Source organism: Pseudomonas sp. Irchel 3A5, assembly GCF_900187575.1.
In the GTDB taxonomy this organism is placed as follows: domain Bacteria; phylum Pseudomonadota; class Gammaproteobacteria; order Pseudomonadales; family Pseudomonadaceae; genus Aquipseudomonas; species Aquipseudomonas folii.
On sequence record NZ_FYDU01000008.1, the window covers coordinates 57,672 to 173,014 of the forward strand.

A 115,343-nucleotide genomic window follows, 5' to 3' on the forward strand; every position below is an offset into this window, starting at 1 on the left:
CACCAACGGCAGGCGCAACTCCAGCTGCGCTCCGGGTGCCAGATCATTGATCGGGCCCAGGTCGAGCTGCGCGTTGATTTTCGCTCTGGGAAATTTCGCGACGTTAAAGACTTGCTCACGAATACGCTCATCGCGCAGGGCAATGCCGGTGCTGACCGACTCCAGCTCGACTTCAAGCTCGGCCGCGCCTTTACGATCAACTTTCCCGTGCAAGGTCAAAAAGCGATGCACTTCAGCGATATCGGCGTTTTTGGTGGAGGTGAACGACAGCCGTGAGGATTCGTTATCCAGATACCAGTTCGCCTGAGCGGGCAACGCTGTCAGCGCCAGCAAGGCCAGCAGCAGGCGGGTTGTGATGGGCATGCAAACTCCAGATGCGCATTAAGGGGCAACCGTACCGCCTGTCTGACCGCTAGCAAACTGCTACGTTCGCATCCGGGTTTTCAAGGCGTTGACGGTAGCAAGCGACAGCCTTGTCGCTCGCCCTGCCAGCTCGCCACATTACTGCGGCCAAGACCTTCGGCAGTTACCCGCTTATTCGCCGCGTCGTCGAGCAAGCTGCTCGGTACGTACTGTTTCACGTAACCACGGCAATACTCGGCGGAATTAAGCATGACGTAGCGACAGGAGCAATACTCTTTGGCGGTATAAGCGCTGATGATGCTTGGGAACGCCGCCAATGCGACGCGGTTTTGCCAGATCACCCCACCCATTACCACCGCCATCAATAACAACAGACTGCTGAATGGACGTCGACGAATAAAGCCGGTAATCATTGCTCTCCCCCTATTGAAATGCGTTTTCTGTAGGAGCTCACCGAGGTTACGAGGCCAGCGATCACGGCTTACCTGACACTCCGTCATCGCTGGCCTCGTAACCTCGGTGAGCTCCTACAGATCCCATGTCTACTGCGCGACGGCGGCAGGCCCCTCTTTGCCGAACGCCGCGATTGTCAACTTGAGCAATTGATCATGGGAATAACTGCCGTCCCGATCATCGGCATAACGCACGATCACCAGCCCGGCACTGGGCATCACATACAACGCCTGCCCCCAATGCCCCAGCGCCGCGAAGGTGTCAGCGGGCGCATCGGGCCATGGGCCTTTTTCTCCGTTCGCGGCGCGATTGAGCCACCACTGACCGCCAGATACTTCGGCGTCGGGTTGTGAATTGGCAAAGGGAGTCAGAACAAAGTCGATCCAGGTTTTGGGCACTAGCTGTCGGTCATTCCACCGCCCCCCATGCTGCATCAGCACACCGATGCGGGCCAGATCCTGTGCTGTCATGTAGGCATAGGAAGAACCGACAAACGTGCCGTTGGCATCGGTTTCCCAGACGGCGCTGCGAATGCCCAGCGGCTCGAACAGCGCTGACCACGGATAGTCCGCATAGGCCTTTTCCCCGACCATGCCTTTCAGCGCAGCCGACAGGACGTTGCTGTCGCCACTGGAATACAGGAACGACGAACCCGGTGGATGAGCGCTGCGATGCTCGGCCGTAAAGCGCGCCATGTCGTCCCGGCCACGGGTGTAAAGCATGGCGACCACCGAGGAATTAAGCGGGGCGTATTCGTAGTCCTCCTGCCAATCAAGCCCGGAGGTCCACTGCATCAGATGTCTGATCGTGATATCGGGGTGAGCACGAAACGGCGGATAGAATTTAGCTGCCGGGTCATCCAGCGCAAAGCGCCCTTCGCCGAATGCTACGCCCAGCACCGTTGCCATGATGCTTTTACTGATTGACCAGGTCAGGTGCGGCGTCTGGGCGGTCGTCACTCCGCCATAGCGTTCGTACAGCACCTGACCGTCGCGCATCACCAATAAGGCGTCGGTGCGAATGCCTTCACGGGTTTCGTCGTTGCGAGTCGGAAAAGCGTAATTCTCAAGGTCCTGGAGCGCGTTGGCGTTCGCGTTGAGGACAACAAATAGCAGAAACAACCAGGCGAGTCGCATGGGGTGTATCTCGAATGTGGACCGCCGGACTGTAGCAGTGAGTTGTGACAAATATTCAGACAGAGCAGATTCCAGGTAGGAGCCAACTTGTTGGCGAGAGGGGTTCACGCGGTGAATCAGATCTGACGCCTCGCAAACAAGTTCGCTCCTACCGAGGCAGTCAGACAGAGCAGATTTCCACGCAGGAGCCAACTTGTTGGCGAGAGGGGTTTACGCGGTGAGTCAGGTCTGACGCCTCGCGAACACGTTCGCGCCTACCAAGGCAGTCAGACAGAGCAGACTTCCAGGTAGGAGCCAACTTGTTGGCGAGAGGGGTTTACGCGGTGAGTCAGGTCTGACGCCTCGCGAACACGTTCGCTCCTACCGAGGCAGTCAGACAGAGCAGATTTCCAGGTAGGAACCAACTTGTTGGCGAGAGGGGTTTACGCGGTGAATCAGATCTGACGCCTCGCGAACAAGTTCGCTCCTACCGAGGCAGTCAGACAGAGCAGATTTCCGGGGTAGGAGCCAACTTGTTGGCGAGAGGATTTTCCGCGGTGAGTCAGGCCTGACGCCTCGCGAACAAGTTCGCTCCTACCGAGGCAGTCAGACAGAGCAGATTTCCAGGTAGGAGCCAACTTGTTGGCGAGAGGGGTTTACGCGGTGAGTCAGGTCTGACGCCTCGTGAACAAGTTCGCGCCTACCGAGGCAGTCAGTCAGACAGAGCAGATTTCCACGCAGGAGCCAACTTGTTGGCGAGTGGGGTTTACGCGGTGATTCAGGTCTGACGCCTCGCGAACAAGTTCGCTCCTACCTAGGCAGTCAGTCAGAGCAGATTTCCACGCAGGAGCCAACTTGTTGGCGAGAGGGGTTTACGCGGTGAGTCAGGTCTGACGCCTCGCGAACAAGTTCGCGCCTACCGAGGCAGTCAGGCCAGAGCAGATTTCCAGGTAGGAACCAACTTGTTGGCGAGAGGGGTTACGCGGTGATTCAGGTCTGACGCCTCGCGAACAAGTTCGCTCCTACCGAGGCAGTCAGGCCAGAGCAGATTTCCAGGTAGGAACCAACTTGTTGGCGAGAGGGATTACGCGGTGATTCAGGTCTGACGCCTCGCGAACAAGTTCGCTCCTACCGAGGCAGTCAGTCAGAGCAGATTTCCAAGCAGGAGCCAACTTGTTGGCGAGAGGAGTTTACGCGGTGAGTCAGATCTGACGCCTCGCGAACAAGTTCGCTCCTACCGAGGCAGTCAGGCCAGAGCAGATTCCAGGTAGGAGCCAACTTGTTGGCGAGAGGGGGTTACGCGGTGAGTCAGGTCTGACGCCTCGTGAACAAGTTCGCGCCTACCGAGGCAGTCAGTCAGACAGAGCAGATTTCCAGGTAGGAGCCAACTTGTTGGCGAGAGGGGTTTACGCGGTGAATCAGGCCTGACGCCTCGCGAACAAGTTCGCTCCTACCGAGGCAGTCAGACAGAGCAGATTTCCAGGTAGGAGCCAACTTGTTGGCGAGAGCGGTTTACGCGGTGAGTCAGATCTGACCCTCGCGAACGAGTTCGCTCCTACCGAGGCAGTCAGGCCAGAGCAGATTTCAGGGTAGGAGCCAACTTGTTGGCTAGAGCGTTTCACGCGGTGAGTCAGGTCTGACGCCTCGCGAACAAGTTCGCTCCTACCGAGGCACCCGTCACACAACCATCACCAAACCTTCATGGTCATGACATCGCCTCTCCTTAGCCTGAGTTTGTAAAGCAGCGCCAGGCCATTACAGCCATCGCCCGCACTTGCAGGGCAGGCTAACGGAGACTTCGCATGACTCAGATCGCCCGCATTCGCGACACAGCATCCGACCGCCGCCTTCAGGCAGAACGTCTGACCGGCAGCAACGCCTTGCAGGAAGCACAGGCCCTGCGCTTCAGTGTGTTCAGTGGTGAATTCAACGCAAAACTCAAAGGCGCTGACCAAGGCCTGGACATGGACGATTACGATGTGCACTGCTCGCACATCGGCGTGCGTGACCTGAACACCGGCAAGCTGGTCGCTACCACGCGCTTGCTGGACCACAAGGCCGCCAACTCCATCGGCCGCTTCTACAGCGAAGAAGAATTCGCCCTGCATGGCCTTGGCCATCTGCAAGGTCCGATCCTTGAATTGGGCCGTACCTGTGTGGACCCGGACTACCGCAACGGCGGCACCATCGCGGTACTGTGGAGCGAGTTGGCCGAGATCCTCAACGAAGGTGCCTACAACTACCTGATGGGCTGCGCGAGCATCCCGATGCAGGACGGCGGCATTCAGGCCCACGCGATCATGCAACGCCTGCGCGAACGGTATCTGTGTACGGAAAACCTGCGCGCCGAGCCGAAAAACCCGCTGCCAGCCCTGGATCTGCCCAACAACGTGATCTGCGAAATGCCGCCCCTGCTTAAAGCCTACATGCGCCTGGGTGCCAAGATCTGCGGCGAGCCGTGCTGGGACGAAGACTTTCAGGTCGCTGACGTATTCATCCTGCTCAAACGTGACGAACTGTGCCCGCGTTACGCCCGCCACTTCAAGGCAGCAGTGTAATGAGCCGCTTGCGTAGCTACGCCCGAGTCGCACGGGTGCTGCTGGTGATTGCGTTGGGGCTGACCATTGCCGGCACGTTCGCCTGTATGGAGCGCATGAAAATCGGCAATTCCATGGCCCGGCGTCAGCGCTGGAGCCGATGGTTCATGGCGCGCCTGACAGCTGCCCTGCCGTTTCGGGTGACCGTCAGCGGCGAGCTTCCACGTCAGCCGATGCTCTGGGTCAGCAATCACGTGTCCTGGACCGACATTCCGCTGCTGGGCATGTTGGCCCCGCTGTCGTTTCTGTCCAAAGCCGAGGTGCGCACATGGCCGGTGGCGGGTTGGCTGGCCCTGAAAGCCGGCACGCTGTTCATCCGCCGCGGCTCGGGTGACAGCAAGCTGATCCAGAAGCAGATGGGTAATCACTTGCAGCAGAACAACGCGCTGGTGATCTTCCCTGAAGGCACTACCACCGACGGTACTGGCCTGCGTACATTTCATGGTCGCCTGATGTCGAGTGCGATTGATAGCGGGGTATTGCTGCAACCGGTGGCGATTCAGTATTCACGCAATGGCCAGCCAGACCCTATCGCGCCCTTCATCGGTGACGACGATTTGCTCTCGCACCTGCGCCGCCTGTTCGCCAATGAACAAGGCGACGTGCATATCCAGTTACTGACGCCGATTACCACCGAGGGCAAGGAACGCGCTGCACTGGCTTATGAAGCGCAGCAAGCGGTGCAGATCGCGCTGTTTGGCGAGCCGCCCGCCGCGGCTGAGCCTTTGGTTACCAAAGGCGCCGAAGCAGTGTCTGACGCTCAGACCGCCGAGAGCCCGCGCTCGGCCAGGGCGGCCTGAGAGAAATCCTGCAAGATCGGGTAGAACTCGGCAAAGTCCGCGCTCAAGGGTTGGTAGAGGTCACGCAGTTCCTGCATGGCACCCGCCAACCCTTGTGGCCGTGACAAACGACGCGAAATGCCCGCCAATACTTGCTCCAGCACGGCAAATTCCCGATATGAACCCAGCCAGTCGTGAGCGGCCATATGCGGCGCAATCCGCGCCAGTCGCTCGGGCAACTCTGGCTCTGCGGCCAACACGCCGTAAACCTTGCGCGTGAATGCCGAGAGCGGCACCTCAGCGTAATGCGCCCAGTCCCGGGCCAGGCAATGATCAAAAAACACGTCCAGTACAATGCCCGCGTAACGTCTCCGCTCGGACGGAAAGCGGGCAATCGCTTGTTTGATCAGCGGGTGACTGTCGGTGAATGCGTCAATGCTGCGATGCAACTGGATAGCCTGCGCCAGATCATCGGGAAAGCGCCCGGCCACAGGACCTTTGACGAAATCGCCATACAGACTGCCAAGAAGTTGTGCCGGACGTTGGCCGCCCAGATGCAGATGTGCGAGATAGTTCATGGCGCCCAGCGTACGCCGAATTGAGCCTCCCGCCTATATCGATATAACCCGATATAGCGTTTCTCACTATTCTCAGTAGAAAATCATATTTGTATATCGCGAAATACAAATATAAAGTTCGCCCCATCGCGATATAGCGTTAAACCCATATTGAGAACGACATGCCTATCGACCTCGACGAAATAATAAAAGCCCTGGCCCACCCTGTTCGCCGGGAGATTCTTGTCTGGCTGAAGGACCCGCAAAGTTGTTTTCCGGACCAGACCCACTCGACGGAAAACGGTGTTTGCGCGGGTCAGATCGATCAGCGCACCGGGCTTTCGCAATCCACGGTTTCTGCCCACCTGGCCACCCTGCAACGCGCTGGCCTGATCACCAGCAAGAAGGTTGGGCAATGGAGCTTTTTCAGGCGCAACGAAGAGGTGATTGCGGCCTTTGTCGATGCGCTGCTGCTGGAGTTGGGTCCGCCGTCCTGAATCTATTTCGATGGAAAAAATTCCCTGTAGGAGCTGCCGAAGGCTGCGAAAGCTTTCTGTCTGAACCACCGAGAATCGCAGCCTTCGGCAGCTCCTACAGGATTAACGAAACCTTTATTAACAGGAGACGCCCAGTGCCTCTTTCACTGTTTATTCTGGCGCTCAGCGCCTTCGCCATCGGGACCACCGAGTTCGTCATCATGGGCTTGCTGCCCGAAGTCGCTGCCGATCTGGGGGTTTCCATTCCCGGTGCGGGCTGGCTGGTAACCGGCTACGCGCTGGGCGTCGCGATCGGTGCGCCGTTCATGGCCATGGCCACCGCCAGGCTGCCGCGCAAGGCTGCGCTGGTCACGCTAATGGGCATCTTCATTGTCGGTAATCTGCTGTGCGCCATCGCCGCCGATTACAACGTGCTGATGTTCGCCCGTGTCGTGACTGCGCTGTGCCACGGTGCCTTCTTCGGTATCGGTTCGGTGGTTGCTGCGGGCCTGGTGCCTGCCAATCGTCGTGCTTCGGCCGTTGCGTTGATGTTCACGGGGCTGACCCTGGCCAACGTGCTCGGCGTGCCGTTGGGCACTGCGCTAGGCCAGTACGCTGGCTGGCGCTCGACCTTCTGGGCCGTCACCGTCATCGGTGTGATTGCATTGATCGGCCTGATCCGCTTCCTGCCGACCAACCGCGAAGAGCTGAAACTCGACATGCGCGCCGAGCTCGCCTCGCTCAAAGGCGCAGGCATCTGGCTGTCGCTGAGCATGACCGCGCTGTTTTCGGCCTCGATGTTCACCCTGTTCACTTACGTCGCGCCACTGCTGGGCGAAGTGACCGGTGTATCGCCAAACGGCATTACCTGGACCCTGCTGCTGATCGGCCTGGGCCTGACCGTGGGCAACGTGATCGGCGGCAAGCTGGCTGACCGGCGTCTGGCCGCGACGCTGATTGGCGTGTTCATTGCCATGGCTGTGATCTCCACCGCCTTGAGCTGGACCAGCGTCGCGCTGATCCCGACCGAAATCACCTTGTTCCTCTGGGCCACCGCCGCGTTCGCTGCCGTACCTGCCTTGCAGATCAACGTCGTGACCTTCGGCAAGGCCGCGCCAAATCTGGTGTCGACCCTGAACATCGGAGCGTTCAACGTCGGCAACGCGCTGGGCGCCTGGGTCGGCGGCAGCGTTATCGCCCATGGCCTGGGCCTGACCAGCGTGCCTTTGGCGGCTGGCGCACTGGCGATACTCGCGCTGATCGTGACCTTGATTACTTTCCGCCAGGGCGGCAACGCCGAGCTGGCTCCCGCTACCCACTGATTGATCAATTCATGAGGACTTACACATGACCACTATCTTTGACCCGATCACCATGGGCGACCTGCAACTCGCCAACCGTATCATCATGGCACCGCTGACCCGCTGCCGCGCCGATGAAGGCCGTGTGCCGAACGCGATGATGGCCGAGTATTACGTACAGCGTGCATCGGCAGGTCTGATCATCAGCGAAGCCACTTCAGTCACGCCCATGGGCGTCGGCTATCCGGATACTCCGGGCATCTGGTCCAGCGATCAGGTCCGTGGCTGGAGCAACATCACCAAGGCCGTTCACGGTGCAGGCGGCAAGATCGTTCTGCAACTGTGGCACGTCGGGCGTATTTCTCACCCGTCGTACCTGAACGGTGAAACCCCGGTTGCGCCAAGCGCAATCAAACCTGAAGGCCATGTCAGCCTGGTTCGTCCGCTGTCTGACTACGTCACGCCGCGCGCGCTGGAACTGGCAGAAATCGCTGACGTGGTAGAGGCCTATCGTACCGGCGCAGAAAACGCCAAGGCCGCTGGCTTTGATGGCGTGGAAATCCATGGTGCCAACGGTTATCTGCTGGATCAGTTCCTGCAAAGCAGCACTAACCAGCGTACTGACCAATACGGCGGCTCTCTGGAAAACCGTGCACGCCTGATGCTGGAAGTGGTCGATGCGGCGATTGACGTCTGGGGCGCGGGTCGTGTGGGCCTGCATCTGGCACCGCGCGCCGACTCCCATGACATGGGTGACGACAATCTGGCCGAGACTTTCGGCTACGTGGCAGCCGAGATGGGTAAACGTGGCATCGCGTTCATCTGCTCTCGCGAGCGTGAGGCTGGCGACAGCATTGGTCCGCAATTGAAAAAGGCTTTCGGCGGGGCTTACATCGCGAACGAGAAATTCACCAAGGACAGCGCCAACACATGGCTGGCCAATGGCTCAGCGGATGCGGTGGCGTTCGGCGTGCCGTTCATTGCCAACCCAGACCTGCCAGCGCGCTTGAAGCAGGATGCACCGCTGAACACCCCCCATCCGGAAACGTTCTACGCCCAAGGGCCAGTGGGTTATATCGATTACCCGGCGTTGTAATACATCCGTAGAAGGCAACTTGTTGGCGAGGCTTTGGACCTGAACACTCAGGAAGATCGCCTCGCGAACAAGTTCGCTCCTACCGGGGGATATGACTATTACCGGCGTGCATTCACCTGCTGGGACAGATTCTGAATCTGGCTCTGCAGCGTGTTGATGTTGCGGGTCATCTGCGCACGGAAAGCATCGAATTCAGCCGTGTTGTTGCTGGCTGCTGCTGGAGCCGGACGGTTTTCCTGTTCGCTTTTGAGCACGATCAGATCCTGCTCAAGGCGCTCAATGGTCGCTGTCGGATTGCCCTGTTTCTTCAGTGCGGCAACATCGGTGCTGAGGCTTTTCAGTTGGGTGTCAACTTTTTCCAGATCACCTTGAGCCGCTTTATGATCCGGAATGGAAGCCTTCACCGCCGCCAGCTCAGTAGTAACGGTTTTAAGCTGTTCCTGCAGTTGCGCATTGCTCGTCTGTAGCTGCGTCGCCTGAGTCGTAATCTGCTCCAGGCGCTGCTGCAACTGGCTCTGCTGTCCGGTTGCGCCTTCCTGCTGCTTGTCCTGATCAGCCAACTGGTCTTCTATCAGCTTGATGCGTTGCTTGAGCGCCACCCCGTCTACCGCCACCGATTCTGTCGCAACGACCTTGCCGGAGATGTCCTGCAAACGGCCGGCAGCTTCTTCACTGATGCGTGCGAAGCTTTCCTGGGTCGCCACCAGTTGCTGCTCCATCAGCGATATCTGCTGAAAGCTCCACCAGCCCAGCCCGCAGAAGGCAATGAACAACGCGCCCACCAGGGCCCAAAGCGGTCCGGTGCTCGGCCCTTTTACTTTCACCACGGGTGTATCCCGGGAATACACCGTTGTGCGTTTGCGTGCCGCAGTAGTCGGCGCGAAATCGTCGTCATCGTCCTTGGCGCTGAGATTCGGAACGTCATCGACGTCGTCGTAAGGATCGTTACGCATGAGTAACCCTGTGTAGAACCGTGATGAAAACTGCTTGAAGTTCGCGAGTATAACCGCTGAGGCCGCAGCCTAAAGTGCTCACCTGCTTTGTTGCGTTTGCCACCAGTCGCAAAACTCATCCAGCGCCGCCCACAGGCTGACTTGCGGGTCGTAGTCCAGATAATGCCGGGCGCGGCTGATATCCAGGGTGAAATCCTTGCTCATGACCTGCACGCCCAACCGCGACAAGGTTGGCTCCGGGCGACCCGGCCAGAGCATGCACGCCGCTTCGTTGAGCGCGGCGGCCGAGTAAGCAAGGCCGACAGATCGATACCGCGTGACCTGGGGCAATTGCATGCGACGCATCACGTAGTTCACGGCATCCCAGACCGGCACCGGCGTTCCGTTGCTGATGTTGTAGGCCTTACCCAGCGCCGACCTGTCAGCCAGCAGACTGCTGATCAGGGCCTGGTTGAGGTTGTGCACACTGGTGAAATCCACCTTGTTCAAACCATTGCCGACAATCGACAGACGCTTCTTGCGCTGCATGTGCAGCAGCCGCGGGAAGATGCTGGTGTCGCCCGCTCCTGTCACGAAACGCGGGCGCAGGGCGATCACTTCCAGTCCGAACTCTTCCGCGCCAAACACCTTCTGCTCAGCCAGGTATTTGCTGGCGGCGTAGTGATTGTTGAAGCGCTTGGGCACCTGTTCTTCTTTAAGGTCCAGATGCGAGTAACCGTCGAAATAGATTGAAGGCGACGACAAATGGACCAGCCTTCTGACCCTTTGTTTCAGACAGGCCTCAACGATGTTTTCGGTGACCTGCACGTTACCTTGCATGAAATCCTGCTTGCGCCCCCAAACGCCCACTGAACCGGCGCAATGCACGACAGCTTCAACGTCGTCACACAGCACTCGGACCAGGTCAGGATTGATCAAGTCACCCTGGATGAATTCAGCGCCGCGCTTGACCAGATGCGCAACACCTTCGGCACGTCGGCCATTGACCCGCACGCTAAAGCCCTGCTCCAGGGCGAACCGCGCAAAGCGTCCGCCAATAAAGCCGCTTGCGCCGGTGACCAGAATCTTCATTTACCGCTCCGTTAGAATTTCGTTTTGCGCTTGCTGAACAATGCATTGCCACCTGATTGATGGTGATACTTGTAGGAGCTGCCGAAGGCTGCGAAAGCATTTGTCCTGACACACTGCCATTCGTAGCCTTCGGCAACTCATACAAAAGCACTAATTGACGCTCACTTCGTCTGCAGCGGCACCAGCCACTGCCCCGCCTGCTGCGCCAGATGCTCCGTCAATCGGGTCAACAACTGCCCGCCATTGCGCCAATGATGCCAGTACAACGGCACGTCCACCGGTTTGTCTGCTGCAAACTCCACCAGCGAGCCGCGCTGCAGTTGTTCGCGTACCTGTATTTCCGGAACCAGCCCCCAGGCCACTCCCGCTTCGGTCATGCGTAAAAAGCCTTCGGCCGATGGGCACACATGATGCTCGAACCCGCCCTCGATCCCTAGTGAAGCCAGATAGCGGTGCTGCAAAAAATCATCCGGGCCGAACACCAGTGCTGGAACGCGGGCGAGTTTTTTCGCCTCGAAACCTTCGGAAAAGTGGCGGGCGATGAATGCCGGACTGGCGAGGCCACGGTAGCGCATCGCGCCCAATAACAGACTGCGGGCCCCGGCAACCGGCCGTTCGCTGGCACACAAACAGGCCGCAACATCGCCTGCACGCATGCGCTTGAGGCCCACGTCCTGATCTTCGACGACCAGATCCAGCAACAGATTGTTCTGCGCGCAAAAGTCGCCAATCGCATCGGCCCACCACGTCGCCAGACTGTCGGCATTCAACGCGATACGCAGGCGCTCCGGCATGCCCTCTTCGTCCAGCGCAGGCACCTGACTTTGCAGATCACGCTCCAGCAGCCGCACTTGCTGCACATGGTTGAGCAGACGACGCCCAATCTCAGTCGGGCTCGGCGGAGTGGCGCGAACCAGAACCGGCTGCCCTACGCGCGCCTCCAGCAGTTTTATCCGCTGGGACACCGCTGACTGAGACAAACCCAGTACTTGAGCTGCGCGCTCAAAACCGGCTTGTTCGATCACGGCTGCCAGCGCTGAAAGCAGTTTGTAGTCAAACATCACTTTTCCTAATGTGCGATCAGCAAGATTGGTTTTTCTTATACAGCGTCGGCCCCCACAATCGCCACACAAACCTGCCGGACAGGCAGATTATTCAGTGTGTGGAGCCTATTTTCATGTGGCAAAGTTATCTCAACGGGCTGTTGGTGGCGGGCGGTTTGATCATGGCAATCGGTACTCAGAATGCTTTTGTTCTGGCGCAGAGCCTGCGGCGTGAACATCATTTGCCGGTAGCGATGGTGTGTATTGTCTGCGATGCGATCCTGATTGCAGCCGGTGTATTTGGCCTGGCCAATCTGCTGGCGCAAAACCCGACCTTGCTGGCGATTGCTCGTTGGGGCGGCGTCGTGTTCTTACTCTGGTACGGCAGCCTTGCGTTGCGCCGGGCCTGCTCCAGCCAGAGCCTGGAAAAGAGTGAAGTCGTTGGCCTGCGCTCGCGCCGGGCAGTCCTGCTGAGCGCCCTGGCAGTGACCCTGCTCAACCCCCATGTTTATCTCGATACGGTTTTGCTGGTTGGCTCCCTTGGCGCTCAGCAAAGTGTGCCGGAGGCTTATGTGGTGGGCGCAGCCAGTGCGTCACTGTTGTGGTTCAGCACCCTGGCGCTCGGCGCGGCATGGCTGGCTCCATGGCTGGCGCGTCCGGCCACCTGGCGACTGCTTGACCTGATGGTCGCGGTGATGATGTTCAGTGTTGCGGTGCAGTTGATCAGGGCTGCGTAAATCAGAACACTTAATACAAAAATCTGTGGGAGCCGAGCTTGCTCGCGATAAACGACCACACGGTTTGCCTGCGAGCGGCGACACATGTATCGCGGGCAAGCACCGCTCCCACAAGGTCGTGTTTGCAGCGCAACAGCGCGGTGTCGAAGAAAAAAGCGATCTTACTCAGGAGATCGTTCCCATTAGTCAAAACCTCTGGAACCTCTATCCCACACAGTTGTTGCGTGGTTAACGGGCAGACCCGGTGCTATGATCCTGACCCTGCGCCGCAAAGAGTACAAACTCGCCGGTGCATGTTCTGTCTGGCCGCCCGTGATCGGCCTTGCGCTCACCGCAACTGACCTGATTAGGAGATAAACCATGGCTTTTGAATTGCCGCCGCTGCCGTACGCCAAAGATGCTCTGGTACCGCACATTTCCGCAGAGACACTGGAATATCACCACGACAAGCACCACAACACCTACGTGGTGAACCTGAACAACCTGGTGCCAGGCACCGAGTTCGAAGGCAAAACCCTGGAAGAAATCATCAAGACTTCTTCGGGTGGCATTTTCAACAACGCCGCTCAAGTCTGGAACCACACGTTCTACTGGAACTGCCTGGCGCCAAACGCTGGTGGCGAACCTACTGGCGCACTGGCTGACGCTATCAACGCGGCTTTCGGCTCGTTCGACAAGTTCAAAGAAGAATTCAGCAAAACCTCCATCGGCACCTTCGGTTCCGGCTGGGGCTGGCTGGTGAAAAAACCTGACGGTTCCCTGGCTCTGGCCAGCACCATCGGCGCAGGTAACCCGATCACCAGCGGCGACATCCCGCTGCTGACCTGCGATGTGTGGGAGCACGCCTACTACATCGACTACCGCAACCTGCGTCCGAAGTACGTTGAAGCATTCTGGAACCTGGTTAACTGGGACTTCGTAGCGAAGCAATTTGCTGCCTGATTTCAGATCCAGTAAAAAAACCCGGCACTGCCGGGTTTTTTTTCGTCCATGAAATGTGCTTAATGTCTTGTCAGCCGACGATAGCGGACTAATATCATCCGCTTGGGTTTTTACGATTTCGTTCAAGTTTCAAAGGTTTTTGTCCGACACAGTGAGAATGCCCGACTTTACGATGAGGTCAGGATGGAGCAAGAGCAGGTAATGATGAGCAAAGTCGCCATCTGGCGATCTCGTTCTGGTTCGACTGTTTTTTGATGGTTGCAAAGGCTTGACGCACCCGGCACGGATTAAGGAATAGCCATTTGAAGCTGGAACTCAAAAACAGCCTGTCAGTAAAGCTTCTGCGCGTGGTGCTGCTCTCGGCATTAGTCGTGGGCGTTGTGCTGAGTTGTGCGCAGATCGTCTATGACGCGTACAAGACGCGACAGGCCGTGGCCAGCGATGCTGAACGAATTCTGGATATGTTCCGCGACCCGTCGACTCAGGCCGTATACAGCCTGGACCGGGAAATGGGCATGCAAGTCATCGAAGGCCTGTTTCAGGACAATGCGGTGCGGCTGGCATCCATTGGCCATCCGAATGAAACCTTGCTCGCCGAAAAAGAGCGCCCGCTGAAATCCACGTCGACGCGCTGGCTGACCGATCTGATCCTTGGCAAGGAGCGCAGCTTCACCACTCAATTGGTCGGCCGCAGCCCTTACAGCGAGTACTACGGCGACTTGCGCATTACGATGGACACAGCCACTTACGGTGAAGGTTTCATCATCAATGCCGTGATTATTTTCATCTCCGGGGTGCTACGCGCACTGGCGATGGGCCTGGTTCTGTATCTGGTTTATCACTGGCTGCTGACCAAACCGCTGTCGCGCATCATCGAACACCTGACCAACATCAACCCCGATCGCCCCAGCGAACATCAACTGCCCCTGCTCAAGGGCCACGAGAAAAACGAGTTGGGCATCTGGGTCAACACTGCCAACCAGTTGCTGGCTTCCATCGAGCGCAATACGCACTTGCGCCATGAAGCTGAAATCAGCCTGCTGCGCATGGCTCAGTATGACTTCCTCACCGGCCTGCCCAACCGCCAGCAACTGCAACAGCAACTGGACAAGATTCTGGTCGATGCCGGACGTCTTCAACGTCGGGTTGCAGTGCTGTGTGTCGGGCTGGATGACTTCAAGAGCATCAACGAACAATTCAGCTACCAGACTGGCGACCAATTATTGCTCGCGCTGGCAGATCGTCTGCGCGGTCACAGCGGTCGGCTTGGCGCACTGGCGCGCCTGGGCGGTGACCAGTTCGCGATGGTGCAGGCTGATATTGAACAACCCTATGAAGCCGCAGAGTTGGCGCAGAACATCCTTGATGATCTGGAAGCGCCGTTTGCCCTGGGCGATCAGGAAATTCGGTTGCGCGCCACCATTGGCATCACACTGTTCCCGGAAGACGGTGACAGCACTGAAAAGCTGCTGCAGAAAGCAGAACAGACCATGACGCTGGCCAAGTCGCGCTCGCGTAACCGATACCAGTTTTATATCGCCAGTGTGGACTGCGAAATGCGTCGCCGCCGGGAGCTGGAAAAAGACCTGCGCGAAGCCCTGCCCCGCAATCAGCTGTTTCTGGTCTATCAACCGCAGATCAGCTATCGCGAGAATCGCGTGGTCGGCGTAGAGGCCCTGATCCGTTGGCAGCACCCGGAACACGGCCTTGTGCCGCCAGACCAATTCATCCCGCTGGCTGAACAGAACGGCTCCATCATTACGATTGGTGAATGGGTGCTGGACCAGGCCTGCCGTCAGTTGCGCGAATGGCACGATCAGGGGTTCACGGATCTGCGCATGGCGGTCAACCTTTCGACAGTCCAGTTGCACCACACCGAGTTGCCAAGGGTGGTCAACAACCTGATGCAGATCTACCGTCTGCCGCCGCGCAGCCTGGAACTGGAAGTCACCGAAACCGGCTTGATGGAAGACATTACAACCGCCGCGCAGCATCTGCTCAGCCTGCGCCGCTCTGGCGCCTTGATCGCCATTGACGACTTCGGGACCGGCTATTCTTCCCTGAGTTATCTCAAGAGCCTGCCTCTGGACAAGATCAAGATCGACAAGAGCTTCGTGCAAGACCTTATCGATGATGATGACGACGCGACCATCGTGCGCGCCATTATTCAGTTGGGCAAAAGTCTCGGTATGCAGGTCATCGCCGAAGGCGTGGAGACCACCGAGCAGGAGGCTTACATTATTTCCGAAGGTTGCCATGAAGGTCAGGGCTACCTGTACAGCAAACCGCTCCCGGCGCGGGAGTTGCTGGCTTATCTGAGACAGGCACAACGCAGTAATGCGGAGGTTTCGTAGATTTAACTGCCGAGCAGTGACTCGTAGGACCGGCTTTAGCCGGGAGGTCAGGATGTTTGGCGAAGGATATCTGGCGATTGCGCCAGAGCCCTCCCGGCTGAAGCCGGTCCTACGGGATTGCGAAACATTTGACACTCCTTGTTACAACCACATTCCAGCTCATCTTCCCCCAAAGGCAATAGGCCTTTACACCGAATGCAAATCTTTCGCATTATGTCGCAGCTTTTTTTGGGCGCCTGGCGCCTTGAACCCTCTAGACGCAGGATTCCGTCATGATTCGTATGCCATTGGCAACCGCTAGTCTGCTGGCCATCGCTATTTCCCTCGCCGGTTGCGGCGATGAGAAAAAAGCGGCTGCACCCGCCACCGCTTCCGCACCGGCTCCAGCGCCGGCTGCTGCACCCGCGCCTGAAGCGGCTGCTCCGGCACCGGCTGCGCAAACCAGTGACGCTGCTGCCAAGGCCGTAGTCGCCAACTACTCCAACATGGTTTACGCGGCCTTCAGCGACGCTGAAGCAGGCGCCAAAAACCTGCGCACCGCGATCAACGAATTCCTCGCCACCCCGAACGACAAAACCCTCAAGGCTGCGCGCGACGCCTGGGTTGCCGCTCGCGTGCCGTACATGCAGACCGAAGTATTCCGCTTCGGCAACACGATCATCGACGACTGGGAAGGTCAGGTGAACGCCTGGCCCCTTGATGAAGGCCTGATCGACTACGTTGCCAAGGACTACCAACACGCGCTGGGCAACCCGGGTGCAACCGCCAACATCATCGCCAACACCGAAGTTCAGGTCGGCGAAGACAAGGTCGACGTGAAGGAAATCACGCCTGAGAAACTGGCCAGCCTGAACGAGTTGGGCGGTTCCGAAGCCAACGTTGCAACCGGCTACCACGCCATCGAATTCCTGCTATGGGGCCAGGACCTGCACGGTAATGAAGCAGGCGCTGGCGAGCGTCCAGCCTCTGATTACATCGAAGGCGCGGGCGGTACCGGCGGCCACAACGATCGTCGTCGCGCTTACCTGACCGCCGTGACCGACTTGCTGGTCAGCGATCTGGAAGAAATGGTCAACAACTGGAAGCCAGGTGTTGCCGACAACTATCGCGCCAGCCTGGAAGCCGAAACCGGCGAAAGCGGCCTGCGTAAAATGCTCTTCGGCATGGGCAGTCTGTCTCTTGGCGAACTGGCTGGCGAGCGCATGAAAGTGGCACTGGAAGCCAACTCCAGCGAAGACGAGCACGACTGCTTCAGCGATAACACTCACAACTCGCACTTCTACAACGGTAAAGGCATCCGCAACGTTTACCTGGGCGAATACACCCGTACAGACGGCACCAAAGTCAGCGGTCCAAGCCTGTCATCCCTGGTCGCCAAAGCCGATCCAGCCACCGATGCCACCCTGCGCGCAGACCTGAACGCCACTCAGTCCAAACTGCAAGCCATCGTTGATCAAGCCAACAAAGGTCAGCACTTCGACCAGTTGATCGCAGCTGGCAACACCGAAGGCAACCAGATCGTTCGCGACGCCATCGCCTCTCTGGTCAAGCAGACCGGTGCTATCGAGCAAGCCGCAGGCAAGCTTGGCATCACCGACCTGAACCCGGACAACGCCGATCACGAGTTCTGATCAGCGAGCTCTGAACGTTTGTTTTTGAACGTTTGAAATGGGTAAATGAAATGCCAGTTGGCTTTGCTGACTGGCATTTTTTTTGGCTGCTAATTATCTCTGAAGCTGGAGCGGGATACTGAAGTGCCCATTGTCGGCCTGGATGTTTGGGAATACTGTGTGGAAAAGCAATTCGGGACGCATGATCAATGTACGAGACAACAAAGTGGCCACTGACGCTCTATTTTGACGGCGAATGCCCACTCTGCGCCCGAGAAATCAAAATCCTGCGTGCACGCGCCAGACCTGATCGGCTTTGTTTTGTTGATATCAGTGATGATGCTTTCGATACAGAATCTGTGGGATTCACGCTTGCGCAAATGGAGTCATCGCTGCACGCCAGGTTTGACGATGGAACATGGGTCACTGGCCTGGACGCTACGCTCTGGAGCTGGCGAGCAGCGGGCCTGGGTGTCTGGGCTGCGCCGTTGTCATGGCGGTTGACCAGACCGCTGCTTGACGTCGGCTATCGTCTTTTTTGCCGCTGGCGTCCGCATTTGGCGTGGCTGCCTCATCCGGATGGTGGTGCTCGCTGTCGGGGCAACAGTTGTGCCGTTCCGGAAACTGACCGTGCTCCGCACGACCGATCACCGTCTGAAAAACGTTAGACGTTTCGCTCAGTCGTCGAACAGGTCAGGTCTGGCTCTTACTCAGAGAGCAAAACCGTGCAAGCAGGTCTGGTTGTCAGTTCATTTTCAGCTACCGGCTCGATGTTGATCCTGTGGAAGCCCATCGAAGCGAGACAATTCTGCGTCTGCTGTAAGCCCTTTCCGAAACACACTTTTCGGTCTTGTAGCTACCCTCCCCCGCCCCGAATATGCGCGCCTTCCTTTAGCGGTTGAGCAAGGCGCGTCTCGATGAAATCTCTCGAATCCGGCCCGGATGACCTGCCGTGGTCACAAAATGGCTACATTCTGTTCAACGCCGTAAGAACCGGCGACCTGCTGAAGCGGCTTTATCAGTGGAACCCCGGTGTCGACTGCCATCCGCTCTTCCTGGGAACCCGGTTCAAAGAGCTATTGGATATGTCGCCCGTTGTGGTGGCCGTTGAAGACCGATACGACCCTACATTCGAAGCATTTCTGGAGAACGCGCAAAAGCTCTGGGGCCTGCTGCTGTTCAGCGATGCCAATAAACATGAGGTTGTCGATCATTTGCGCTGGGTGGTCAGCGTTGATGAGCCGGTCGGCAAAGCAACCCTGCTTAACCTGTCAGACCCGCAAGTCGCCAACGCCTTGTTCAATCTGTATCCCTCACACACCGATAACGCCCTGTTCGGCCCCATTGAGCATGTCTACGCGATAGACCGCTTTGAAGAGCGCTGGCGCCATCACCGGCGTCTCGGAACACCCGCGACCAATGACCATCAGACGCTCTATCGTCTGAACGAAGCTCAGATCGAAGCACTGGACGAGCTCGGCTTCCGCAACGTCGTGATCAACATCGAACTCCACGCACGTCGGCATTTCCCGGAGTTTCAGGCGCAGCTCGATTCCCGACAACGCTTCGCGTATTTCCTGGACATGGCCAACGGCGCCTATGAGTGTGGCTTTCATAGTGAAAGCGATCTGCTGCACTTCGTTAACGTCATGCAATTTCTCCATAGCCAACCGCCTGATGCCCACCCGGAAATCACGGATCTGCTTTACCAAAGCTCACCACTGACGTCTTCGCAACGGGTAAAGAAAGCCAATCTGCTCGCCCTGGAGCGAGCCCGACAATTGCGAGGAACGCAGCCATGACCGGTAAACGTCTGCCCAAGGAAGATCGCGCTTACTGGGAAGCCCGAAGCGGCAGCCACAAGGACGCCCGCACCAGTATCGGAACCTGCCCGCTGATGGGTAAGAAAATCCAGCTGCTGCCGCTGCGATATGGCCGGGTAGAACGACTGACCAGCAAGGTAGATACCGAATCCTATCAAGGGCTACAGCGGCCGATTGGTCTGCGGCTGATTCGCGACGGTTTTCTGTACGTCATCGAAGAAACTACCAGCACTCTGCATGAGTACCGCATAGAGAATGGCGCGCCCGTAAAGCTGTTGTGGCAAGGCAATGATGTCACTCAGGACGAACGCAGCCACGCCACCGGCGAATCGACACTCATCTTCGCCCGTAACAGCGTTCTGCATGTAGCGTATTCGGAGCTGCAATGGACTGCTGCGAAATGCGCCCACGTCATCTCCAGCAGCCCTGACCGCTTTTACTTCATGCAGCAAGTGGATCTGGCTAAAGCGAACTGCGAAAGCGGCGGCAAGCATCTTCGGGTTCAAAAGCAGATCAAAACAACAGTTGCCGAACTGGCCGAACAACCGGCACCGCAGTGCCCGACGCCGGATGCGCCCGCCGAAGAAAGCCAGGACTACGCGTGGGAACATCAGCCGCTGTTCCGTGAAGCTCATATTGGCGAACTCAAGGATTCACTGAACGCGCTGTACCAATTCGACCATCTGTACCTGATTCTGGAAGACAGTCTCGGCATCATGCGCGACCTTGCCGAGGAACAGGATACGGTTGTCGGCTGGATCGAAGAGTGGACTCAACGCCACAACAACGAAATGCGCTACGTGGTGGGCAGCTATATCGACACCCTGATGACGCTGGGCGAGAACAACGCTCTACGGACTGACGCAACATCGGATCTGTTCGAAAAAACCACCCAGGAACAACGCACGTTCATTTACGACTACATCAATGTCCGGAATCAGTGGCGTTGGGAGAAGAGCCAAGGCCTGGAAGTACCCCGCGGAGAAAACGGAAACTATTCGTCAATGCGCGGTGCACACCTGCGCGAGCGATCTGAAACAGTTATCGCCAAACGTCAGATGGACGAGAAACACCGGCAAATGGTCGATGCGCTGGGCGAGCCGCTCCACAAGGACCTTGAGGATGAAATCGAGGCCCTCGAAGACAGCAGCATCGGCACGCTGCAAGGCGTAGGTCTAGGCTCGCGGGGTATTTTCGATCTGGTCCGCCATGAGGAAATGCAGCGCTATCTAAAACGCGAACGCCTCCACCTCAAACGCTGGACCGAGCGCCTCGACGCCATCACCCATGACCGAACCCGGTTATTTACATTGGGAGAATTTCATCGCAGCGCGTGGTATTTCGACCCAGAGCATCCCGAACAACTGAACAACGCCCTCGCGACAGAGTTCAACTGCACCCGCGACTTGTGCCGCACCGATGAAGCGCTGGAGAAGATCGCCGCGTACTTTCATGACAAGCCGTTTTACGTACTGCCAGTGTTTTATGGTCGGCTGAATCTGGATTTTCTGCGGGTCAAATCAGGCGCGTTGATAAAACTCCTGGACGACATGCGGGGCTTTACAGATGGCCTGGCCGACGCTGAAAAACGGATATCCGATATCGGCCACATAATGGGCAGCCACTGGAGCAAAAGCCTGCAAATCAAAGGCCGCGCTCATTCACTTCATCAAGCCGTTAGCGCGACTTACATCCCCGCTATCGCACTCGGCATGGAGAAATGGCTGGCGCAGATGCAGGCCAAACTCGAAACGCCTGCCATTCATCAGCAGATGGACAACTTCAAGACTTTCACCAACCGTGGGCAAAGGCTGGGTATGTTGGTTGCCCTGCAACAGGAAGGCGCCCACCTGAAAATCGCCAGCGCCGACGATGTCGAGAAATTCACTCACAACTTCACCCGCCTGCTTCATCTGCTTGAACGTGAAGAGCAAATCAAGGCAGATCGCAAAAACTGCGACAAACTCACTCGTAAACGCATGCTGAGCGAAGAAGAACGCTACGGATACCAGGTGCGTAAAGAAGCGTTCAGCAAAGAGTTACTCGCGACACGCAACGAGCGTTCGGCGGTGGTGAGACAACTGGAAGACGGTATTACTCCGACCAGCACGCTTGGTGCGGGGCGGGTTGGCGTGCAACTGGATATCAGCCCTGAGAATCGTGCGGCGTTGAATGATGAGACGAGACGTTTTAGAGCTGGGGCGATGCGGGGCTATGCGACTGAGGGCTCGACGAAGGTTGCACTTAAGAGTGGGTTCGTGCCGTTGTTGGCGGTTGGGTTGCAGATCGGAAACCTGGGGGAGGCTTGGAGGGTATGGGAAGCTAGAAGACCAAATGATCCCACTTTATTCAAGCACGCCTTTGTATTGGCCGGCACTATTTCTAGCATCGCATCAGCCACACTTTCACTCTATCAAACTATACATATTGCGCTGATCGACAAAGCATTACATTCAATTATACAAGTGAATGTTTCTACTGCTGGAATGCTGTTCGCTGCCCGAGCCGGCAAGTTAGGGCTGGGCCTTGGAATGGCCATTGCGCCTATGGCACTTTTCGGTGCACTTGGCACCACACTCGACAATTGGGACAAGTGGCAACAGGCTTTTCTCACAGGCACACCAGGAGAGAAAGCAGGGGCCATTGCGGCATTGACTGGCGACATCGGATCTACAAGTGTCAGTGGCACTGCCACTTTCAAAGCCTTTTTTGAAGTATCAGGCTTACGCCAAGACTTCATCAACGCCCCGCTAAATGAAAGAAAAATCTCGCTAGCGAAATCGTGGGCGACACGAGGATCTCGATTCCTTCGATTTTCTATGCGCCTTACACCATTAGGACTTGCATTTACAGCACTGCAACTAGGCGGAGAAACCTTATACAACTACAACAATCTCGACGAGCAGCAACGTTGGATGCTGGGGTGCTGGTGGGGGCTGAAACCGGAAAACTGGGATTGGCTGACACACACCCAAAAACTGGCTGAAGCTACCCTGTCGCCGCAGGTACTAGATAAAGGGGTTCATCGTCTGCTGCTTACAGACGAACCTGTACGCAAGCTGCATCTCGTTTTGCCCGGGGTCAATCTCCAAACCTTCGACGATACGTCTCTGCGCTGGAGCGCTCGACTGCAAAAAAATCAAAATGAATGGGACGCTGGTCACTCTCTAGCCTCGCTAATACGAGTGGTATCTGATCGCCCTCTGGTTTTGCAATTGGATATTCCTGAGCAATGGCTAGGTCTGCAATCTCAATTACAACTGCGATTAATGGTCAGACCCGCAATTGCATCCAGTTATCTGAAAGCGGATTCCGGTCACTTGTACTATCGCATCCCACTGTCTCTGGACGTCGTTAATAGTAAGGCAATTAGTGCCTTTTCTGTTACCCCTAAGCCCACAGAGGCCTTCCAGGAAATACAGATCACTCGGAAGCACTTAAATGAAATCTGATAAATATTGGCGGTTACCACGAGCTGGAGACCTAGAGTCGAAAACCGACCACGAAAGCTTTTATTTATCTCCCAAACCCGTGCCTACGGGCGTTACAGCGTTTAGCTCAAGAAATTTGAACAGGGAATCGAACCCTACATTTATGGACTTCGCTTCCGGATCCGCCAACGTAGAGTTCGGAGTAAGAGGATGGATCGGATCAACAGCAATGATAATTCTCTTTTTCGGAATGATCGGTTTTGCGCTAGGCGCGTATGACTATATAAAATACGGAAGTCCGCTGTTCAGCATCGTAGTTATGCTCCTATTGCCTAATTGGTTTGTATGGGGTGTTCTATCCTTTATATCGCTAATAAACGGATATTTATTCCTCCGCACAATCCATCAACAAACCACCTACCCCCCAATCCGCTTCAATCGCCAACGCCGCGAAGTCGCCTACGTCCCAAAACGCGGCCAACCACCGCGTTTCATCCCATGGGAAGAAGTCATCGCCTGCGTGACAAGCGGCAAGGTCGTCACCCAGTACGGCGTGCATAACAGCTTCTCGCTGATGATAGGACTCAGGGATTCGGAAATTGGCGATGTAGTATGGCTGACTGTGCCAACCGGCACACTCATGCTGGCCGTCAGTGAGTGGGAGGCCATTCGTGGTTACATGGAGGAAGGTTTAAGCGCGTTACCGCGCGCTGTAAGTGAGGAATTTGAAGAAGGCACCGTCGCGTATTTTCATTATTGCCGCGAGGTGTACCGCGACAATCACTGGTACGTGACTTACCTGCTGGGCTTCGTTCTTATCCAGTTCTGCAGCGGCTGGACTCTGCCCTGTTATATCGCGGCCTGGGTGGAGCGCTTGCCTAAAACCAGCTTTCCGAAATCAGTACTCGACTGGTCCAGACCTCTACCGCCTGAAGAGTGGAAGCAGCCCAGCGAAGAACTGCTCGAACAAAGTGAGGCTGTCCGCAAAAGCCTGCGCAAGGGTAAAAGTTTGCTTGATCACTTCCAAGGTGAGTTGAGTGTAGAGGAAACGAACAATGCCTGAGGGTATGCACGAGCTTTTTCCCAGAGCAGGCTACTTAGGGAAACTCTGAAAAAGGTTTCAAAATCTGGTGATATGTCCTTCATCACATGAGCTGAGCGGTTGCCCCCCTATGAAGCAGATTTCTTTCGCTGATGCCGGGTACGCATGTAAACGTGAGCGAACCCGCCGTGAGATTTCCTGAGTGAGATGGACAAGGTCGTGCCGTGGAAGGGGTTGATTGCCTTGATCGAGCCTCATTATCCAAAAGGCGAAGGGGCCGCCCTGCGTACCCGCTGATGGCCATGCTGCGGGTCCACTTGATGCAGAACTGGTTCGGTTACAGCGACCCCGCGATGGAAGAGTCTCTGTATGAAACTACTATTCTGCGCCAGTTTGCCGGACTGCACTTGGCGTGGTTGCCTCATCCTGATGGCAGTGCTCGCTGTCGGGGCGACATCTTTGAAGTTCCGAAAACCGACCGGTCACTGCCTGATAAACGTTAGGCGTCTCGCTCAATGGTGGGTGCCTGCCCGTTGGCGGTACACCACTCGGCCACCACTGTCGGTGGCATCGCCCATACAAACCGAATAGCTCAGGTCGGAAGCCGTGCATGAGGGGATCTGCGCCGCGGTTCTGGCGGTTCTTCGCCATGCGTGCTTCATCTGGCGAAACCGAAGTCCTGGAAGGGGCCGAATACATAGGTATGTATCTTCAGTCTTCACAAATGTGTCACTGCTGACACACTTAAGTGAAAGAGTTGCTTGTTAGGGTCGTCGCCTGTCCAAATGAGTGAAGGCGTGCGCTATGCGATCCAACAAACCAGTTGCCCATGTAATGGTTTCTTCATTGGTACTTTCATTGCTCGCCGTATCGGTTCAGGCGGCAAGCCGTGCAGGGGACGACACAATCAACGGTGTCGATCTGCTCTCCGGATTCGATACCTTGTGGACGACCGGCGCGACCTGGGATACCGGTACACCGACCGCCATGGGTCAGAGTTTGCTAAGACGCAACCTGCAAATTGTGGTTGACCGTGCCAACTCTCGCACGCTTGCCCAAGAGACAGCCGCCTATTTTGATGATCGCCGTGACCAGAGCTACAGCGCCATCAGCGGCCTCGGTACGTTGAGCGATGCCTACAAGGCTGGCTCTGGAGCCTTCACTACCATCACGCAGTTCGATGACAGCAACAAAACCGTCAAGTACGACGATAAAGGCAATGGCGCAGGCAGCTCGTCGTCGGCGCTAGGCAAGGTGGTCGATCTGGTCAGCGCTGTGCGCAATGATGCCTCTACCACGCCCGCCAAATCCCACTATTTATATCCGCGACCATGGCGGCAAAGCCTGGACGGTCAGAGCCTGGAATTCGTGATCCAGCCTTCGCTGCGCCCGGCACGAAGTAATACGCCAGCCACAGACTCGGGCTTCCCCAGCGGCCATACCAACGCTGCGTACTTGTCTTCATACGCATTGGCCTATGCCATTCCCGAGCGTTTCAGCGAGTTGATGCTGCGCGCCTCGGAAATTGGCGACAATCGTATCGAAGCAGGCATGCACTCGCCGTTCGACGTCATGGGAGGGCGCATCACAGCGACGTATTTCGCCATCGACAACCTCTCCAACCCGGCCAACGCCCAACTGCGCGCCGATGCTCGCGCACAGGCACTGACCTATTTCACAGCTCAGTGCGGCGGTGACATCAACAACTGCATGGCGACCATCGACCCGGCAACAGATAGCACCTCCCAACACGCTCAGGACAAGGCGCTGTACACCTCGCGTATGACCTATGGCTTCGATCCGGTAGGCCCGACCAACCTGGCAGCCGTGGTACCGACCAACGCCGAAGTGTTGCTGGAAACCCGCTTCCCGTACCTGGACGCCAGTCAGCGCCGCGAGATACTGGCGACCACGGAGATTTCGTCCGGCTATGCGGTGATTGATCAGTCGGGAGGCTATGGCCGTCTTAACCTGTACGCAGCGGGCGATGGCTATGCGGCGTTCAACTCCAACGTTACGGTGAACATGAACGCCAGCCTAGGCGGCTATAACGCCATCGACGCGTGGCGCAACGATATCAGCGGCAGTGGCGCGCTAATCAAGAATGGCAGCGGCAATCTCATGCTGACCGGCAATAACACTTACTCTGGCGGCACCGTGATCAACGGTGGCGTTCTGACCGGCCATGCCAAGGCGTTCGGTAGCGGGACGATCACCGACAACGCGACGCTGGTAGTCGATCAGTCGACCAACGACACCCTCGCCAACACGCTGGTGGGCAACGGTGCACTGATCAAACGTGGCGTCGGCTCGCTGAACCTGACTGGCAACAACAGCCTGTCCGGCGCAACGACTGTACAAGCGGGTCGGCTGGCAGTGAACGGCAATCTCGGCAACTCCATCGTCACCGTGCAGCAAGGCGCAACGCTGGGTGGCAATGGCACTGTGGGCGGCATCAATGTGGCTCAGGGCGGTGTCGTTGCACCGGGTAATTCGGTCGGACAACTGAACGTCAACGGTGACGTAAACCTTGCTCAGGGCTCGGTCTACCAGGTCGAATCGGATGCCAACGGCAATGCCGACCGCATCATCGCCAGCGGCCGTGCAACCCTCAACAACAGCACTCTTTCGCTGGTTGAAGGCGGTAACTGGCTGGCCGCGAGCCGTTACTCGATCCTCTCGGCAGCCGGTGGCGTCAGCGGTGCGTTTGCCAACGTACAAACCAACTTCGCCTTCCTCACACCAACGCTGAACTACACGGCGACTGACGTCGGGCTAACGCTGGACCGTAACGCGCAAACCTTCGCAAGTCTGGCGACTACTCGCAATGCCAGGGCCGTAGCACAAGGCCTGGACAGCGCGGGTGCTGGCAACGCGCTCTGGCGTGAGGTGGTGCAAGACGACGCGTCGACCGCACAGGCCACGTTCCAGGCGCTGTCCAATGAGCTGCATGCGTCGACGCAGTCCGCGCTGATTGAAGACAGCCGTCTGGTGCGCAACGCTATGAACGATCGCTTGCAGCAAGCGCAATCTACATTGGCACCTGGCAGCACGACGCAAACCCTTGTGGGTGCTAACTCTCGTGGTGTGGTGTGGACTCAAGCCATCGGCGCGACCGGCAAGACCGAAAGCACCCGTGATGTTTCGGGCCTCGACACTCACACCAGCGGCTTGCTGTTCGGTGCTGACGTGCCACTCGACGATACCTGGCGCGTGGGTGCGCTGGCCGGTTTCAGTAACAGTAGCTTCGACCTGCGCCATGCATCCGGCTCCACTGACAGCGACAACTACCATCTTGGCATCTATGCCGGCGCCAAGTGGGGCCAACTGGGCTTGCGTCTCGGCGCGGTGCGCAGCTGGCACGAGCTGACAGCCAAGCGCACGCTGGATCTGCCGGGTTCTTCCGAGCATTTCAAGGAAGATTACAAAGCGGCGACCAATCAGGTGTTTGGCGAACTGGGTTACGCCATTGAGATGGGCAAAGCGCAGCTTGAACCCTTCGCCAACCTCGCGCATGTGCGACTGGACACGGACTCCTTCGATGAGAACAGCAATGCGATCAGGCTAGAGAACAAGTCTCAAGACAACAACATCACCTTCAGCACCCTCGGCCTGCGTGCCGCGACTCGCTTTAGTGCAGGCAGCGTCGCGATCAAACCCAACGCGACACTGGGCTGGCGTCGAGCCTACGGCGACGTGACGCCAGAAAGCCGCGCAGCATTCAGCGGAGGCAACACTTTCGAGCTGTCCGGCGCTCCGATCGCACGCAGCGCGGCGGTGATAGGTGCGGGTGTCGATCTGGGGTTGAGCGATACACTAAGCGTAGGGGTGAGCTACAACGGACAGGTAAGCAGCGATGCGTCGGATCAGACGTTAAATGCTCGGGTGACAGTGGCTTTTTAAATCATAAATGACGGGGTTGTCGTGACGCGGCACTAACCTGCTGCCTACGCAGAACTAATACCAATTAAGGGTAATTGCGTCCGCTTGACACTACACGGACACAATTGCCCTTATTGCTCGCGCCCGGAGGCGGATTCCCCAGCCCTTAAATACGGACAACTCATTCGAGCGGCTAAGGGCCCTGGCCGAATTTGATGCACGCTCGACGATTTCGTAACAACACATTGCACCCACCAAGGCAAACGATAATCCCTCTTATTCAAAAAGGACGAGGCTGTTAAGCTTGCACGCCCTGATTTCGGGCTTGTTGCAGGATGGTTATGGCTACGCGGTTGCGTACGTTTGTTGTGTTGCTGAGTGCTCTGATGATGAGCGCGTGCGATGACGCCCCGCGTTTCACCCAGGCTGAGCCGGGCGAAGCGTTGGCGGGTGGCAAGGCGACGGTGAACAAGCGGGACGTGAATGCGTTTTCAATGCCGTCGGCGAATCTGTCCCCGGTGCGGCGTCTGGACTTCAGTGTGGGTAACAGTTTCTTCCGCAGCCCTTGGGTGATTGCTCCTTCCACCACCACGGCGCGCGACGGTCTGGGGCCGTTGTTCAACACCAACGCCTGCCAGAATTGCCACATCAAGGACGGCCGAGGTCATCCTCCCGAGCCGGATGACGTCAATGCCGTGTCGATGCTGGTGCGCCTGTCGATACCGGACGATCCGGCGCAAGCGGAACTGGTCAGGAAGAATGGCGTGCTATCCGAGCCTACCTACGGCGGGCAGTTGCAGGACATGGCGGTGCCCGGCGTCGAGCCGGAAGGCAGAGTGCGCATCGAATACGAGCCCATGCCGGTCAGGTTTCGCGACGGCACGGAGGTCGAGTTGCGCAAGCCGACCTTGAGCATCACTCATCTGGGCTATGGTCCGATGCACCCTGAAACCCGCGCTTCGGTGCGTGTCGCACCTCCGATGATTGGCCTTGGGCTGCTGGAGGCGATACCCGATGCGGCGATTCTGGCCAATGCTGATCCAGACGATAAGGACGGCGATGGAATCTCCGGTCGCCCGAACTGGGTCTGGGACGATGAGCAGCAAACGGTCGTCATGGGCCGTTTTGGCTGGAAGGCCGGACAGCCCAATCTGAATCAACAGAACGTGCATGCGTTTTCGGGCGACATGGGGCTGACCACCAGCCTGCGCAATTTCGATGATTGCACGCCCACGCAGACCGATTGCCTTGCAGCCCCGAACGGCAACGGTCCGGATGGCGAGCCTGAGGTCAGCGACAACATTCTGCGGCTGGTGCTGTTCTATAGCCGCAACCTGGGTGTGCCTGCCCGTCGCAATATCGAAAACCCGCAGGTACTGGCCGGCAAGAATCTGTTTTACAAGGCGGGCTGCCAGCAATGCCATACGCCACAGTTCAAGACGCGCCATGATGCTGCCGAGCCGGAACTCGCCAATCAGGTAATACGTCCTTACAGCGACCTGTTATTGCATGACATGGGCGCCGAGTTGGCTGACAATCGCACCGAATTTCAGGCGACCGGACGCGAATGGCGCACGCCGCCTCTGTGGGGCATAGGTCTGACGCAGACCGTCAGCGGCCACACCCAGTTTTTACACGATGGACGCGCCCGTAATGTGCTCGAAGCGGTGTTGTGGCACGGCGGCGAAGCTCAGGCTGCGCAGCGTCAGGTATTGGCGTTCGATGCCGAGCAACGCGCAGCACTGTTGGCGTTCCTGAATTCGTTATGACTTCTTTCATTTAAAAACTATAAGGAGCCGGACATGTTCCGTCCCAAGTTGCTCTTCACCAGCCTTGCCGCGCTCGCCTTGGGTGCCTGCGCGCCTTCGGACCCGCAAGCGGTCACTTCGGCAGCGATTGCCAAACAAGTGATCCTGCCGACCTACAGCCGCTGGGTTGACGCTGATCGCAAGTTGGCGACAAGCGCTTTGGCGTTCTGCGAAGGCAAGACTGATCTGGCCACGGCCCGCGCCGACTTCCTGTACGCGCAAAAAACCTGGGCCGAGTTGCAGCCACTGCTGATCGGGCCACTGGCCGAGGGCAATCGTTCGTGGCAGGTGCAGTTCTGGCCGGACAAGAAAAATCTGGTCGGCCGTCAGGTGGAGCAACTGGTGACGGCCCAACCGCAGATCACCCCCGATGCACTGGCTAAATCCAGCGTGGTCGTCCAAGGCCTGTCCGCTTATGAATACATCCTGTTCGACGCTGCCATCGACATGGCCAACGCCGAGCAGAAAGCCCGATATTGCCCGTTGCTGACGGCGATTGGTGAGCGCCAGAAAGCCCTCGCCGAAGAGATCCTCAGCAGTTGGAACAGCAACGACGGCATGCTCGCGCAATTGAGCAAATTCCCCAACCAGCGTTATGCAGATTCTCATGAGGCCATCGCCGAGTTGCTGCGCGTACAAGTCACCGCACTGGACACGCTGAAGAAAAAGCTCGGCACACCGCTGGGTCGTCAGAGCAAAGGTCAGCCGCAGCCGTTCCAGGCTGACGCGTGGCGTAGCCAGTCATCCCTGAGCAGCCTCGATGCCAGCCTGGCCAGCGCTCAGACAGTCTGGGCCGGGGTCGATAACAAAGGCTTGCGTGGTCTGTTACCCGCCGAGCAGAAACCGCTGGCCGACAAGATCGACGCTGCTTACGCTACCAGCCGTAAATTGCTGTCGGAGCTCAAACCACCCCTTGTCGATTTGCTGGCCAGTGAAGAAGGTCGTCAGCAGTTGAATGCCTTCTACGACAGCCTCAACGTCGTGCATCGTCTGCATGAAGGCGAACTGGCCAAGGCACTGGGCATCCAGTTGGGCTTCAACGCCAACGACGGCGACTGACCGGGAGATAACGATGATGTTGCGACGCCAGGCTTTGGCACTCGGAAGTTTGCTGCTCAGTGCCTGCACACTGGGCGGCTGGACGCTGTTTCGACAAAAAGGCAAAAGCCCGCTGTTGCTGTCCGCTCGCGATGATGGCGACGGCCAACACTACGCAGTGGGTTATCGCCTGGATGGTCAACAAGTGTTCGCCACCCGGGTCGGCCAGCGCTGCCACGACATCATCAATCATCCGACGCTGAATCTGGCGCTGTTCGTTGCCCGTCGGCCGGGTACGGAAAGTTATCTGATCGACCTGAATGATGGACGCCTGTTACAGACTATTCATTCGCAGCCCGATCGACATTTCTACGGCCATGCAGTGATTCACAATAGCGGCGAATGGCTGTACACCACCGAGAATGACACCACTGATCCGGGCCGCGGCGTGCTCGGCGTGTATCGATTCGTGGACGAGCGCCTGGTGCATACCGGGGAAATCTCCACTCACGGTATTGGCCCGCATCAGGTGTCGTGGATGCCCGATGGCGAAACGTTGGTGGTGGCCAATGGCGGGATTCGGACTGAAGCGGAAAGCCGCGTCGAAATGAATCTGAACGCCATGCAGCCGAGTCTGGTGTTGATGCGGCGCGACGGCACGCTGTTGAGCAAGGAGACCCTTGCGCAGTCCATGAACAGCGTTCGGCACTTGGGTATAGCCAGCGACGGCACCATCGTCTCCGGTCAGCAATTCATGGGAGACGCCCATGAGACGTCAGAGCTGCTGGCGATCAAACGTCCAGGCCAGCCGTTTGTTGCGTTTCCGGTCAACGATCAGCAACTGGCCTCGATGGGGCATTACACGGCCAGCGTTGCCGTACACAGCGAATTGCGTCTGGTGGCCCTGACTGCGCCACGGGGCAATCGGTTTTTCATCTGGGATCTGGACAGCGGCGCAATCCGCCTCGACGCTGCCCTGCCCGACTGTGCAGGTGTCGGCGCGGTAGCGGATGGCTTTGTGGTGACCTCAGGACAAGGCCGGTGCCGTTTTTACGACTGCCGACAAAACGAACTGCTCGCCAAGCCTTTGGACCTGCCCGCCGGACTCTGGGACAACCATCTGCATCTGGTGTGAAGCACCTGAGTCGCGCTTGAGGGAGGAATGCTATCGCGGTGGGACGGTGTCTGCCTGCGAGGAGGCTGAAAGCCTGCAAGTGACACCGAGCCAGATCATCACCCCAGATGCAACGAGGCCCCATTAAAGGGGCCCTGGAGTTGGTGCTGCACACGCCAATGGCTAGCGCCCGGTACTCGAGCCTTGAGCCAACCCAAACATCAATAAAAGCAAGTCGTGACTCGGACTCACCAAATCGGGAGCTTTTGCGATCCGTGGCAGCGGGCAATGCCCTTCGCCGTGTAGAGCGCTCAAAATCTGTGTTCCCGGCTGTACCCAGGCGGCCATTGCGACGGAGGTCACCGCCAGCGCACCCAGAATAAATAAACCTCGTGCCAGTTCTAGTTTCATCAGTCTAAGCCCTTGATAGCGCTGCCAAACGCTGCCTGATAAAAATAGACCAACTTCTGCCAATCTGTGGAAGTGAACGACGAATGGCGACGTAGCTGCTTGAGATCATGCCGTGCGGCAGCCATTGCGCTCAGACGGCGGCGGCATTTCTCGAGATCAAGCAATGCGACTTCAGCTTTGGCGTTATCACCCTCGCCGACAACGCGTACAAATACGTGTTTTATATAAAGGCAACTGTGCTGCCAGCGGCCCTTATGCATACGTGCCAGATTACCTGCCAACTCATGGAGCAGTTGATCATGCAACGCCTCGCCATGGTGCTCGCGCCCACCTGCGGCGTACCAGTCTTCGATCTCCACAAACCCGTCCAGGGCCGCAGTTACCAGAAGCGCACGCCACTCATGGCTTTTATCACGTTGAGCGCCACAGAAGATGAGCTTGGGCACGTTTACATCAAGCCCACTCAAGCCATGAATTGCATCACGCTCGCGCAACACCGTCGGACGCCCGAAGGGATGCAGCCAACTGCGATAGATATGCCCAACCTGTCGTTTGACATAAATCAGCTGGCCATCATCGGCAACTATTCGTTGCACACCGCTCTCACCGCCCCGACGCCGGTTGGGTTCTTCAACCCATTCGCCATGTTGCGTCCAGAAGGAATCAAAACGCTCGTCCTTTGAGACTGTGGGCTCCATAGCGACCTGTACGCCCATCTTGTTACCTCTTACGCAGTAAATACACACGCCACATGGCATACATCGGTAAAAAATCCAGGCGATCCTGAATGCGGAATCCAGCCTGTTCAAACTCGGCCTCGACAGTAGCGGCCGGTAACACAAAGCGATTCTGGTAACTAACCTGCCCATTCTTCGCCTGACGTTTATGGTCCAGGCGCTTGCGTTTCCACGCTTTGAAATTGCCATCGACCCAGAGTGAAATGATCACGCTATCACGTGTAACACGCTGAAACTCCTTAAGTAGAGCGAGCCGATGGTCGGCCTGACCCACATGGTGCAGCAACCGCATGCAGAAAATGCTGTCTACGGCGTTGTCGGGCAGATCAATGTCAAAGGCAGATGTCTGCAAAGGTTGTACCCTTTTCACCACTTCTGCTGGTTGAGCAGCACAAGCGGTCTTCAGCATGTCTGCCGAGTTGTCTGCACCGATGATCATCCGATTCGATTTTTCAGCCAGCAATGGCCAGAAGCGCCCTGCGCCGCAAGGCAGGTCAAGCACTAATCCTGGATCACCCGCACGATGCAAAGCGGTACGCGCCAATTGCTCGTCGCGCCAATGAGACAGGCGACGAGACAGATTGTCTTTATGCTTTTGCAAATATTGCTGGGCATGTTCCTGGTTGTACTTGCGTGAAAACTCGAGTTCGATTCGCTTGCTCATGGGGGCACCTACTCATGTCGATGCCGGCAAGATAGTCAGGGCGCTGTCAGCGTCAGGTCATGCCAATGTGAAAAAAGTGTGGGAAGTCTGCGCAGATGTTTCCAGATGCGTCAAAGGCTTAGCGCCCTTGAAGACCTGAAGAGCAGAAACTGTCAGAGATATTTCGGGGTTGAAACGGCAAGGCATATCCATGATGGACGCCAGCCGGGCTATTTCTTGAGCTTCACGCTGAAACGGCAGCCGTTGGGCTCCATCGGGCTCAAACTGACGCTCCAACCCTGGTTTTCGCAGATACGCTGAACCAGCGAGAGCCCCAGCCCAAGACCCTCACCCCGCTGCTCGTTACCCCTTACAAACGGCTCGAACATGGCCTCGCGCTTTTCCTCGGGGATACCGACTCCGCTGTCCTCCACGAGAAAACCTTCCTGCTGCAATGTCAGCGTAATGAAGCCTTGGTCGGTGTAGTGCAGAGCATTGCGCAGCAGGTTACCCATGACGGCATGAAGGAAGGTGGAGTTGTACAGAACGCCTGAAGGCTCGCTCGTGCCGACTGAGCGCACAGTCAGTTGCAGTCCTTTGCTTTCAATCGGGCCGCGCCAGAGTGCGATCAGGTCTTCGGCAACACTTTCCAGTGACACTTTGGGAACCATGTTGGCGTCTTCACGTTGCGTGCGAGCCAGCATCAGGAAAGTCTGCACCAGGTCGCGCATTTCTTCACACGCCCGGGCAATGCGCTCGACCTGCGCCCTGGCACGCATATCCAGCGCTGGATTATCCAGCAGCAGCTCGCAGGAACTGGCCAGCACCATCAGCGGGGTTCGCAGTTCATGGCTGACGTCGCTGGTGAACATCCGCTCGCGGGTCAACGCCTGACGCAGGCGCCCCAGCGTGGCATCGAAGGCAACGGCCAGTTCACCTACTTCATCAGCCGCATAGTCAGGCGCCAACGGAGGTGCCAGTCCCAGTAACTGGTCGCGATGACGCACCTGACGGGCCAGTCGCACAACCGGCGCCATAACCCGGCGCGCCAGCACCCACCCCAGAAATACGGCCAGCCCCAAGGCAAGCACAAAACCCACCAGCACGACGGCGAATAACACGCGCTCGCGCTCTTCAAAATCGCTTTGGTCTTGAAGGAGTGCGTAACGTCGACCGTCTACCACTTCAACCATGGCGTGATAGGACAGCGGGCCGCGAAACACTTCATGAAAGCCGGGCTCGAGATGCTTGAGGTCACTGGGAATATCGAAATCACCGGGGCCGCCGCTGAAATAGAACAGCTGATCTGGCTCCGGACGGTGACTCCAGTCGCTGACGCTGTCGAGCAGCAGCAAACGGTTAAGGTCGCCACCAAGGCCGGCTGAAATCAGTTTCTCTTCTACCAGGTGGACGGTCGCGACGATGCCCATGGCAAAGGAGCCTGCCACCAGCGCGCTCATCAATGCGAAAGCGATGATGATGCGTTGAGCGAGGCTCTGTTTAAACTCCATCCCGGCCCTCGGCCAGACGATAACCGACACCATGCACGGTTTGCAGCAGTGGCTTGTCGAAAGGCTTGTCGATCACCTGGCGCAGTTGATGAACGTGGCTGCGCAGGCTGTCGCTGTCGGGGCAGTCGTCACCCCACAGGGCTTCCTCCAGAACCTCGCGACGCAACACGTGAGGGCTTTTCTGCATCAACACGGCAAGCAGCTTGAGGCCCACCGGGTTGAGCTTGAGCAGGCGACCTTCACGGGTCACCTCCAGTGTGTCGAGGTCGTACACCAGTTCGGCGACTTGCAAGGTACGTCGGCCACCGCCCTGGGCGCGACGCAATACGGCTTCAATGCGCGCAGCCAGCTCGGACAGGGCGAAAGGTTTGAGCAGATAGTCATCAGCACCGGAGCGGAAGCCCTGCAGGCGATCGTCCAGCTGGTCACGGGCTGTCAGCATGATCACCGGGGTGTCGCGACGGGCGTCTTCACGCAATCGCTTGCACAGGGTGTAGCCATCTATGCCGGGCAGCATGATGTCGAGCACGATGAGGTCGTAATGTTCGGTTGCCGCCAGATGTAATCCGGAGAGGCCATCCTGTGCACAATCGACCGTATAGCCTTTCATGCCCAGATAATCGGCAAGGTTGGCCAGGATGTCCCGGTTGTCTTCAACAAGAAGAATTCGCACGTGCACGCCCTCCATCTGCAATAGGCTGGCGCAGCTTAAGGCCTATAGGGGGCAAGAGCCAGTGTCTGATTGGGTTTCGTTACGCCTGAATGCTTTGTTTTGACTGAACCACCGACTTCGCGGGCAAGCCTCGCTCCAACGGATCGCCACCTGTTGGAGCGAGGCTTGCCCGCGAAGGCGTCGTTGCAGTCAACTCATGCCTTTAAGAACATTGAATCTCCTGAGGTTCAGCTCGCATTTCGCTCTGTCTAGACGGAGAGATACACCCCCATAAAAAAACCCCGCACAAGGCGGGGTTCTTTTATGGGGTACAGCTAGGGGGCGAAGCTGGCTTACATCATGCCGCCCATACCACCCATGCCGCCCATGTCTGGCATGCCGCCGCCAGCTGGTGCTTTGTCGTCCGGAGCGTCAGCGATCATGGCTTCGGTGGTGATCATCAGGCTGGCGATAGAGGACGCGGCCTGCAGAGCAGAACGAGTCACTTTAGCCGGGTCCAGGATGCCCATTTCGATCATGTCGCCGTATTCGCCGGTAGCAGCGTTGTAACCGAAGTTACCCGAACCCTGCTTGACCTTGTCGACTACAACGCTTGGCTCGTCACCGGAGTTGGCAACGATCTGACGCAGTGGAGCTTCTACAGCGCGACGCAGCAGAGCGATACCGACGTTCTGATCGGCGTTGTCGCCTTTCAGTTCGGAGATTGCCTGCAGCGAGCGAACCAGAGCCACGCCACCGCCAGGTACCACGCCTTCTTCAACGGCTGCACGAGTTGCGTGCAAGGCGTCTTCAACGCGGGCTTTCTTCTCTTTCATTTCAACTTCGGAACCGGCGCCGACTTTGATGACTGCAACGCCGCCGGACAGCTTGGCCAGACGCTCTTGCAGTTTTTCTTTGTCGTAGTCCGAAGTGGTGTCACCGATCTGCTGACGAATCTGCGAGATACGGCCGTCGATGTCAGTGCGAACGCCAGCACCGTCGATGATGGTGGTGTTTTCTTTGTTCAGCACGACGCGCTTGGCATTACCCAGGTGTTCCAGGGTAGTGGTTTCCAGGCTCAGGCCGATTTCTTCGGAGATAACGGTACCGCCAGTCAGGACAGCGATGTCCTGCAGCATTGCCTTGCGACGATCGCCGAAACCTGGAGCCTTGACGGCTGCAACTTTGACGATACCGCGCATGTTGTTCACAACCAGAGTCGCCAAGGCTTCGCCTTCAACGTCTTCAGCAACGATCAACAGCGGACGACCGGCTTTGGCCACTGCTTCCAGAACTGGCAGCATTTCGCGGATGTTCGAGATTTTCTTGTCGACCAGCAGGAGCAGCGGGCTGTCCAGCTCGGCAACCATGGTGTCTGGCTTGTTGATGAAGTACGGGGACAGGTAACCGCGGTCGAACTGCATGCCTTCAACAACCGACAGTTCGTTTTCCAGGCCCGAGCCTTCTTCAACGGTGATAACGCCGTCTTTGGTCACTTTTTCCATGGCTTCAGCAATGATGTCGCCGATGGAATTGTCGGAGTTCGCGGAGATAGTACCTACCTGAGCGATGGCCTTGGTGTCAGTGCAAGGCTTGGACAGTTTCTTCAGCTCAGCAACGATGGCGATGGTCGCCTTGTCGATGCCGCGCTTCAGGTCCATCGGGTTCATGCCGGCAGCGACGGCTTTCAGGCCTTCGTTGACGATGGCCTGAGCCAGAACGGTTGCAGTGGTAGTACCGTCACCAGCGTCATCGTTGGCACGGGAAGCAACGTCTTTGACCAGCTGCGCGCCCATGTTTTCGAAACGGTCTTTCAGTTCGATTTCTTTGGCAACCGAAACACCGTCTTTGGTGATCAGAGGAGCGCCGAAGCTCTTCTCGATAATGACGTTACGGCCTTTCGGGCCCAGGGTTGCTTTTACTGCGTCAGCCAGGACGTTGACACCGGCGAGCATTTTTTTACGGCCAGAATCGCCGAATTTTACTTCTTTAGCAGCCATGATCGATCTTCCTTAAATACTTTGAGTAGTAACGGAAACTAGTGGGGTGACTCAGGCTTCGACGACCGCGAGAATTTCGTTCTCGCTCATCACCAGCAGGTCTTCGCCATCTACTTTCACAGTGTTGCTGCCGGAGTAAGGGCCAAACACCACTTTGTCACCCACTTTCACGGCCAGCGCACGTACTTCACCGTTGTCCAGCACGCGGCCGGTACCAACAGCGAGGATCTCGCCACGGTTTGGCTTTTCAGCAGCCGAACCTGGCAGAACGATACCGCCAGCAGTTTTGGATTCTTCTTCGCTGCGACGGATTACGACGCGGTCATGCAGAGGACGAAGCTTCATTGTCGATCTCCTGATTATGGTTTTTAAACGGCCAGTGAATACACCGGCGAGTTAAACATCCGGCGTTGCCGGTTACGGTTCGACGAGCGAACCGCAGAATACGGTCTGGCAAAAAGGCCAGAAACCTTGCGGTGACCCATACATAAGGGCGGGCATGGTGATTACAAGGCCAGCGGTTGAATTTTTTTGTCGAAAGCTACTGCGTCGTGAAACGCACGCGGCACCCTGAGGTGCCGCGTGGTGGGGCGATCAGCCCGATTACTTGTCGCGATGTTCGAACTCGCCTTCGATCACATCCGGCTCACGGGTCGGAGGATGAATTGCGCCGGGGCGACCCGGATCGTTGCTGGCCGGCATGTCGTCAGCGAATGCACGCTGGCGCAGGGCCTGATCTTCAGCACGCTTGCGCATGGTGTTGACCAGCACCCGACGGGTGATCGGCAACAGGCAGATCACGCCCAGAATGTCGCTGATGAAACCTGGCAACAGCAGCAGACCACCGCCGACAGCAATCATCAGACCTTCGAGCATCTGCTGGGCAGGCAGCTCGCCGCGAGACAGACTTTCACGGGCGCGCATCGCTGTCGCGAACCCGGCCACACGAATCACGAACAGGCCCAACAGCGAAGTTGCGACCACCATCAGGAATGTCGGAAAGAAGCCTATCGACATGCCCACCCGTACCAGAACGAACAGTTCCAGTACCGGAAAAAGAAGAAACAGCAGTAGAAAAACACGCATCAATTGAATTCCTCAACGCAAGAATGCCTTGCAGTAGACCCTACGTGACGTCATCAAAGCGTGAATTCAAGCCTCTTGAGTGTCACGAACAGGCCATTTTTCCGCGTGAGCCAGCTGAACCAAGGCTTCGCGGACTTGTTTCGGTGTGTTACAGGGCTCACCGAACGCCAGCCAGTAAAGGCTCTGACCGATACGCAGGTGCATGCCTTCGCTGTCGATACCTGCCAATTGCGCAACTTCACTTTGCGGCAGACCAGTGAGTTGCACGTAGTGAGCAATGGCTTTGGCGTGGTCAGCATTCATGTGCTCGACCATGCTGGCTTCGGCGGAACCGGCAAACGGGTTTGCCAGCTCAACATGATCAAGCCAGTGAATGGCACCAAAGCCGCCGATGAAACGGTAGCGCACGGGCATCAGTACCCAGAAATCGAAATCATGGGCGGAGTGATAGCTTTTCGATTCGGGGAAAAAACGGTAATAGCGCTGTGAAGCTGACTCGATGGCGTCTGGCTCAACAAGCTTGTGCGCCTCAGCCATGACCGTCACGCGTCCGGTCGCCTGGACATCGTCAGCTTCGCGCTCGCCCACCAGCAATGAGCACTTCGCGTCTTTGCCCAGGTTGTGAGTGTGCTGAGCGATACGGCTGATCAATATCAACGGCCGGCCCAGATCATCAAGACAATAAGGAACAGACGAGCCAAACGGGAAACCCGGCATGGATTTGGAGTGTGTGGACAGCACGCCCCGATATTCCTTGAGCAACAACTCCCGTGCCTGCTTGATCGCCTTTCCACTCATCTGATAACTCCTCGTAACCCACTCGCCGACAATCGACGCACCTATGAATAAAGCTGACAGTAGTCAGCTGATTGGGCACGCGCAGGGGGTTGAAAGACAAGTTAATAATTATTGCGAAGGGAGCCAGCGGGATGGCGGGAAAGCCAGGGCAACTCATCCAGTATGGTTTGTCAAAGCAATGCCCTCGCGGCTAAAGCCACTCCTACGGCCGGACGGCGTACGTAGGAGCGGCTTTAGCCGCGAGGGCGTCGGTGGTCGCACCTAATCTTCCACCGAACAAGGCATCATTCAGAGCAAGAGCGCGTGCCAGCTATTTAACAGGTCTTACCAGCTCACACCAAACCCTGCGGTGTAGCGGGTTTTGTCCAGGTCGCCATTTTCGGATCCGCTGATAACGTTCTTCTCGGCCTTGAGGTTCAATGACGCCCAATCCGTCACTTTGTAGCGAAGCCCTACCTCCGCATCCAGAGAATAGTCAGCCACGTTGCTGATGGGTTTGCCCACTTCGCCGTTGGTGAAGAACTCGACCTTTTTGCCGATCAGGAAACGGTTGTAATCCCAAGTACCCGCCACAGAGTAGAAATTCTCTTTCTCGCCGTTTCTGAACTCGAAATCGGTGCGGTTAAGCAGAGCGCCCAGCTTGAAAGCGCCCAGCTCGTCATCCCAGAACTGGTAGCCCGGCCCCGTACCTACAACGCGCTGACGACTGAGGTCTTCGACTTTGTCGCGCTTGTAACTGATCCGGCCATCCCAGAAAAATTTCTCGGTCAGGAAGCGGTCGATGGAGTACTCGGCACTCCAGTTGTCAGTGCTGACCACATCATCCTGAGTCTCGCGGTTGTAATCGCCTTTGGCGTTATGACGCCATTGACCATGCCGCGCCGAGGTCTTGAAAGCGACGTTGTAATCGTTGGTGTCGTTCTCGGCTTGCTGGAAATCCGCCGCCAGGTCGACATTGCCCTTCCAGACCAGATCAGTGATCACCGGCTTGGGCTTGAGAATCTGCTGGATGCTGGCCAGCTCGACCGTTTTAGGTGCGTCGCCGTTGGTCAGCGTGACCTTGCCGTCGTCAGAGGCTTTCAACGATTTGGCAATTTCGCCCTGATACTGATCCTGCTTGACCATCAGCGGCTGGTCGCTCTCCAGGGTCTTGACCTGCTTCCAGTCAACGGGAATCGATCCCCCGTAAGAGGTTTCAACCACTAGCTTGCCGCCGTCGAAGAGTTTTATTGTACCGGTGATTTTGTCGCCATTCTTCAACCAGACGGTATCAGCGAGCAAAGGAGTAGCGGCAACGGAGGCAGCGAGGAACAGCAAAGTTCTGGTCAGCATAAGCAACAAGGAGGCTCAAGTTAGCGGAAAATCGGGCATCATCCCTCGGGATGACGTCAAGGCAATCGAAGACCGCCGCTGGAACAGAAAACACTGACAGCAGAAAACTTCAGTAGTTCAAATACCAGGCGGCCGCCCATCCATAAACAGCTCTATAAACAGGAGCAAAGCGTTGATCAAGCAGCAGCCGGACTCATCGGATCCGACCGGAATGGACCCGACGCAGGCGCGACGCACGGCGCTGTACCTTACGCTCAATCAGGTGCCTGAAGGGAAAGTGGTCAGCTATGGGCAGTTGGCGGAACTGGCCGGACTGGGTCGCGCTGCGCGCTGGGTCGGGCGGACATTGAGCCAGTTACCGGATGGCACTTCGCTGCCGTGGCATCGGGTGATAGGTGCTGGCGGCAAGGTCAGTTTGCCCGTCGGTACACCGTCAGGTGACGAACAACGCGCCCGATTACGTGCAGAAGGCATCATTGTGCAGAACAATCGGGTAGATATCCGGCGTCATGGCTGGCGTCCGATAGAGCACAGCGGTTAGAGTGCGCCCTTTGTTTTCGTAACCTGAGGCAGACTCCAGCCCATGCCCCGTAAAACCTGGCGCGCCGCGCTCGCCGCATATGCCAGCCCTTCGACGTTAGTGCTGTTATTGCTCGGATTCGCTGCGGGCATGCCCTACATGTTGGTGTTTTCTACTCTGTCGGTCTGGTTGCGTGAAGCCGGTGTCGCTCGAGAAACCATTGGCTATGCCAGCCTGATCGGGCTGGCTTATGCATTTAAATGGGTGTGGTCGCCCCTGCTCGACCAATGGCGCCTGCCGCTGCTTGGCAAGTTGGGGCGGCGACGCTCCTGGCTCGTCCTATCGCAAAGCCTGGTGATTCTGGGATTGATCGGCATGGGCTTCTGCGACCCGCAGCAGCACTTGTCCTGGCTGATCGCAATCGCCGTGGTCGTGGCGTTTTCATCCGCGACTCAAGACATCGCCATCGATGCCTATCGCCTGGAAATTGCCAACGATACCCAGCAGGCCGCCCTCGCAGCCAGTTACATGTCCGGCTACCGTGTCGCGGCGCTGCTCGCCACCGCAGGCGCGCTGTATTTCGCCGAAGGTTTTGGCTCCACGGGTTTCGCCTATAAACATTCGGCATGGACCGGCACCTACGTGCTGTTTGGCCTGCTGATGCTGCCAGCGTTGATTACTACGCTGATCATGCGCGAACCTCCGGTGGCACTGCGCACCCAGTTGTCTGCCGCTCGCTATGGTTTCGTGCACCAGCTGGCGTCCGTCTTTGTGCTGATTGTGCTGCTCGTATCGGTTCCGGCAATGTTCACCCAGCTCTACAACACAGACTTCGCCAGCGTACTGTTTCAGCACGCCAGCTGGACGGACCTGCTGATGGAAGACCGCGCCTTTCTGCGCGCCATCCTCTATATCGTCCTGACCGTCGCGTGCCTGTCTTCAATGGGGCGGCGTGGCCTGGCTCCGGTGCTGACGCCGATCAATGACTTCATCCTGCGTTATCGCTGGCAGGCGTTCCTGTTGCTGGGATTGATCGCGACGTACCGTATGTCAGACACGGTCATGGGTGTCATGGCCAACGTCTTCTACATCGATCAGGGCTTTACCAAGGACCAGATTGCCAGTGTCAGCAAGATCTTCGGTCTGATCATGACGCTGCTGGGCGCAGGCTTTGGCGGATTGCTGATCGTGCGTTTTGGCATCATGCCGATTCTGTTCATTGGCGGGCTGACCTCGGCGGCTACCAACCTGCTGTTTCTGATGCTGGCCGACATGGGGCCGAACCTGAAGATGCTGGTGCTGACCATTTCCCTGGACAACTTCAGCTCCGGATTGGCGACCTCGGCGTTCGTAGCGTATCTATCGAGCCTGACTAACCTCAAATTCTCGGCGACACAATACGCGCTGCTCAGCTCGATCATGCTGCTGCTGCCGCGTTTGCTGGGAGGTTATTCGGGGGTTGTGGTGGAGAAGTATGGCTATCACAACTTCTTCCTGATCACTGCGCTATTGGGCGTACCCACGCTGATCATGATCATCCTGCAGTGGAGCAAGGAAGCGCGCCAGGACAAGGCGGCCGAGGTGCTTGAGGCGGAGAAGCCCTCGCAAGATCAACTTTAAGACTGGAACGCTGAATCTGTAGGAGCTGCCGAAGGCTGCGATGGCGGCGTGTCAGCCAGAATGCTTTCGCAGCCTTCGGCAGCTCCTACAAAGTCATAGGCTAATTACTGCGGTGCTGCTGAATCCTGAACCACGCGAATAACGCGTTGCGGGAACGGGATGTCGATGTTGGCAGCACGCAGGCGGTCACGGGCTTCGGCGTTGAAGCGGTTGGACACATCGCCGAAATCACCGGTCTTGACCCAGACCCGCAACGAAACAGTGATCGAGCTATCACCCAGCGCAGCTACCACGGCCTGCGGTGCAGGGTCCTGCAGTATGCGAGGATCATCTGCCATATCCATCAGGACTTGCAGCGCCTGCTTCAGATCGGCCTCGTAATCCACGCCCACATCAAAGGTAATCTTGCGGGTCGGCTGGCGGTTGGTGTTAGTGATAATCCCGTTGGACAGATTGCCATTGGGCAGTATCACCGTCTTGTTGTCACCGGTACGCACCACGGTATGGAATATCTGGATACTGTCGACAGTGCCCGAGATTCCCTGTGCTTCGATCCAGTCGCCAATACGGAACGGGCGAAACAGCAAAATCAGCACGCCGCCTGCGAAATTCGCCAGGCTGCCTTGCAGCGCAAGACCAATCGCCAGACCTGCAGCACCGATAGCGGCAACGAACGAGGTGGTTTCGACCCCGATCATCGACGCAACGCTCACAACCAGCAAAATCTTGAGAATGATGTTGGCGAGGCTGCTGATAAAGCCTTGTAACGCGAGGTCAGCATTGCGCAGTGCCAGTAGCGCCCCCACCTTAGTGGTCAGGCGATTGATCAGCCACCAACCAATCGTCAGGGTCACCAACGCCAACAGTACGCGACTGCCGTATTCCATGATCATCGGGATCCAGGCCTGAGAAGCCTTTACCAGATGATCCACTTCGGCATTCAAATCCATCTTTCTCTCCTTACATTTCGCGACCTGACGCCGCAACCATCAGGCGGTGCCCGATGGTTACACAGCTTGCACAAGCCGTAGACGCGTCAGGGAAACAGATTCCTGCGCCAAGGGCGGTCGATCAGTCGCGGAAGTTATTGAATTGCAGCGGCATGCCAAACTCATTGGCGCGCAGGACGGCCATGGCCTCTTGCAGGTCGTCACGCTTCTTGCCGGTCACGCGCACTTGCTCACCTTGAATGGCGGCCTGGACCTTGAGCTTGGCTTCTTTGATGTGAGCGACGATTTTCTTCGCCAGCTCTTTGTCGATGCCTTCCTTGAGAACGGCGTCCTGCTTCATCAATTTACCGGAAGCAAAGGCGTCTTTGACTTCAAGGCATTTGACGTCGATCTTGCGCTTGACCAGGCATAGCTTGAGGATTTCGATCATCGCTTCAAGCTGGAACTCCGCCTCGGCAGTCAGACTGACCGTCAGGTCCTTTTCCTTGAACTCGAATTCGCCTTTACCTTTCAAGTCGTAGCGACGGTCCAGCTCTTTGATAGCGTTGTCGACGGCGTTAGTGACTTCGTGTTTATCCAGTTCGGACACTACGTCGAACGAGGGCATGTCATTTCTCCAATGGATGGCGCTGAAACGCCAGTCTTTGATGTGAATAAAACCCGGTTATTATAACGAGACTTTCCCGCGTTCACTGCGAGCCATCCATGTCGACAGCCAATTTCTCGCTCCTGCTCAGTTTTCTTCGCCTTGCCATGAGCCGCTAATGTCCGTCGTCTGGCATGTGCTGGGTGCCGGGAGCCTGGGCGGCCTTTGGGCAGTGCGGCTGGCGAGAGTGGGTTTGCCGGTTCGACTGATCCTGCGTGATGCCTCGCGTCTGGCCGCGTATAACGCCAATGGCGGGACTCTGACGCTGGTTGAGCAGGGTGTTGAAAGTCGAGTGGCGATCAGCGCGCAGACTCTCGACAGCGCAGAGCCCGTCAAACGGCTATTGCTGGCGTGCAAGGCTTACGATGCCGAGCAGGCCGTAGCGGCACTGGCGCATCGACTGACACATGACGCGGAAATAATCCTGCTGCAAAACGGCTTGGGCAGTCAGGACGCGGTCGCCGCAAAAGTCCCGAAAGCACGTTGCATCTGTGCCTCCAGCATCGAAGGAGCGTTTCGCCAACGCGACGGGTCAGTGGTGTTTGCCGGGCATGGTTATAACTGGTTGGGCGACCCTGCCGATCCCTCCCCGCCTGAGTGGCTGAGCGACCTGCAACTGGCAGGCATTCCCCATGAATGGACCCCGGACATCCTCACCCGGCTCTGGCGCAAGCTGGCACTGAACTGTGCGATCAACCCGCTGACCGTACTTCACGACTGCCGAAACGGTGGTTTGATGCAACATCACTGCGAGGTTGCAACACTGTGCGCAGAACTGAGTGAACTGCTTCAACAGTGCGGACAGCCAGCAGCAGCCGAGGATCTGCACAGCGATGTGCAACGAGTCATTCAGGCAACAGCGGCCAATTACTCGTCGATGTATCAGGATGTCGCGCAAGGACGCCGCACAGAGATCAGCTATTTGCTGGGCCATGCCTGTGCAACCGCCGAGCGCCATGGCGTCGTTATTCCGCATTTGCAGCAACTGAAGGTCAGACTTGTAAAACATCTGACGGACAAAGGGCTGCCCGCGAACTAGCTCCGGCCGCCTGTTTGCTCAATGGCCGGGGGGCGCGCTACCCTGAACATTCCTCATCCCCGTGTGATTCGCCTCATGCCATTGCGCCAACGCCTGGAAAACCTGCCAGTCGGCCAGAAGCTACTGGCAGCCTTGCTGGTCTTGCTGACCACTGTCCTGCTGGTCGCCAATCTGACGTTCATCAGTGCCGCCTATTACATTTCTCAGGAGGCCATGGCCCCTCAGGCACTGCAGACCATTGGCCGCCTGATCAGCAATCCGAACCTTGCTGAACAGGCACTCAGCTCACCAGCGGATGCCGAATCGTTGCTCAAGGAGCTGAAAAATTACGGTCCGTTGCGCGCTGCTGCTCTTTACGACACCAATGGCGAGCGAATTGGCCAGCTGCAACAAGGCGACAAGCTCAGGCTGCCGGGACGATTCAAAGACATCGAAGCCTGGCGCATCACCGAATTTCGTAATACCCAGCTAATCCCGGTACCGAAAGCGGGTCAGGCACCGGGCCACCTGTTACTGGTTGCCAGTAGCGAATTACCGACTGCGTTCTACACCGGCACCCTGACTGCCAGCCTCGGCATTCTGGTGTTCAGCGTGCTGCTCTGGCTGGTCATTGCCCGGCAGATTCGGCGCCTGATTACCGAACCCATCTATCAGTTGGAAGAGCTCTCACGTCAGGTCACACGGGAAGAGAGCTACGCATTGCGCGCAGCGCCAGGCAACAAGGATGAAATCGGCAGTCTCGCTGAAGCTTTCAACACCATGCTGTCGCGTATCGAGGCCCGGGAGCAACAACTCAAGCGCGCTCGGGACGACTCTCAGGAGGCCTACGATCAGGCTCAGGGGCTGGCCGAAGAGACCCGTAACACCAACCGCAAGCTGGAGCTTGAGGTGAAGGTGCGCAGCAAGATCGAGAAGAAGCTCACAGGATTCCAGAACTACCTGAACAGCATCATCGACTCGATGCCTTCGGCGCTGATTGCGCTGGATGAACAACTGTATGTCACCCAGTGGAATCAGGAAGCCAGCGCACTTTCCGGCACGCCTCTGGATGAAGCACTCAACCAGCCGATATTTCTGGCCTTCCCGCCGATGAGAACCTTCCTGCCGCAGCTCAAGCAGACGGTGGAGAAACACAGTGTCACCAAGATCGAACGGGTCACCTGGATCAAGGACGAAGAGCGTCGTCACTACGCCCTGACCTTTTACCCACTGACTGGCGGCGCGGGACAAGGCGTGGTGATTCGTGTCGATGACATCACCCAGCGGTTGTCGCTGGAAGAGATGATGGTGCAGTCCGAAAAGATGCTTTCCGTCGGCGGCCTGGCGGCAGGCATGGCCCACGAGATCAACAATCCGCTGGGTGCGATCCTGCATAACGTGCAAAACATTAGGCGGCGGCTGTCGACCGACCTGCAGAAAAACATCGAGCAGGCCGAAGCCGAAGGCATCGAACTGGAAACAGTGAATCGTTATCTGGTCAGCCGAGAAGTACCCAAACTGCTCGATGGCATTCAGCAAGCCGGTGCAAGGGCCGCGAAGATCGTCAGCCACATGCTCAGCTTCAGTCGTCTCAGCACCCGGCAAATGGCCCCGTGCGACCTGCCGGCATTGATTGATCAGGCGGTAGAGATCGCCAGTAATGACTTTGACCTGACCATCGGTTTCGACTTCAAGGGCCAGGCCATCATTCGTCAATTCGACCCGGAACTGGGTCCGGTGCCGGGGACGGCCAACGAACTGGAGCAGGTGTTGCTGAACCTGCTCAAGAACGCCGCACAGGCCATTCATCAACGCCCGGATGATGCAGAACCGGGGCGTATCATTCTGCGTACCCGACTGAATCCGCCATGGGCCGAGATTCAGGTCGAAGACAACGGTATCGGCATGACCGAACAAGTGCGCAAACGTACGTTCGAACCGTTCTTCACCACCAAAGAAATTGGTCAGGGCACCGGGCTTGGGCTGTCGGTGTCGTACTTCATCATTACCAACAATCACAAAGGCCAGATGGAGGTGCACTCCTCTGTCGGCCAAGGCACCTGCTTCACCTTGCGCCTGCCCTTGGCGGGCAGCCAGGTGAACGTGCCTGAAGCGGTTATTTCGCCGCTATAACGGAGCATTGAGAATGGGCTTTCGCTTGTCGAAGATTTACACACGCACTGGCGACACCGGCGAAACCGGCCTGGGTGACGGCCGACGCGTGCCAAAGGATCACCCCCGGGTCGAGGCAATCGGCGAGGTTGATACGCTGAACAGCCAGTTGGGATTACTCCTTGCCGGGCTGGCCGAGCAATTGTCGGCAAAGCCTGCTCTCGCGGAGGTGATCGAAGTGCTCGCGCCGTGTCAGCATCGATTGTTCGACCTGGGTGGCGAATTGGCGATGCCGGTTTATCAGGCCCTTGATCAGGCTGAAATTGATCGACTGGAAGCGGCCATCGACCTGTGGAATGAAGAGCTGGGGCCGCTGGAGAATTTCATTCTGCCCGGTGGTTCGGCGCTGATCGCCCAGGCCCACGTCTGCCGCAGCCTGGCCCGCAGTGCCGAACGACGCTGTCAGCATCTCAATGCCATCGAGCCGCTGGCCGGGGTTGGCTTGGCGTATATCAACAGGTTATCGGATTTGTTGTTTGTCGCAGCGCGATTGATTGCCAAGCGGCAGGGTATTGCAGAGATATTGTGGGAAGCGGCGAAGAAGCCTTAATCACCGCTCCCGCTGGATGAACGTTAAACCTGTGGGAGCGGTGCTTGCCCGCGATAAGGCTGGACGCGGTTCACTTTAGAACGCGTCCAGCCTTATCGCGGGCAAGCACCGCTCCCACAGTCACCATTACGCATGAGACTAACTACTCCCCCGGCCAGAACGTTCTGATCCCCGCCACACCTTGCGCACCGTTCTCCCAGGCTTTTTGCTGTTCAGCAGGGCCAACACCACCAAGCAGATAAACCGGTTTGCTGCACCCGGTAATCAACTCACGCGCCTGCTCCCAGCCCAACGGCTGAGCATCAGGGTGAGTCTGGGTTGGCTGCACCGGCGACAAGGTCACGAAGTCGACGTCCATCAGTTCGGCCAGAGCCAATTCTTCAGCGTTATGACAAGAGGCCGCCAGCCAGCGATCCTTCGGAAACGGACGCCCGTTCGGGGCCAGTTTGCGTAGCTGTGCCGACGTCAGGTGCCAACCCGCAGCGGGAAAGTCCCCCAACCATTCCAGCGGCCCCTTGAGCATCAATTGCGCTTTACCGGCACACAACCCCACGGCGTCTACCGCCAGATCGCGGTATTGCGGGTCATACCCATTCGGCGCACGCAACTGGATCAGTTTGATACCGCCCGCAACAGCCTTCTGAATACCACGCAGCAATTGCGGGGTTTCCAGTTCGCCAGGGGTGATCAGGTACTCACCCGGCAAACGCGCCGCAGCAACAATGGGCTGATTAGCGGCTGGGAATTCATAATCTGCCAATTCACGATGGGTTACCCAGGCCAGTGGCTGCCCTTCGACGCCATGCGGTTCGCCGGTAAATGCCGACACTTCCCAGACATCCAGCAGCACCTGCTTGTCCGGATAGTCATGCTGAATCTTGATCAGCGGCCGTGCCTGGGTGACCACGATGTTCAACTCTTCCTGAAGCTCACGGGCAAGCGCCGACTCGACAGCCTCTCCCAGTTCGACCTTGCCACCGGGAAATTCCCACAAACCGCCCTGGTGCTGAGTGTCGGCACGCCGCGCGATAAGGATCTTGCCGTCAACGCCGCGGATAACCGCTGCTGCTACATGAATACGTTTCACCCTTCGACTTCCTCTAAAGCAGCCTTCTGCCAACGCTGGAACAGCGGCCATCGGTAGAGGGTTTCGATGTACGCCAACGCTTCGGCGGGCAGTTCGATCCGGTACGTGCGCAAGCGTACCGCCACAGGTGCAAAGAACGCGTCAGCTGCGCTGGCATTGCCGAACAGAAACGGACCGTTTTCAGCCGCAACCGCCCGGCACTCAGCCCATAGCTGGACGATGCGTTCGATGTCGTTCTGAGCTTCCACAGAGATGACTTCCAGTGCTGCGTCTCGGTGCAAGTCCATGGGCAGATTCGAGCGCAGCCCGATGAAACCGCTGTGCATTTGCGCACATGCCGAGCGCGCCTGAGCACGCGCAGCGGTGTCGCTGGGCCACAGCCCTGCATCAGGGAATTGCTCTGCGAGGTATTCGATGATCGCCAGCGAGTCGGCAATCGAACCATGCGGGGTTTTCAGCAGGGGCACCTTGCCGGACGGCGAGTGCTCGAGAATCTGCTGGCGGGTGTTTGTCTGATCCAGGCGGATCAGCTGTTCGGTGTACGCCGCACCCGTCATGTAAAGCGCCAGCGCCGGTCGCAGAGACCATGAAGAGTAACGTTTGTCGCCGATGATCAGGTGCAGGGTCATGAGGAGTTCTCCAGATAGAACGAGCTGATCATGTTTCTGTGGACTTTACACTGCCTGCAAATTGATCGGCACCTGTATCGACGCCATCGCGAGCAAGCTCACTCCTACAGAAAACTGTGGTCGGTAGGAGCGGATTCATCCGCGAAGAAGCTGGCGCGGTTTATCAGGTAAATCGCGTTGACGTCTTCGGGAATGAATCCCCTCCCACAGGTCCGATTGTCGTCAGATCAAGTGCGGTATTCCGCGTTGATCTTCACGTACTCGTGGGACAAGTCGGTGGTCCAGATGGTCTCGCTGCAATCACCACGGCCGAGTTCGATGCGAATGGTGATTTCGGCTTCGGCCATTACTGCCGAGCCTTGCTCTTCAGTGTAGGTGGTCGCGCGGCAGCCCTTGCTGGCGATGCACACGGAGCCCAGAAACACATCAATCTTGCTCACATCAAGATCAGGCACACCGGCACGACCTACAGCGGCCAGAATACGGCCCCAGTTAGGATCGGACGCGAACAGCGCGGTCTTGATCAATGGCGAGTGAGCCACGGCGTAACCCACGTCAAGACACTCCTGGTGATTGCCGCCGCCGTTGACTTCAACCGTCACGAACTTGGTAGCGCCTTCGCCATCACGGACGATGGCCTGAGCCACTTCCATGCATACCTCGAATACGGCTGTTTTCAGCGCGTCGAACAGCGGCCCCTTGGCTTCGGTCACTTCCGGCAGATTAGCCTGGCCCGTTGCGATCAGCATGCAGCAGTCATTGGTCGACGTGTCGCCATCGATAGTGATGCGGTTGAACGACTTGTTGGCGCCGTCACGGATCAGATCCTGCAGCACGCTTTGCGAAACCTTGGCGTCAGTGGCGATGTAGCCCAGCATGGTCGCCATGTTCGGGCGAATCATGCCTGCGCCTTTGCTGATACCGGTCACGGTGACGGTTACGCCATCGATCTGGAACTGACGGCTCGCGCCCTTTGGCAGCGTGTCAGTGGTCATGATGCCGGTTGCCGCAGCAGCCCAGTTATCCACAGACAGGTCATCGAGGGCCGCCTGCAACGCGCCTTCGATCTTTTCCACAGGCAATGGCTCGCCGATAACACCGGTGGAATATGGCAGCACGGCATTGGCGTCCACGCCAGTCAGCTCAGCCAGCCTGGCGCATGTGCGCGCAGCGTTGGCCAGACCCGGCTCGCCGGTACCGGCGTTGGCATTACCAGTGTTGGTCAGCAGATAACGAACAGGGCCGTTGACGCGCTGTTTGGCGAGAATGACCGGTGCTGCGCAGAACGCGTTAAGGGTGAAAACACCTGCAACACTGGAGCCTTCGGCACAGCGCATGACCACAACGTCCTTGCGACCCGGACGTTTGATGCCGGCAGAAGAAATGCCCAGTTCAAAACCGGGAACCGGGTGCAATGTCGGCAAAGGACCAAGACCAACAGCCATGAGGTGCGCTCCTTGAAAGATATCTGCGCCGCCCGCTTCGGTACGGCAGTCGATTGAAAAACGCCGCGACGGGTAAGCCGGTCGCGGCGTTAGTGCTGTTACTTCAAAACCACTACCGGATCAGATCAGGATCAGCCGATTTGACCGTGGCAATGTTTGTACTTTTTACCGGAACCACACCAGCACAATTCGTTACGACCTTGCTTCTGGTCGTTACGGACCGGAAGGGTCGCGACATCGACGCCCTCTTCAACCAACGCTTCTGGTTGTTCAAGGCCCGGTGCTTCAGCGTGTTCGAACTGCATGCGCTGCGCCAGCTCTTCGGCATCGCGACGCAGACGAGCTTCCTCTTCTTCCGGATCTTCGCGGCGTACCTGAACGTGAGACAGCACACGGATGGTATCGCGTTTGATCGAATCCAGGAGTTCCTGGAACAACGTGAAGGACTCGCGCTTGTATTCCTGCTTCGGGTTCTTCTGAGCGTAGCCGCGCAGGTGAATACCGTGACGCAGGTGATCCATGGTGGACAGGTGGTCCTTCCAGAGATCGTCCAGTACGCGCAGCAGAATCTGCTTCTCGAACGTGCGCAACGCTTCGGCGCTGGCCTGCTCTTCCTTCTCGTTGTACGCGGCCAGCAACTCTTCGAGCAGCTTCACGCGCAGTGTGTCTTCGTGCAGGTGATCGTCTTCGTCCAGCCATTGCTGAATCGGCAGTTTCACACCGAAGTCGGTATCGAGTGCAGCTTCCAGACCGGCAACGTCCCACTGTTCCGGCATGGATTGCGGCGGAATGTGCTGGCTGATCAGGCTGTTGAGTACGTCTTCACGGAACTCGGCGATGGTGTCACCAATGTTGGTAGCGGCCAAGAGGCTGTTACGCATGTGGTAAATCACTTTACGCTGCTCGTTGGACACGTCGTCGAACTCGAGCAATTGCTTACGGATATCGAAGTTGCGGCCTTCAACCTTGCGTTGCGCCTTCTCGATCGCGTTGGTCACCATACGGTGTTCGATCGCTTCACCGGACTGCATGCCCAATGCCTTCATGAAGTTCTTCACTCGATCAGAAGCGAAGATGCGCATCAGGCTGTCTTCCAGCGACAGGTAGAAACGGCTTGAACCGGTATCACCCTGACGGCCGGCACGACCGCGCAGCTGGTTATCGATACGACGCGATTCGTGGCGCTCGGAAGCAATAACGTGCAAGCCGCCCGCCTCGATCACTTGCTGATGGCGTTTCTGCCAGTCGGCCTTGATCTGTGCGATTTGCTCCGGGCTCGGGTTTTCCAGTGCAGCAACTTCAACTTCCCAGTTACCGCCCAACAGGATGTCAGTACCACGACCGGCCATGTTGGTGGCGATGGTCAAGGCACCTGGACGACCGGCCTGCGCGATGATTTCAGCTTCTTTTTCGTGGAACTTGGCGTTCAGAACCTTGTGTTCGATACCTTCCTGGTTGAGCAACTTGGACATGTGCTCGGAAGTTTCGATGGTCGCAGTACCGACCAGTACCGGACGATTCTCGGCCAGACAGGCCTTGATGTCAGTGACGATGGCGGCGTACTTCTCTTCTGCCGTCAGGTACACGAGGTCGTTGAAGTCTTTACGCGCCAACGGCTTGTTAGGCGGAATGACCATAACTGACAAGGTGTAGATCTGGTGGAACTCGAACGCTTCGGTGTCGGCTGTACCGGTCATGCCGGACAGTTTGTTGTACAGACGGAAGTAGTTCTGGAACGTGGTCGAAGCCAGCGTCTGGCTTTCGGCCTGAATATTCAGGTTTTCCTTCGCTTCGATCGCCTGGTGCAAGCCTTCAGACAGACGACGACCCGGCATGGTACGACCGGTGTGCTCGTCGACCAGCAGAATCTGGCCATCCTGAACGATGTACTCGACATTGCGATGGAACAGCGTGTGCGCACGAAGACCGGCATAAACGTGAGTCAGCAGACCCAGGTTGTGTGCCGAGTACAGGCTTTCGCCTTCAGCCAGCAGGCCGACTTCGGTAAGCATTTCTTCGATGAACTGGTGACCGGCTTCATTCAGCTCGACCTGACGGGTCTTCTCGTCAACGGTGTAATGACCGGCTTTGGTGACTACGCCCTCCACTTCCTCGATGTGCTGCACGAGACGCGGGATCAGGCGGTTGATCTCGGTATACAGCTTGGAGCTGTCTTCAGCCTGACCGGAGATGATCAGCGGCGTACGCGCTTCGTCGATGAGGATGGAGTCCACTTCGTCGATCACGGCAAAGTTGAGTTCGCGCTGGAACTTGTCGTCCATGCTGAACGCCATGTTGTCGCGCAGGTAGTCGAAACCGAATTCGTTGTTGGTGCCGTAGGTGATGTCCGACGCGTAAGCCGCACGTTTTTCTTCTGGCGGCTGGAATGGCGTGACAATGCCAACGCTCAGACCAAGGAATTCGTACAGTGGACGCATCCAGTTGGCGTCACGACGAGCCAGATAGTCGTTGACCGTTACCACGTGCACGCCCTTGCCGGACAATGCATTGAGGTAAACCGCCAGTGTACCCACCAGGGTTTTACCTTCACCGGTACGCATTTCGGCAATCATGCCTTCGTGCAGAGTCATGCCGCCAATCAACTGAACGTCAAAGTGGCGCATACCCATGACGCGCTTGCCAGCTTCACGTGCGACCGCGAAAGCTTCAGGAAGCAGCTGATCGAGGGTCTCACCTTTGGCTAAGCGGGCCTTGAACTCTTCGGTCTTGGCACGGAGTTGCTCGTCCGAAAGGGCCACCATTTGCTCTTCGAAGGCATTGACGATCTGTACCGTCTTGAGCATGCGCTTCACTTCACGCTCGTTCTTGCTTCCAAAAAGTTTTTTTAACAAAGGCGCAAACATATCGACAGGATCTTCCAGACATAGGAATGGAGGGCGGCCCCGTGAGTCGCCCGTGCAGCCCTCATGGCCGCATGCGAACGAGTATTCTACCCGGAAACGATGGTGAGGAAAGTGGCGTTATTCCACGATGCTGGCACAGCGCTGTGACGGGGCTGTTTGTAGATAGGGTCATTTCCTGAGAGTTCAACCCGTCCAACGCAGAAGTTAGCCATTGATTTAACGGGTAAAACAGGCAAACCCGCATGGGACAAGGGGTTGCGGGCGCTTTCTGATAACATGACAAACTTGTCATCCAGGGTTGTTGCTCATGGCGTTTCGTCCACTCCCCGCTCGGGCACCCGCAGTATTGCTGCGTGAAGCAAAGCCTTTGAAGGGTATTTTTCATCACGCTCAACGCTTGGGACACCTGCAACGGCTGCTTGAAAGCCAGTTGCAGCCTGCTGCGCGCGAACATTGTCATGTTGCTTCGTGGCGCGAAGGCAGCTTGCTGCTGATTGTGACCGACGGTCATTGGGCGACGCGTCTGCGCTATCAACAAAAGCGCCTGCAGCGACAGCTGACGGCCTTCGACGAATTCGCCAGCCTCACGCGGATTGTCTTCAAGGTCCAACCCCCTACGCCCGCTCAAGGGGCTAAAGGTCACACGATGGACTTGTCGACCGTAGCCGCCGAGAGCATTCAGGCGACGGCTGACGGGATTACCGATCCGAAACTGCGCGCCGCGCTGGAGCGTTTGGCAAGTCACGCCAAGCCAAAGGAATAAGCCGAAACCGAATGGCGCGATCAACCGCTTTTGCTACTCCTTTGCGTCAAGAAACTCCATCAGGACTTTTAACATCTCTTGGGGAGCTTCCTCCTGAGGATAATGCCCCGCATCGCTGATAACACGGGCTGCCACGTTGGCCGCAACCGGGTCCAGCATTGCTTTAAGTCCACTGCCTCTTGCGAACTCGCCGCCCACCGTCAGCACGGGCATTGTCAGCGGCACAGCAGCATGCTTTTTATTCTGTTCGATTGTTTCCGGGATAGCCCGGTAATAAGCGAAACCAGCCCGCATTGCCCCCGGTTTGGAATAAGCACGGACATACTCTTCGGTTGCCAGATCGCTCGGCCTGTAAGCAAAGCTATTGAACAGCCATTCCAGGTAGATACGTTCCTTACCCTCAATCAGCGCTTCTGGCAGATCCACAAGTTGATTGAAAGCAAAGTGCCAGGAGCGTAATGGATCAAGGCCGGGAATGCCCGCTTCAGAAAGCACAATGCGCGTAATGGCATCGGGATAGTTAGCCGCCATCGAGTAGCCAATCCACATCCCCACATCATGCCCGACGACTTGATAAGTCGAATGCCCGAGCTGTTGCATCAGCTCATGCAAATCGCGCCCCACGTTGTCCGTATCGTATCCGGCCACAGGCCTGTTCGAATCGCCCAAACCTCGAGGATCAACGGCTATGACGGTGAATTTCCGGGCCAGCTCCGGCATGATCTTGTGCCAGGTATATGCGGTCTGGGGCCAGCCAGGAATCAGCAAAAGCGCAGGTCCTTTGCCACCCGCGACGTAATGCAACCGCACTTTATCCTGATTAACAATGGCGTAACCGTCTCGAAAATTGCAGCTCTCGCAGGTCGCCAGCATCGAAGCGGCATTCGCCGCAGACTCACCAATCGGCAGCGAGCCCGACAGCAAGCCGATGCTCAGAGATAGCGAAAGAGTGGAAAGCAATGAACTCCCTTTGGGGGGTGGAAATTCCATGATTCAGTCTCCGTCAGGATAAGCAACTCAAAGGAGTATCGAAAAGCAGCACAGCTGCTAATACCCAACGAGCGACTTTGGACGAAGACCTCAGGAATTAATGTGAGAAACAGCCTCCCTGCACGTAGGACAACTCCTAAAGAATAGCTCAGGGGGAGCTTGAGCTGGACCCATAGAGGAAATATTGGCCGACTGAAAGAAGACCGGGGCAGGTACATCTGCGAAGTTTGACGCTCAGACTTCAAGCATCTGGCTTATGAGAATCCTGGAGCATCAAACTGACAATAAAAAAAGGCCGCCCGAGGGCAGCCTTTAAAAACAACAAAAAGGAAGGAGAGTAAAGCTGTCCTTACACGGCCGCTACAGGGCGCATGTAAGAAATCGGTGCAGTACTGGCATCTTCGAAGGTCACAACTTCCCAAGCGTCTGTCTCTGCGATCAATTTACGCAGAAGACGGTTGTTCAGTGCATGCCCCGACTTGAAGCCAATGAACTCACCTATCAGGCTGTTGCCCAGCAGGTAAAGGTCACCAATTGCATCAAGAATCTTGTGTTTGACGAATTCGTCCTCGTAACGCAGGCCGTCTTCGTTCAGTACGCCATCCTTATCCACCACGATGGCATTTTCCACACTGCCGCCGAGTGCGAGGTTGTGCTTGCGCAGGTACTCGATGTCACTCATGAACCCGAAGGTTCGGGCACGGCTGACTTCCTTCACGAAGGAAGTGCTGGAAAAGTCCACGCTTGCACTCTGTGTGCGATCGCGGAAGACCGGATGATCGAAATCGATCTCGAAACTGACTTTGAATCCTTCGAAAGGCACGAAAGTAGCGCGTTTACCGCCCTCTTCCAGTGTGACTTCCCGCAGGATCCGGATGAATTTTTTCGGCGCGTCCTGTTCTTCCAGGCCAGCCGACTGAATCAGGAATACGAAGGGCCCCGCGCTGCCATCCATGATTGGAACTTCGGAGGCAGAGAGTTCAACGTAAGCGTTATCGATGCCCAGGCCAGCCATGGCCGAGAGCAAATGTTCTACGGTGTCGACTTTGACATCACCGCTGACCAGCGTGGTCGACAGAGTGGTGTCACCGACGTTTTCCGCACGGGCAGCAATGTGCACGACGGGGTCGAGGTCAGCACGTACGAACACGATACCGGTATCCACAGGTGCAGGCTTGAGGGTCAGGTAAACCTTCTCCCCGGAGTGCAGACCGACACCTGTGGCACGGATAATATTTTTCAGGGTGCGTTGTTTAATCATGGCATTGGCCGCTTCAGCGCAAGTTGCGAACTGGTATCAACAAAGGCTGGCGATAATAGCAGACCCGGCCTTTGCTGAACACCAATCACCCTAATACCCCTGATACATTTCATCAATCAGCCTGACGACGCAGGAAAGCCGGGATGTCCAGGTAATCCAGATCGTCATTCGGGCTCATTTTTGCGGCTGTAGCGCCTGCGTGAGCCTGATTGCGCATCACGGTAGGACGATCCAGGTCGCGGTAGTTCACCGAAGGGGCTTCCTGACGAGCTGCAGCAGGCTGAGCCTGAGACGGCTGGGCAGTTTGCAGGGTGTTGTCGATAACCTTCATAGGCTTCTCGATTTTCGCGCCCAGGCCTGTGGCAACCACAGTCACGTGCAGCTCGTCGCGCATGTCCGGATCGATAACGGTACCGACCTTGACCATTGCGTGCTCGGAGGCGAACGCTTCGATGATGCTACCCACGTCCGAGTACTCACCCAGAGACAGGTCAGGACCGGCAGTGATGTTGACCAGGATGCCGCGAGCGCCCTGCAGGTTAACGTCTTCGAGCAGCGGGTTACGAATGGCTGCCTCAGTCGCTTCACGTGCACGGTTCGGACCGCTGGCGCAGCCAGTGCCCATCATCGCCATACCCATTTCGCTCATCACGGTACGTACGTCGGCGAAGTCGACGTTGATCATGCCCGGACGCTTGATGATGTCGGAGATACCGCGAACGGCACCGGCCAGTACATCGTCTGCCTTGGCGAAAGCCGACAGCAGGCTGGCGTCTTTACCGAGGATGGTCAGCAGCTTCTCGTTAGGAATGGTGATCAACGAGTCGACGCTTTCAGACAGCATGCGGATGCCTTCATCGGCGATCTGCATACGCTTGCGACCTTCGAACGGGAACGGACGAGTCACCACCGCTACGGTGAGGATGCCCATTTCCTTGGCCACTTCAGCAATGATCGGAGCTGCACCGGTACCGGTACCGCCGCCCATGCCAGTGGTGATGAAAACCATGTTGGTGCCCTGCAGAACTTCTGCAATGCGCTCACGATCTTCCAGAGCAGCCTGACGACCGACTTCAGGGTTGGCGCCAGCGCCAAGACCTTTGGTAACGCCAGTACCCAGTTGCAGGATGGTGCGCGCGCCGATGTTTTTCAGCGCTTGAGCATCGGTGTTGGCGCAGATGAATTCCACGCCTTCGATGTTGCTCTTGACCATGTGATTAACGGCGTTGCCGCCACCACCACCCACACCGATAACTTTGATTACCGGGCTTTGCGGGACGTTGTCTACGAGTTCGAACATTTTCCCTCTCCTTTCATTCTCTAGTTTTTTTGCCTGGTGCCCACTGCTGCCATTACTGCCTTGAGGCTTAGAAGTTGCCTTGCACCCAGCGCTTGAAGCGTTCAAGCACTGGAGCTTTAGGCTCATCTCCATAGCCGCTACTGCTACTACTGATGCCAGACAAAGAGAAACCGTCAGACTGCTTTTGCAGGCCGTACAGCAACAAGCCGACACCGGTGGAATAAATCGGGTTACGCACGACATCTGCGAGCCCTTTGACGCTATGCGGCACACCCAGGCGCACCGGCATATGGAAGATTTCCTCGGCCAGTTCGACCGCGCCTTCCATTTTCGAGGTACCGCCGGTCAGCACGATGCCGGCCGGGATAAGATCTTCGTAGCCACTGCGACGCAGTTCCGCCTGGATCAGGGTGAACAGCTCGTCGTAGCGCGGCTCGACCACTTCGGCCAGCGCCTGACGCGATAGCTCGCGCGGCGGACGGTCGCCAACGCTTGGCACTTTGATGGTTTCACCGGCACCGGCCAGTTTGGCCAGGGCGCAGGCGTAACGGATCTTGATTTCTTCGGCGTATTGCGTCGGTGTACGCAAGGCCATGGCGATGTCGTTGGTGACTTGATCACCGGCAATCGGGATCACCGCCGTGTGGCGAATCGCGCCCTCGGTGAAGATTGCGATGTCGGTGGTACCGCCACCGATATCCACAAGGCACACGCCCAGCTCTTTTTCGTCGTCGGTCAGCACCGAGTAAGCCGAAGCGAGCTGTTCCAGAATGATGTCGTCGATTTCCAGACCACAGCGACGCACGCACTTCTCGATGTTCTGCGCAGCGTTCACAGCACACGTCACCACATGCACTTTGGCTTCAAGACGTACGCCCGACATGCCCAGTGGCTCGCGAACGCCTTCCTGGTTATCGATCACGTAATCCTGCGGCAAGGTGTGCAGCACGCGCTGGTCAGCCGGAATCGCAACCGCCTGGGCAGCATCAAGTACGCGCTCCAGGTCCGCCGAGCTGACTTCACGATCACGGATCGCGACGATGCCGTGGGAGTTCAGGCTGCGAATGTGGTTGCCCGCTACGCCGACGAACGCCGAGTGAATACGGCAGCCCGCCATCAGCTGAGCTTCCTCCACTGCGCGCTGGATCGACTGAACGGTGGACTCGATATTCACCACCACGCCCTTCTTCAGGCCGCGGGATGGATGGGTACCGATACCGACGATTTCCAGCGTGCCATCGGCCGCGACTTCGCCTACCAGCGCCACCACCTTGGAGGTGCCGATATCCAAGCCAACGATCATTTTGCCGCTTTGCACGTTTGCCATGGTCCTGCCTCTTGTCAATTCTTCGCGACGGCGGGTTTGTCCGTCGGGGGCGCTGCCTGCTCGCGCCACCCGACGGCAAGGCCGTTGGAGTAACGCAGATCGACGCGCGCAATATTCGTGATCTGTTCTTTAAGCGTTTTGTCGTAAATGGCGATAAAACGGCGCATTTTTTCTACAAGGTGATCGCGTCCCAGCAACAGCTCGATACCGGGTCCCGCACTGCCCGCGCCCGTGGTCAAAAACCAGCTGCCACGTTCACGTAATTCCAGCCGAGCGATGGAGAACCCCATTGGGCGCAACATCTGACTCAACACCTGATACTGCTGCATCACCTGCTGCTGGGCCCGCTGCGGGCCAAACAATTGCGGCAGGTGTTCGTAATTGGCCAGTTCGCGTGGTGTAAACGCTTCGCCCTGGTTGTTGAGCAAAGCTTCATCACCCCAGCGCGCCACTGGCAGTTGTTCTTCCAGACGGATCACTACTTGATCCGGCCATACACGTCGTACTTCTGCGTGAGCAATCCATGGCATCTTTTCCAGCTCGCTGCGCATGGCAGCGAGGTCGATGGTGAAGAAGCTCGCCGCGACATAAGGCGCGATCCGCTGCTGCACCGCCTGCTGGCTGATATAGCTCAGGTCGCCCTGAACGTTGATCTTGGTGATCGGCCGGTCGGCGTAAGGCAGCAACCGTTGCGCGCCCTCGTAAACGCCGTAACCCAGCGCAACCATCAATATCAACCAACCCAGTTTCTTGAAGAACCCGCCCACTTTGGCTTTCGGCACACGTGCCGAAAGCGGCTCTCTGGTCACCGTGCGACTGGCACCACGCGGCACCGGCTTGCGGCCGGATGCTGGAGGCTGATGACGCGCCGTCGCGTTCATGACTTAACCTCGCGCCTGGACGCTGTCGGCCAGAATCGCCAACACCAGTTGCTGAAAATCCAGACCTGCAGCACCGGCTGCCATCGGCACCAGACTGTGATCGGTCATCCCCGGTACGGTGTTCACTTCCAGCAGCCAGAACTTGCCGTTTGAGTCCTGCATGACATCAGTACGCGCCCAGCCGGTAACGCCAACGGCTTCGCATGCACGAGCGGTCAGTTGCTTGAGTTCCTGTTCCTTGGTGTCATCGAGGCCGCACGGAATCCGATACTGGGTATCGTCAGCCACGTACTTGGCGTCGTAGTCGTAAAAACTGTGGGGAGTGCCCAGGCCGATGGGAGGCAATACCTGGCCACGCAGCGATGCGATGGTGAACTCCGGACCTTGAATCCATTGCTCAACCAAAACTTGCGAATCGTAGGTACTGGCGGCTTTCCACGCGACGATCAATTCCTCGACGCTGGTCACCTTCGCCATACCGATACTGGAACCTTCATGAGCCGGTTTGACGATCAAAGGCAGGCCCAGTTCCGCAGCTGCAGAAATACAATCCGATTCACTGCCAAGCACTGCGTGCAAAGGCGTTGGCAGGCCAAGACTCTGCCAGACCTGCTTGGTCCGCAGCTTGTCCATGGCCAGCGCTGAAGCCAGCACGCCGCTGCCGGTGTAAGGAATTTCCAGACACTCCAACAGGCCTTGCATAGTGCCGTCTTCGCCACCGCGTCCGTGCAGGACAATGAACGCACGATCAATCTTTTCACTGACCAGACGCTGCAGGAAGTCGTCGCCAACATCGATGCCGAATGCATCGACACCCGCGCTCTGCAACGCTTGCAACACCGCTTGCCCGGACTTCAAGGAAACCGGCCGCTCAGCACTCTTGCCACCGAACAGCACGGCAACGCGGCCGAACGATTTCGGCTCCAGCGTCGAGAGCAGGGACGATTGCAGTTGCGCAATCATTTCAGCTTCCCTTCGGTAGGCGCGATGACAGCACCCGCGAACAAGGGGCTTCTCAGCAGTTGCGGAGCCAGCCCGCCAATATCACCAGCGCCCTGGCACAGCAGGATGTCACCCGCACGCAGCAGAGGCTTGACCAACGGCGCCAGCTCGACACCGCGATCAATGTAGATAGGGTCCAACTGACCACGCTGACGAATGCTGTGGCACAGGTTGCGGCTGTCCGCACCTGGAATCGGCTCTTCACCTGCCGGGTAGACTTCCATCAGCAACAGCACGTTGGCCTCGGCCAGCACTTGCACGAAATCGTCGTACAGATCACGGGTCCGGCTAAAACGGTGGGGCTGGTAAACCATGACCAGACGGCGATCCGGCCAGCCGCCACGCACAGCGTTGATCACCGCAGCGACTTCGCGAGGGTGGTGACCGTAGTCATCGACCAGCATGACATTGCCGCCTTCGACCGGTAGCTCGCCATAAACCTGGAAGCGTCGACCGACACCCTGGAAACCCGACAGCCCCTGGACGATGGCTTCGTCGCTGACGCCTTCATCCGTCGCGATGGCGATGGTTGCCAGCGAGTTGAGTACGTTGTGGTTGCCCGGCATGTTCACCGATACGTCCAGCGGCTCGCGGTCGCGACGTAATACGGTGAAGAACGTCAGCATGCCTTCCTGGCGCACATTGATGGCGCGCACGTCGGCCGTTTCGCTGAAGCCGTAGGTCACGGTCGGACGCTTGACCTGTGGCAGGATTTCACGCACGACCGGATCATCGATACACACCACCGCCAAACCATAGAAAGGCAGGTTGTGCAGGAACTCGACGAAGGTTTTCTTCAGCTTGTTGAAGTCGCCTTCGTAGGTCGCCATGTGATCGGCGTCGATGTTGGTGACGACGGCAACCAGCGGCTGCAGGTGCAGGAAGCTGGCATCGCTTTCATCGGCTTCGGCAATCAGGTAGCGGCTGGTGCCCAACTGCGCGTTGGTACCGGCAGCGTTGAGACGACCGCCAATCACAAACGTCGGGTCCAGACCACCGGCCGCGAACACCGAGGCGATCAGGCTGGTGGTGGTGGTTTTGCCATGCGTACCGGCAACGGCAATACCGTGGCGATAACGCATCAGCTCGGCCAGCATCTCGGCACGCGGCACCACCGGAATACGACGCTCAAGGGCGGTCGCCACTTCCGGGTTGGAGGTGTTCACGGCACTGGAAACCACCAGCACATCAGCGCCTACGGTGTTCTCTGCGCGGTGGCCGATGAAGATGTGAGCACCAAAGGACTCCAGACGCTCGGTCACCGGAGAGGCCTTCAGATCGGAACCGGAGACTTCATAGCCCAGGTTCAGCAAAACCTCGGCAATCCCGCACATGCCCACGCCGCCGATACCGACGAAGTGGATGCGACGAATACGGCGCATTTCCGGCTGTGGCATCGCGCGTTGATTCTCAACCATGAGCCACCTCCAGACAGATATCTACAACGGTATTGGTCGCATCAGGCTTGGCCAGCCGGCGGGCGGTACGCGCCATGGTGGTGAGTTGTTCGGGTTGCATCAAAACCTCTTTCAGGCGCGCCGCCATATCGGCTGCACCAGTTGTCGCTTGTGGCATGACGAAGGCTGCGCCTTCGTGAGCCAGATAGTCGGCGTTACGGGACTGGTGGTCGTCGATCGCATGGGGCAACGGCACCAACAGCGAAGGCAGTCCGGCCGCCGCCAATTCACTGATGGTCAGCGCGCCTGCGCGACAGACCACCAGGTCGGCCCAGCCATAGGCTTGGGCCATGTCTTTGATGAACGGGGCGACCTGCGCCTCGACACCGGCAGTGCGATAACGCTCTGAGGTGATTTCGTCGTGATTCTTGCCAGCCTGATGAAACACTTCAGGCCGCAGCTCGACAGGCACCAGCGAAAGCGCCTCCGGCAATAATTTGTTCAGCGGCTCGGCACCCAGGCTACCGCCCAGTACCAGCAAGCGTGCTTTGCGCCCGGCCAGTGCCTGACGCGGGGTTTCCAGAAACAGCTCGACACGCACCGGGTTACCCGTGGTGCGGCGTTTTTCGGAAGCCGCGAAGGTATTCGGGAACGCCTCACATACACGGCTGGCGAACGAGGCCAGACTGCGATTGGCAGTACCCGCAACCGCGTTCTGCTCATGAATGATCAGAGGGACTTTGCCCAGCTTCGCGGCAAGGCCGCCCGGGCCGGTGACGTAACCACCAAAGCCCACCACGCAAACCGGCTTGAGCTCACGCACGACTTTGCGGGCCTGCATCAATGCCTTGAGCAGCATCAGCGGCGCCTTGAGCAAGGACAACCGGCCCTTGCCACGCAAACCGGTGACGTTGATCAGGTGCAGGGCAAACCCGGCCTGTGGCACCAGTTCGTTCTCAATTCCGCGGGGCGTCCCCAGCCAGTGAACCTTGTAACCACGGGCCTGAAACTCGCGCGCGCATGCCAGCGCCGGGAATACGTGTCCGCCGGTGCCACCTGCCATGATCAGCACGTTAGCGTCCATGGTTAGGCTCCTCGGCGAAGTCACTTTCATTGAATTCCGCTTCTTCGCTGCCCATGTTGTTGCGCGATTCCCACTCGATCCGCAGCAGCAGGCCCAGGCTTGCGCAGCAGATCACCAACGAGCTGCCGCCGTAACTGAGGAACGGCAGGGTCAGCCCCTTGGTTGGCAACAGGCCGACGTTCACCCCGATGTTGATCAGGAACTGGCCGATCCACAGGAAGGCCAGACCGTAAGCCACGTAAGCGCCGAAGAACTGCTTGGCGCGCTCGGCCCACATGCCGATGTACATGGCGCGGATACTGACGAACACGAATAGAGCGACGGTCAACAGCGATCCCACTACGCCCAGCTCTTCGGCGAGTACCGAGAACACGAAGTCAGTGTGGGCTTCCGGCAGATAGAACTGTTTCTGCACGCTGTTGCCCAGACCAACGCCCAGCCACTCACCACGACCAAACGCGATCAGAGCCTGAGTCAACTGGTAGCCGGAACCGAATTGGTCGGACCATGGGTCGGTGAAGGTAATCAGACGCGCCATCCGATACGGTTGAGCCTGAACCAGCACGAACACCGCGCCGACCGCCAGGGCAACCATCAGACTGAAACGGAACAGACCTACGCCACCCAGGAAGAGCATCGCAGCCGCAGCACCCATCATCACGACGGTGGCACCGAAGTCCGGTTCCATGAGCAGCAGGCCGGCCATTGGCAGCAGGACGATAAATGGCTTGAAGAAGCCCATCCAGCTTTCGCGAACTTCCTGCTGGCGACGAATCAGGTAACCGGCGAGAAAAATCACCACGAAGACCTTGGCGATTTCCGAAGGCTGAACGTTGAACATGCCAAAGCCGATCCAGCGCATCGAGCCGTTTACCTCACGACCAACACCCGGTATCAGCACCATGACCAGCAGACCAAATGCGCCCAACAGCATCATCCAGCCCAAACGCTGCCAGGTGGCGACCGGAATCATCATGGTCAAGCCACAGGCGAAGATGCCGATGATCATGTAGATCAAATGGCGAGTCATCATGTAGAGAGTGTTGCCGGAATTCACCGCCGCCACTTCCGAGGAAGCAGAGGTGATCATCACCAGACCCAGGCCCAGCAACGCCAGACAGCCCGCCAGCATCGGGAAGTCGACATCAACGCCACGACCGCTGATTATCGGGGACGGGAAAGGCTTGATTACGCCGAAGATCATGACAAGTCCCCCACGGCTTGCGCGAACAGACGACCGCGCTCTTCGTAGTTCTTGAACATGTCGAAACTGGCGCACGCCGGAGACAGCAACACGGCGTCGCCCGCCTGCGCAATATCGGCGCAGCGCAAAACAGCGTCTTCAAGCGTTGCAACCCGGATCAGTTCTACGCCATCGCCCAACGCCTGCGCGATCAGCTCGGCGTCGCGGCCGATCAGCACCACAGCGCGGCAGTTGGCAGCAACCGGAGCACGCAGACCACTGAAGTCGGCACCCTTGCCATCACCACCGGCGATCAACACCAGCTTGCCTTCGATGTCTGCGCCCAGGCCTTCGATGGCGGCCAGTGCGGCGCCAACATTGGTGGCCTTGGAGTCGTCGTAATAGCTCACGCCATTGCGCTCACGCAGCCATTGACAGCGATGCTCAAGGCCGCCAAACGTGCGCAGGCTGGAAAGCATCGCGTCCATCGGCAAACCGACAGCGTGGCCCAGCGCAAGCGCAGCCAGAGCGTTGGCCTGATTATGAGCGCCACGGATTTTCAATTCGCGTACAGGCATCAGGTTGTCGAACTGGAAGGCGAGATATTTTTCGCCGTCTTCTTCGCGCAAACCAAAGCCATGGAAATCGGGTTTGTTCAGGCCAAAGGTCCAGCACGGCAGACCTTCACCAATCAACGGCCGGGTCAGAACGTCCTGACGATTGACCACCACCTGACGAGCACCACGGAATACCCGGTGCTTGGCCAGATGGTAAGCAGGCAAACCGCTGTAGCGGTCCATGTGGTCTTCACTGATGTTCAACACGGTCGCCACTTCTGCGCCGAGTTGATCAGTGGTTTCCAGTTGAAAGCTGGAAAGCTCCATCACATAGAGTTCAACATCGTCGCTGAGCAAATCCAGCGCGGGCGTACCCAGATTGCCGCCGACCGCAACGCGCTTGCCCGCCGCTGCAGCCATCTCGCCAACCAGCGTGGTAACAGTGCTTTTGGCGTTGGAGCCAGTGATCGCAATGATCGGGGCCTTGGCGTTACGGGCAAACAGCTCGATATCGCCGGACAGCTTCACGCCACGCGCAGCTGCCTGCTGCAACGCCGGTGTCGCCAGTGCGAGACCCGGGCTCACGTAAAGCTCGTTGGCACGGCACAGGAATTCAACGTCCAGTTCGCCACAACGCACATCCACCTGCGGATAGTCACGACGCAAGGTCGCCAGCTCCGGTGGATTTTCCCGCGTATCGGCCACGGCAAACGACACGCCCCGGCTCGCCAGAAAGCGAACCAGGGACATGCCGCTCTTGCCGAGGCCGACAATGATGCGGAAATGGTCTGAAGCGATAAGAGACACTCGTTCTACCTCAGTTTCAGCGTGGCGAGGCCGATCAACACGAGAATCACGGTAATGATCCAGAAACGGACGATCACACGCGGCTCGGGCCAGCCCTTGAGTTCAAAGTGGTGGTGGATCGGTGCCATGCGGAAAACCCGGCGGCCGGTCAATTTAAAGGATGCAACCTGAATGACGACTGACAGGGTTTCCATCACGAACACGCCGCCCATGATGAACAGGACGATTTCCTGACGAACGATGACGGCAATAGTGCCCAGCGCTGCACCGAGTGCCAGCGCGCCTACATCGCCCATGAAAACCTGGGCCGGGTAGGTGTTGAACCAGAGAAAACCAAGCCCGGCACCGATCAATGCCCCGCAGAACACAATCAACTCGCCTGCGCCCGGCACATAAGGAATCAGCAGGTACTCGGCGAACTTCACGTTACCCGACAGGTAGCAGAAGATGCCCAGAGCGCCGCCGACGAGCACGGTTGGCAGAATCGCCAGACCGTCCAGACCGTCGGTCAGGTTGACCGCGTTGCTGGAGCCCACGATCACGAAATAGGTCAGCACGATAAAACCGATGCCCAGCGCAATACTGGCGTCTTTGAACATCGGAATGATCAGCGTGGTTTCTACCGCTGAAGGCGCGGTTACATAGAGGAAAATCGCCGCGCACAAGCCAAACACCGACTGCCAGAAATACTTCCAGCGGCTCGGCAGGCCTTTCGAGTTCTTTTCGATAACTTTGCGGTAATCGTCCACCCAGCCAATGCCGCCGAACAACAAGGTCACCAGCAGCACCACCCAGACATAGCGATTGCTCAGGTCAGCCCAGAGCAAGGTGCTGATGCCGATGGAAGAAAGAATCAACGCCCCGCCCATGGTCGGCGTACCGGATTTGGACAGGTGAGACTGTGGCCCGTCATTACGAACGGATTGACCGATCTGGCGCATCTGCAATGCACGGATCATCCATGGGCCCAGGCACAGCGAGAGCGACAATGCGGTGAGCACGCCGAGAATCCCGCGCAGGGTCAGGTATTGGAAGACCGCGAAGCCTTTGTGGAACTGTTGCAGAAACTCGGCCAGCAGCAGCAGCATTAATGTGTCTCCAGGCTAGAACCGCAGAGAGCAGCAACGACGTTTTCCATCGCAGCGCTCCGCGAGCCCTTGATCAAAATAGTGGTTTGAGGATCCTGTTCGGCGCCCAGCGCAGCGATCAGGTCAGTCTGATTGGCAAAATGCCGCGCATGCTCGCCGAAGGCACTGACAGCGTGGGCCATCAATGGACCAACGGCATACAGCGCCGAGACCTTGCCAGAGGCATAGGCACCGACGTCGCGATGACCTTGTTCGGCCCAATCGCCCAACTCGCCGATGTCACCGAGGACCAGCACGGTACGGCCGGAGAAACCGGTGAGGATGTCTACGGCAGCATTGATGGAGCTCGGATTCGCGTTGTAGGTGTCATCGATGACCCGCACACCATTGATCCCGATTTGCGCAACAGTGCGGCCTTTGACCGGCTGCACAGCATTGAGCCCGGCAACGATGCCGCTCAGATCGACACCCATCGCATGACCCGCAGCGGCTGCAGCCAACGCATTGGCCACATTATGCGTACCCAGCAGATTGAGCTGCACCGGCGCAGAGCCCAGTGGGCTGTTCAACAGGAAGCCAGGGCAACCCCGGGCATCAAGGCTCAGTTCCTGAGCATGAAAATCGGCGCTTTGATCGGCAATCGCGAAGCTCACGATCCGGCGATCACCTGCACGGGCTGCCCAGATCGGGAAAGCCTTGTCTTCTTTATTAAGAACGGCGACGCCAAAGCTATCGAGCCCTTCAAGGATTTCGCCTTTGGCTTCGACGATTTTGTCGGGTCCGCCAAACTCGCCGACGTGGGCAGTACCCGCATTGGTAATCAGCGCTACGTGAGGCTTGGTCAGGCTGACAGTGAAAGCGATTTCACCCACACGAGACGCGCCCATTTCGATGACGGCAGCCGAGTACTCAGGCGCCAGTTCAAGGAGGGTCAGCGGAACGCCCAGCTCGTTGTTCAGGTTGCCACGGGTGGCCAGAACCGGACCGCGTGTGCGCATGACGCTGGCGAGCATTTCTTTAACAGTGGTTTTGCCGCTGGAACCGGTAATGGCTGCAACTGGCCTGTCGACAAACGCATTTCGATTGAGCGCACCCAACTGGGCGAGCGCCTTGCGGGAATCGAGCACCACCAGTTGCGGCAATACGGCGCCCGGGATTTCGTGCTCGACCAATGCACCTACCGCGCCTTTGGCTGCAACTTGATCGAGGTAGTCATGACCGTCAAAACGAGGGCCGGTCAGCGCTACGAACAGCTGACCTGGACTAATAGCGCGGCTGTCGATGCTCACGCCATCGAATGTACGGTCATCGCCCACAAGACGCGCATCAAGCACCGTGGTCAATTCACTGAGAGATAGCGGCTTAAGCATTCGTCACCTCCCACGCGTCCAACGCCTTGGCCGCTTCTTCCAGGTCGGAGAATGGCTGGCGCTGACCGTTGATTTCCTGATAGTCCTCGTGGCCTTTGCCTGCGAGCACGATTACATCACTGGCCGCGGCACTGGCGATCATTTCGGCAATTGCCTGACCACGGCCTTCAACGAAACGAACGTTGTGCGCGGCGCTGAAACCTTGACGAATGTCGTCGAATATCTGCGCTGGCGCTTCAGTGCGAGGGTTGTCATCAGTGACAAGGACACCATCAGCCAGACGCTCAACGACTTCAGCCATCAGCGGACGCTTGCCGCGATCACGATCACCACCGCAGCCGAACAGGCACAGCAAGCGACCTTTGGCGTGCGGACGCAAAGCGGTCAGCACTTTTTCCAGAGCATCCGGGGTGTGGGCATAATCGACCACCACCAGCGGCTTCTCACCGCCACCCAGACGCTGCATGCGCCCTACCGGGCCTTCCAGCTTTGGCAGGACCTTGAGAATTTCGTCCAGGGCGTAATCCAGCCCCAGCAATGCGCCCACTGCGCCAAGCACGTTGCTCAGGTTGAAACGGCCCAGCAGACTGCTGCGCAACAGGTGTTGACCTTGCGGCGTGACCAGTGTGGCGCGAACACCTTCATCATCGAATTTTGCATCGCGGCAATACAGATAAGCCCTGGAGTCTTCCAGGCTATAAGTAATGAGCCGAGACTCGCGCTTTTCAGCCGCCAGCGTGCGACCGAAGTCATCGTCGATATTAATCACGCGACAACGCAGATCGGACCAGGCGAACAGCTTGGCCTTGGCCGCTCCGTAAGCTTCCATGGTGCCGTGGTAGTCCAGATGGTCACGGGACAAATTGGTGAGCACTGCAACATCAAAGGCCAACGCGGTTGCGCGGCCTTGATCCAGACCGTGGGAAGACACTTCCATTGCCACTGCACGCGCACCGGCTTTTCTCAGATCCGAAAGCGTTGCCTGCACTGCGATAGGGTCTGGCGTGGTGTGCCGACCGCTCTGCAATGAACCGTAAAAACCAGTGCCCAAAGTGCCGACGATGCCGCAATGCTGACCCAGCAGGTCCATTGCTTGCGCGACCAATTGGGTGACGCTGGTTTTACCGTTGGTGCCGGTTACGCCAACCAGATTCAGGCTGCGACTCGGATCACCATAAAAACGCCCGGCGATATCCGACAACTGCGCAGCCAGGCCTTTGACCGGGATCAGCGGTACGTCGGTGATCGGCAGCACTTTCGCGCCTTCAACTTCATAAGCTACGGCCGCAGCGCCACGTTTCAATGCATCGGCGATGTGATCGCGACCATCGAAGTTGCCACCGGGAACCGCAAGAAACAGGTCGCCACCGCGGACGTTACGGCTGTCCAGCGTCAACTCGCGAATCATCAGATCGCTGGAGGCATGGGCGAAAATCTTGTTCAGGCTGGACGACATCAACCACGCCCTCCTTTAACGACTGGAGCTGCATTGACCTGCTCGGCGGGAATCGGAGCGAGGTTGTCAGGTGTCACGTTCATCAGACGCAGGGTGCCGGACATGACCTTGCTGAACACAGGTGCCGATACCAGACCGCCGTAGTAGCCGCCCTTGCTTGGCTCATCAATGACCACAACCACGGCGTAGCGTGGGTTGCTCATCGGACCGAAGCCCGCGAACAGCGAGCGATAGGAGTTTTCGGCGTAGCCCTTGGTGCCAACCGAGGTTTTACGTGCCGTACCACTCTTGCCTGCCACGTGATACGAAGGAACGCGTGCGCGATAAACACCACGAGAATCTTCAATCACGGCCTGCAGCATGGTTTGCAGGGTCTTGGCGGTCTGCTCCGGAATTGCCTGAGTTGCCACCGGCGGTTTGTCGCTTTTCAGAATGGTCAACGGCACGATGCGGCCGTTGTTAGCGATGGCCGCATAGGCGTGCACCAGTTGCAGCGCCGTCACGGATAAACCGTAGCCGTAAGATAGCGTTGCAGTTTCCGCCTTGCGCCACTCACGATAATTCGGCAAGTTACCGACACGTTCACCCGGGAAGCCCAGACCGGTGTACTGCCCCAGACCGACGCGCTGCATGGCCTGGAAGATCGCTTCGCCACCCACATCGAACGCGACCTTGCTCATGCCGACGTTACTGGAGTTGATCAGAATGCCGGTCAAGTCGAGAACCGGGCCTTCGGTTTTGGTCACGTCGCGGATCGTGTATTTGCCGATCTGCAACGTGCCTGGATAAACCTCAACCTTGTCAGTAGGTTTCCAGCGACCACTGTCCAGCGCGGCGGTCATGGAGATCGGTTTCATGGTCGAACCAGGCTCGAACACGTCAATGATCGCCCGGTTACGCATGGCTGCTGGAACCATGGTGCGACGGTTGTTCGGGTTGTAAGTCGGGGAGTTGACCATGGCCAACACTTCGCCGGTCTTCACGTCCATGATCACCATGCTGCCTGCCTTGGCTTCGTTCTCGACAATTGCGTTACGCAGCTCGCGAGTGGCCAGGTATTGCAGACGCAGATCAATAGACAACGCCACGGTCTTTCCAGCCTTGGCGTTTTTGGTGACCTGAACGTCTTTGATGAGTCGTCCGCGCCTGTCCTTGATGACCTGCCGTTTGCCTGGCACACCAGCGAGCCAGTCGTCGTAGGCCAGCTCAACGCCTTCGCGACCGTGGTCGTCAAGGTCAGTAAAGCCAACCATGTGGGCGGTCACGTCGCCTGCCGGGTAAAAGCGGCGGAACTCTTCAATGCCGTAAACGCCTGGCACTTTCAGATCAAGCACAGCCTGACCATGCTCAGGCGTCAGGCCGCGAACCAGATAGATGAATTCTTTACCGGCCTGGGCGTCGAGCCGCTCGGTCAGCGCCTTGGGATCCTGCCCCAATGCAGTCGCCAGAACAGCCCACTTGCTCTTGTCCAGCTGCATTTCTTTCGGGTTGGCCCACAGGGTCGTTACCGGTGTACTGACAGCCAAAGGCTCGCCATTACGATCGGTGATCAAGCCACGGTGTGCCGGAATAGGAATATGCCGAAGACTGCGCGCGTCACCCTGCTCCTTGAGGAACGTGTGATCAACCACTTGCAGGTCGATGATGCGCCAGCAGATAGCCGCGACCAGTGCCAGCAACAGGCCGACAACAACGCGAAAGCGCCATGGATAAAGTGCGCCGTCGAGCTTCATCATGGCGCCACCATCCGCACTTCAGCAGCGCTCGGGATGCGCATCTTCAGTTGTTCAGTGGCCAGGGTTTCGATGCGGCTATGGGCGGTCCAGGTGCTCTGTTCGAGAATCAGACGACCCCATTCAGCCTGCGCCTTGTCACGAATGCTCAGCTCGGAGTAAAGCGAGTTGAGCAACTGACGGTTCCAGTGAGCGCTGTAGGAAACACCGATGGCCGAAACGAGGACGGCAAGGAACAGCAGCAGCATGAAGAAGCTGCCGCCTGGCAAAGGCTTGAGGAACAGACGGCTCACCTGAGCTTCTCCGCGACACGCATGACAGCGCTGCGCGAGCGTGGATTGGCTTTGGTTTCTTCGTCCGAGGCGAATTGAGCTTTGCCGATGAGTTTGATCTTGGGCTCGAAGGCCTTGTACTGGATCGGCAGGTTGCGCGGCATGTTATCCGCTTCACCCTTGACGAGTTTGCGCATGAACAGCTTGACGATGCGGTCTTCAAGGGAATGGAAGCTGATGACAACCAGACGCCCGCCTACTTCCAGCGCGTCAAGCGCAGCGTCAAGACCCGCTTCCAGATCGCCCAACTCGTTATTGACGTGAATGCGCAAGCCCTGGAAAGCACGAGTGGCGGGGTTCTTGCCTTTTTCCCAGGCAGGATTGGCGACCTTGAGCACCTCGGCCAGATCTGCCGTGCGCTCGAAAGGCTGCACTTCACGGCGGGCAACCACGGCACCGGCCATACGCTTGGCGAAACGCTCTTCGCCGTATTCCTTGAACACGCGGGCAATTTCTTCGACGGGTGCGGTGGCGATGAACTCCGCAGCACTGACGCCACGGGTCGGGTCCATACGCATGTCCAGCGGACCATCATTCATGAAGCTGAAGCCGCGCTCCGGGTCATCAAGCTGCGGCGAGGAGACGCCAAGGTCCAGCAGAATTCCGCTGACCTTGCCCGCAATGCCGCGTGCTTGAGCCTCCGAGCCCAATTCAGCGAAGCTGCGCTGCACAATGACAAAGCGGCCGTCTTCGGCCGCTAGCGCTTGCCCGGTGGCAATTGCTTGAGGATCTTTGTCGAACCCGAGCAATCGGCCATCAGGGCCAAGCTTCTGCAGTACGAGTCGACTATGCCCACCGCGCCCGAATGTGCCATCCATATAGCAGCCATCAGCACGCACCGCGAGAGCCTCTACGGCTTCGTCGAGCAGTACGGTGATGTGGGTAAAGCCGCTATTCATAGTCACAGGATCAGATCACGTAATTCATCAGGCATCGCGCCCGGTTGTTGAATGGCCGCCAGATCCGCATCAGCAAGAGCGTTCCAGGCGTCCTCGTCCCACAGTTGAAACTTGTTGAGCTGGCCCACTAACATCACGCGTTTATCCAACTTGGCATATTCACGGAGGCGCGGCGGAACCAGAAAACGCCCGCTGCCATCCAGCTCCAGATCAACCGCATTACCGATCAGCAAACGCTGCAGGCGGCGGTTTTCTTCGCGGAAGGTTGCAAGCTCACGCAATTTCGCCTCAATCAGCTCCCATTCGGAGAGCGGATAAAGGCATAAGCAAGGGTCAACGGCGTCAATGGTCACGATCAATTGCCCGGCGCTACGCGAATCCAACTCGTCACGGTACCGGCTCGGCATAGCGAGACGGCCCTTTGCGTCGAGATTGATAGCGTTTGCACCACGAAACACAGGCGCTTTCTCCGAATTCTAACTTTTTGCGTTAAAAAAACCCACTTCGCGCCACTTTCTGCCACTTGCGCACACTATAGGAACCCGCCCACCACACAGTCAAGGCACGGTCTTAAGGAAAACCCTTACATAACTGGGATTTAGGAGCGATATCGGACGGTTAGCGCGAATTTCAGGAGGGGTCTTACGGAAAATTCCGACACAGCTCAAAACGCTGCAGCGCGAACTTAAAGTGATTTGTGAGGTTTAAGATTTTTTTGATATTACGGAGGGGGCAATGCTGTTGAAACGAGAGGGGAAAAAAGGTGGAGAGTCGATCTGTAAGCCGGGTTCTGTCGAGGACAGTCATTCCTCTACGACGGCCATCACTGGACGTCTTTAGCAACCTACCCGGTTCCAGCGCGGGCCACGCCTAGGAACCCTATTTGGTCTTGCTCCGAGTGGGGTTTACCTTGACCACGAACTGTTGCCAGACGCGCGGTGCGCTCTTACCGCACCTTTTCACCCTTACCGGCGCCGAAGCGCTTAGGCGGTTATTTTCTGTGGCACTTTCCGTAGGCTCACGCCTCCCAGGCGTTACCTGGCACTCCGCCCTATGGAGCCCGGACTTTCCTCCCCCCCTTAATTGCGAACAATAAGAGGCAGCGACTGTCCAATCGACTCTCCGCCGACAAGGTTAGCGGCACAGCCCCCTCAGAACAAGCTTTAATACGCCGCAGACTCTCAGCTCAGGGATTTATTCGCCCTTTTGCTTGTCCAGAGCCACTTGATAAAGCAGATTTTTACGCACGCCGGTAATCTCTGCCGCCAGGGCTGCAGCACGCTTGAGCGGCATTTCTCCAAGCAGCAAATCCAGAATCCGTCGTGCTTCGCTACCAATGACGTCTTCATCTTCAGGCTCGGTCCAGCCCGCCACCAACACCACACACTCGCCGCGCTGCTGGTTGCTGTCGCTTTCGACGAACTCACGCAGCTCAGAGAGCGGCAACCCTTTGAGGGTTTCGAAGGTTTTGGTCAACTCACGCGCCAGCAATGCAGGACGCTGAGCACCGAATACAAGCTCCAGATCCTGCAAGCATTCGAGAATACGATGCGGCGCTTCATAGAAGATCAGTGTCCGTGGTTCTTCCTTGAGCAACTCCAGGCGAGCGCGACGACCTACAGCCTTGGCCGGCAAGAAGCCCTCAAAGATAAAGCGGTCAGATGGCAAACCGGCTGCTGAAAGCGCAGCGATCAATGCGCATGCGCCTGGCACCGGAACCACCGCAATACCCGCCGCGCGAGCCTGACGCACCAAGTGATATCCCGGATCAGAGATCAGTGGCGTGCCCGCATCGGAGATCAGCGCAACGTCATCGCCCGCCAGCAAACGAGTGATAAACCGACTGCCTTCTTCGCGCTCGTTATGCTCGTGACACGCAGCCAGAGGCGTAGGGATGCCGAAATGCTGCATCAATCGTGACGAGTGACGCGTATCCTCGGCGGCGATCAGCGCCACCTCACGCAAAACCTTCAATGCACGCACGCTCATGTCATCCAGATTGCCGATTGGCGTGGCCACTACATAAAGCGAGCCCGCGGCGGAATTCAAAGCAACTGGAGCAGTCAAAGCGCAGACCTCATGATTTGTTACCCTTAAGGGTGAAGGTCATCATTGTACAGACTACGACCGCGACCAATGACTCGCAGACTCAAGGAAGACCTGAAAAAAGGGAGGAAAAGTCATGATTGGCGCCCGATACCTGCCAGCGCAACACCTCGTAACCGCCGTATTACCCCGCGTAATCAGGCAATGCGACTTATATCACTGCTTTAAATGTTAACGACGTCGCACCCATGCCAGTGCTTGGGTACAATTCCCCGCTAATTTGCTCGAGTATCAGGAACATACACATGATCGCTTGCCTGCGGCTGTTCTCTGCCCTCTGCCTTGCTGCCCTGTTGGCGGCTTGCGCCAGCTCGCCTTCGTCCAGCCTTGGCGAACTTCCACGCACCCCTGACGCCAGCATCGAGCAGTTACTCGATCAGGCAGTCGCCGCGAAAACCCCGGAACAGGCCTCCCTGCTCCGACTCAGCGCCGCGGACCTGGCCAATCGGCAGAACAATCCCGGCCGCGCTGCGCAAATCCTCACGCAAGTGCAGATTGAATTGCTCAAGCCTGGTCAGCAGGTGTTTGCAGCCACCCTCGACGCTGAACTGGCGATGGGCCGCAATCAGCCAAAAGCAGCCCTGACGGCACTGAGCCATCCAAGCCTGCAACGCCTGAGCGAGCTGTCCGTTGAACAACAGATTCGGACCCACACCGTTCGCGCTCGCGCACTCGAAGCTGATGGCCAGATCCTCCCTGCAATCAGCGAGCGAGTCTTCGTGGGTCCATTGCTGCAAGGCAATGACCTGAGCGCCAACAACGAAGCTATCTGGAAACTCGTTGCGGCACTGCCTCCGGAGCAACTGCAAAGCAACGCGACAGATGACCTGGGCGGCTGGCTAAGCCTCGCGCGCAGCATCAAAGGCGCTGGCACACTGGAACAGCAGCAAGCAGCTATCGACACATGGAAAGCACAGAATCCAAAGCACCCCGCCGCTATCCAACTGCCCACGACACTGGCCCAACTGCGTGCACTGACCAGCGAACCGCTGACCAAAATCGCACTGCTGCTGCCACAGGAAGGTCCGCTCGCTGCGGTCGCAAAGGCACTGCGTGAAGGCTTCATGGCCGCGCATTATCAGGCGCAACAGGCCGGTCAGAATCCTCCAGCCATTCAGGTATTCGACAGCTCGCGCCTGACCTCGATGGACGAGTTTTACCGCGAAGCTCAAGCCGCAGGCGTGCAACTGGTTGTCGGCCCACTGGAAAAACCACTGGTCAAACAGCTGAGCACCCGCCCGCAACTGCCTATCACTACATTGGCGCTGAACTACAGTGACGCAGGCCCGGAAGGCCCGCAGCAACTGTTCCAGTTCGGTCTATCCGCTGAAGACGAAGCCCGCGAAGTAGCACGCCGTGCCTGGGCCGACGGCAAGCGCAGCGCTGTTGCGATGGTGCCTAAAGGTGAATGGGGCGACCGCGTTCTCGACGCTTTCCGTCAAAGCTGGCAAGCCAAAGGCGGTACGTTGATCGCGGCTGAACACGTTGACCAACCCGTTGCACTGGCGCAACAGGTTGCCGATCTGTTCCAGTTGCGCAACAGCGAAGGCCGCGCGCAACGCCTGCAGAGCACCGTAGGAACTCAAGTGGCTGCCCAACCGACACGTCGTCAGGACATTGACTTCATGTTCCTGGCCGCGACGCCGCAACAGGCGCAGCAGATCAAGCCAACCATGGTTTTCCAGTACGCAGGTGATGTTCCGGTCTATGCCACGTCGCACCTGTTCACAAACAGCAACGATCACGCGCAATACATGGACCTCAACGGCGTACGCTTCTGCGAAACCCCGTGGTTGCTCAATGCCAATGATCCGCTGCGTCAGCAGGTTGTTACCCAATGGCCACAAGCGTCTGGCAGCCTGGGCCGCCTCTACGCAATGGGCGTTGATGCCTATCGCCTCGCTCCGCGTCTGGGCCAGCTCAAAACCATGCCTGAAAGCCGTATCGACGGCCTGTCCGGCAGCTTGAGCATCAACCCGGCTCGCCGCGTGGAACGTCAATTGCCATGGGCCGAATTCGTTGACGGCAAGATTCAACGCCTGCCGGATACCGCTCAGTAAATGCCCGGCAACACCCGCCAGACTGCAGGGCGCGAGGCTGAAACCCGCGCCCTGCAGCATTTACAGCAGCAAGGTTTGCAGCTCATTGCACAAAACTGGTTATGCAAACGCGGCGAGCTTGATCTGGTCATGCTCGACGGGGATACAGTAGTATTCGTCGAAGTTCGCTACCGACGCCATTCGACATGGGGCGGAGCGCTGGAAAGCGTTGATTTTCGCAAGCAGCAAAAGCTCGTTCTGGCAGCACAATTGTTCCTGCAGAGCGACACACGATGGGCAGATGCTGCATGCCGTTTCGATGTGATAGCCATTGAGGGTGATCCCCGTGGCGGCCCGCCTTTGAACTGGATAAAGCATGCATTCGAGAGCTGATATCACGGGTATGCAGGCCATGCGGGCAGAACCCGGAACCGAAACGTCGACTCACGCAATACGCCACCCAACACAGATTTCGCTTTTCGCTCTGCGGGCTGTACCGCGTTGCGCCGAGGGCTTCCCCCTCCGTGTCAGCCGATCAGCCGCGATACGTTCTAATTAAGGTCACCCCAGATGGACATGCAATCCCGAATTCGCCAGCTTTTTCAGGCCAGCATCGACACCAAGCAGCAAGCAATGGAAGTCCTTGCCCCTCACATCGAGCAAGCCAGCCAGGTCATGGTCAATGCGCTGCTCAACGAGGGCAAAATGCTCGCGTGTGGCAACGGCGGTTCGGCTGGCGATGCTCAGCACTTTTCATCGGAGCTGCTCAACCGCTTCGAACGTGAGCGCCCTAGCCTGCCGGCCATTGCGCTGACAACCGACAGCTCGACGATCACCTCGATTGCCAACGACTACAGTTATAACGAGATCTTCTCCAAGCAGATCCGCGCACTGGGCCAGCCGGGCGATGTGCTGCTGGCCATATCCACCAGCGGCAACTCGGCGAACATAATTCAAGCGATCCAGGCCGCACATGACCGCGAAATGATTGTCGTAGCATTGACTGGACGTGACGGCGGCGGCATGGCCTCGCTGCTCCTGCCTGAAGACGTGGAAATCCGCGTACCGGCGAAAGTCACCGCACGAATTCAAGAAGTCCACCTGCTGGCGATTCATTGCTTGTGCGATTTGATCGACAGCCAACTGTTCGGGAGTGAAGAATGACCGTTAATCGTCTCAGCCTGCTGGCCCTGACCCTGTGCGTAAGCATCAGCGGATGCAGCTCGGTGCTGACTGCTACCCGCGACAACCCGATTGAAGACGATCGTGGGACGCGGACGTTCGGCAGCAAAATCGATGACTCGCTGATTGAAACCAAGGCAGCCGTGAACATCGCCAAGGCGAGCCCTGATCTGGATCAGAACTCGCACATCGTTGTCACCAGCTACAACGGCATTGTGCTGCTGGCTGGCCAGACTCCCCGTGCAGACCTCAAAGCCCTGGCCGAAAAAGAAGCCAGCGGCGTACAACGGGTGAAGAAGGTCAACAACGAGCTACAGGTTATGGCGCCTTCCTCTTTGCTGGCCCGCAACAATGACGCCTGGCTGACCACCAAGATCAAAAGCCAGATGCTGACCGACAGTGCAATCCCCGGCTCGCGCATCAAAGTCGTGACCGAGAACGGCATCGTCTTTCTGCTAGGCCTGGTGACGCAGCAGGAAGCTACGCGTGCAACCAATCTGGTACAGAGCGTTTCCGGCGTGCAGAAGATCGTGAAGCTGTTCGAGTACATCGACTGACTTCCACTTCATGCACATGAAAAAGGCGACCCTGAGGTCGCCTTTTTTGTTACGCGTGTGAAGCTTATTACTTGACCACTTTAAGACTCGGCCGACCGCTCGGACGCGGTGGCTCGGTATCCGGTGGTGGAAGATCATCATCCCCATCGATGGTGTCATCATCCTCGAAAGGAGGCTCCAGATCGAAAACCATACCCTGGCCATTCTCCCGGGCATAAATGCCCAGAATCGCCCCTACAGGGACGTACAGGGTATGCGGGACACCGCCAAAGCGGCCTTCAAAACTGACTGCATCGTTGTCCATGTGCAAATGACGCACAGCAGACGGAGAAACGTTCAGGACAATCTGCCCATCGTTGGCAAACCCTTGCGGGACCTGCACCGACGGATATTCCGCATTGACCAGCATATGCGGGGTGCAATCGTTATCGACGATCCACTCATAGAGAGCACGAATCAGATAAGGGCGACTGGAGTTCATCAACGGCTCCTTAGGCCTTAGCGCATGTCACGTTCGGCAGCAGACAGACTTGCCTGGAATGCCTCACGCGCAAACTGGCGCTCCATATAATCAAGCAACGGCTTGGCAGGCCGCGGCAATTCGATACCCAAAACAGGCAAACGCCAGAGTATGGGCAATAGACAGCAGTCAACCAGACTTTGCTCGTCACTGAGGAAAAAAGCTTTCTCGGCAAACAATGGCGAAACGCCGGTCAGACTTTCACGCAGCTCCTTGCGAGCTACCGCACGAGCAGATTCCTTGCTGCGCGGATCCAGAATCAGGTCCACCTGAGCGCACCAGTCGCGCTGAATCCGGTGGATCAGCAGGCGGCTATTGGCGCGTGCGACCGGATAGACCGGCAGCAACGGCGGGTGCGGATAACGCTCATCCAGATATTCCATCACCACAGTCGACTCGTACAACGCCAGATCACGATCGACCAGGGTGGGTACGCTGCCGTATGGATTCACCTCGATCAACTTGGGCGGGTGGGTGCCCGTCACAACATCAATGATCTCGGCGCTGACACCTTTCTCGGCGAGCACGATGCGCACGCGGTGGGAATAGTGGTCGGCGGGGTCGGAGTAACAGGCCAACCGGTTGGTCACGCCCATGGCGATCCTCCTCGCTTGTTGAATTTATCGAATACACAAAAACGGACGCGCCCTCGGACGCCTCCGACAACAACCGCATTGAGGCAGTGGTCATCGCGGGCGACAAGATAGCTCATTTACGCGCAGTAAATTCTGCAATCTTGTCGTCACAACCACATTTGCCCTGCTTTTATTGCCTAAAAGAGACGCCCGAGGGCGCAAGTGTTACTTCAGCGTTACAAACAATCAGCGAATGTCCTTCCAGTATTCACGCTTGAGCAGATAAGCAAAGACAAAGAAGAAGGCCAGGTACAGCAACACATACGTCCCGATCCGCTGATGCTGGAGCTTCGTCGGGTTCGCCGAATAAGCGAGGAAGGTCACCAGATTCTTGATCTTTTCATCGAACTGTTCCGGACTCAGGCTGCCCGTATTGGGGACAATCGTCAGTTGATCGCATGCTTCGTGCGTCAGCGGTGCGCCCGTCAACGGGTCATACTGCTTCTTGCCCTCCTCGACCACCTGAATCTGCTTGCAGCCAATGATCTGACGTCCTTGCAAACCGGCCAGCACGTTGGGCATCCCGACATTCGGGAAGACGGTGTTGTTCACACCCCATGGACGTGCCGGATCCTCATAGAACGAGCGCAGGTAGCCATACAGCCAGTCTGTACCGCGCACCCGTGCCACCAGCGTCAGATCTGGCGGAGCAGCGCCGAACCAGGCCTTCGCGTCAGCTGATTGCATGCCGATATTCATGTGATCGCCGATCTTGGCGCCGGTAAACACCAGCTTCTCCAGCATGAGCTCATGAGGAATGCCCAAATCATCCGCAACACGCTCGTAACGCTGGAATTTAGCGCTATGACAGCCCATGCAGTAGTTGACGAACGTCCGCGCCCCATCCTGCATCGCGGCCTTGTCCGATACATCGATATCGATACTTTCCAGCTCTGGACCGCCGTGCTCGACTGCGAACGACAGCATTGGCAGAGCCGCAAGCATCAATACAGCAAATAGCTTTTTCATCAGCCAGTCACCCTTTCTGGAACCGGTTTGGTCTTCTCGAGCCGGGTATAGAACGGCATCAGAATGAAGTAGGCGAAGTACAGGAAGGTGCAGACCTGCGACAGCAATGTGCGTTCTGGCGTTGGAGCCAGGACACCCAACACACCGAGGATCACGAAAGACACACAGAACACCAGCAGCCAGATTTTGCTCAACCAGCCTTTGTAGCGCATTGATTTGACTGGACTGCGATCCAGCCATGGCAACACGAAGAGGACCGCGATGGCGGCGCCCATCGCCATGACTCCCATCAGCTTGTCTGGAACGGCACGCAGAATTGCGTAGAACGGTGTGAAGTACCAGACAGGTGCAATATGTTCGGGTGTCTTGAACGGGTTTGCCATCTCGAAATTAGGCTTTTCAAGGAAGTAGCCACCCATTTCAGGGAAGAAAAACACAATAAAACAGAACACAAACAGGAAGACGACAACCCCGACGATATCTTTCACGGTGTAATACGGGTGGAAAGGAATTCCATCCAGAGGAATGCCGTTTTCGTCTTTATACTTCTTGATATCGACGCCATCGGGGTTGTTCGATCCCACTTCATGCAACGCCAGAATATGCAGAACGACCAAGCCCAGGACCACGATCGGCAGCGCAACCACATGGAGCGCAAAAAAGCGGTTGAGTGTGATTCCTGAGATCAGGTAGTCACCGCGAATCCATTGCGTCAGGTCATCACCGATAACCGGAATGGCGCCGAACAGCGAGATGATCACCTGCGCACCCCAGTACGACATCTGCCCCCAGGGCAGCAAATACCCCATGAACGCCTCAGCCATCAGCGCCAGATAAATCAGCATGCCGAAGATCCACACCAGTTCACGAGGCTTTTGATATGAGCCATACAACAGGCCGCGGAACATGTGCATGTACACGACGATGAAGAATGCCGAAGCACCGGTGGAGTGCAGCAAACGCAAGATCGAGCCGTAAGGCACATCACGCATGATGCCTTCAACGGACGCAAACGCCTCCTCAGCCGTCGGCGTGTAGCTCATTGTGAGCCAGACCCCGGTCAGGATCTGATTGACCAGCACCAACAAGGCCAGAGAGCCGAAGAAGTAGAAGAAGTTGAAGTTTTTGGGCGCGTAATACTTGCTGAGGTGGTCTTCCCACATCTTGGTAGCGGGGAAGCGAGCATCAATCCAATCCATGAACTTGCTCATTACACGCTCTCCTGATCGACGCCAATGACGATAATGTTGTCCGACTCATAGAAATGCGGCGGCACTGGCAGATTCAAAGGTGCAGGTTGAGATTTATAGACGCGGCCAGCGAGGTCGTAATGTGAGCCGTGACAAGGGCAGAAGTAACCACCGACCCAATCCTTGCCCAGATCGACTGGCGCTACTTCAGGACGGTAAGTCGGGGAGCAACCCAAGTGGGTGCAGATACCAATCAACAGCAGGATTTCAGGTTTGATGGATCGTACAACAGGGTCAACGTAAGCAGGCTGGACTGAGCTCCTGGATTCCGGGTCTGACAACTGGCCAGTGATTTTGCCGAGGTTGCCCAATATCTCATCGGTTCTACGGACAATGAAAACCGGCTGACCGCGCCACTCGGCGATCATCTGCTGCCCTGCTTCGATCTTGCTGATGTTCACCTTTACCGGTGCGCCTGCGGCTTTCGCCTTGGCACTGGGAAACCATGACCCTACGAACGGGACCGCCGCCCCCACCGCTCCTGCTGCACCAACCACAGATGTGGCCGCCACGAGGAAGCGACGCCGGCCTGCATTCACGCCGTCATTGCTCATTCCGTCCTCTCCCATCAGCTATATGGCCTGTTCGATCAGGCGTCTAATTTAAAAATCCATGTATCTAAATTTTGCCGGATGGTAGATAAAAACCCTTCAAACCACAAGGGAATTACTTTTCACTAAAAGCCGAAAGCCTTGTAATACGGGGCCTGCGTCAAATGAGTCATGTTGTCACACGTATAAGGCGCGCATAAAAAAACGCCCAGCTCCGTGAGGAGGCTGGGCGTTCTTCTTGAACGAAGTGCGAATTAACGCTTCGAGTACTGCGGACGCTTACGCGCTTTACGCAGACCGACTTTCTTACGTTCAACTTCACGGGCGTCGCGGGTAACGAAGCCAGCTTTGCGCAGAGCGCCGCGCAGGGTTTCGTCATACTGCATCAGAGCGCGAGTGATACCGTGGCGGATTGCGCCAGCTTGACCACTTACACCACCGCCAATCACGGTGACGTAGATGTCGAACTTCTCGACAGTCTCAGTCAATTCCAGCGGCTGACGAACTACCATGCGGGCAGTTTCACGACCGAAGAAATTATCCAGCGAACGGTTGTTGATGGAGATGTTACCGGTACCTGGACGCAGGAAAACGCGAGCGGTAGCGGTCTTGCGACGGCCAGTGCCGTAATTTTGAGTCGCCGACATAATCAACTATTCCGTTAAAACTTCAGTTCTTGGGGCTGCTGAGCAGTATGAGGGTGTGCAGTGCCCGCATAGACTTTCAGCTTACGGTACATGTCGCGACCCAGCGGGTTCTTAGGCAGCATGCCTTTAACCGCGGTCTCGAGCACACGCTCAGGAGCTTTGGCGATCAGCTTTTCAAAGTTGATCGACTTGATCCCGCCCGGAAAACCGGAGTGAGAGTAGTAGATTTTGTCGGTGGTTTTAGCACCGGTAACACGGATTTGCTCAGCGTTGATAACAACGATGTAGTCACCAGTGTCAACGTGCGGGGTGTATTCCGCTTTGTGCTTGCCACGCAGACGGCTAGCGATTTCTGTAGCCAGACGACCGAGGGTCTGACCAGCAGCATCGACTACGAACCATTCGCGCTTAACTGTTTCCGGTTTAGCAGTATAAGTTTTCATTATTTAGCCTCAGGGGCCGCCCTGATAAATTGAGACGGCGGATCTTACTGAATAGATCGTACTTTGACAAGCAGCATGTCAAAGGCAGCCGTTATACAGACGCTGCCGAGGGCTCGGGTCGGCGCATCTGTGGTACGGCAAACATGTCTCTCTGGCAAATGGCGCATCACTTCCACTGCAAAGAGCCGCGGGATTATGCGGATTGCGAAATAAATATCAACCTGCTTTTATGGTTCTTTACTTGAGGAGAAGCAAATGGACTACCGCCAACTTGGCCGGACCGATCTGAAAGTCAGCGCAATCTGCCTCGGCACCATGACCTGGGGCGAGCAAAACAGCCAGTCTGAAGCCTTTGCCCAGATCGAGCGCGCCAAAGAAGCCGGTATCAATTTCCTTGATACCGCCGAGATGTACCCGGTTCCGCCAAAAGCAGAAACCTATACCGCCACCGAGACAATCATCGGCAACTGGTTCAAGCAACAGGGTGACCGCGCCGACTGGATCCTTGCCAGCAAGATCGCGGGCCCAGGCAACGCCATTGATCATATTCGCGGCGGCAGCCTCAAGCACAACCGCGAACACATCGTGGCGGCACTCGATGCCAGCCTGGCGCGCCTGCAGACCGACTACCTCGATCTTTATCAATTGCATTGGCCCGAGCGCAGTACCAACTTCTTCGGCAAATTGGGTTACACCCACAAAGAAGAAGACTTCACCCCGCTGGAAGAGACCCTCGAAGCACTCGACGAGCAGGTCAAGGCGGGCAAGATTCGCCACATTGGCCTGTCCAACGAGACGCCGTGGGGCACCATGAAATTCCTGCAACTGGCCGAAAGCCGCGGCTGGCCGCGGGCGGTGTCAATCCAGAACCCTTACAACCTGCTCAACCGAAGCTTTGAAGTGGGTCTGGCCGAAGTCGCCATTCGCGAGCAATGTGGGCTGCTGGCTTACTCACCTCTGGCGTTCGGCATGCTTTCAGGCAAATACGAAGGAGGCGCTCGCCCGGCCAAAGGTCGCCTGAGCCTCTACAGTCGCTTCACCCGCTACTTCAATCCGCAATCGGAAGCAGCTTGCAGCCGCTATGTGGCACTTGCCCGCGAGCACGGCCTGGAGCCGACACAAATGGCACTGGCCTTCGTCACCCGCCAACCGTTCGTGACCAGCAATATCATTGGCGCGACCACCCTCGAACAACTGGACAGCAACATTGCCAGTTTCGGGCTGGAGTTGTCCGACGAGGTATTGGCGGGTATTGAGGCGATTCACAAGGATCATCCGAATCCTGCGCCTTGACTTGCCCATCTCAAAATTGAAATGCGGCTCTGTGGGTGCTTGCCCGCGATAAGGCTGGACGCGATATAAAGTAAATCGCGTCCGGCCTTATCGTCGGAATGCCGCCCAGACCAAGCACCGCTCCCACAAAAACCGAGTAAACCCGGATGAAAATCCCCAGTAGCCTGCTCAACATTCCAGAACTGGACACACTCGCCAAAAAATAAGACGATCCAGCCGTAAACTGACCACTTCCCCATATAAGAATAAAAGAATATGTCGACTCACGCCTCCGCGCCCCTGCGGCGCGTCAGCATCCTGGCTATTGACGGGGTGTTCGCTTCCACATTGATGCAAGCCAAGGATTTCTTTCACCTCGCTGCACTGCGCTACAGCAAACAGCTGGGCCTGGGCAGAGTCCCCGCCTTCGAGACACGCATGGTCAGCCCGGACGGCAAGCCCGTGCGCAGTTTCAGCGACGTGGTACTGCCCGTCGATGGCGACCTAGGCCAGAGCGATGTCATCGTGATCCCGGCATTCTGGGATGACTTCGATGCCCTGCGCCTGCGCTATCCCCAAGTCATTCCATGGCTGCGCGAACAACATGCCAGCGGCGCGGTGCTGTGCGGTGAAGCCAGCGGCGTATTCTGGCTGGCAGAATCCGGCCTGCTGGACGGCAAGGAAGCGACGACCTACTGGCGATTTTTCAACGACTTCGGTGAGCGATTTCCGAAAGTTCTGTTGAATCAGGAGAAACATCTGACAGACGCCGACAATCTGTACTGCGCAGGTGGCACGACGTCAGCCTGTGACTTGTACATCTATTTGATTGAGCGCTTCTGCGGCGCCAACGTTGCGCAAGCCGTTGCCCGGGACATTCTGTACGAAGTACAACGCAACTATGCACCGGGTCGCATGGGTTTTGGCGGGCAGAAACTGCATCAGGATGTCGTGATCCTGCAAATCCAGCACTGGCTGGAAGAGCATTTCGCCGACAAATTCCGCTTTGAAGATGTCGCCCGCAATCATGGCATGAGCATCCGCAACTTCATGCGCCGCTTCCAGACCGCTACCGGCGACAAGCCTCTGCACTACCTGCAACGGCTGCGTATCGAAACAGCCAAAGGCCTGTTGTCCGGCACGCGCAAAAGCATCAAGACCATCAGCTACGAAGTGGGCTACGACGACGCCAGCTTCTTCGCCCGACTGTTTCGCCAACATACGGAGCTGTCGCCGAATCAGTATCGGCAGCAGTTTCAGCAAGCTGCTTAAGGGCATCACCTGTAGGAGTGAGCTTGCTCGCGATAGCGTTGTGTCAGTTGCATATTCACACACTGACACAACGCTATCGCGAGCAAGCTCACTCCTACAGACCCATGACCACTAGGGTTTATGCGCCCGCGACAAGAATTCATGGGACTGCATTTCCAGCAACCGGCTCAGCGTTCGCTGGAACTCGAAGTTCAAACGCCCACCGGTGTACAAATCCTTCAACTCGACTTCAGCCGAGATGATCAGCTTGACGTTGCGGTCGTAGAATTCGTCGACCATGTTGATGAAGCGTCTAGCGATGTCGTCAGTGGTGACGCTCATCTGCTCGACGCCACTTAGCAGCACCGCGTGGTAGATCTTGCCGAGTTCGATGTAATCGTTCTGGCTACGCGGGCCGTCGCACAGTTCGCGGAAGTCGAACCAGGCCACGTCATCACAGGTGCGCAGTGCGCGGATTTCGCGATTCTCGACCATCAGTACGTCATTCTCGACAGTCTGAGCGCAATCCGGCGTCAACGCCTTGAAGCTCTTGCGCAGACTTTCCTGAGCGGCTTCATTCAGCGGGAAGTGGAACAGCTCAGCCTGTTCGAGGTGACGCAGGCGGTAGTCAACGCCGCTGTCCACATTGACGATGTCGGTGTTCTGCTTGATCAGTGCGATGGCCGGCAGGAAGCGCGCACGTTGCAGGCCGTCCTTGTACAAGCCGTCTGGCACGATATTCGAAGTCGCGACCAGTGTGACGCCGTTCTTGAACAGCTCTTCCATCAAGGTGCCAAGGATCATGGCGTCAGTGATGTCGGACACAAAGAACTCGTCGAAACAGATCACCCGCGCTTCATCGGAAAAACGCTTGGCGATGAGGGTCAGCGGGTTTTTCTCGCCTTTGAGGGGCTTCATCTCTTCGTGCACGCGCTTCATGAAGCGGTGGAAGTGAGTGCGGACTTTCTGCTCGAACGGCAGGGCTTCGAAGAAGGTGTCGACCAGGTAGGTCTTGCCCCGGCCAACGCCACCCCAGAAGTACAAGCCCTTGACCGGCGCCTGTTCCTTCTTGCCAAAGAGTTTGCCGAACATGCCCGGCTTGCTCTGGTTAGCGGCGATCAGATCGTCATAGAGACGCTGCAAATGACGCACAGCCGTTTCCTGCGCCGCATCATGGAAGAAGTCAGGGCGTTTCAGATCAGCTTGGTATCGTTCTAGAGGGGTCATATTCGCTAACAAGGCAACAAAAACGGGCCGTCACTGTAGCGACGGCCCGGCAGATTGGCAATCAATCCTGTTGTGGTGCGAGGGCCAGCTTGAGGCTTTCGATGGCAGCATCGCGAGCAGCGGCGTCGTTGAATACCGGGCTGTCAGCCACACATTGGCCATCAAGCCAGAGGGTGAAGCTGTCGGCTTCGGTACGAAGGTCCAGCTCACCGCCTTGCTGCAGCTGTTTGCTGACTGCGCCAGCGGACTTGCCATCAGCGAAATTGCGCGACAACAGCAACTGCTCGCCATCGGCAGCGAGCAGACGGAAACGGAAGCTGCCATCGTCTTCACGGAAGCTGACAAAGCGTGCACCTTTTGCAGCTTTCTTCTTGCCAGTCTCGGCCACTTGCACGTTGCTGCGGAATGACCGCAGGCCAACCGCTTCACGCAATTCGCCGAGGAACGGTGTAGCGACTTTGCGGGCTTTCTCCGCACCGGCCAGCAGAATGTCTTCCAGGTCAGCCGGACGCTCGATCAGGCCATGGTAATTCTCACGCGCCTCGCCCAGTTCGCTGTCCAGCAAGGTGAACAGGCGACTCTTCGCCTCCCCCCAACCCAGGCCTTGCAACAAGTCGGAACGGAACTCTGCGATCTGCTCAGGGGTAGCAAATGCCTGGTACAGCGTGAACAGATGAGAGTTGTCAGGATCCTTGGCTTCACCCGGTGCCTTGGAGTCGGTAACGATGCGCGAAATCGCGTCCTTCATGTCCTTGGCGCTGCTGAACAACGGAATCGTGTTGTCGTAGCTCTTGGACATTTTGCGACCGTCCAGACCAGGCAGCGTGGCGACGCTTTCCTCGATCAGGGCTTCAGGCATAACGAAGAACTCTTTGCCCTTGCCGAACAGGTGATTGAAGCGCTGACCGATATCGCGAGCCATCTCGACGTGCTGAATCTGGTCACGACCGACCGGAACCTGATGCGCGTTGAACATCAGAATGTCGGCCGCCATCAACACCGGGTAGCTGTACAAGCCCATGGTGACACCAGCATCCGGGTCTTCGCCGGTTTCGACGTTCTTGTCCACAGACGCTTTGTAAGCATGCGCACGGTTAAGCAAGCCCTTGGCGGCAACACAGGTCAGCAGCCAGGTCAGCTCGGTGATTTCCGGGATATCGGACTGGCGATAGAACGTCACGCGGTCCACATCAAGGCCGGCAGCCAGCCAGGTCGCAGCGATTTCCAGACGCGAGCGCTGAATGCGCAGCGGGTCATCGCATTTGATCAGAGCGTGGTAATCAGCCAGGAAGTAGAACGAATCAGCATCGCTCTGGCGGCTGGCAACGATGGCCGGGCGGATCGCGCCCGCGTAGTTACCCAGGTGAGGCGTGCCGGTGGTGGTGATACCGGTCAGGATACGAGTGGTCATGGCAGGTCGCTTATGGGGCTGTCATCAGTTTGAAAGGCGTGGCGCAACCAGATCTTTGAGATCGGTCAGCTTGCCATGAAAAAAGTGTCCGCATTCTGCCACTTTCAGCAGCTCATGTGGGCGCGGCAACGTTGCCGACCAGTTGTAAACCAATTCTGGCTCGACGACTTCGTCGGTCTCCGGCTGGATAACGGTCAGCGGGCAATTCTGCGGCAGAGGATATTGCTCGCTCAAGCGCATGACCGCAGGCGCGACCATGAACAGATGGCCAAGCTTCTGTCCGGCGCTTTCAAGACGGCCAGCAAGACTGGCTGCGACGAAACCACCAAACGAAAAACCAAAAAGTGTCAGGGGCAGATCAGGGTGCTTTTCCAGCAGCCAGCGAGCCACAGCCTGAGCGTCTTCGACTTCACCGGCCCCTGCTTCGGAAGTACCGGCACTCGCGCCTACGCCACGATAATTGAAACGCAATGTGATCAAACCTGCATCACGAGCGGTGCGTTGCAGAGTCGAGACGACCTTGTTGAGCATCGTGCCGCCCTGAATCGGGTTCGGATGGCAAATCAACGCCAGGCCCGTAGCATCCGGCAAATCAAGGTAAAGGGCTTCAAGCTGGCCCACCGGGCCATCGATCAATACGGGGGTTTCGCGCATGAGCAAAAAGGAACTCCGTGACCTCGCAATGGGTCGACTCGTCTAGCTGATTGTCTGCAAATAGCATATCCGTGAGCGTGTCGCGGTATACAGAGCAGGTTCGAGCCGTTAACGTAAAGCAAAGCCGTTTATAGAGGAAGGACTCGTGGAACTGTCGCTCTTAGTTTGGTTGTTGCCGACCATTGCCCTGGTTGTCGGTGTTGTCATCGGTTTTCTGGTCGCACGCCTGGTGCCCAACGCCGCTCCCAATGGAACCCAGCGCCAGCTGGATGACGTTCAGGAGCGTTTCGATAACTATCAGAACGAAGTGGTCACCCACTTCAACAGCACGGCCAATCTGGTCCAGAAGCTTTCGCAAAGCTATCAGGACGTACAGGAGCATCTCGCCGAAGGTGCCAACCGTCTTGCTACCGACGAGTTGACTCGCCAGCGCCTGCTGGCTGCCCTGCATCCTGAAGCCAGCCAGGTTCACCGCGACCGCCTGACCCCACCGCGCACAAATGAAGCGCCGAAAGACTACGCGCCGAAATCACCCAACGCTCCCGGCATGCTCGACGAGCATTACGGTTTGAAAAAGCCGTAAGCGAAAGCTGGATCAGGGAAGCCCGCCATTCATGAGAATGGCGGGCTTTTTTGTGGATCACACCGGGATAAAATCCTGGTGAAGAAGCTTCCTACGCACTTTCAGGAATACAGCGGCTATATATATTTTGTTGCGACCTCTATGCTTTTTGGGAAACGGAGGAAGCATGAAAACATTCCAAATACTCGCAGCAAGCATTTTGCTATTTGGCTGCGTACCAGGTGACTGCACAAAAGACTGCTACATCCTCACAAGCAAAGATCTGGAACTCGAGCACAAATGCAACATGGACCCTTATCGATCAGACTGCCCCGTCAACAGGTAGACAGGCAGTCAAAAGTGCCACGTGTAAATATCTTTTTTGTTATGGGGGCCATTGACGTTAATTAGCTTTGGTTTCTTGATACGCCCCGGTGTAAAGCCAAAACGCGCCCACCGGAGGTCGCCCTGCCGCCCATCATTCTGTATGGACATGTGACTGTGGTACCACAACGATTTGTCCTTGGTGTGCGTGCTTTCCTCTATCCAAAGCCTCGACCTGGCTGGATCATAGAGGAAGCCGCTGTTGCTCACGACAAACCACGGAGCGCCTCTCTGCTTGCGAGACAACGTGCTACTAAAAGCCTGACCGCGATCAGCGACCCAGACTATAGCGCCACTATCTTTAATAACCAGGTTGCCATCGCTTTGCAGCTCCAGACGAAAACGCCCATTAGGCGACTGTAAAAACTGGCCCGGTGTCATTTTCAGATTGGGCGGCAGTACCGGGGTTTGCCATTATTTTTAAACACACCATACTGAATACTCATACTTTCACCTTTGAAAGTTATTGATTGAGTAATCAACTAACCTGAATTCGAGCAACAGCATGCGATAAATATATACCGCCTCTAAATTATTCTTAAGGCCTACCCACAATCTCTTGTGGGAGCCGAGCTTGCTCGCGATAAGGCTGGACGCGATCTAAAGTGAACCGCGTACAGCTTCGTCGCGAGCAAGTTTAGCTCCCACATATACCGCGCTATTCCGTAGGACCGGCTTTAGCCAGGAGGATGTCGGGACATTCGCTAAATATCCTTCGGTAGAAATACCGCTCTCCCGGCTAAAGCCGGTCCTACAAGATCAAGATCATGCTTGCAGGTGAACATAGAATCTCCCACAGGGTGCCCGGGCCCCTCCACACAAACAAAAAACCCGCCATCTCTGGCGGGTTTCTTGTTAAAGAAAACGATCGTCAGATCGCGCCGCGACTGCGCAGCAGGTCCAGCACTTGCTTGACGCTGTCTTCGAGGCTCAGGGTTTGAGTATCGATGACCAGATCCGCATTGAGCGGCACATCGTACGGGAAGGACTCGCCCGGGATGTTATCGCCATCAGCTGCGTACAGGCCCTGTGGGTCGCGTTCGCGGCAAACCGCAGGGGATGCCTGGACGTAGACCGTCAGCAGGCGGTCAGCACCGATCAGGGACTTGGCCTGTTCGCGCCCTTCGCCATCGGGTGCAACGAACGCAGCCAGGGTAATCAACCCTGCCTGGTTGAACTGACGCGCGACATGAGCGGCACGACGCCAGTTCTCGGTACGCCCGGCGCGATCCTGTGGCAGACCGGTGTTCAGGTCATGACGCAGGTTCTGGCCATCCAGTACATAAACCGCACGGCCCATGTCGAACAGCTTGCGCTCGACCGCATAGGCCAAGGTGCTTTTGCCAGCGCCGGACAGGCCGCTGAACAGTACGGTGGCCGGTTGCTGACCAAAACGCTGAGCACGCTCTTCAGTCGCGACGTGAGCCAAAGCACCGTGATGATTGGCACCTGCACTGCCAACGGGCTCGGCGATGATCATGCCCGCCGCCACAGTGCCATTGGTCAAACGGTCAATGACGATGAACGAACCCGTGGTGCGGTTGCTGTCGTATCCGTCCAGCGCGATGGCCGAGTCGAGGCTGATCTTGACGCGACCAATCTCATTCAGGCCCAGCGAACTGGCAGGCCCTTCGGCCAAGGTGTTCACATCGACACGATGGGTGATGCTGGCAATCGAGCCCGGCACATAGCTGGTGGCACGCTTGATGTCGTATTTCTTGCCCGGCAGCATCGGCTCTTCTGCCATCCACACCAGCATGGCATCGAACGCGTCAGCCACTTGCGGAACGTTATCGGCGTGTACCAGCAAGTCACCACGGGAGATATCAATCTCGTCTTCCATGGTCAGGGTGACGGCCTGACCGGGCCCTGCATTCTCCAGCTCACCTTCAAAGGTAACGATGGATTTGACGCGGCTGGTCTTGCCCGAAGGCAGCACGACGACTTCGTCACCCTTGTGCACGATACCGCTCGCCAGCGTACCGGCGAAACCACGGAAGTTCAGGTTTGGACGGTTGACGTACTGCACCGGGAAACGCATGTCAGTGTAGTTACGGTCGTTGGCAATCTCGACGGTTTCGAGGATTTCCATCAAGGACTGACCGGTGTACCAAGGCGAACGCTCGCTCTTGTTCACCACGTTGTCGCCCTTGAGAGCCGACATCGGCACGAAGGCCATGGTGGTCGGCTTGAACGCGATGCCGTCGGCGAACTTCAAGTAGTCGGACTTGATTGACTCGAAGACGCTTTCGTCGAAGCCATTGAGGTCCATCTTGTTGATGGCCACAACGATATGCTTGATGCCCAGCAGCGATGCGATGTAGCTGTGACGGCGCGTCTGGGTCTGCACGCCGTAACGGGCATCCACCAGAATGATCGCCAGGTCGCAGGTCGATGCACCGGTCGCCATATTGCGCGTGTACTGCTCATGGCCCGGGGTATCGGCAATGATGAACTTGCGCTTGGCGGTGGAGAAATAACGGTAGGCAACATCAATCGTGATGCCCTGCTCCCGCTCGGCCTGAAGGCCGTCAACCAGCAACGCCAGATCGACGTCTTCGCCGGTAGTGCCGGACTTCTTCGAATCGCGGGTAATGGCTTCCAGGTGATCTTCGTAGATCATCTTGGAGTCGTGCAGCAGACGCCCGATCAGCGTGCTCTTGCCGTCGTCGACATTGCCACAGGTAAGAAAGCGCAGCATTTCCTTGCGTTCGTGCTGGCCCAGATAGGCGAGGATGTCCTCGCTGATCAAATCAGATGCGTGACTCATTTCATTCGAGCTCCAAGCTGTAAGCTTCAAGCGGCAAGCTTGTCGGCGTACAGCTAGTCAGAAATTTTATTGATCAGCCCGCAAAGCATTTTTGAAAGCTCACGGGTTTCGATAATCCAGGCTGCTGCAAGTGGTTCAGCGATATAACCAATTTCACCGCCGATGATGAGCTGAGTTCTTAGCTCGCCACAGGATGCTTTAGCAATCGATAGAAAACGGCATTTGTCCTTCGCAGTGAAACGCTCCATACCTTCCGCAATATTGCTCGGGACCGACAGCCCAGAGCGCGTGATCTGACTCCTGAAAGCCAGATCGGGACAGGAAGCCATCTCCTTGTAAAGATTGACTGCCAAAGCCTTGGCTCTTTGCCAAACCAAGAGTTTCTCGAAATCCATTTCGATCACCTGTTTTTGATCCACTTGCAGCTTGCCGCTTGAAGCTTTTAGCTGCTCTTTAGAAATAACCCTGACGTTTCTTTTCTTCCATCGAACCAGCGCCATCGTGATCGATGACTCGGCCCTGACGTTCGGAAGTACGCGTCAGAAGCATTTCCTGAATGATGTCAGTGAGGCTCGTGGCCTCGGACTCGACTGCGCCCGTCAACGGGTAGTCGCCAAGTGTGCGGAAGCGGACTTTCTTCTTGACGATGCGTGCTTTGTCCTCATCGCTGAGGTGATTCAGAAGACGCTCGTCGTCGATCATGATCCAGGTGCCATTCATCTCGATGACATCTCGCTCGGCGGCGAAGTACAACGGGACAATCGGAATGCTTTCCAGATAGATGTACTGCCAGATGTCCAGCTCGGTCCAGTTGGACAGCGGGAACACACGGATCGACTCGCCTTTGTTGACGTTGCCGTTGTACACGTTCCACAGCTCGGGGCGCTGGTTCTTCGGATCCCAGCGGTGCTTGCTGTCGCGGAACGAATACACGCGCTCTTTGGCGCGGGATTTCTCTTCATCACGACGCGCGCCACCGAACGCTGCATCGAAGCCGTGCTTGTCCAGGGCCTGCTTGAGACCTTCGGTCTTCATGATGTCAGTGTGCTTAGAGCTGCCGTGGGTCAGCGGGCTGATGTTTTGGGCCACGCCGTCCGGGTTGATGTGGACGATGAGGTCCAGGCCCATGTCCTTAACCATCTGGTCACGAAAGCGGTACATTTCCTGGAATTTCCAGCGGGTGTCCACATGCATCACCGGGAATGGCAGCTTGCCCGGAAAAAACGCTTTGCGCGCCAGGTGCAGCATTACGGCTGAGTCTTTACCGACGGAGTACAGCATCACCGGGTTATCAAACTCGGCGGCGACCTCGCGGATGATGTGGATGCTTTCCGCCTCCAGCTGTTTCAGATGCGTCAGTTTATCGACCATGGTTACTCACGGGTTGCATTCATTATTGACCGGACAACGCCCGGGACGGCCAGCGGGCCGTGTTCGAGGCCGCACTCTAGCACAGCACCTGCTTCTATTCAGGAGACCCAATAGATCGAAACGTTCTATGGATATACCGTCTCGTTAGGTATTCAAACCGGGTTCGGGCAGTCAATAAACAGGTGCTCCAGTGCAAATCGCCGCGCCAGATAGTCACCCAATGCCTGAACCCCGTAGCGTTCGGTTGCGTGGTGTCCGGCGGCAATAAAGCTGATCCCGTTTTCCCGGGCACTGTGAACGGTCTGCTCAGATGCTTCGCCGCTGATGAACAGGTCGACACCCGCCGCTATTGCCTGATCGATATAACCCTGCCCTCCCCCGGTACACCAACCCACCCGGCGAATCATATCCGTGCCTTCAATCAACAAAGGCTCACGACCCAGCGCTTCCTGCACGCGACGGGCAAAGTCGCGGGGCATCATGGGTTCATTCAGCGAGCCGACCAAGCCGACGACGCGGGCGTTATCAGGATCCAGAGGGCCTTCCACAGTGATATCCAACTGGCGCGCCAACTGCACGTTATTACCCACGTCCGGATGCACGTCCAGCGGCAGATGATAGGCCAGCAGACTGATGTCGTGTTTGAGCAGGGTTTTCAGGCGGCGCTGCTTCATGCCGATGACGCATGGGTTCTCGCCTTTCCAGAAATAACCGTGATGCACCAGGATCAGATCGGCCTGCGCATCCACTGCGGCATCCAGCAAAGCCTGGCTGGCAGTGACACCGCTGATGATGCGCATGACCTGCGGACGACCTTCGACCTGCAAGCCGTTGGGGCAATAATCCTGGATACGTGAACTGCTGAGATAACGGTCGGCTTCTTCTACCAGAGTGCTGAGCGCAACAGCCATAAAAGACTCCTGAATGTGTGATTTGAAGCTGATAGGGTCGTGTTGCTGAAATGCTTCACTTCTGAAGATCTTATTTGCGAGACACGACCCCAAGTGCTCGTATAATGCCGCCCATTATGGCGCAGATGGGCAGCAAGCCGCAGCGTCGGATCACTTTCAGGATTTGCTCAATGTTCAAGGCACTGCGCTTTTTTGGTTGGCCATTGCTGGCAGGCGTACTCGTCGCACTGCTGATTATTCAGCGTTTCCCGGATCTGGTGGGTCTGCCAAGCCTCGACGTCAACCTGCAACAGGCACCACAAACCACCTACGTCCAGCAAGGCCCGGTCACGTATGCCGATGCGGTTGGCATGGCGGCGCCTGCGGTGGTCAATCTCTACACCACCAAGATGGTCAATAAAGCGGCCAATCCGATGTTCGAAGATCCGCAATTCCGGCGTTTCTTCGGCGACAACATGCCCAAGCAGAAACGTATGGAGTCGAGCCTCGGCTCCGGTGTGCTGATGAGCCCGGAAGGCTACATTCTGACCAATAACCACGTCACGACCGGCGCCGATCAAATCGTCGTTGCGCTGAAGGACGGTCGGGAAACCATTGCCAGGGTTATCGGCAATGATCCGGAAACCGATCTGGCAGTGCTGAAGATTGATCTCAAGAACATCCCGTCAATCACGATTGGTCGCTCCGACAGCATCCGTATCGGTGACGTTGCACTGGCCATCGGCAACCCTTTCGGAGTCGGCCAGACCGTGACCATGGGCATCATCAGCGCCACTGGACGCAACCAGCTTGGCCTGAACACTTACGAAGATTTCATTCAGACCGACGCGGCGATCAACCCAGGTAACTCTGGTGGTGCGCTGGTTGACGCCAACGGCAATCTGACCGGGATCAACACAGCAATCTTTTCCAAGTCTGGCGGCTCTCAAGGCATCGGTTTCGCGATTCCGACCAAGCTGGCGATGGAAGTCATGAAATCGATCATCGAGCATGGCCAGGTGATTCGTGGCTGGCTGGGTATTGAAGTGCAGCCACTGACTCAGGATCTGGCCGAGTCCTTCGGCTTGAAAGACCGTCCAGGCATCGTTGTCGCGGGTATCTTTCGCGATGGCCCGGCACAGAAGGCAGGCTTGCAATTGGGTGATGTGATTTTGAGCATCAACGGCGAGCCTGCGGGTGACGGTCGTCGTTCGATGAATCAGGTCGCACGCACCAAGCCCGGCGACAAGATCGCCATCGAAGTCATGCGCAACGGGAAAGAGGTCAAACTCAACGCAGAGGTAGGCCTGCGCCCGCCGCCTCCGCCGTCGGCTACGCCGGTTGAGGAGCAGTGATCACTGAGTTGCGTAGATACCTGTGGAGCTAGGCTTGCCCGCGATAAGAGCACTGCGGTCTATCTGATAGACCGAGGCGGCCTTATCGCGGGCAAGCCTCGCTCCCACAGAGTTCACTGATGACGTGGGACCGGCTTCAGCCGGGAAGAGGCAGTGACAGACATTGGATTTTTATCTGCAGAAATATCGCCTTCCCGGCTAAAGCCGGTCCCACGTCGTCAATCAGCTTGCAGGCAAACATAGAATCTCCCACAGGTGTGGCGATACCGCGATGGAGTTCTTACAACCCCGCCAACCCATCCAGCAACGCTTGATTCTGCTCCGGCGTGCCAATGCTGATGCGCAGGAACTGAGCAATACGCTCCTGTTTGAAGTGCCGAACGATCACACCCTGCTCCCGCAGCTTCGCCGCGATGCCTGCCGCGTCATGTTGCGGGTGGCGTGCAAAGATGAAGTTGGCCGCAGACGGCAACACTTCAAAACCAAGGGTTTGCAGCTCAGCGGTTAATGCTTCACGACTGGAGATCACCGCATTACGGGTGAAATCAAAGTGCTCGCGATCCTCGAAGGCGGCAGCAGCACCGACAATTGCCAGACGATCCAGAGGATAGGAGTTGAAGCTGTTCTTGACCCGCTCAAGCGCCTCGATCAGATCAGGATGCCCAATCGCCAGACCAACCCGCAAACCCGCCAGCGAGCGGGACTTGGACAACGTCTGCGTCACCAGCAGGTTCGGATAACGCTCCACCAGCGAAATCGCCGTCTCGCCACCGAAATCGATATAGGCCTCATCCACCACAACCACTGAGTCGGGGCTCGCCTTGAGCATCTGCTCGACAGCATCAAGCGCCACTACGCAACCGGTTGGAGCGTTAGGGTTCGGGAAGATGATCCCGCCGTTAGGCCTGGCGTAATCCGACACACGAATCTGGAACTGCTCATCCAGTTCGATAGCGTCGAACTCAATGCCGTACAGGCCACAGTAGACCGGATAAAAGCTGTAGCTGATGTCCGGAAACAGCAAAGGCTTGCCGTGCTGGAAAAACGCATTGAACACGTGAGCCAGCACTTCATCGGAGCCATTGCCCAAAAACACGTGGCTGGTCTGCACGCCGTAATAGGTAGCCACTGCCTGCTTTAGCAGGTCGCTGTTAGGGTCTGGATAAAGACGCAGGTCATCAGTCAGCTCGGCACGCATCGCTGCCAACGCTTTTGGCGAAGGGCCGTAAGGATTTTCATTGGTGTTGAGCTTGACCAGCTTGGTCAGCTTGGGCTGCTCACCTGGCACATAAGGCACCAGGCTGTTGACGAAAGGACTCCAGAATTTACTCATGCTCAGTTCCCCTGCCCTTCGCTGTCGATGATGCGGTACTCGGCGCTGCGGGCGTGTGCAGTCAATGATTCGCCACGCGCCAGTACCGATGCGGTCTTGCCAAGTTCGGACGCACCTTGCTGCGAGCAGTAGATGATCGACGAACGCTTCTGGAAATCGTAAACACCCAGCGGCGATGAAAAGCGCGCTGTGCCGGAAGTTGGCAACACGTGGTTTGGACCGGCGCAGTAGTCGCCCAGCGCCTCGGAAGTGTGACGCCCCATGAAGATCGCACCCGCGTGACGAATCTGCGGCAACCAGGCTTCCGGATCTGCCACCGACAACTCAAGGTGCTCCGGAGCAATACGGTTGGCGACTTCTATGGCCTGCTGCATATCAGCGACCTTGATCAACGCGCCGCGACCATTGATCGACTTGTCGATGATGTCCGCACGCTCAAGAGTCGGCATCAATTTGGCAATGCTTGCCGCTACCTGATCCAGAAAGGCTGCATCCGGACTTACCAGAATGGCCTGGGCATCTTCGTCGTGCTCGGCCTGAGAGAACAGGTCCATGGCAATCCAGTCCGGATCTGTCTGACCGTCGCACACCACGAGGATCTCGGAAGGACCGGCGATCATGTCGATCCCGACCTGACCAAAGACATGACGCTTGGCCGTGGCGACGTAGATGTTGCCCGGACCGACGACCTTGTCGACACGCGGCACGCTTTCAGTGCCATAAGCCAGCGCCGCCACTGCCTGGGCACCGCCAATAGTAAACACGCGATCAACCCCGGCAATACAGGCCGCAGCCAATACCAGCTCGTTGATTTCCCCACGCGGGGTCGGCACTACCATGACGACTTCAGCAACACCCGCAACCTTGGCAGGAATAGCGTTCATCAACACCGACGAGGGATACGACGCCTTGCCACCAGGCACATAAAGACCAGCGCGATCCAGGGGCGTGACCTTCTGACCAAGGACCGTGCCGTCGGCCTCGGTGTAGGTCCAGGAATCCTGCTTCTGCTTTTCGTGGTAAATGCGTACACGATCCGCGGCTTTTTCCAACGCTGCGCGCTGGGCCGGAGTGATACGGGTGAGTGCCAGCTCAAGACGCTCGCGAGGCAGAATCAGATCAGCCATGGAGCCAACCTGCAAACCGTCGAAGCGCTCGGTAAATTCCACCAGTGCGGCATCCCCCCGCTCACGCACGGCTTTGATAATGTCGAGAACACGCTGGTTGACCGAATCGTCAGACACACTTTCCCAGCTCAGCAGATGATCCAGATGATGTGCGAAATCCGGGTCAGCAGCATTGAGTCGGCGAATTGCAGTCGGTGCGGTCATAGCGAGAGCCTCATAGGAATGGCAAAAACTCAGGCGCCCTAAATTAGCAGTCGTTCCGCTTGGGCACCTGAGAATTCTGGCTATGAGGCGGATAGACGGGCGCAACTCAACGTTGCGCGGGTAAGTCAGCCGCGGTGTCGCGATTCCACTGCATTGCGCAGGGTATCGATGAGCGACTGAATACGGGCGTGTTGCATTTTCATGGAAGCCTTGTTGACCACCAGACGGGAACTGATCGTCGCGATCAGCTCCTGAGGCTCTAGACCGTTGGCCCGCAGCGTGTTGCCGGTGTCGACAACATCAATGATCTTGTCAGCCAGACCAATCAGTGGTGCCAGCTCCATGGAGCCGTACAGTTTGATGATGTCGACCTGACGGCCTTGCTCGGCGTAGTAGCGCTTGGCAACGTTGACGAACTTGGTTGCCACGCGCAGACGGCCTTTAGGCTCGGGAGCGCCAATCGCGCCTGCTGTCATCAGACGGCACTTGGCAATCTGCAGGTCCAACGGCTCATAAAGGCCCTGGCCGGTGTATTCCATCAGCACATCTTTACCGGCAACACCAAGATCAGCAGCGCCATGCTCGACGTAGGTCGGCACATCGGTAGCACGCACGATCAACAGACGCACATCGGCCTGGGTCGTGGGGATGATCAGCTTGCGGCTCTTGTCCGGATTCTCGGTCGGCACAATGCCTGCTTCTGCAAGAAGCGGCAGCGTGTCATCAAGAATGCGGCCCTTGGACAGTGCGATGGTCAACATGGGAAACGTCAGTCCTTATCAGGAAGCTTTTGCCCGGACGCAATCGACGCCGGGCAAACCCTCGTGCCGCATAAAAACGGGCACAAGGTGAAACGAATCAGAATTCACACGCCGAAGCGTGCGAGACCGACACCCGAAGCCACTGCTGGCTCGGGCATCAGGTCATACGGCTGCTAGCCCGGAACGCGACGAATCTTCGCGCCCAGCATCTGCAGTTTCTCTTCGATGCACTCGTAACCGCGATCTATGTGGTAGATGCGGTCGATCAGCGTATCGCCCTGGGCAACCAGTGCCGAGATAACCAGGCTGGCCGATGCACGAAGATCGGTGGCCATGACTGGCGCGCCTTTGAGCACTTCGGTACCGGTCACGATGGCCGTGTTGCCTTCAACCTGGATCTGCGCGCCCATGCGGTGCATTTCGTACACGTGCATGAAACGGTTTTCGAAGATGGTCTCGATCACCGCACCCGTGCCTTCAGCAATGGCGTTGAGCGAAATGAACTGCGCCTGCATGTCAGTCGGAAACGCAGGATACGGAGCGGTACGCACGTTGACGGCTTTAGGACGCTTGCCGTGCATGTTCAGCTCGATCCAGTCGACACCGCTGGTGACTTCAGCGCCTGCTTCCTGGAGCTTGAGCAATACAGCTTCGAGGATGGTCGGATCGGTGTCCTTGACCTTGACGCGACCGCCGGTTGCAGCAGCAGCGACCAGATAAGTGCCGGTCTCGATGCGGTCTGGCATGACTTTGTAAGTCGCCGAGTGCAGACGCTTCACGCCATCAATAGTGATGGTGTCAGTACCCGCGCCATGAATCTTCGCGCCCATGGCAATCAGGAAGTTGGCCAGGTCAACGACTTCGGGTTCACGGGCGGCGTTCTGCAGAACGCTGCGGCCGTTGGCCAGACTCGCGGCCATCATGATGTTCTCGGTACCGGTCACGCTGACGGTATCAAAGAAGAAGTTGGCACCGCGCAGGCCGCCTTCAGGGGCCTTGGCTTTGATGTAGCCGCCCTCGACGTCAATGATCGCGCCCATGGCTTCGAGGCCACGGATGTGCAGATCCACTGGACGCGAACCAATGGCGCAACCACCTGGCAACGCAACTTCTGCTTCGCCGAAACGGGCGACCATAGGGCCGAGCACCAGAATCGAGGCGCGCATGGTCTTCACCAACTCGTACGGAGCAATCAGCGTCTTGATCGTGCGCGGATCGATTTCCACGCTGAGTTTTTCGTCGATCACCGGCTCAATGCCCATGCGACCGAAGAGCTCGATCATGGTGGTGATGTCGTGCAAGTGCGGCAGGTTCTGGACGGTTACCGGGCCATCGGCCAACAGGGTAGCGGCCAGAATCGGCAGGGCAGAGTTTTTCGCCCCGGAAATGCGGATTTCGCCATCAAGACGAACCCCGCCAGTAATAATCAATTTATCCATTAGAGTCTCGACGCCAAGTGGCTCAGGTGCGCTCGGCCCACGCAGCGCGGCTGAAAAATTTCATGGTGACCGCGTGGATGCTGCCATCGGCAATCCAGGGGTTCAAATGCGTGTAGATCTGCTGCTGACGCTTGACCGGGCTCAGCGTAGCCAACTCGTCATTGATCACGTTCAGCTGGAAGTTGCAGCCTTCGCCTTCAACTTCGACCTGTACCTCGGGCAGCTTCCCTTCAAGGAAGCTCTTAACTTCTACGGCGTGCATGCAAAACCTCGATTGGCGACCTACGCGCGCGGGTCGGCCATCATACAAAAAAGCCCACTCAATGCGAACCCCGCAACGCAGGACCCGGACGAGGGGCTTCCATAAAGGGCAATCAATGAGCGTTAAGCAGTTCAGTCAACTCGGACACCTGGGCGATCTTGCGCATGTCTTCCGGCATCGAGCGAATGCTTACATCCTTGCCAGCGTCCCGCGCATCACGCATGAACGCCAGCAGCAAGGCGAGGCCAACGCTGCTGGACTTCTCGACACCCGCGCAGTCCAGAACAACGGTGGACAACTCACTGGACTTAATCAGTGCAGCCCCCTGCTTGCGCAAGGCCGGGCCGGTCGAATAGTCGAGCGTGCCGATTAACTGCAGCTCGCCCGGTGCCACGAGCTTGACGGCTGACTCGGTCATTGCGGAGCCGCTTCAGGCGCTTTCTCTTTAGCCTTGGCAACTTCACCCGCCCAGTTGTTGATCGTCTGGTCGAGGTTATTGCCGTTACGCTGCATTGCATCGGCGAATTGATCGCGGAACAGCTTGCCGATGTTAATGCCATTGATGATCACGTTACGTACCTTCCACTCCCCGCTAATCTTGACGAGCGTGTAGGAGACTGGATAGACCGCGCCGTTGGTGCCCTTGACCTGCATTTCAACGCTGGTGCGATCGGCACCTTCAGGTTTTTCAGGGGAGACGATGATGCCCTGATTGTTGTACTCAAGCAGTGCGTTGCCGTAGAACTGCATCAGGCTGCGCTTGAAGTTTTCCTGGAAACGCTGAATTTGCTCTGGGGAGGCGCTGCGCGAGTACTTCACGGTCATGATGCTTTTGGAAATGCCATCGGCATCTACCACCGGACCGACAATGCGGTTCAACGCATCGTAAAAAGCGCCCGGATTGGTTTTGTACTGCTCTTTGTTGGCTGCCAGATCACTCAGCAATTCCTTGGTGGTGCGATCCACCAGATCATGAGCGGACGGTGTGGCGGCGGCATTCCCCAGCATTGGTAACAATGCCAGCAACACCAACAGACCACGGCGCACGATAGAGATCATGTAAAAGCTCCTCATTTAGCGTCTTTACTCACGGTATTGAGCAGGAATTTTCCGATAAGGTCTTCCAGCACAAGCGACGACTGCGTGTCATGAATGGTACTGCCATCCTTCAGCAACCCGTCGTCACCACCTACGCTGATACCCACATATTTCTCACCGAGCAAGCCAGCGGTCAAAATCGATGCAGTGGAATCGAGAGGCAGGTTATTCACCTTTTTCTGGACTTCCATGGTCACCCGACCTGTGAAGGTATCGCGATCAAGATCGATCGCCGTGACCTTGCCAATTGTGACGCCAGCCATGCTCACCTTGGCTCTGACAGTCAAACCGGCAATATTGTCGAAATTTGCATAAAGTTTATAAGTATCAGTGCTGGCACTGGAGCTAAGACCGCTGACGCGCAGGGCAAGCAGGAGCAAAGCCAGAATCCCGGCCAGCAGGAACAGGCCTACACCTGTTTCGATGGTGCGGTTTTGCATCAGAAATCTCCAAACATCAAGGCGGTCAGAATAAAGTCCAGGCCCAGCACGGCCAGGGAGGCATACACGACTGTTTTCGTCGTGGCACGACTGATCCCCTCCGAGGTGGGTTCACAGTCATAACCCTGGAAAACGGCGATCCAGGTCACAACGAACGCAAATACGACGCTCTTGATGACTCCGTTAATCACATCATCAACGAAAGAAACGCTGTTCTGCATGTTCGACCAGAAAGAGCCTTCATAGACTCCCAGCCAGTCAATCGCTACCCAGGACCCTCCCCAGATACCCACTACGCTGAAGATCATGGCCAGCAGCGGCAGGGAAATGAACCCGGCCCAAAGACGTGGCGCAACGATGTACTTGAGCGGGTCGACGCCGATCATTTCCAGACTGGACAACTGCTCGGTGGATTTCATGTTGCCGATCTCGGCGGTCAATGCCGAACCTGCACGACCAGCAAACAGAAGCGCAGTAACCACTGGCCCAAGTTCTCGCAGAAGTGTCAGGGCAACCATTTGCCCGACGGCCTGCTCCGAACCGTACTTGGTCAGAATGCTGAAACCCTGCAGCGACAGCACCATGCCGATGAACATGCCCGACACGACAATAATCGCCAGCGACATGACCCCAACCGAATAGAGCTGCCTGACCAGCAACTGAAAACTACCGCCAATCGAGCTGCGCCCCAGCAAGGCGTGAACCAGGAAAATCGCCGAACGCCCGAGCACAGCCAGGATATCGATTGCGGCACGCCCGAGAAGGCGTACTCGCTCCATTAATGACTTCTTGCGCATCAGCGCTTCCCCAAAAGATCTTCGCGGTAATCCGGCGCCGGATAATGAAACGGCACCGGGCCATCCGGGTTGCCGGTCATGAATTGACGAATGCGGGGGTTGTCCGAGCCCATCAGTTCCTCGGGTGTCCCCTGCCCCAACACCTGACCGTCGCCAACAAGGTAGAGGTAGTCAGCAATACTCGCCGTTTCGTCCAGATCATGAGAGACCACAACACTGGTGATACCGAGCGCATCATTGAGCAGCTTGATCAGACGAACCAGCACACCCATCGCAATCGGGTCTTGCCCCACAAATGGTTCGTCATACATGAGAATCTGGGGGTCGAGGGCGATCGCCCGAGCCAGCGCCACGCGACGCTTCATGCCACCTGACAGCTCGTCGGGCATCAGATCGATGGCACCACGCAGCCCCACCGCCTGCAACTTGAGCAGGACAATGTCACGAATCATTTCTTCCGGCAGCTCGGTGTGGACCCGCAACGGGAAGGCAACGTTCTCGAACACATCCAGGTCAGTGAACAGTGCTCCGCTCTGGAACAACACGCCCATGTGCTTGCGCGCATCGAACAGATCGCTGCGCGACAAGGCGGGCAGGTTCTGCCCGTTGACCCACACTTCGCCCGCAGAAGGTCGCAACTGGGCACCCATCAACCGCAGCAAAGTAGTTTTGCCGCTGCCAGAAGGCCCCATGATGCCGGTGACTTTGCCGCGGGGAATACGAATATCAACATTATCGAAAATGCTGCGCGTACCGCGCCTGAAGGAAACGCCCTTCAGCTCGATCGCGTAGGCGTTATCGGCGCTCATCTAAACTCCTTGCGATGCAGCCTCACGTTCAGCTGCCGAGTCCCTGGCGGGAGACATGCTGTCTCGGTGGGCGGAACAGCGGCGAACTATACCACCGCAATAAGGCCCCGCCAAAGGGCGAAGACGATCAATCAATATCGCTATACACAATTTGCGACACTTCCTACAAACGAGCTCTACCAATCGCTACACAGAACGATTAAACGCAAAGCTTGACGATCAGACGTGAGGGAATCGCGCATTACCGCTATAATCGCCGCCTTTTAACCGGCCGACCGATTTTTCACATGAATCAATCCAGCGACCTGATCCAGTCAGCACAACGCACCATCCGCCTCGAAATCGAAGCTGTGGAGGGTTTGTTAGCGCATATCAACGCAGATTTCATCGAGGCCTGCGAGATGATTCTCGCGAGCAAAGGACGCGTTGTCGTGGTGGGCATGGGTAAATCAGGACATATCGGAAAAAAAATCGCTGCTACTCTGGCGAGCACCGGCACCACCTCGTTTTTTGTTCACCCTGCCGAAGCCAGTCATGGCGACATGGGCATGATCACCTGCGATGACATCATCCTCGCCCTGTCAAATTCGGGAACAACGGCTGAAATCGTCACCTTGCTGCCCCTGATCAAACGTCTCGGCATCAAGATGATCAGTCTGACGGGCAACCCGTGTTCAACCCTGGCTGAAGCAGCCGACGTCAATCTGAGTGCCCGCGTAGAGCATGAAGCCTGCCCGCTGAATCTGGCTCCGACCTCTTCGACGACTGCGGCACTGGTCATGGGCGACGCCCTGGCAGTAGCGCTACTGGAAGCCCGGGGCTTCACGGCTGAAGACTTCGCTTTTTCGCATCCGGGTGGCGCGCTGGGCAGACGCTTGCTGCTCAAGGTCGAGCACGTCATGCACGTCGGCGAACAACTGCCGAAAGTACAGCGTGGCACCCTGCTCCGCGACGCACTGATGGAAATGACCCGCAAGGGCCTGGGCATGACGGCGGTTATCGAGACTGATGGACGACTGGCCGGGATATTCACTGACGGCGATCTGCGCCGCACTCTGGATCGTCCGATTGATATTCGCCTGGCGACTATTGATGACGTGATGACCGTTCACGGCAAGACGGCCCGCCCTGAGATGCTTGCAGCTGAAGCATTGAAAATCATGGAAGACAACAAGATCGGCTCACTCATCGTCGTTGACGAAAATGATCATCCGGTCGGAGCTTTCAACCTGCAGGACCTGTTGCGCGCAGGCGTCATGTAATGGAGATGTGCAAATGACTACCGATCTGCTGCAACGCGGTAAAAATATCAAACTGGCCATCTTCGACGTCGACGGCGTACTGACCGACGGTCGCCTGTATTTCCTTGAAGACGGTAGCGAATTCAAGACTTTCAACACTCTGGACGGCCAAGGCATTAAAATGCTGATCGCCTCGGGCGTGGCAACGGCCATTATCAGCGGCCGCAAGACGCCGGTCGTTGAACGCCGTGCCAAGAATCTCGGCATTGAGCATCTTTATCAGGGCCGCGAAGACAAGCTTGTGGTTCTCGACGAACTGCTCGGCCAGCTCGGCCTGAATTACGAACAGGTCGCCTATCTGGGTGATGATCTGCCAGACTTGCCAGTCATCCGGCGTGTCGGTCTTGGCATGGCGGTGGCCAATGCAGCAACTTTTGTCCGGCAACATGCCCACGGCATTACCCAGGCACGCGGCGGCGAAGGCGCAGCTCGCGAGTTCTGTGAATTGATCATGAGCGCTCAAGGCAGCCTTGAAGCCGCCCACGCAGCCTACTTATAGACAGAAGCCATTTATGCTTAGCAAAAGAATTCGAACGTTTCTGATCCTCGGCGTGCTGGCATTTTTGCTGGCAGCCGCAGGTTATTGGAACATCAGCCCGGAAAGCTTCATGGAGCAACCGGCTGCAACGGTGGACGAAAGCGCCATCGATTTTTACGCAATCAATGCGCATAGCGTGCAGTATTTGCCGGATGGCAAGTTGCAGTACGAAATGACAGCAGACAAGGTCGAGCACATCAAGGCCACCGATGTAACAATGCTCACCACGCCAGACTTGCAGATGTACCGTGGCACCCTCTTTCCCTGGCATATCCAGAGCAAAACGGGTGAGGTTTCCCCTGGTGGCGAGCAAGTCGAACTGATTGACTCGGTTCGCGTAGCACGAACAGACGAAAAAAAACGTACGACCATTATCACCAGCAGTCGAATGACCGTATTCCCGCAGAAGCAATATGCGCAGACCGAGCAAGCCGTTAGAATCGACGGCGCGGGCGGTGTGACTACGGCCAAGGGAATGAAAGCGTATTTGAACGACAGCAGGATGGACCTGCTATCTAATGTAAGAGGACAGTATGAGGCTCGTTAAAACCCTTCCTTTTTTGCTTGGCCTGGGTGCAGCACTGGGAAGCGCGAGCGCCTGGTCCCTGCCGACTGATCGCGATCAGCCGATCCACATTCAGTCCGACGACGCACAACTCGACGACAAGAAAGGCGTTGCCACCTATAAAGGCAACGTAATCATCACCCAGGGCTCGATGAAGATCACCGGTAATACCGTGACCATCACACGTAATGCCCAAGGTGAAGTCGATGTGTTCACATCGGTCGGCAACCTCGCGTACTACGAGCAGAAGCCGTCTGTAGACAAGCCTATCGTTCAAGCCTACGCGATCACTATCCAGTACTACGCTGCGCAGGATCGTATCGTTCTGATCGACAAGGCCAAGGTCATCAACGATGGCAACACGTCCGAAGGCGAGAAGATCGTTTATGACACGGTCAAACAGATCGTCAGCGCTGGTCGTGCCAATGGCGGCAGCAAGGTGACAACACCACGCCCGCGTATTGACATGGTTATCCAGCCGAAAAAGAAAACCGACCAGCAGAAGGCCCAGTAAATGGCGACGCTGAAAGCCCAGCATTTGGCTAAGAGCTACAAGGGCCGTCAGGTCGTTCGCGATGTGAGCCTGTCCATCGAAAGTGGTCAGATCGTAGGATTGCTAGGGCCTAACGGCGCTGGCAAGACCACCTGCTTCTACATGATTGTCGGCCTGGTTCAGGCTGATCAAGGGCGAGTGCTGATCGACGACCTGGATGTCAGCCACCAGCCCATGCACGGCCGCGCACGCGCAGGTATTGGCTATCTGCCTCAGGAAGCCTCGATCTTTCGCAAGCTGTCGGTAGCCGACAACATCATGGCGATTCTCGAAACTCGCCAGGAGCTGGACCGTGACGGACGCCGCAAGGAGCTGGAAAGCCTGCTGCAGGAATTTCACATCACTCATATCCGCGACAATATGGGCATGAGCCTGTCCGGTGGTGAGCGCCGCCGGGTGGAAATCGCACGCGCACTTGCTACCTCACCGAAATTCATCCTGCTCGACGAACCGTTCGCAGGCGTGGACCCGATTTCCGTAGGCGATATCAAACAGATCATCCACCATCTGAAAGCCAAGGGCATCGGCGTATTGATCACCGATCACAACGTCCGTGAAACCCTGGACATCTGTGAAACCGCCTACATCGTCAACGACGGGCAGTTGATTGCCGAAGGCGATTCGGAAACCATTCTCGCAAATCAGCTGGTGAAAGAGGTTTACCTCGGCCACGAGTTCCGCCTGTAAAAAGAACTGTGGTGCCCGGCTTTCAAGGCGGGCAGGACTGGGCCTTGGTGCTGATGGTTATTAAATGCCAGCACGCTCTAGTCAAACACTTCAGTTTCAGGCATATAATTTGCTTATGTACGCGCCCAGGCGCTCGGTAGTGGATGGCGCATGTGCGCCGGCGAATAAGGTGTTAAGCCCCAGCCATGAAACCATCGCTAGTCTTGAGAATGGGCCAGCAGCTGACGATGACGCCGCAGCTGCAACAGGCCATCCGCTTACTCCAATTGTCGACACTGGACCTCCAGCAGGAGATCCAGGAGGCACTGGAGTCGAACCCTATGCTGGAACGCCAGGAAGAAGGCGACGATTTCGACAACGCCGACCCATTGGCTGACAACATCGAGCAGAAACCTAATCCTGATGTCCAGGAGCCGACTTATCAGGAGTCCGCTCCTACTGTGGACAATCTGGAAGAAGGCGACTGGAGCGAGCGCATCCCCAACGAGCTGCCGGTCGATACCGCGTGGGAAGACGTCTATCAAACCAGCGCCAGCAGCCTGCCCAGCAATGATGATGACGAGTGGGACTTCACCACTCGTACCTCTGCCGGTGAGAGCCTGCAAAGCCATTTACTCTGGCAGTTGAACCTGGCGCCGATGTCCGACACCGACCGCCTGATTGCCGTGACCCTGATCGATTGCATCAATAACCAGGGCTATCTGGACGAGACTCTGGAAGAGATTCTCGACGCCTTCGATCCCGAGCTTGATATCGAGCTCGACGAGATTGAAGCCGTGCTGCACCGCATTCAGCAGTTTGAGCCCGCCGGTATCGGCGCGCGCAACCTGAGCGAATGCCTGCTCCTGCAATTGCGTCAGCTCCCGGCAAAAACCCGTTGGCTCAGCGAAGCACAGCGACTGGTCAGTGACTACATCGACCTGCTGGGCAGCCGCGACTACTCGCAGCTCATGCGCCGCATGAAGCTCAAGGAAGATGAACTGCGGCAGGTCATCGAGCTGGTGCAAAGCCTCAACCCTCGCCCCGGTTCGCAAATCGAATCCACCGAAGCTGAATACGTGGTGCCTGACGTCATCGTGCGCAAGGACAACGAACGCTGGCTGGTTGAGCTCAATCAGGAATCAGTCCCGCGCTTGCGCGTGAATCCGCAGTACGCCGGTTTTGTCCGCCGCGCCGATACCAGCGCCGATAACACGTTCATGCGCAATCAGCTGCAAGAAGCACGCTGGTTCATCAAAAGCCTGCAAAGTCGTAATGAAACCCTCATGAAAGTGGCAACGCAGATCGTCGAGCATCAGCGCGGCTTCCTTGAGTACGGCGATGAGGCGATGAAACCACTGGTCCTGCATGACATCGCAGAGGCCGTAGGCATGCACGAGTCGACCATTTCTCGTGTAACCACTCAGAAATTCATGCATACCCCCCGTGGTATTTACGAGTTGAAATATTTCTTCTCGAGCCATGTAAGCACCTCCGAAGGCGGTGAATGTTCGTCCACAGCCATTCGCGCGATCATCAAAAAACTGGTTGCAGCGGAAAATCAGAAAAAGCCGTTGAGTGACAGCAAGATCGCTGGTTTACTGGAGGCACAAGGCATTCAAGTAGCCCGTCGCACAGTAGCCAAATACCGCGAATCACTTGGCATTGCGCCGTCTAGTGAACGCAAGCGACTGATGTGACGAGAGGTACAGTAGTAACCGCCCGAGCACTGGCCCGAATCGGTTCTACGCAACCCGGTTGCTAGCCACAGCGTTCCAGTGGCAGGCAAAAGCCTGCCTCTTTATGCACTGGCAATAAGGAGAAAGCGGTATGCAAGTCAACATCAGTGGACATCAACTGGATGTGACCGACGCCCTACGCGACTACATCACCGAAAAACTCGGCAGACTGGAGCGCCACTTCGACAAGATCACTAATGTGCAGGTCATCATGGAGGTCGAGAAGCTTAAACAGAAAATCGAAGCCACCCTGCACATCCCCGGCTCAAAGGTCGTCGCCAATGCGGAACATGATGACATGTACGCGGCAATCGACCTTTTGACCGACAAGCTGGATAGACAACTGCTCAAGCATAAGGAAAAGCAGCTCAGCCTCCTTCAGGGTGCAACGGCTCGCTGATACCCCCAAAAACATGATCCGATTAGAAAATATCCTGACCCCCGGCCGTTCACTCGTGAACGTGCCGGGCGGCAGCAAGAAAAAAGTCCTCGAACAGATTGCCAACCTGATCGGCAGAGAAGTGCCTGATCTGGACTCGCAAGTCGTGTTCGAGAGCCTTGTCGCCCGTGAAAAACTTGGCTCTACCGGCTTTGGTAATGGCATCGCCATTCCGCACTGTCGTTTGAAGGGATGTGAATCACCCATCAGCGCATTGCTGCACCTGAACGCTCCTGTAGATTTCGACGCTATCGATGGCGCCCCCGTTGACTTGCTGTTTGTCCTGCTGGTCCCGGAAGCGGCTACCGATGCACACCTGGAATTGCTGCGCCAGATCGCCAGCATGCTCGACCGCAAAGAAGTGCGTGAACGCCTGCGTAGTGCCGCGAGCAACGAAGCCCTTTATCAGGTAGTACTGGACGAGCAAAACAGGCATTAATCATGCGCATGATCATTGTGAGCGGTCGCTCGGGCTCCGGCAAAAGCACCGCGCTGGATGTCCTGGAAGACAGCGGCTTCTACTGCGTTGATAACCTTCCGGCCGGTCTGCTCCCGGAACTCGCCGAACGCGCGCTGATCAATACCGAGCTGGCCGAACCGTTGCTGGCCGTCTCCATTGATGCACGCAACCTCCCCAGTCACCTGACGCGCTTCCCGCAGATGCTGGAAGAGGTTCGTTCACGCAACATCCAGTGCGATGTGCTGTACCTGGATGCGGATGAATCGACCCTCTTCAAACGCTTCTCGGAAACCCGTCGTCGCCACCCTCTGAGCAACGCCAACCGCTCGCTGGCCGAGGCCATTCGGGACGAGACTACGTTGCTGGGGCCGATCATTGATCTGGCAGACCTGAAGATCAATACCACCCACCTGAACCTCTACCAGCTGCGCGACACGCTTAAGCTTCGCCTGCTGAACAAGCCGGAGCCAGGTACGGCCTTCCTGATCGAGTCTTTCGGATTCAAGCGCGGCATGCCCGTGGACGCCGACCTGGTATTCGATGTGCGCTGCCTGCCAAACCCTTATTGGAAACCTGAACTGCGAGAGAAATCAGGAAAGGACCAGCCCGTTATCGACTACCTTGCTGCACAGCCTGATGTGGAGGAGATGTTTCAGGACATCTTCACGTATCTCAACAAGTGGCTGCCGCGCTTCGCTGCCAGCAACCGCTCGTATGTCACCATTGCCATTGGCTGCACCGGGGGCCACCACCGCTCGGTGTACCTGACCGAGCGCCTGGGTCAGGTCCTGCAACAATCCCTCAAAAACGTTCAGGTTCGCCACCGCGACTTAAGCTGAAAGGACTTCCCCTGCGATGCCCGCTCTTCAAATCACCATTATCAACAAGCTGGGCCTGCATGCCCGCGCAGCCGCTAAATTCGTCGGAGTCGCCGGCAAGTTCCCCTGCCAGATCCGCGTTGGGCGTTCACCTGACAGCATGGTGGATGGCAAAAGCATTATGGCCGTGATGATGCTCGCCGCAGGCAAGGGCACGGATATTCACCTTTCCACCGAGGGCGACCAGGAGCAGGCAGCGCTGGAGGGTCTGGTTGAGTTGATCAATAACAAGTTTGATGAGGGGGAGTAATTGTAGAGCTCGGCGGAAAGCCTTCAACTCGCGAAATTTTCGATCTTGACCTGTCCATCAGGAAAAGTAGCAACGATCTCCAACTCTCCACCCATTGCGCGGATGTAATTGCGCAATGTACTGATGTACATGTCCGTGCGACGCTCCATTTTTGAAATAGCTGCCTGATTTACGTGCAACGTCTTGGCCAGAGTCGCCTGGCTCAACGCTTTTGCTTGCCGCAATTCGTGAAGCGGCATTTGCTCCAGGTGCTCTTGATACAACCGATCAGCAGCAGCAAGGGAATCAGGCGACATACGCGCTTGCAGCTCGGAGAATTTTTTAGCCATCTGTAAGGCCCTCTGTACGCAATGTTTCCAGGTGCTCGCGGTATAGACGTTCAGCTAAAGGCACATATTCATCGTACCAGCGGTCCTGTCCTGTCTTGTCCCCGCCGATCAGTAATACTGCACAGCGCCTGGGATCAAAGGCGTAAAGGATTCGATAAGGCCGGCCGGCATGCTGCACACGAAGCTCTCTCAAGCTACCAATCCGCGCCCCATTGATACCGCTGCAATGAGGGAACCGCAATGATGGGCCGAATTGCCCCAACAACCTGACGCTCGATTCGACGTTGGCCTGTTCGCCCTCAGTCAAACGCTCCCACCAGCAACCAAACTCATCTGTGTATTCAATTTCCCAATTCATGGAAGAACTATGAATGGGCGGAAATATAACCTCAACGGAATATATCAGCGAACGGCCGTAGAAGCCTCTTCAATTTGTGTAGGAATTGGCCACGCACACTGCTAACCCCCCAAAAAAAATCCGGCCCCATTCAGAGGCCGGATTCCTTAACCGCTCACGTTACTAATCAGCTGAAACCTTATCCCTTTTTCACAAACTCCGATTTCAGCTTCATCGCACCGATACCATCGATCTTGCAGTCGATATCGTGATCGCCATCCACCAGACGGATGTTCTTCACCTTGGTGCCGACTTTGACCACCAGCGACGAGCCTTTGACTTTGAGGTCTTTGATGACGGTCACGGTATCGCCGTCTTGCAGGGTGTTACCTACCGAGTCTTTGATGACTTTTACGTCTTCAGCAACTTCGGCACTGCCATTGGCAGACCACTCATGTGCGCATTCCGGGCAGATCAGCTGAGCGCCGTCTTCGTAGGTGTATTCGGAATTGCATTTCGGGCAGGCAGGTAAGCTCACGGACATTCTCGCGTCGAAGGGTAAAAACCATGGATTATAAGTGGTTTTAGACGTGCAGAGGTGGCGAATGTGCTATCGCCGCCCCGCTCGCTCTTCAAGCCAGTGCTGTATCCATCACCATCATCAAGCAGAATCCAGTGATCAAGCCGAGGCTTGCGACCTTGTCGTGACCGTTACGACGCGACTCCGGGATGATCTCTTGAGTCACTACCAACAACATGGCACCCGCAGCAAACGCCAGCCCTAGGGGCAACAACAATTCCGCAATAGCCACCAGCCAAGCGCACAGCAAGGCGAAAACCGGCTCAACCAGACCTGAGGCAGCACCGATCAGGAACGCCTTGAAGCGCGACATACCGGCCCCGGCCAACACCAATGCGATGACCAGCCCCTCGGGTACATCCTGAATCGCGATGCCCATGGCGAGACCGTCGGCGTCGGTTAAACCGCCGCCAGCGGACACACCAATAGCCATCCCTTCCGGGATGTTATGGGCAATGATCGCGATGACGAATAACCAGATCCGCGGAGCAATGGCAGGCAGTTCTTCACCGTTCAGGGGCGAGCCTTTAGAGACGATGTGATCAACCACGAACAAGCCGACAGCCCCGAGAAAAATGCCAAGGCTGACCAGCCCGCCAGACCCCCACGGGGAAAAACCGAGGTTTTCGGCCGCCGCGAGCCCAGGCACGATCAGCGAAAACGCTGTCGCCGCCAACATCACGCCGGCACCGAAGCCGAGCAAACC

The 115,343-nt window shown here is 57.1% G+C and carries 109 protein-coding genes, 1 other RNA gene and 2 pseudogenes (2 of these 112 cut by a window edge); 42 read left to right on the top strand and 70 right to left on the bottom strand.

What is annotated here, in order from left to right:
* From CKW31_RS14660 to CKW31_RS14670, 3 genes and pseudogenes are all read right to left on the bottom strand, one after another.
* Positions 1-363 carry the 5' portion of a YceI family protein gene (locus tag CKW31_RS14660; RefSeq protein WP_095096218.1) on the bottom strand. 219 nt of this gene lie to the left of the window's left edge, so only the first 363 of its 582 coding nucleotides appear in the window; its start codon is at positions 361-363; the stop codon falls past the left edge of the window.
* An 80-nt stretch (positions 364-443) separates the two neighbouring features.
* Positions 444-776: an amidase gene (locus CKW31_RS14665; RefSeq protein WP_095096221.1), complete on the bottom strand. Its 333-nt coding sequence runs from the start codon at positions 774-776 to the stop codon at positions 444-446.
* A gap of 129 nt (positions 777-905) precedes the next feature.
* A pseudogene (locus tag CKW31_RS14670) lies at positions 906-1,898 on the bottom strand (serine hydrolase domain-containing protein); the annotation flags it as partial.
* A gap of 1,835 nt (positions 1,899-3,733) precedes the next feature.
* On the opposite strand from CKW31_RS14670, the gene olsB reads away from it, so the two are divergent.
* Both olsB and CKW31_RS14680 read left to right on the top strand, forming a co-directional pair.
* Positions 3,734-4,489, top strand: coding sequence for an L-ornithine N(alpha)-acyltransferase (gene olsB / locus CKW31_RS14675; protein WP_095096227.1), 756 nt, complete (start codon positions 3,734-3,736; stop codon positions 4,487-4,489).
* A complete protein-coding gene (locus tag CKW31_RS14680; RefSeq protein ID WP_095096231.1) occupies positions 4,489-5,328 on the top strand; it encodes a lysophospholipid acyltransferase family protein in 840 nt (279 codons plus the stop codon). Before olsB ends, CKW31_RS14680 begins: the two co-directional genes overlap by 1 nt.
* Here CKW31_RS14680 and CKW31_RS14685 read toward each other — a convergent pair.
* Positions 5,289-5,885, bottom strand: coding sequence for an ACP phosphodiesterase (locus CKW31_RS14685; RefSeq protein WP_095096234.1), 597 nt, complete (start codon positions 5,883-5,885; stop codon positions 5,289-5,291). The genes CKW31_RS14680 and CKW31_RS14685 overlap by 40 nt on opposite strands.
* 161 nt (positions 5,886-6,046) lie before the next feature.
* On the opposite strand from CKW31_RS14685, the gene CKW31_RS14690 reads away from it, so the two are divergent.
* The 3 genes from CKW31_RS14690 (at position 6,047) to CKW31_RS14700 (ending at position 8,737) form a co-directional block, all read left to right on the top strand.
* The gene (locus CKW31_RS14690; RefSeq protein WP_095096237.1) at positions 6,047-6,361 is read left to right on the top strand and encodes a helix-turn-helix transcriptional regulator; all 315 of its coding nucleotides are present in this window, start codon (positions 6,047-6,049) and stop codon (positions 6,359-6,361) included.
* A gap of 134 nt (positions 6,362-6,495) precedes the next feature.
* A complete protein-coding gene (locus CKW31_RS14695) occupies positions 6,496-7,662 on the top strand; it encodes an MFS transporter (protein ID WP_095096240.1) in 1,167 nt (388 codons plus the stop codon).
* 25 nt (positions 7,663-7,687) lie between these two features.
* A complete protein-coding gene (locus CKW31_RS14700) occupies positions 7,688-8,737 on the top strand; it encodes an alkene reductase (RefSeq protein WP_095096242.1) in 1,050 nt (349 codons plus the stop codon).
* A gap of 98 nt (positions 8,738-8,835) precedes the next feature.
* Here the strand turns inward: CKW31_RS14700 and CKW31_RS14705 are convergent, their stop codons facing one another.
* The 3 genes from CKW31_RS14705 to CKW31_RS14715 all read right to left on the bottom strand — a co-directional run bounded on the left by CKW31_RS14705 (position 8,836) and on the right by CKW31_RS14715 (position 11,822).
* Positions 8,836-9,690: an ATPase gene (locus CKW31_RS14705; RefSeq protein ID WP_095096246.1), complete on the bottom strand. Its 855-nt coding sequence runs from the start codon at positions 9,688-9,690 to the stop codon at positions 8,836-8,838.
* Between the two features lie 78 nt (positions 9,691-9,768).
* Positions 9,769-10,761 (bottom strand): NAD(P)-dependent oxidoreductase, encoded by a 993-nt coding sequence (locus CKW31_RS14710; RefSeq protein WP_095096250.1) that lies wholly within the window; start codon positions 10,759-10,761, stop codon positions 9,769-9,771.
* 161 nt (positions 10,762-10,922) lie between these two features.
* Positions 10,923-11,822, bottom strand: coding sequence for a LysR family transcriptional regulator ArgP (locus tag CKW31_RS14715; protein WP_095096257.1), 900 nt, complete (start codon positions 11,820-11,822; stop codon positions 10,923-10,925).
* Positions 11,823-11,938: 116 nt separating this feature from the next.
* Between CKW31_RS14715 and CKW31_RS14720 the strand changes: the two genes are divergently transcribed.
* From CKW31_RS14720 to CKW31_RS14780, 13 genes and pseudogenes are all read left to right on the top strand, one after another.
* On the top strand, positions 11,939-12,541 hold the full coding sequence (locus CKW31_RS14720; protein ID WP_095096260.1) for a LysE/ArgO family amino acid transporter: 603 nt from the start codon (positions 11,939-11,941) through the stop codon (positions 12,539-12,541).
* Positions 12,542-12,901: 360 nt separating this feature from the next.
* Complete coding sequence (locus tag CKW31_RS14725; protein ID WP_095096263.1) at positions 12,902-13,483, top strand: superoxide dismutase; 582 nt, start codon at positions 12,902-12,904, stop codon at positions 13,481-13,483.
* Positions 13,484-13,785: 302 nt separating this feature from the next.
* Entirely contained in the window at positions 13,786-15,837 is a 2,052-nt protein-coding gene (locus CKW31_RS14730) for a bifunctional diguanylate cyclase/phosphodiesterase (protein WP_095096265.1), read from the top strand.
* Between the two features lie 272 nt (positions 15,838-16,109).
* The gene (locus CKW31_RS14735; protein ID WP_095096268.1) at positions 16,110-17,468 is read left to right on the top strand and encodes an imelysin family protein; all 1,359 of its coding nucleotides are present in this window, start codon (positions 16,110-16,112) and stop codon (positions 17,466-17,468) included.
* 188 nt (positions 17,469-17,656) lie between these two features.
* Entirely contained in the window at positions 17,657-18,115 is a 459-nt protein-coding gene (locus CKW31_RS14740) for a thiol-disulfide oxidoreductase DCC family protein (protein WP_095096271.1), read from the top strand.
* Between the two features lie 249 nt (positions 18,116-18,364).
* Complete coding sequence (locus tag CKW31_RS14745) at positions 18,365-19,249, top strand: DUF4123 domain-containing protein (RefSeq protein ID WP_095096275.1); 885 nt, start codon at positions 18,365-18,367, stop codon at positions 19,247-19,249.
* Entirely contained in the window at positions 19,246-22,722 is a 3,477-nt protein-coding gene (locus CKW31_RS14750) for a toxin VasX (protein ID WP_095096278.1), read from the top strand. The genes CKW31_RS14745 and CKW31_RS14750 overlap by 4 nt, the downstream gene beginning before the upstream one ends.
* On the top strand, positions 22,712-23,764 hold the full coding sequence (locus tag CKW31_RS30095; RefSeq protein WP_256582621.1) for a DUF6708 domain-containing protein: 1,053 nt from the start codon (positions 22,712-22,714) through the stop codon (positions 23,762-23,764). Before CKW31_RS14750 ends, CKW31_RS30095 begins: the two co-directional genes overlap by 11 nt.
* Before the next feature lie 109 nt (positions 23,765-23,873).
* Positions 23,874-24,165 (top strand): annotated as a pseudogene (locus tag CKW31_RS14760) (transposase); the annotation flags it as partial.
* Positions 24,166-24,547: 382 nt separating this feature from the next.
* On the top strand, positions 24,548-27,646 hold the full coding sequence (locus tag CKW31_RS14765) for an autotransporter domain-containing protein (protein ID WP_141230157.1): 3,099 nt from the start codon (positions 24,548-24,550) through the stop codon (positions 27,644-27,646).
* Positions 27,647-27,966: 320 nt separating this feature from the next.
* Positions 27,967-29,394 carry a di-heme oxidoredictase family protein gene (locus CKW31_RS14770; RefSeq protein ID WP_095096281.1) on the top strand — a complete coding sequence of 476 codons (1,428 nt, stop codon included), beginning with the start codon at positions 27,967-27,969 and terminating at the stop codon, positions 29,392-29,394.
* A 33-nt stretch (positions 29,395-29,427) separates the two neighbouring features.
* Positions 29,428-30,492 carry an imelysin family protein gene (locus tag CKW31_RS14775; protein ID WP_095096284.1) on the top strand — a complete coding sequence of 355 codons (1,065 nt, stop codon included), beginning with the start codon at positions 29,428-29,430 and terminating at the stop codon, positions 30,490-30,492.
* Between the two features lie 16 nt (positions 30,493-30,508).
* A complete protein-coding gene (locus CKW31_RS14780) occupies positions 30,509-31,606 on the top strand; it encodes a DUF1513 domain-containing protein (RefSeq protein WP_095096890.1) in 1,098 nt (365 codons plus the stop codon).
* A gap of 162 nt (positions 31,607-31,768) precedes the next feature.
* Here the strand turns inward: CKW31_RS14780 and CKW31_RS14785 are convergent, their stop codons facing one another.
* From CKW31_RS14785 to CKW31_RS14830, 10 genes are all read right to left on the bottom strand, one after another.
* Entirely contained in the window at positions 31,769-31,996 is a 228-nt protein-coding gene (locus CKW31_RS14785; protein WP_095096287.1) for a hypothetical protein, read from the bottom strand.
* A complete protein-coding gene (locus CKW31_RS14790) occupies positions 31,996-32,712 on the bottom strand; it encodes a lipopolysaccharide kinase InaA family protein (protein ID WP_095096290.1) in 717 nt (238 codons plus the stop codon). Before CKW31_RS14790 ends, CKW31_RS14785 begins: the two co-directional genes overlap by 1 nt.
* A gap of 4 nt (positions 32,713-32,716) precedes the next feature.
* Complete coding sequence (locus CKW31_RS14795; RefSeq protein ID WP_095096292.1) at positions 32,717-33,397, bottom strand: class I SAM-dependent methyltransferase; 681 nt, start codon at positions 33,395-33,397, stop codon at positions 32,717-32,719.
* A 209-nt stretch (positions 33,398-33,606) separates the two neighbouring features.
* On the bottom strand, positions 33,607-34,887 hold the full coding sequence (locus CKW31_RS14800; RefSeq protein ID WP_095096295.1) for a HAMP domain-containing sensor histidine kinase: 1,281 nt from the start codon (positions 34,885-34,887) through the stop codon (positions 33,607-33,609).
* The gene (colR, locus tag CKW31_RS14805) at positions 34,877-35,560 is read right to left on the bottom strand and encodes a two-component system response regulator ColR (RefSeq protein WP_027900279.1); all 684 of its coding nucleotides are present in this window, start codon (positions 35,558-35,560) and stop codon (positions 34,877-34,879) included. The genes CKW31_RS14800 and colR overlap by 11 nt, the downstream gene beginning before the upstream one ends.
* 332 nt (positions 35,561-35,892) lie before the next feature.
* Positions 35,893-37,539 (bottom strand): chaperonin GroEL, encoded by a 1,647-nt coding sequence (gene groL / locus CKW31_RS14810; RefSeq protein WP_027900278.1) that lies wholly within the window; start codon positions 37,537-37,539, stop codon positions 35,893-35,895.
* 51 nt (positions 37,540-37,590) lie between these two features.
* Positions 37,591-37,884, bottom strand: coding sequence for a co-chaperone GroES (locus tag CKW31_RS14815; protein ID WP_020292988.1), 294 nt, complete (start codon positions 37,882-37,884; stop codon positions 37,591-37,593).
* A 258-nt stretch (positions 37,885-38,142) separates the two neighbouring features.
* Positions 38,143-38,625 carry an FxsA family protein gene (locus CKW31_RS14820; RefSeq protein WP_095096297.1) on the bottom strand — a complete coding sequence of 161 codons (483 nt, stop codon included), beginning with the start codon at positions 38,623-38,625 and terminating at the stop codon, positions 38,143-38,145.
* Positions 38,626-38,691: 66 nt separating this feature from the next.
* The gene (locus CKW31_RS14825; protein WP_095096300.1) at positions 38,692-39,423 is read right to left on the bottom strand and encodes a HugZ family protein; all 732 of its coding nucleotides are present in this window, start codon (positions 39,421-39,423) and stop codon (positions 38,692-38,694) included.
* A gap of 324 nt (positions 39,424-39,747) precedes the next feature.
* Complete coding sequence (locus CKW31_RS14830; RefSeq protein WP_095096304.1) at positions 39,748-40,755, bottom strand: DUF481 domain-containing protein; 1,008 nt, start codon at positions 40,753-40,755, stop codon at positions 39,748-39,750.
* Positions 40,756-40,966: 211 nt separating this feature from the next.
* Between CKW31_RS14830 and CKW31_RS14835 the strand changes: the two genes are divergently transcribed.
* Together CKW31_RS14835 and CKW31_RS14840 are read left to right on the top strand one after the other, a co-directional pair.
* The gene (locus tag CKW31_RS14835; protein ID WP_095096893.1) at positions 40,967-41,296 is read left to right on the top strand and encodes an MGMT family protein; all 330 of its coding nucleotides are present in this window, start codon (positions 40,967-40,969) and stop codon (positions 41,294-41,296) included.
* Between the two features lie 42 nt (positions 41,297-41,338).
* Entirely contained in the window at positions 41,339-42,895 is a 1,557-nt protein-coding gene (locus CKW31_RS14840; protein ID WP_095096309.1) for an AmpG family muropeptide MFS transporter, read from the top strand.
* A gap of 104 nt (positions 42,896-42,999) precedes the next feature.
* Here CKW31_RS14840 and CKW31_RS14845 read toward each other — a convergent pair whose 3' ends face one another.
* Positions 43,000-43,845: a mechanosensitive ion channel family protein gene (locus tag CKW31_RS14845; protein ID WP_095096312.1), complete on the bottom strand. Its 846-nt coding sequence runs from the start codon at positions 43,843-43,845 to the stop codon at positions 43,000-43,002.
* Positions 43,846-43,966: 121 nt separating this feature from the next.
* A complete protein-coding gene (locus CKW31_RS14850; protein WP_027900271.1) occupies positions 43,967-44,452 on the bottom strand; it encodes a YajQ family cyclic di-GMP-binding protein in 486 nt (161 codons plus the stop codon).
* A 157-nt stretch (positions 44,453-44,609) separates the two neighbouring features.
* Here CKW31_RS14850 and CKW31_RS14855 point away from each other — a divergent pair, with 157 nt between their 5' ends.
* The 3 genes from CKW31_RS14855 (at position 44,610) to CKW31_RS14865 (ending at position 48,231) form a co-directional block, all read left to right on the top strand.
* Positions 44,610-45,530: a putative 2-dehydropantoate 2-reductase gene (locus tag CKW31_RS14855; RefSeq protein WP_095096316.1), complete on the top strand. Its 921-nt coding sequence runs from the start codon at positions 44,610-44,612 to the stop codon at positions 45,528-45,530.
* Positions 45,531-45,605: 75 nt separating this feature from the next.
* On the top strand, positions 45,606-47,642 hold the full coding sequence (locus CKW31_RS14860; protein WP_095096320.1) for an ATP-binding protein: 2,037 nt from the start codon (positions 45,606-45,608) through the stop codon (positions 47,640-47,642).
* 13 nt (positions 47,643-47,655) lie between these two features.
* Entirely contained in the window at positions 47,656-48,231 is a 576-nt protein-coding gene (locus CKW31_RS14865) for a cob(I)yrinic acid a,c-diamide adenosyltransferase (RefSeq protein WP_095096323.1), read from the top strand.
* A 142-nt stretch (positions 48,232-48,373) separates the two neighbouring features.
* On the opposite strand, the gene CKW31_RS14870 is transcribed toward CKW31_RS14865, so the two are convergent.
* From CKW31_RS14870 to secA, 4 genes are all read right to left on the bottom strand, one after another.
* Positions 48,374-49,318, bottom strand: a complete 945-nt coding sequence (locus CKW31_RS14870) for a Nudix family hydrolase (RefSeq protein ID WP_095096326.1) — start codon at positions 49,316-49,318, stop codon at positions 48,374-48,376.
* Entirely contained in the window at positions 49,315-49,947 is a 633-nt protein-coding gene (locus CKW31_RS14875) for a glutathione S-transferase family protein (protein WP_095096328.1), read from the bottom strand. Before CKW31_RS14875 ends, CKW31_RS14870 begins: the two co-directional genes overlap by 4 nt.
* A 227-nt stretch (positions 49,948-50,174) precedes the next feature.
* Complete coding sequence (gene argJ / locus CKW31_RS14880; protein WP_095096331.1) at positions 50,175-51,392, bottom strand: bifunctional glutamate N-acetyltransferase/amino-acid acetyltransferase ArgJ; 1,218 nt, start codon at positions 51,390-51,392, stop codon at positions 50,175-50,177.
* Between the two features lie 131 nt (positions 51,393-51,523).
* Complete coding sequence (secA, locus tag CKW31_RS14885) at positions 51,524-54,256, bottom strand: preprotein translocase subunit SecA (protein ID WP_095096334.1); 2,733 nt, start codon at positions 54,254-54,256, stop codon at positions 51,524-51,526.
* A gap of 307 nt (positions 54,257-54,563) precedes the next feature.
* Between secA and CKW31_RS14890 the strand changes: the two genes are divergently transcribed.
* Complete coding sequence (locus CKW31_RS14890; RefSeq protein WP_095096337.1) at positions 54,564-55,019, top strand: DUF721 domain-containing protein; 456 nt, start codon at positions 54,564-54,566, stop codon at positions 55,017-55,019.
* Between the two features lie 33 nt (positions 55,020-55,052).
* Here CKW31_RS14890 and CKW31_RS14895 read toward each other — a convergent pair whose 3' ends face one another.
* The 19 genes from CKW31_RS14895 to rsmI all read right to left on the bottom strand — a co-directional run bounded on the left by CKW31_RS14895 (position 55,053) and on the right by rsmI (position 75,753).
* Entirely contained in the window at positions 55,053-56,009 is a 957-nt protein-coding gene (locus CKW31_RS14895; protein ID WP_256582623.1) for an alpha/beta fold hydrolase, read from the bottom strand.
* A gap of 349 nt (positions 56,010-56,358) precedes the next feature.
* Positions 56,359-57,270 (bottom strand): UDP-3-O-acyl-N-acetylglucosamine deacetylase, encoded by a 912-nt coding sequence (gene lpxC, locus CKW31_RS14900; protein WP_027900249.1) that lies wholly within the window; start codon positions 57,268-57,270, stop codon positions 56,359-56,361.
* A 112-nt stretch (positions 57,271-57,382) separates the two neighbouring features.
* Entirely contained in the window at positions 57,383-58,570 is a 1,188-nt protein-coding gene (gene ftsZ, locus CKW31_RS14905) for a cell division protein FtsZ (protein WP_095096340.1), read from the bottom strand.
* Between the two features lie 67 nt (positions 58,571-58,637).
* Entirely contained in the window at positions 58,638-59,897 is a 1,260-nt protein-coding gene (gene ftsA, locus CKW31_RS14910; RefSeq protein ID WP_027900247.1) for a cell division protein FtsA, read from the bottom strand.
* Positions 59,898-59,911: 14 nt separating this feature from the next.
* On the bottom strand, positions 59,912-60,778 hold the full coding sequence (locus CKW31_RS14915) for a cell division protein FtsQ/DivIB (protein ID WP_027900246.1): 867 nt from the start codon (positions 60,776-60,778) through the stop codon (positions 59,912-59,914).
* Positions 60,779-60,781: 3 nt separating this feature from the next.
* Entirely contained in the window at positions 60,782-61,741 is a 960-nt protein-coding gene (locus CKW31_RS14920) for a D-alanine--D-alanine ligase (protein WP_095096343.1), read from the bottom strand.
* Positions 61,738-63,198: a UDP-N-acetylmuramate--L-alanine ligase gene (gene murC / locus CKW31_RS14925; protein WP_027900244.1), complete on the bottom strand. Its 1,461-nt coding sequence runs from the start codon at positions 63,196-63,198 to the stop codon at positions 61,738-61,740. The genes CKW31_RS14920 and murC overlap by 4 nt, the downstream gene beginning before the upstream one ends.
* Positions 63,191-64,261 (bottom strand): undecaprenyldiphospho-muramoylpentapeptide beta-N-acetylglucosaminyltransferase, encoded by a 1,071-nt coding sequence (gene murG / locus CKW31_RS14930; RefSeq protein ID WP_095096346.1) that lies wholly within the window; start codon positions 64,259-64,261, stop codon positions 63,191-63,193. The genes murC and murG overlap by 8 nt, the downstream gene beginning before the upstream one ends.
* Positions 64,251-65,465, bottom strand: coding sequence for a putative lipid II flippase FtsW (gene ftsW / locus CKW31_RS14935; RefSeq protein WP_095096349.1), 1,215 nt, complete (start codon positions 65,463-65,465; stop codon positions 64,251-64,253). The genes murG and ftsW overlap by 11 nt, the downstream gene beginning before the upstream one ends.
* Complete coding sequence (gene murD / locus CKW31_RS14940) at positions 65,462-66,808, bottom strand: UDP-N-acetylmuramoyl-L-alanine--D-glutamate ligase (protein ID WP_095096352.1); 1,347 nt, start codon at positions 66,806-66,808, stop codon at positions 65,462-65,464. The genes ftsW and murD overlap by 4 nt, the downstream gene beginning before the upstream one ends.
* A gap of 5 nt (positions 66,809-66,813) precedes the next feature.
* Positions 66,814-67,896 (bottom strand): phospho-N-acetylmuramoyl-pentapeptide-transferase, encoded by a 1,083-nt coding sequence (gene mraY, locus CKW31_RS14945; protein ID WP_027900240.1) that lies wholly within the window; start codon positions 67,894-67,896, stop codon positions 66,814-66,816.
* Complete coding sequence (gene murF, locus CKW31_RS14950) at positions 67,896-69,266, bottom strand: UDP-N-acetylmuramoyl-tripeptide--D-alanyl-D-alanine ligase (RefSeq protein ID WP_095096355.1); 1,371 nt, start codon at positions 69,264-69,266, stop codon at positions 67,896-67,898. Before murF ends, mraY begins: the two co-directional genes overlap by 1 nt.
* Complete coding sequence (locus CKW31_RS14955; protein WP_095096358.1) at positions 69,259-70,722, bottom strand: UDP-N-acetylmuramoyl-L-alanyl-D-glutamate--2,6-diaminopimelate ligase; 1,464 nt, start codon at positions 70,720-70,722, stop codon at positions 69,259-69,261. Before CKW31_RS14955 ends, murF begins: the two co-directional genes overlap by 8 nt.
* Positions 70,722-72,458: a penicillin-binding protein 2 gene (locus tag CKW31_RS14960; RefSeq protein WP_095096361.1), complete on the bottom strand. Its 1,737-nt coding sequence runs from the start codon at positions 72,456-72,458 to the stop codon at positions 70,722-70,724. Before CKW31_RS14960 ends, CKW31_RS14955 begins: the two co-directional genes overlap by 1 nt.
* Positions 72,455-72,748, bottom strand: a complete 294-nt coding sequence (gene ftsL, locus CKW31_RS14965; protein ID WP_087264853.1) for a cell division protein FtsL — start codon at positions 72,746-72,748, stop codon at positions 72,455-72,457. Before ftsL ends, CKW31_RS14960 begins: the two co-directional genes overlap by 4 nt.
* The gene (gene rsmH / locus CKW31_RS14970; RefSeq protein ID WP_095096364.1) at positions 72,745-73,686 is read right to left on the bottom strand and encodes a 16S rRNA (cytosine(1402)-N(4))-methyltransferase RsmH; all 942 of its coding nucleotides are present in this window, start codon (positions 73,684-73,686) and stop codon (positions 72,745-72,747) included. The genes ftsL and rsmH overlap by 4 nt, the downstream gene beginning before the upstream one ends.
* A gap of 2 nt (positions 73,687-73,688) precedes the next feature.
* A complete protein-coding gene (gene mraZ / locus CKW31_RS14975) occupies positions 73,689-74,144 on the bottom strand; it encodes a division/cell wall cluster transcriptional repressor MraZ (RefSeq protein ID WP_004881513.1) in 456 nt (151 codons plus the stop codon).
* A 305-nt stretch (positions 74,145-74,449) separates the two neighbouring features.
* An RNA gene (gene rnpB / locus CKW31_RS14980) (RNase P RNA component class A) lies at positions 74,450-74,808 on the bottom strand.
* Between the two features lie 72 nt (positions 74,809-74,880).
* On the bottom strand, positions 74,881-75,753 hold the full coding sequence (gene rsmI, locus CKW31_RS14985) for a 16S rRNA (cytidine(1402)-2'-O)-methyltransferase (RefSeq protein ID WP_095096367.1): 873 nt from the start codon (positions 75,751-75,753) through the stop codon (positions 74,881-74,883).
* 284 nt (positions 75,754-76,037) lie between these two features.
* Here rsmI and CKW31_RS14990 point away from each other — a divergent pair, with 284 nt between their 5' ends.
* The 4 genes from CKW31_RS14990 (at position 76,038) to CKW31_RS15005 (ending at position 79,570) form a co-directional block, all read left to right on the top strand.
* Positions 76,038-77,852 carry a penicillin-binding protein activator gene (locus tag CKW31_RS14990; protein WP_095096370.1) on the top strand — a complete coding sequence of 605 codons (1,815 nt, stop codon included), beginning with the start codon at positions 76,038-76,040 and terminating at the stop codon, positions 77,850-77,852.
* Positions 77,853-78,224 carry a YraN family protein gene (locus CKW31_RS14995; RefSeq protein WP_095096373.1) on the top strand — a complete coding sequence of 124 codons (372 nt, stop codon included), beginning with the start codon at positions 77,853-77,855 and terminating at the stop codon, positions 78,222-78,224.
* Positions 78,225-78,401: 177 nt separating this feature from the next.
* Positions 78,402-78,995 (top strand): phosphoheptose isomerase, encoded by a 594-nt coding sequence (locus CKW31_RS15000; protein WP_027900231.1) that lies wholly within the window; start codon positions 78,402-78,404, stop codon positions 78,993-78,995.
* Entirely contained in the window at positions 78,992-79,570 is a 579-nt protein-coding gene (locus CKW31_RS15005; RefSeq protein ID WP_087264859.1) for a BON domain-containing protein, read from the top strand. The genes CKW31_RS15000 and CKW31_RS15005 overlap by 4 nt, the downstream gene beginning before the upstream one ends.
* A 67-nt stretch (positions 79,571-79,637) precedes the next feature.
* Here the strand turns inward: CKW31_RS15005 and CKW31_RS15010 are convergent, their stop codons facing one another.
* The 7 genes from CKW31_RS15010 to rplM form a co-directional block, all read right to left on the bottom strand.
* Entirely contained in the window at positions 79,638-80,051 is a 414-nt protein-coding gene (locus CKW31_RS15010; RefSeq protein WP_095096375.1) for a ClpXP protease specificity-enhancing factor, read from the bottom strand.
* Between the two features lie 17 nt (positions 80,052-80,068).
* Complete coding sequence (locus CKW31_RS15015; RefSeq protein ID WP_095096378.1) at positions 80,069-80,686, bottom strand: glutathione S-transferase N-terminal domain-containing protein; 618 nt, start codon at positions 80,684-80,686, stop codon at positions 80,069-80,071.
* Positions 80,687-80,911: 225 nt separating this feature from the next.
* Positions 80,912-81,694 (bottom strand): cytochrome c1, encoded by a 783-nt coding sequence (locus CKW31_RS15020; protein WP_095096381.1) that lies wholly within the window; start codon positions 81,692-81,694, stop codon positions 80,912-80,914.
* Positions 81,694-82,905 carry a cytochrome bc complex cytochrome b subunit gene (locus CKW31_RS15025; RefSeq protein WP_095096384.1) on the bottom strand — a complete coding sequence of 404 codons (1,212 nt, stop codon included), beginning with the start codon at positions 82,903-82,905 and terminating at the stop codon, positions 81,694-81,696. Before CKW31_RS15025 ends, CKW31_RS15020 begins: the two co-directional genes overlap by 1 nt.
* A complete protein-coding gene (gene petA / locus CKW31_RS15030) occupies positions 82,905-83,498 on the bottom strand; it encodes a ubiquinol-cytochrome c reductase iron-sulfur subunit (RefSeq protein WP_095096387.1) in 594 nt (197 codons plus the stop codon). The genes CKW31_RS15025 and petA overlap by 1 nt, the downstream gene beginning before the upstream one ends.
* 251 nt (positions 83,499-83,749) lie before the next feature.
* The gene (gene rpsI, locus CKW31_RS15035; protein WP_002555064.1) at positions 83,750-84,142 is read right to left on the bottom strand and encodes a 30S ribosomal protein S9; all 393 of its coding nucleotides are present in this window, start codon (positions 84,140-84,142) and stop codon (positions 83,750-83,752) included.
* 14 nt (positions 84,143-84,156) lie between these two features.
* Positions 84,157-84,585, bottom strand: a complete 429-nt coding sequence (gene rplM, locus CKW31_RS15040) for a 50S ribosomal protein L13 (protein WP_027900224.1) — start codon at positions 84,583-84,585, stop codon at positions 84,157-84,159.
* A 255-nt stretch (positions 84,586-84,840) separates the two neighbouring features.
* On the opposite strand from rplM, the gene CKW31_RS15045 reads away from it, so the two are divergent.
* Together CKW31_RS15045 and CKW31_RS15050 are read left to right on the top strand one after the other, a co-directional pair.
* On the top strand, positions 84,841-85,878 hold the full coding sequence (locus CKW31_RS15045; RefSeq protein ID WP_095096390.1) for an NADP(H)-dependent aldo-keto reductase: 1,038 nt from the start codon (positions 84,841-84,843) through the stop codon (positions 85,876-85,878).
* A gap of 330 nt (positions 85,879-86,208) precedes the next feature.
* Positions 86,209-87,129, top strand: coding sequence for a GlxA family transcriptional regulator (locus tag CKW31_RS15050; RefSeq protein WP_176469898.1), 921 nt, complete (start codon positions 86,209-86,211; stop codon positions 87,127-87,129).
* A 111-nt stretch (positions 87,130-87,240) separates the two neighbouring features.
* On the opposite strand, the gene zapE is transcribed toward CKW31_RS15050, so the two are convergent.
* The 3 genes from zapE to CKW31_RS15065 form a co-directional block, all read right to left on the bottom strand.
* Complete coding sequence (gene zapE / locus CKW31_RS15055; RefSeq protein WP_095096395.1) at positions 87,241-88,335, bottom strand: cell division protein ZapE; 1,095 nt, start codon at positions 88,333-88,335, stop codon at positions 87,241-87,243.
* Between the two features lie 61 nt (positions 88,336-88,396).
* A complete protein-coding gene (locus tag CKW31_RS15060; RefSeq protein WP_095096398.1) occupies positions 88,397-89,746 on the bottom strand; it encodes a tryptophan--tRNA ligase in 1,350 nt (449 codons plus the stop codon).
* Between the two features lie 24 nt (positions 89,747-89,770).
* A complete protein-coding gene (locus CKW31_RS15065) occupies positions 89,771-90,400 on the bottom strand; it encodes an alpha/beta hydrolase (protein ID WP_095096401.1) in 630 nt (209 codons plus the stop codon).
* A 145-nt stretch (positions 90,401-90,545) separates the two neighbouring features.
* Between CKW31_RS15065 and CKW31_RS15070 the strand changes: the two genes are divergently transcribed.
* The gene (locus CKW31_RS15070; protein WP_095096404.1) at positions 90,546-90,983 is read left to right on the top strand and encodes a YhcB family protein; all 438 of its coding nucleotides are present in this window, start codon (positions 90,546-90,548) and stop codon (positions 90,981-90,983) included.
* A 1,234-nt stretch (positions 90,984-92,217) separates the two neighbouring features.
* Here CKW31_RS15070 and cysN read toward each other — a convergent pair.
* The 4 genes from cysN to CKW31_RS15095 form a co-directional block, all read right to left on the bottom strand.
* Positions 92,218-94,116 (bottom strand): sulfate adenylyltransferase subunit CysN, encoded by a 1,899-nt coding sequence (gene cysN, locus CKW31_RS15080; protein ID WP_095096407.1) that lies wholly within the window; start codon positions 94,114-94,116, stop codon positions 92,218-92,220.
* 53 nt (positions 94,117-94,169) lie between these two features.
* Positions 94,170-94,511, bottom strand: a complete 342-nt coding sequence (locus tag CKW31_RS15085) for a four helix bundle protein (protein WP_095096900.1) — start codon at positions 94,509-94,511, stop codon at positions 94,170-94,172.
* Positions 94,512-94,569: 58 nt separating this feature from the next.
* A complete protein-coding gene (cysD, locus tag CKW31_RS15090) occupies positions 94,570-95,487 on the bottom strand; it encodes a sulfate adenylyltransferase subunit CysD (RefSeq protein WP_095096410.1) in 918 nt (305 codons plus the stop codon).
* Between the two features lie 152 nt (positions 95,488-95,639).
* The gene (locus CKW31_RS15095; RefSeq protein ID WP_095096413.1) at positions 95,640-96,398 is read right to left on the bottom strand and encodes a Nif3-like dinuclear metal center hexameric protein; all 759 of its coding nucleotides are present in this window, start codon (positions 96,396-96,398) and stop codon (positions 95,640-95,642) included.
* 170 nt (positions 96,399-96,568) lie between these two features.
* Between CKW31_RS15095 and algW the strand changes: the two genes are divergently transcribed.
* The gene (gene algW / locus CKW31_RS15100; RefSeq protein WP_027897825.1) at positions 96,569-97,732 is read left to right on the top strand and encodes a Do family serine endopeptidase AlgW; all 1,164 of its coding nucleotides are present in this window, start codon (positions 96,569-96,571) and stop codon (positions 97,730-97,732) included.
* A 280-nt stretch (positions 97,733-98,012) separates the two neighbouring features.
* Here the strand turns inward: algW and hisC are convergent, their stop codons facing one another.
* The 10 genes from hisC to CKW31_RS15150 form a co-directional block, all read right to left on the bottom strand.
* Positions 98,013-99,065 carry a histidinol-phosphate transaminase gene (gene hisC, locus CKW31_RS15105; RefSeq protein WP_095096416.1) on the bottom strand — a complete coding sequence of 351 codons (1,053 nt, stop codon included), beginning with the start codon at positions 99,063-99,065 and terminating at the stop codon, positions 98,013-98,015.
* 2 nt (positions 99,066-99,067) lie between these two features.
* The gene (gene hisD / locus CKW31_RS15110; RefSeq protein ID WP_095096419.1) at positions 99,068-100,396 is read right to left on the bottom strand and encodes a histidinol dehydrogenase; all 1,329 of its coding nucleotides are present in this window, start codon (positions 100,394-100,396) and stop codon (positions 99,068-99,070) included.
* Between the two features lie 125 nt (positions 100,397-100,521).
* The gene (hisG, locus tag CKW31_RS15115) at positions 100,522-101,157 is read right to left on the bottom strand and encodes an ATP phosphoribosyltransferase (RefSeq protein WP_027897828.1); all 636 of its coding nucleotides are present in this window, start codon (positions 101,155-101,157) and stop codon (positions 100,522-100,524) included.
* A gap of 173 nt (positions 101,158-101,330) precedes the next feature.
* Positions 101,331-102,596: a UDP-N-acetylglucosamine 1-carboxyvinyltransferase gene (gene murA, locus CKW31_RS15120; RefSeq protein ID WP_095096422.1), complete on the bottom strand. Its 1,266-nt coding sequence runs from the start codon at positions 102,594-102,596 to the stop codon at positions 101,331-101,333.
* Between the two features lie 22 nt (positions 102,597-102,618).
* Positions 102,619-102,858 carry a BolA family protein gene (locus CKW31_RS15125; RefSeq protein WP_027897830.1) on the bottom strand — a complete coding sequence of 80 codons (240 nt, stop codon included), beginning with the start codon at positions 102,856-102,858 and terminating at the stop codon, positions 102,619-102,621.
* Between the two features lie 112 nt (positions 102,859-102,970).
* Entirely contained in the window at positions 102,971-103,276 is a 306-nt protein-coding gene (locus CKW31_RS15130; RefSeq protein ID WP_095096425.1) for a lipid asymmetry maintenance protein MlaB, read from the bottom strand.
* A complete protein-coding gene (locus tag CKW31_RS15135) occupies positions 103,273-103,917 on the bottom strand; it encodes a phospholipid-binding protein MlaC (protein WP_095096427.1) in 645 nt (214 codons plus the stop codon). The genes CKW31_RS15130 and CKW31_RS15135 overlap by 4 nt, the downstream gene beginning before the upstream one ends.
* Before the next feature lie 11 nt (positions 103,918-103,928).
* Positions 103,929-104,396: an outer membrane lipid asymmetry maintenance protein MlaD gene (gene mlaD / locus CKW31_RS15140; RefSeq protein WP_027897833.1), complete on the bottom strand. Its 468-nt coding sequence runs from the start codon at positions 104,394-104,396 to the stop codon at positions 103,929-103,931.
* A complete protein-coding gene (gene mlaE, locus CKW31_RS15145; protein WP_027897834.1) occupies positions 104,396-105,193 on the bottom strand; it encodes a lipid asymmetry maintenance ABC transporter permease subunit MlaE in 798 nt (265 codons plus the stop codon). Before mlaE ends, mlaD begins: the two co-directional genes overlap by 1 nt.
* Positions 105,193-106,002: an ATP-binding cassette domain-containing protein gene (locus CKW31_RS15150; RefSeq protein ID WP_095096431.1), complete on the bottom strand. Its 810-nt coding sequence runs from the start codon at positions 106,000-106,002 to the stop codon at positions 105,193-105,195. The genes mlaE and CKW31_RS15150 overlap by 1 nt, the downstream gene beginning before the upstream one ends.
* 287 nt (positions 106,003-106,289) lie before the next feature.
* Here CKW31_RS15150 and CKW31_RS15155 point away from each other — a divergent pair, with 287 nt between their 5' ends.
* The 10 genes from CKW31_RS15155 (at position 106,290) to CKW31_RS15200 (ending at position 113,391) form a co-directional block, all read left to right on the top strand.
* The gene (locus tag CKW31_RS15155; protein ID WP_095096434.1) at positions 106,290-107,264 is read left to right on the top strand and encodes a KpsF/GutQ family sugar-phosphate isomerase; all 975 of its coding nucleotides are present in this window, start codon (positions 106,290-106,292) and stop codon (positions 107,262-107,264) included.
* Between the two features lie 13 nt (positions 107,265-107,277).
* The gene (locus CKW31_RS15160) at positions 107,278-107,802 is read left to right on the top strand and encodes an HAD family hydrolase (protein ID WP_027897837.1); all 525 of its coding nucleotides are present in this window, start codon (positions 107,278-107,280) and stop codon (positions 107,800-107,802) included.
* 13 nt (positions 107,803-107,815) lie between these two features.
* The gene (gene lptC, locus CKW31_RS15165; protein WP_095096436.1) at positions 107,816-108,388 is read left to right on the top strand and encodes an LPS export ABC transporter periplasmic protein LptC; all 573 of its coding nucleotides are present in this window, start codon (positions 107,816-107,818) and stop codon (positions 108,386-108,388) included.
* The gene (lptA, locus tag CKW31_RS15170; protein ID WP_027897839.1) at positions 108,375-108,920 is read left to right on the top strand and encodes a lipopolysaccharide transport periplasmic protein LptA; all 546 of its coding nucleotides are present in this window, start codon (positions 108,375-108,377) and stop codon (positions 108,918-108,920) included. The genes lptC and lptA overlap by 14 nt, the downstream gene beginning before the upstream one ends.
* On the top strand, positions 108,921-109,646 hold the full coding sequence (gene lptB, locus CKW31_RS15175) for an LPS export ABC transporter ATP-binding protein (protein WP_027897840.1): 726 nt from the start codon (positions 108,921-108,923) through the stop codon (positions 109,644-109,646).
* A gap of 185 nt (positions 109,647-109,831) precedes the next feature.
* The gene (locus CKW31_RS15180; protein ID WP_095096439.1) at positions 109,832-111,325 is read left to right on the top strand and encodes an RNA polymerase factor sigma-54; all 1,494 of its coding nucleotides are present in this window, start codon (positions 109,832-109,834) and stop codon (positions 111,323-111,325) included.
* Positions 111,326-111,455: 130 nt separating this feature from the next.
* Entirely contained in the window at positions 111,456-111,764 is a 309-nt protein-coding gene (gene hpf / locus CKW31_RS15185; RefSeq protein ID WP_027897842.1) for a ribosome hibernation-promoting factor, HPF/YfiA family, read from the top strand.
* A gap of 13 nt (positions 111,765-111,777) precedes the next feature.
* Positions 111,778-112,242, top strand: a complete 465-nt coding sequence (ptsN, locus tag CKW31_RS15190; protein WP_095096903.1) for a PTS IIA-like nitrogen regulatory protein PtsN — start codon at positions 111,778-111,780, stop codon at positions 112,240-112,242.
* Between the two features lie 2 nt (positions 112,243-112,244).
* Entirely contained in the window at positions 112,245-113,102 is an 858-nt protein-coding gene (rapZ, locus tag CKW31_RS15195; protein WP_095096441.1) for an RNase adapter RapZ, read from the top strand.
* Positions 113,103-113,118: 16 nt separating this feature from the next.
* The gene (locus tag CKW31_RS15200) at positions 113,119-113,391 is read left to right on the top strand and encodes an HPr family phosphocarrier protein (protein WP_095096444.1); all 273 of its coding nucleotides are present in this window, start codon (positions 113,119-113,121) and stop codon (positions 113,389-113,391) included.
* Positions 113,392-113,414: 23 nt separating this feature from the next.
* On the opposite strand, the gene CKW31_RS15205 is transcribed toward CKW31_RS15200, so the two are convergent.
* The 4 genes from CKW31_RS15205 to CKW31_RS15220 all read right to left on the bottom strand — a co-directional run.
* On the bottom strand, positions 113,415-113,720 hold the full coding sequence (locus tag CKW31_RS15205; protein WP_087264895.1) for an XRE family transcriptional regulator: 306 nt from the start codon (positions 113,718-113,720) through the stop codon (positions 113,415-113,417).
* Positions 113,713-114,078, bottom strand: a complete 366-nt coding sequence (locus tag CKW31_RS15210; RefSeq protein ID WP_095096447.1) for a type II toxin-antitoxin system RelE/ParE family toxin — start codon at positions 114,076-114,078, stop codon at positions 113,713-113,715. The genes CKW31_RS15205 and CKW31_RS15210 overlap by 8 nt, the downstream gene beginning before the upstream one ends.
* 178 nt (positions 114,079-114,256) lie before the next feature.
* Positions 114,257-114,601 (bottom strand): zinc ribbon domain-containing protein YjdM, encoded by a 345-nt coding sequence (locus tag CKW31_RS15215; protein WP_095096450.1) that lies wholly within the window; start codon positions 114,599-114,601, stop codon positions 114,257-114,259.
* 88 nt (positions 114,602-114,689) lie between these two features.
* On the bottom strand, positions 114,690-115,343 hold the 3' portion of the coding sequence (locus CKW31_RS15220; RefSeq protein ID WP_095096453.1) for a ZIP family metal transporter. 231 nt of this gene lie beyond the right edge of the window; 654 of the gene's 885 nt are visible here — the last part of the coding sequence; its start codon lies beyond the right edge, outside the window; its stop codon occupies positions 114,690-114,692.

Coding starts and splice junctions, on each gene's coding strand:
- CKW31_RS14665 (WP_095096221.1), bottom strand. CDS start 776: ATGATTACCGGCTTTATTCGTCGACGTCCATTCAGCAGTCTGTTGTTA.
- olsB (WP_095096227.1), top strand. CDS start 3,734: ATGACTCAGATCGCCCGCATTCGCGACACAGCATCCGACCGCCGCCTT.
- CKW31_RS14680 (WP_095096231.1), top strand. CDS start 4,489: ATGAGCCGCTTGCGTAGCTACGCCCGAGTCGCACGGGTGCTGCTGGTG.
- CKW31_RS14685 (WP_095096234.1), bottom strand. CDS start 5,885: ATGAACTATCTCGCACATCTGCATCTGGGCGGCCAACGTCCGGCACAA.
- CKW31_RS14690 (WP_095096237.1), top strand. CDS start 6,047: ATGCCTATCGACCTCGACGAAATAATAAAAGCCCTGGCCCACCCTGTT.
- CKW31_RS14700 (WP_095096242.1), top strand. CDS start 7,688: ATGACCACTATCTTTGACCCGATCACCATGGGCGACCTGCAACTCGCC.
- CKW31_RS14705 (WP_095096246.1), bottom strand. CDS start 9,690: ATGCGTAACGATCCTTACGACGACGTCGATGACGTTCCGAATCTCAGC.
- CKW31_RS14710 (WP_095096250.1), bottom strand. CDS start 10,761: ATGAAGATTCTGGTCACCGGCGCAAGCGGCTTTATTGGCGGACGCTTT.
- CKW31_RS14715 (WP_095096257.1), bottom strand. CDS start 11,822: ATGTTTGACTACAAACTGCTTTCAGCGCTGGCAGCCGTGATCGAACAA.
- CKW31_RS14720 (WP_095096260.1), top strand. CDS start 11,939: ATGTGGCAAAGTTATCTCAACGGGCTGTTGGTGGCGGGCGGTTTGATC.
- CKW31_RS14725 (WP_095096263.1), top strand. CDS start 12,902: ATGGCTTTTGAATTGCCGCCGCTGCCGTACGCCAAAGATGCTCTGGTA.
- CKW31_RS14735 (WP_095096268.1), top strand. CDS start 16,110: ATGATTCGTATGCCATTGGCAACCGCTAGTCTGCTGGCCATCGCTATT.
- CKW31_RS14740 (WP_095096271.1), top strand. CDS start 17,657: ATGTACGAGACAACAAAGTGGCCACTGACGCTCTATTTTGACGGCGAA.
- CKW31_RS14745 (WP_095096275.1), top strand. CDS start 18,365: ATGAAATCTCTCGAATCCGGCCCGGATGACCTGCCGTGGTCACAAAAT.
- CKW31_RS14750 (WP_095096278.1), top strand. CDS start 19,246: ATGACCGGTAAACGTCTGCCCAAGGAAGATCGCGCTTACTGGGAAGCC.
- CKW31_RS30095 (WP_256582621.1), top strand. CDS start 22,712: ATGAAATCTGATAAATATTGGCGGTTACCACGAGCTGGAGACCTAGAG.
- CKW31_RS14765 (WP_141230157.1), top strand. CDS start 24,548: ATGCGATCCAACAAACCAGTTGCCCATGTAATGGTTTCTTCATTGGTA.
- CKW31_RS14770 (WP_095096281.1), top strand. CDS start 27,967: ATGGCTACGCGGTTGCGTACGTTTGTTGTGTTGCTGAGTGCTCTGATG.
- CKW31_RS14775 (WP_095096284.1), top strand. CDS start 29,428: ATGTTCCGTCCCAAGTTGCTCTTCACCAGCCTTGCCGCGCTCGCCTTG.
- CKW31_RS14780 (WP_095096890.1), top strand. CDS start 30,509: ATGTTGCGACGCCAGGCTTTGGCACTCGGAAGTTTGCTGCTCAGTGCC.
- CKW31_RS14785 (WP_095096287.1), bottom strand. CDS start 31,996: ATGAAACTAGAACTGGCACGAGGTTTATTTATTCTGGGTGCGCTGGCG.
- CKW31_RS14790 (WP_095096290.1), bottom strand. CDS start 32,712: ATGGGCGTACAGGTCGCTATGGAGCCCACAGTCTCAAAGGACGAGCGT.
- CKW31_RS14795 (WP_095096292.1), bottom strand. CDS start 33,397: ATGAGCAAGCGAATCGAACTCGAGTTTTCACGCAAGTACAACCAGGAA.
- CKW31_RS14800 (WP_095096295.1), bottom strand. CDS start 34,887: ATGGAGTTTAAACAGAGCCTCGCTCAACGCATCATCATCGCTTTCGCA.
- groL (WP_027900278.1), bottom strand. CDS start 37,539: ATGGCTGCTAAAGAAGTAAAATTCGGCGATTCTGGCCGTAAAAAAATG.
- CKW31_RS14815 (WP_020292988.1), bottom strand. CDS start 37,884: ATGAAGCTTCGTCCTCTGCATGACCGCGTCGTAATCCGTCGCAGCGAA.
- CKW31_RS14820 (WP_095096297.1), bottom strand. CDS start 38,625: ATGCGTGTTTTTCTACTGCTGTTTCTTCTTTTTCCGGTACTGGAACTG.
- CKW31_RS14825 (WP_095096300.1), bottom strand. CDS start 39,423: ATGAGTGGAAAGGCGATCAAGCAGGCACGGGAGTTGTTGCTCAAGGAA.
- CKW31_RS14830 (WP_095096304.1), bottom strand. CDS start 40,755: ATGCTGACCAGAACTTTGCTGTTCCTCGCTGCCTCCGTTGCCGCTACT.
- CKW31_RS14835 (WP_095096893.1), top strand. CDS start 40,967: ATGGACCCGACGCAGGCGCGACGCACGGCGCTGTACCTTACGCTCAAT.
- CKW31_RS14840 (WP_095096309.1), top strand. CDS start 41,339: ATGCCCCGTAAAACCTGGCGCGCCGCGCTCGCCGCATATGCCAGCCCT.
- CKW31_RS14845 (WP_095096312.1), bottom strand. CDS start 43,845: ATGGATTTGAATGCCGAAGTGGATCATCTGGTAAAGGCTTCTCAGGCC.
- CKW31_RS14850 (WP_027900271.1), bottom strand. CDS start 44,452: ATGCCCTCGTTCGACGTAGTGTCCGAACTGGATAAACACGAAGTCACT.
- CKW31_RS14855 (WP_095096316.1), top strand. CDS start 44,610: ATGTCCGTCGTCTGGCATGTGCTGGGTGCCGGGAGCCTGGGCGGCCTT.
- CKW31_RS14860 (WP_095096320.1), top strand. CDS start 45,606: ATGCCATTGCGCCAACGCCTGGAAAACCTGCCAGTCGGCCAGAAGCTA.
- CKW31_RS14865 (WP_095096323.1), top strand. CDS start 47,656: ATGGGCTTTCGCTTGTCGAAGATTTACACACGCACTGGCGACACCGGC.
- CKW31_RS14875 (WP_095096328.1), bottom strand. CDS start 49,947: ATGACCCTGCACCTGATCATCGGCGACAAACGTTACTCTTCATGGTCT.
- argJ (WP_095096331.1), bottom strand. CDS start 51,392: ATGGCTGTTGGTCTTGGTCCTTTGCCGACATTGCACCCGGTTCCCGGT.
- secA (WP_095096334.1), bottom strand. CDS start 54,256: ATGTTTGCGCCTTTGTTAAAAAAACTTTTTGGAAGCAAGAACGAGCGT.
- CKW31_RS14890 (WP_095096337.1), top strand. CDS start 54,564: ATGGCGTTTCGTCCACTCCCCGCTCGGGCACCCGCAGTATTGCTGCGT.
- CKW31_RS14895 (WP_256582623.1), bottom strand. CDS start 56,009: ATGGAATTTCCACCCCCCAAAGGGAGTTCATTGCTTTCCACTCTTTCG.
- lpxC (WP_027900249.1), bottom strand. CDS start 57,270: ATGATTAAACAACGCACCCTGAAAAATATTATCCGTGCCACAGGTGTC.
- ftsZ (WP_095096340.1), bottom strand. CDS start 58,570: ATGTTCGAACTCGTAGACAACGTCCCGCAAAGCCCGGTAATCAAAGTT.
- ftsA (WP_027900247.1), bottom strand. CDS start 59,897: ATGGCAAACGTGCAAAGCGGCAAAATGATCGTTGGCTTGGATATCGGC.
- CKW31_RS14915 (WP_027900246.1), bottom strand. CDS start 60,778: ATGAACGCGACGGCGCGTCATCAGCCTCCAGCATCCGGCCGCAAGCCG.
- CKW31_RS14920 (WP_095096343.1), bottom strand. CDS start 61,741: ATGATTGCGCAACTGCAATCGTCCCTGCTCTCGACGCTGGAGCCGAAA.
- murC (WP_027900244.1), bottom strand. CDS start 63,198: ATGGTTGAGAATCAACGCGCGATGCCACAGCCGGAAATGCGCCGTATT.
- murG (WP_095096346.1), bottom strand. CDS start 64,261: ATGGACGCTAACGTGCTGATCATGGCAGGTGGCACCGGCGGACACGTA.
- ftsW (WP_095096349.1), bottom strand. CDS start 65,465: ATGATCTTCGGCGTAATCAAGCCTTTCCCGTCCCCGATAATCAGCGGT.
- mraY (WP_027900240.1), bottom strand. CDS start 67,896: ATGCTGCTGCTGCTGGCCGAGTTTCTGCAACAGTTCCACAAAGGCTTC.
- murF (WP_095096355.1), bottom strand. CDS start 69,266: ATGCTTAAGCCGCTATCTCTCAGTGAATTGACCACGGTGCTTGATGCG.
- CKW31_RS14955 (WP_095096358.1), bottom strand. CDS start 70,722: ATGTCGTCCAGCCTGAACAAGATTTTCGCCCATGCCTCCAGCGATCTG.
- CKW31_RS14960 (WP_095096361.1), bottom strand. CDS start 72,458: ATGATGAAGCTCGACGGCGCACTTTATCCATGGCGCTTTCGCGTTGTT.
- rsmH (WP_095096364.1), bottom strand. CDS start 73,686: ATGAATAGCGGCTTTACCCACATCACCGTACTGCTCGACGAAGCCGTA.
- CKW31_RS14990 (WP_095096370.1), top strand. CDS start 76,038: ATGATCGCTTGCCTGCGGCTGTTCTCTGCCCTCTGCCTTGCTGCCCTG.
- CKW31_RS14995 (WP_095096373.1), top strand. CDS start 77,853: ATGCCCGGCAACACCCGCCAGACTGCAGGGCGCGAGGCTGAAACCCGC.
- CKW31_RS15000 (WP_027900231.1), top strand. CDS start 78,402: ATGGACATGCAATCCCGAATTCGCCAGCTTTTTCAGGCCAGCATCGAC.
- CKW31_RS15005 (WP_087264859.1), top strand. CDS start 78,992: ATGACCGTTAATCGTCTCAGCCTGCTGGCCCTGACCCTGTGCGTAAGC.
- CKW31_RS15010 (WP_095096375.1), bottom strand. CDS start 80,051: ATGAACTCCAGTCGCCCTTATCTGATTCGTGCTCTCTATGAGTGGATC.
- CKW31_RS15015 (WP_095096378.1), bottom strand. CDS start 80,686: ATGGGCGTGACCAACCGGTTGGCCTGTTACTCCGACCCCGCCGACCAC.
- CKW31_RS15020 (WP_095096381.1), bottom strand. CDS start 81,694: ATGAAAAAGCTATTTGCTGTATTGATGCTTGCGGCTCTGCCAATGCTG.
- CKW31_RS15025 (WP_095096384.1), bottom strand. CDS start 82,905: ATGAGCAAGTTCATGGATTGGATTGATGCTCGCTTCCCCGCTACCAAG.
- petA (WP_095096387.1), bottom strand. CDS start 83,498: ATGAGCAATGACGGCGTGAATGCAGGCCGGCGTCGCTTCCTCGTGGCG.
- rpsI (WP_002555064.1), bottom strand. CDS start 84,142: ATGTCGGCGACTCAAAATTACGGCACTGGCCGTCGCAAGACCGCTACC.
- rplM (WP_027900224.1), bottom strand. CDS start 84,585: ATGAAAACTTATACTGCTAAACCGGAAACAGTTAAGCGCGAATGGTTC.
- CKW31_RS15045 (WP_095096390.1), top strand. CDS start 84,841: ATGGACTACCGCCAACTTGGCCGGACCGATCTGAAAGTCAGCGCAATC.
- CKW31_RS15050 (WP_176469898.1), top strand. CDS start 86,209: ATGCAAGCCAAGGATTTCTTTCACCTCGCTGCACTGCGCTACAGCAAA.
- zapE (WP_095096395.1), bottom strand. CDS start 88,335: ATGACCCCTCTAGAACGATACCAAGCTGATCTGAAACGCCCTGACTTC.
- CKW31_RS15060 (WP_095096398.1), bottom strand. CDS start 89,746: ATGACCACTCGTATCCTGACCGGTATCACCACCACCGGCACGCCTCAC.
- CKW31_RS15065 (WP_095096401.1), bottom strand. CDS start 90,400: ATGCGCGAAACCCCCGTATTGATCGATGGCCCGGTGGGCCAGCTTGAA.
- cysN (WP_095096407.1), bottom strand. CDS start 94,116: ATGAGTCACGCATCTGATTTGATCAGCGAGGACATCCTCGCCTATCTG.
- CKW31_RS15085 (WP_095096900.1), bottom strand. CDS start 94,511: ATGGATTTCGAGAAACTCTTGGTTTGGCAAAGAGCCAAGGCTTTGGCA.
- cysD (WP_095096410.1), bottom strand. CDS start 95,487: ATGGTCGATAAACTGACGCATCTGAAACAGCTGGAGGCGGAAAGCATC.
- CKW31_RS15095 (WP_095096413.1), bottom strand. CDS start 96,398: ATGGCTGTTGCGCTCAGCACTCTGGTAGAAGAAGCCGACCGTTATCTC.
- algW (WP_027897825.1), top strand. CDS start 96,569: ATGTTCAAGGCACTGCGCTTTTTTGGTTGGCCATTGCTGGCAGGCGTA.
- hisC (WP_095096416.1), bottom strand. CDS start 99,065: ATGAGTAAATTCTGGAGTCCTTTCGTCAACAGCCTGGTGCCTTATGTG.
- hisD (WP_095096419.1), bottom strand. CDS start 100,396: ATGACCGCACCGACTGCAATTCGCCGACTCAATGCTGCTGACCCGGAT.
- hisG (WP_027897828.1), bottom strand. CDS start 101,157: ATGTTGACCATCGCACTGTCCAAGGGCCGCATTCTTGATGACACGCTG.
- murA (WP_095096422.1), bottom strand. CDS start 102,596: ATGGATAAATTGATTATTACTGGCGGGGTTCGTCTTGATGGCGAAATC.
- CKW31_RS15125 (WP_027897830.1), bottom strand. CDS start 102,858: ATGCACGCCGTAGAAGTTAAGAGCTTCCTTGAAGGGAAGCTGCCCGAG.
- CKW31_RS15130 (WP_095096425.1), bottom strand. CDS start 103,276: ATGACCGAGTCAGCCGTCAAGCTCGTGGCACCGGGCGAGCTGCAGTTA.
- CKW31_RS15135 (WP_095096427.1), bottom strand. CDS start 103,917: ATGATCTCTATCGTGCGCCGTGGTCTGTTGGTGTTGCTGGCATTGTTA.
- mlaD (WP_027897833.1), bottom strand. CDS start 104,396: ATGCAAAACCGCACCATCGAAACAGGTGTAGGCCTGTTCCTGCTGGCC.
- mlaE (WP_027897834.1), bottom strand. CDS start 105,193: ATGCGCAAGAAGTCATTAATGGAGCGAGTACGCCTTCTCGGGCGTGCC.
- CKW31_RS15150 (WP_095096431.1), bottom strand. CDS start 106,002: ATGAGCGCCGATAACGCCTACGCGATCGAGCTGAAGGGCGTTTCCTTC.
- CKW31_RS15155 (WP_095096434.1), top strand. CDS start 106,290: ATGAATCAATCCAGCGACCTGATCCAGTCAGCACAACGCACCATCCGC.
- CKW31_RS15160 (WP_027897837.1), top strand. CDS start 107,278: ATGACTACCGATCTGCTGCAACGCGGTAAAAATATCAAACTGGCCATC.
- lptC (WP_095096436.1), top strand. CDS start 107,816: ATGCTTAGCAAAAGAATTCGAACGTTTCTGATCCTCGGCGTGCTGGCA.
- lptA (WP_027897839.1), top strand. CDS start 108,375: ATGAGGCTCGTTAAAACCCTTCCTTTTTTGCTTGGCCTGGGTGCAGCA.
- lptB (WP_027897840.1), top strand. CDS start 108,921: ATGGCGACGCTGAAAGCCCAGCATTTGGCTAAGAGCTACAAGGGCCGT.
- CKW31_RS15180 (WP_095096439.1), top strand. CDS start 109,832: ATGAAACCATCGCTAGTCTTGAGAATGGGCCAGCAGCTGACGATGACG.
- hpf (WP_027897842.1), top strand. CDS start 111,456: ATGCAAGTCAACATCAGTGGACATCAACTGGATGTGACCGACGCCCTA.
- ptsN (WP_095096903.1), top strand. CDS start 111,778: ATGATCCGATTAGAAAATATCCTGACCCCCGGCCGTTCACTCGTGAAC.
- rapZ (WP_095096441.1), top strand. CDS start 112,245: ATGCGCATGATCATTGTGAGCGGTCGCTCGGGCTCCGGCAAAAGCACC.
- CKW31_RS15200 (WP_095096444.1), top strand. CDS start 113,119: ATGCCCGCTCTTCAAATCACCATTATCAACAAGCTGGGCCTGCATGCC.
- CKW31_RS15205 (WP_087264895.1), bottom strand. CDS start 113,720: ATGGCTAAAAAATTCTCCGAGCTGCAAGCGCGTATGTCGCCTGATTCC.
- CKW31_RS15210 (WP_095096447.1), bottom strand. CDS start 114,078: ATGAATTGGGAAATTGAATACACAGATGAGTTTGGTTGCTGGTGGGAG.
- CKW31_RS15215 (WP_095096450.1), bottom strand. CDS start 114,601: ATGTCCGTGAGCTTACCTGCCTGCCCGAAATGCAATTCCGAATACACC.